At 64.0% G+C, this 105866-nt stretch carries 103 protein-coding genes and 2 tRNA genes; 60 read left to right on the top strand and 45 right to left on the bottom strand.

Annotated features, from left to right (window positions below):
• Positions 1-710 precede the first annotated feature (710 nt).
• Positions 711-785 (top strand) — tRNA-Thr (locus ACFSQT_RS28015).
• Positions 786-976: 191 nt separating this feature from the next.
• On the opposite strand, the gene ACFSQT_RS28010 is transcribed toward ACFSQT_RS28015, so the two are convergent.
• Positions 977-1052 (bottom strand) — tRNA-Cys (locus ACFSQT_RS28010).
• 154 nt (positions 1053-1206) lie between these two features.
• Between ACFSQT_RS28010 and ACFSQT_RS28005 the strand changes: the two genes are divergently transcribed.
• The gene (locus tag ACFSQT_RS28005) at positions 1207-1395 is read left to right on the top strand and encodes a YodC family protein (protein WP_379017476.1); all 189 of its coding nucleotides are present in this window, start codon (positions 1207-1209) and stop codon (positions 1393-1395) included.
• Between the two features lie 46 nt (positions 1396-1441).
• Here the strand turns inward: ACFSQT_RS28005 and ACFSQT_RS28000 are convergent, their stop codons facing one another.
• Complete coding sequence (locus ACFSQT_RS28000) at positions 1442-1768, bottom strand: hypothetical protein (protein ID WP_379017475.1); 327 nt, start codon at positions 1766-1768, stop codon at positions 1442-1444.
• Between ACFSQT_RS28000 and ACFSQT_RS27995 the strand changes: the two genes are divergently transcribed.
• The 5 genes from ACFSQT_RS27995 to ACFSQT_RS27975 all read left to right on the top strand — a co-directional run bounded on the left by ACFSQT_RS27995 (position 1767) and on the right by ACFSQT_RS27975 (position 3968).
• On the top strand, positions 1767-2021 hold the full coding sequence (locus ACFSQT_RS27995; protein ID WP_379017473.1) for an EF-hand domain-containing protein: 255 nt from the start codon (positions 1767-1769) through the stop codon (positions 2019-2021). The genes ACFSQT_RS28000 and ACFSQT_RS27995 overlap by 2 nt on opposite strands.
• Positions 2022-2066: 45 nt before the next feature.
• Entirely contained in the window at positions 2067-2609 is a 543-nt protein-coding gene (locus ACFSQT_RS27990) for an RNA polymerase sigma factor (protein WP_379017471.1), read from the top strand.
• Between the two features lie 59 nt (positions 2610-2668).
• Positions 2669-3121 carry a hypothetical protein gene (locus tag ACFSQT_RS27985; protein ID WP_379017469.1) on the top strand — a complete coding sequence of 151 codons (453 nt, stop codon included), beginning with the start codon at positions 2669-2671 and terminating at the stop codon, positions 3119-3121.
• 2 nt (positions 3122-3123) lie between these two features.
• Complete coding sequence (locus tag ACFSQT_RS27980; RefSeq protein WP_379017468.1) at positions 3124-3570, top strand: periplasmic heavy metal sensor; 447 nt, start codon at positions 3124-3126, stop codon at positions 3568-3570.
• A gap of 110 nt (positions 3571-3680) precedes the next feature.
• Positions 3681-3968, top strand: coding sequence for a GCG_CRPN prefix-to-repeats domain-containing protein (locus ACFSQT_RS27975; protein WP_379017466.1), 288 nt, complete (start codon positions 3681-3683; stop codon positions 3966-3968).
• A 113-nt stretch (positions 3969-4081) separates the two neighbouring features.
• Here ACFSQT_RS27975 and ACFSQT_RS27970 read toward each other — a convergent pair whose 3' ends face one another.
• The 5 genes from ACFSQT_RS27970 to ACFSQT_RS27950 all read right to left on the bottom strand — a co-directional run bounded on the left by ACFSQT_RS27970 (position 4082) and on the right by ACFSQT_RS27950 (position 10854).
• The gene (locus ACFSQT_RS27970) at positions 4082-5662 is read right to left on the bottom strand and encodes an indolepyruvate oxidoreductase subunit beta family protein (protein WP_379024210.1); all 1581 of its coding nucleotides are present in this window, start codon (positions 5660-5662) and stop codon (positions 4082-4084) included.
• Positions 5655-7808 (bottom strand): thiamine pyrophosphate-dependent enzyme, encoded by a 2154-nt coding sequence (locus ACFSQT_RS27965; protein WP_379024208.1) that lies wholly within the window; start codon positions 7806-7808, stop codon positions 5655-5657. The genes ACFSQT_RS27970 and ACFSQT_RS27965 overlap by 8 nt, the downstream gene beginning before the upstream one ends.
• 59 nt (positions 7809-7867) lie before the next feature.
• Positions 7868-8350: a MarR family winged helix-turn-helix transcriptional regulator gene (locus ACFSQT_RS27960; RefSeq protein WP_379024206.1), complete on the bottom strand. Its 483-nt coding sequence runs from the start codon at positions 8348-8350 to the stop codon at positions 7868-7870.
• Positions 8350-9921: a phytoene desaturase family protein gene (locus ACFSQT_RS27955; protein ID WP_379024204.1), complete on the bottom strand. Its 1572-nt coding sequence runs from the start codon at positions 9919-9921 to the stop codon at positions 8350-8352. Before ACFSQT_RS27955 ends, ACFSQT_RS27960 begins: the two co-directional genes overlap by 1 nt.
• Positions 9922-10062: 141 nt before the next feature.
• Positions 10063-10854: a cyclase family protein gene (locus ACFSQT_RS27950; RefSeq protein ID WP_379024202.1), complete on the bottom strand. Its 792-nt coding sequence runs from the start codon at positions 10852-10854 to the stop codon at positions 10063-10065.
• Positions 10855-10972: 118 nt separating this feature from the next.
• Here ACFSQT_RS27950 and ACFSQT_RS27945 point away from each other — a divergent pair, with 118 nt between their 5' ends.
• From ACFSQT_RS27945 to ACFSQT_RS27885, 13 genes are all read left to right on the top strand, one after another.
• A complete protein-coding gene (locus ACFSQT_RS27945; RefSeq protein ID WP_379024200.1) occupies positions 10973-12547 on the top strand; it encodes a phytoene desaturase family protein in 1575 nt (524 codons plus the stop codon).
• Positions 12548-12659: 112 nt separating this feature from the next.
• On the top strand, positions 12660-14189 hold the full coding sequence (locus tag ACFSQT_RS27940; RefSeq protein WP_379024198.1) for an ABC transporter substrate-binding protein: 1530 nt from the start codon (positions 12660-12662) through the stop codon (positions 14187-14189).
• A gap of 142 nt (positions 14190-14331) precedes the next feature.
• Complete coding sequence (locus ACFSQT_RS27935) at positions 14332-15339, top strand: ABC transporter permease (protein ID WP_379024196.1); 1008 nt, start codon at positions 14332-14334, stop codon at positions 15337-15339.
• Entirely contained in the window at positions 15332-16180 is an 849-nt protein-coding gene (locus ACFSQT_RS27930; RefSeq protein ID WP_379024194.1) for an ABC transporter permease, read from the top strand. Before ACFSQT_RS27935 ends, ACFSQT_RS27930 begins: the two co-directional genes overlap by 8 nt.
• A complete protein-coding gene (locus ACFSQT_RS27925; protein ID WP_379024192.1) occupies positions 16177-17055 on the top strand; it encodes an ABC transporter ATP-binding protein in 879 nt (292 codons plus the stop codon). Before ACFSQT_RS27930 ends, ACFSQT_RS27925 begins: the two co-directional genes overlap by 4 nt.
• Positions 17048-17884 (top strand): ATP-binding cassette domain-containing protein, encoded by an 837-nt coding sequence (locus ACFSQT_RS27920; RefSeq protein WP_379024190.1) that lies wholly within the window; start codon positions 17048-17050, stop codon positions 17882-17884. Before ACFSQT_RS27925 ends, ACFSQT_RS27920 begins: the two co-directional genes overlap by 8 nt.
• Before the next feature lie 80 nt (positions 17885-17964).
• A complete protein-coding gene (locus ACFSQT_RS27915) occupies positions 17965-18564 on the top strand; it encodes a VOC family protein (RefSeq protein WP_379024188.1) in 600 nt (199 codons plus the stop codon).
• A gap of 141 nt (positions 18565-18705) precedes the next feature.
• On the top strand, positions 18706-21000 hold the full coding sequence (locus tag ACFSQT_RS27910) for a bifunctional salicylyl-CoA 5-hydroxylase/oxidoreductase (protein WP_379024186.1): 2295 nt from the start codon (positions 18706-18708) through the stop codon (positions 20998-21000).
• Positions 20997-21770 (top strand): SDR family NAD(P)-dependent oxidoreductase, encoded by a 774-nt coding sequence (locus ACFSQT_RS27905; protein ID WP_379024184.1) that lies wholly within the window; start codon positions 20997-20999, stop codon positions 21768-21770. The genes ACFSQT_RS27910 and ACFSQT_RS27905 overlap by 4 nt, the downstream gene beginning before the upstream one ends.
• Positions 21764-22234 carry a MarR family winged helix-turn-helix transcriptional regulator gene (locus ACFSQT_RS27900; RefSeq protein WP_379024182.1) on the top strand — a complete coding sequence of 157 codons (471 nt, stop codon included), beginning with the start codon at positions 21764-21766 and terminating at the stop codon, positions 22232-22234. Before ACFSQT_RS27905 ends, ACFSQT_RS27900 begins: the two co-directional genes overlap by 7 nt.
• Positions 22231-23043, top strand: coding sequence for an enoyl-CoA hydratase family protein (locus ACFSQT_RS27895; RefSeq protein WP_379024180.1), 813 nt, complete (start codon positions 22231-22233; stop codon positions 23041-23043). The genes ACFSQT_RS27900 and ACFSQT_RS27895 overlap by 4 nt, the downstream gene beginning before the upstream one ends.
• Before the next feature lie 72 nt (positions 23044-23115).
• Positions 23116-24264: an acyl-CoA dehydrogenase family protein gene (locus ACFSQT_RS27890; protein WP_379024178.1), complete on the top strand. Its 1149-nt coding sequence runs from the start codon at positions 23116-23118 to the stop codon at positions 24262-24264.
• Positions 24265-24326: 62 nt separating this feature from the next.
• Complete coding sequence (locus ACFSQT_RS27885; RefSeq protein ID WP_379024176.1) at positions 24327-24722, top strand: RidA family protein; 396 nt, start codon at positions 24327-24329, stop codon at positions 24720-24722.
• Positions 24723-25042: 320 nt separating this feature from the next.
• On the opposite strand, the gene ACFSQT_RS27880 is transcribed toward ACFSQT_RS27885, so the two are convergent.
• Positions 25043-26137: an LLM class flavin-dependent oxidoreductase gene (locus tag ACFSQT_RS27880; RefSeq protein ID WP_379024174.1), complete on the bottom strand. Its 1095-nt coding sequence runs from the start codon at positions 26135-26137 to the stop codon at positions 25043-25045.
• 123 nt (positions 26138-26260) lie between these two features.
• On the opposite strand from ACFSQT_RS27880, the gene ACFSQT_RS27875 reads away from it, so the two are divergent.
• From ACFSQT_RS27875 to ACFSQT_RS27855, 5 genes are all read left to right on the top strand, one after another.
• Positions 26261-27037, top strand: coding sequence for an HpcH/HpaI aldolase family protein (locus ACFSQT_RS27875; protein ID WP_379024172.1), 777 nt, complete (start codon positions 26261-26263; stop codon positions 27035-27037).
• 179 nt (positions 27038-27216) lie between these two features.
• Positions 27217-28407: a pyridoxal phosphate-dependent aminotransferase gene (locus ACFSQT_RS27870; protein WP_379024221.1), complete on the top strand. Its 1191-nt coding sequence runs from the start codon at positions 27217-27219 to the stop codon at positions 28405-28407.
• Positions 28408-28480: 73 nt separating this feature from the next.
• Positions 28481-29278 carry an ABC transporter substrate-binding protein gene (locus tag ACFSQT_RS27865; RefSeq protein WP_379024170.1) on the top strand — a complete coding sequence of 266 codons (798 nt, stop codon included), beginning with the start codon at positions 28481-28483 and terminating at the stop codon, positions 29276-29278.
• 161 nt (positions 29279-29439) lie between these two features.
• Positions 29440-30114: an amino acid ABC transporter permease gene (locus ACFSQT_RS27860; protein WP_379024168.1), complete on the top strand. Its 675-nt coding sequence runs from the start codon at positions 29440-29442 to the stop codon at positions 30112-30114.
• A 46-nt stretch (positions 30115-30160) separates the two neighbouring features.
• On the top strand, positions 30161-31435 hold the full coding sequence (locus ACFSQT_RS27855) for a cysteine desulfurase-like protein (RefSeq protein ID WP_379024166.1): 1275 nt from the start codon (positions 30161-30163) through the stop codon (positions 31433-31435).
• Positions 31436-31467: 32 nt separating this feature from the next.
• Here ACFSQT_RS27855 and ACFSQT_RS27850 read toward each other — a convergent pair whose 3' ends face one another.
• The 5 genes from ACFSQT_RS27850 to ACFSQT_RS27830 are packed head-to-tail and all read right to left on the bottom strand — an operon-like array spanning position 31468 to position 36706.
• Positions 31468-32298: a dipeptide ABC transporter ATP-binding protein gene (locus tag ACFSQT_RS27850; protein ID WP_379024164.1), complete on the bottom strand. Its 831-nt coding sequence runs from the start codon at positions 32296-32298 to the stop codon at positions 31468-31470.
• Positions 32295-33146, bottom strand: a complete 852-nt coding sequence (locus ACFSQT_RS27845) for an ABC transporter ATP-binding protein (RefSeq protein ID WP_379024162.1) — start codon at positions 33144-33146, stop codon at positions 32295-32297. The genes ACFSQT_RS27850 and ACFSQT_RS27845 overlap by 4 nt, the downstream gene beginning before the upstream one ends.
• Positions 33146-34030, bottom strand: a complete 885-nt coding sequence (locus ACFSQT_RS27840) for an ABC transporter permease subunit (RefSeq protein ID WP_246462206.1) — start codon at positions 34028-34030, stop codon at positions 33146-33148. The genes ACFSQT_RS27845 and ACFSQT_RS27840 overlap by 1 nt, the downstream gene beginning before the upstream one ends.
• Positions 34031-34056: 26 nt before the next feature.
• Positions 34057-35064, bottom strand: a complete 1008-nt coding sequence (locus ACFSQT_RS27835; RefSeq protein WP_379024160.1) for an ABC transporter permease subunit — start codon at positions 35062-35064, stop codon at positions 34057-34059.
• Positions 35065-35107: 43 nt separating this feature from the next.
• The gene (locus ACFSQT_RS27830; RefSeq protein ID WP_379024158.1) at positions 35108-36706 is read right to left on the bottom strand and encodes an ABC transporter substrate-binding protein; all 1599 of its coding nucleotides are present in this window, start codon (positions 36704-36706) and stop codon (positions 35108-35110) included.
• A 90-nt stretch (positions 36707-36796) separates the two neighbouring features.
• On the opposite strand from ACFSQT_RS27830, the gene ACFSQT_RS27825 reads away from it, so the two are divergent.
• From ACFSQT_RS27825 to ACFSQT_RS27815, 3 genes are all read left to right on the top strand, one after another.
• On the top strand, positions 36797-37006 hold the full coding sequence (locus ACFSQT_RS27825; protein WP_379024156.1) for a hypothetical protein: 210 nt from the start codon (positions 36797-36799) through the stop codon (positions 37004-37006).
• 156 nt (positions 37007-37162) lie between these two features.
• Positions 37163-39118, top strand: coding sequence for a long-chain fatty acid--CoA ligase (locus tag ACFSQT_RS27820; RefSeq protein WP_379024154.1), 1956 nt, complete (start codon positions 37163-37165; stop codon positions 39116-39118).
• Positions 39115-39858 carry a class I SAM-dependent methyltransferase gene (locus ACFSQT_RS27815; protein WP_379024152.1) on the top strand — a complete coding sequence of 248 codons (744 nt, stop codon included), beginning with the start codon at positions 39115-39117 and terminating at the stop codon, positions 39856-39858. Before ACFSQT_RS27820 ends, ACFSQT_RS27815 begins: the two co-directional genes overlap by 4 nt.
• Before the next feature lie 59 nt (positions 39859-39917).
• Here ACFSQT_RS27815 and ACFSQT_RS27810 read toward each other — a convergent pair whose 3' ends face one another.
• Both ACFSQT_RS27810 and pgi read right to left on the bottom strand, forming a co-directional pair.
• Entirely contained in the window at positions 39918-40640 is a 723-nt protein-coding gene (locus ACFSQT_RS27810) for an HAD family hydrolase (protein ID WP_379024150.1), read from the bottom strand.
• Positions 40641-40645: 5 nt separating this feature from the next.
• Positions 40646-42289 (bottom strand): glucose-6-phosphate isomerase, encoded by a 1644-nt coding sequence (pgi, locus tag ACFSQT_RS27805; RefSeq protein ID WP_379024148.1) that lies wholly within the window; start codon positions 42287-42289, stop codon positions 40646-40648.
• 374 nt (positions 42290-42663) lie between these two features.
• Between pgi and pdxR the strand changes: the two genes are divergently transcribed.
• Both pdxR and ACFSQT_RS27795 read left to right on the top strand, forming a co-directional pair.
• The gene (gene pdxR, locus ACFSQT_RS27800; protein ID WP_379024146.1) at positions 42664-44157 is read left to right on the top strand and encodes a MocR-like pyridoxine biosynthesis transcription factor PdxR; all 1494 of its coding nucleotides are present in this window, start codon (positions 42664-42666) and stop codon (positions 44155-44157) included.
• 189 nt (positions 44158-44346) lie between these two features.
• A complete protein-coding gene (locus ACFSQT_RS27795; RefSeq protein WP_379024144.1) occupies positions 44347-45933 on the top strand; it encodes a trimethylamine methyltransferase family protein in 1587 nt (528 codons plus the stop codon).
• A 15-nt stretch (positions 45934-45948) separates the two neighbouring features.
• Here the strand turns inward: ACFSQT_RS27795 and ACFSQT_RS27790 are convergent, their stop codons facing one another.
• From ACFSQT_RS27790 to ACFSQT_RS27775, 4 genes are all read right to left on the bottom strand, one after another.
• On the bottom strand, positions 45949-46347 hold the full coding sequence (locus tag ACFSQT_RS27790; RefSeq protein ID WP_379024142.1) for a hypothetical protein: 399 nt from the start codon (positions 46345-46347) through the stop codon (positions 45949-45951).
• 165 nt (positions 46348-46512) lie between these two features.
• Positions 46513-47904 (bottom strand): chromate efflux transporter, encoded by a 1392-nt coding sequence (gene chrA, locus ACFSQT_RS27785; RefSeq protein WP_379024140.1) that lies wholly within the window; start codon positions 47902-47904, stop codon positions 46513-46515.
• Positions 47901-48725, bottom strand: a complete 825-nt coding sequence (locus tag ACFSQT_RS27780) for a chromate resistance protein ChrB domain-containing protein (protein WP_379024138.1) — start codon at positions 48723-48725, stop codon at positions 47901-47903. The genes chrA and ACFSQT_RS27780 overlap by 4 nt, the downstream gene beginning before the upstream one ends.
• A 185-nt stretch (positions 48726-48910) precedes the next feature.
• Complete coding sequence (locus ACFSQT_RS27775) at positions 48911-50716, bottom strand: IlvD/Edd family dehydratase (protein WP_379024136.1); 1806 nt, start codon at positions 50714-50716, stop codon at positions 48911-48913.
• A 146-nt stretch (positions 50717-50862) separates the two neighbouring features.
• On the opposite strand from ACFSQT_RS27775, the gene ACFSQT_RS27770 reads away from it, so the two are divergent.
• A complete protein-coding gene (locus tag ACFSQT_RS27770) occupies positions 50863-51315 on the top strand; it encodes an SRPBCC family protein (protein WP_379024134.1) in 453 nt (150 codons plus the stop codon).
• 100 nt (positions 51316-51415) lie between these two features.
• On the opposite strand, the gene ACFSQT_RS27765 is transcribed toward ACFSQT_RS27770, so the two are convergent.
• Positions 51416-52594: an Mrp/NBP35 family ATP-binding protein gene (locus tag ACFSQT_RS27765; protein ID WP_379024218.1), complete on the bottom strand. Its 1179-nt coding sequence runs from the start codon at positions 52592-52594 to the stop codon at positions 51416-51418.
• Between the two features lie 200 nt (positions 52595-52794).
• On the opposite strand from ACFSQT_RS27765, the gene ACFSQT_RS27760 reads away from it, so the two are divergent.
• Positions 52795-53172: a VOC family protein gene (locus tag ACFSQT_RS27760; RefSeq protein ID WP_379024132.1), complete on the top strand. Its 378-nt coding sequence runs from the start codon at positions 52795-52797 to the stop codon at positions 53170-53172.
• A 45-nt stretch (positions 53173-53217) separates the two neighbouring features.
• Here ACFSQT_RS27760 and ACFSQT_RS27755 read toward each other — a convergent pair whose 3' ends face one another.
• Both ACFSQT_RS27755 and ACFSQT_RS27750 read right to left on the bottom strand, forming a co-directional pair.
• Positions 53218-54222, bottom strand: a complete 1005-nt coding sequence (locus tag ACFSQT_RS27755; protein ID WP_379024130.1) for an inorganic phosphate transporter — start codon at positions 54220-54222, stop codon at positions 53218-53220.
• Positions 54223-54225: 3 nt separating this feature from the next.
• The gene (locus ACFSQT_RS27750; RefSeq protein WP_379024128.1) at positions 54226-54867 is read right to left on the bottom strand and encodes a DUF47 domain-containing protein; all 642 of its coding nucleotides are present in this window, start codon (positions 54865-54867) and stop codon (positions 54226-54228) included.
• A gap of 150 nt (positions 54868-55017) precedes the next feature.
• Here ACFSQT_RS27750 and ACFSQT_RS27745 point away from each other — a divergent pair, with 150 nt between their 5' ends.
• The 10 genes from ACFSQT_RS27745 to ACFSQT_RS27700 all read left to right on the top strand — a co-directional run bounded on the left by ACFSQT_RS27745 (position 55018) and on the right by ACFSQT_RS27700 (position 65213).
• Complete coding sequence (locus tag ACFSQT_RS27745; protein ID WP_379024216.1) at positions 55018-55917, top strand: LysR family transcriptional regulator; 900 nt, start codon at positions 55018-55020, stop codon at positions 55915-55917.
• A 133-nt stretch (positions 55918-56050) separates the two neighbouring features.
• Positions 56051-56530 (top strand): formate dehydrogenase subunit gamma, encoded by a 480-nt coding sequence (locus ACFSQT_RS27740; RefSeq protein WP_379024126.1) that lies wholly within the window; start codon positions 56051-56053, stop codon positions 56528-56530.
• Positions 56527-58083, top strand: coding sequence for a formate dehydrogenase beta subunit (locus tag ACFSQT_RS27735; protein ID WP_379024124.1), 1557 nt, complete (start codon positions 56527-56529; stop codon positions 58081-58083). The genes ACFSQT_RS27740 and ACFSQT_RS27735 overlap by 4 nt, the downstream gene beginning before the upstream one ends.
• 10 nt (positions 58084-58093) lie before the next feature.
• Positions 58094-61006: a formate dehydrogenase subunit alpha gene (gene fdhF / locus ACFSQT_RS27730; RefSeq protein ID WP_379024122.1), complete on the top strand. Its 2913-nt coding sequence runs from the start codon at positions 58094-58096 to the stop codon at positions 61004-61006.
• A 2-nt stretch (positions 61007-61008) separates the two neighbouring features.
• Positions 61009-61839, top strand: coding sequence for a formate dehydrogenase accessory sulfurtransferase FdhD (gene fdhD / locus ACFSQT_RS27725; protein WP_379024120.1), 831 nt, complete (start codon positions 61009-61011; stop codon positions 61837-61839).
• Positions 61829-62140 (top strand): formate dehydrogenase subunit delta, encoded by a 312-nt coding sequence (locus ACFSQT_RS27720; protein ID WP_379024118.1) that lies wholly within the window; start codon positions 61829-61831, stop codon positions 62138-62140. Before fdhD ends, ACFSQT_RS27720 begins: the two co-directional genes overlap by 11 nt.
• Before the next feature lie 111 nt (positions 62141-62251).
• Entirely contained in the window at positions 62252-63805 is a 1554-nt protein-coding gene (locus tag ACFSQT_RS27715) for an alpha/beta fold hydrolase (protein WP_379024116.1), read from the top strand.
• Positions 63806-63879: 74 nt separating this feature from the next.
• A complete protein-coding gene (locus ACFSQT_RS27710; protein ID WP_379024214.1) occupies positions 63880-64395 on the top strand; it encodes a carboxymuconolactone decarboxylase family protein in 516 nt (171 codons plus the stop codon).
• 85 nt (positions 64396-64480) lie between these two features.
• Positions 64481-64843 (top strand): nuclear transport factor 2 family protein, encoded by a 363-nt coding sequence (locus ACFSQT_RS27705; RefSeq protein ID WP_109666739.1) that lies wholly within the window; start codon positions 64481-64483, stop codon positions 64841-64843.
• 55 nt (positions 64844-64898) lie between these two features.
• On the top strand, positions 64899-65213 hold the full coding sequence (locus tag ACFSQT_RS27700) for a hypothetical protein (protein WP_379024114.1): 315 nt from the start codon (positions 64899-64901) through the stop codon (positions 65211-65213).
• Between the two features lie 52 nt (positions 65214-65265).
• Here ACFSQT_RS27700 and ACFSQT_RS27695 read toward each other — a convergent pair whose 3' ends face one another.
• The 7 genes from ACFSQT_RS27695 to ACFSQT_RS27665 all read right to left on the bottom strand — a co-directional run bounded on the left by ACFSQT_RS27695 (position 65266) and on the right by ACFSQT_RS27665 (position 72478).
• The gene (locus tag ACFSQT_RS27695; protein WP_379024112.1) at positions 65266-65751 is read right to left on the bottom strand and encodes an ester cyclase; all 486 of its coding nucleotides are present in this window, start codon (positions 65749-65751) and stop codon (positions 65266-65268) included.
• A gap of 145 nt (positions 65752-65896) precedes the next feature.
• Positions 65897-67324, bottom strand: a complete 1428-nt coding sequence (locus ACFSQT_RS27690) for a gamma-aminobutyraldehyde dehydrogenase (protein WP_379024110.1) — start codon at positions 67322-67324, stop codon at positions 65897-65899.
• A 29-nt stretch (positions 67325-67353) separates the two neighbouring features.
• Positions 67354-68169, bottom strand: coding sequence for an ABC transporter permease (locus ACFSQT_RS27685; protein WP_379024108.1), 816 nt, complete (start codon positions 68167-68169; stop codon positions 67354-67356).
• Complete coding sequence (locus ACFSQT_RS27680) at positions 68159-69127, bottom strand: ABC transporter permease (RefSeq protein ID WP_379024106.1); 969 nt, start codon at positions 69125-69127, stop codon at positions 68159-68161. The genes ACFSQT_RS27685 and ACFSQT_RS27680 overlap by 11 nt, the downstream gene beginning before the upstream one ends.
• Entirely contained in the window at positions 69124-70122 is a 999-nt protein-coding gene (locus tag ACFSQT_RS27675; protein ID WP_379024103.1) for an ABC transporter ATP-binding protein, read from the bottom strand. The genes ACFSQT_RS27680 and ACFSQT_RS27675 overlap by 4 nt, the downstream gene beginning before the upstream one ends.
• Positions 70123-70335: 213 nt before the next feature.
• Entirely contained in the window at positions 70336-71490 is a 1155-nt protein-coding gene (locus ACFSQT_RS27670) for an ABC transporter substrate-binding protein (RefSeq protein ID WP_379024101.1), read from the bottom strand.
• A 217-nt stretch (positions 71491-71707) separates the two neighbouring features.
• The gene (locus ACFSQT_RS27665) at positions 71708-72478 is read right to left on the bottom strand and encodes a class I SAM-dependent methyltransferase (protein WP_379024099.1); all 771 of its coding nucleotides are present in this window, start codon (positions 72476-72478) and stop codon (positions 71708-71710) included.
• A 151-nt stretch (positions 72479-72629) separates the two neighbouring features.
• On the opposite strand from ACFSQT_RS27665, the gene ACFSQT_RS27660 reads away from it, so the two are divergent.
• Positions 72630-73112, top strand: a complete 483-nt coding sequence (locus tag ACFSQT_RS27660) for a helix-turn-helix domain-containing protein (protein WP_379024097.1) — start codon at positions 72630-72632, stop codon at positions 73110-73112.
• A gap of 6 nt (positions 73113-73118) precedes the next feature.
• Here ACFSQT_RS27660 and ACFSQT_RS27655 read toward each other — a convergent pair whose 3' ends face one another.
• From ACFSQT_RS27655 to ACFSQT_RS27645, 3 genes are all read right to left on the bottom strand, one after another.
• Positions 73119-74024, bottom strand: coding sequence for a LysR family transcriptional regulator (locus ACFSQT_RS27655; protein ID WP_379024095.1), 906 nt, complete (start codon positions 74022-74024; stop codon positions 73119-73121).
• A gap of 81 nt (positions 74025-74105) precedes the next feature.
• The gene (locus ACFSQT_RS27650; RefSeq protein ID WP_379024093.1) at positions 74106-74723 is read right to left on the bottom strand and encodes a DedA family protein; all 618 of its coding nucleotides are present in this window, start codon (positions 74721-74723) and stop codon (positions 74106-74108) included.
• Positions 74720-75319 (bottom strand): class I SAM-dependent methyltransferase, encoded by a 600-nt coding sequence (locus tag ACFSQT_RS27645; protein WP_379024091.1) that lies wholly within the window; start codon positions 75317-75319, stop codon positions 74720-74722. The genes ACFSQT_RS27650 and ACFSQT_RS27645 overlap by 4 nt, the downstream gene beginning before the upstream one ends.
• 294 nt (positions 75320-75613) lie before the next feature.
• Here ACFSQT_RS27645 and ACFSQT_RS27640 point away from each other — a divergent pair, with 294 nt between their 5' ends.
• Entirely contained in the window at positions 75614-76288 is a 675-nt protein-coding gene (locus ACFSQT_RS27640) for a response regulator transcription factor (RefSeq protein ID WP_379024089.1), read from the top strand.
• Positions 76289-76298: 10 nt separating this feature from the next.
• Entirely contained in the window at positions 76299-77660 is a 1362-nt protein-coding gene (locus ACFSQT_RS27635; RefSeq protein WP_379024087.1) for a sensor histidine kinase, read from the top strand.
• Positions 77661-77680: 20 nt separating this feature from the next.
• On the opposite strand, the gene ACFSQT_RS27630 is transcribed toward ACFSQT_RS27635, so the two are convergent.
• A complete protein-coding gene (locus tag ACFSQT_RS27630) occupies positions 77681-78457 on the bottom strand; it encodes a DeoR/GlpR family DNA-binding transcription regulator (RefSeq protein ID WP_379024085.1) in 777 nt (258 codons plus the stop codon).
• Positions 78458-78866: 409 nt separating this feature from the next.
• Here ACFSQT_RS27630 and ACFSQT_RS27625 point away from each other — a divergent pair, with 409 nt between their 5' ends.
• Positions 78867-79754 (top strand): phosphotransferase, encoded by an 888-nt coding sequence (locus ACFSQT_RS27625; protein ID WP_379024083.1) that lies wholly within the window; start codon positions 78867-78869, stop codon positions 79752-79754.
• Positions 79751-82192, top strand: coding sequence for a GcvT family protein (locus ACFSQT_RS27620; RefSeq protein ID WP_379024081.1), 2442 nt, complete (start codon positions 79751-79753; stop codon positions 82190-82192). The genes ACFSQT_RS27625 and ACFSQT_RS27620 overlap by 4 nt, the downstream gene beginning before the upstream one ends.
• A 19-nt stretch (positions 82193-82211) precedes the next feature.
• Here the strand turns inward: ACFSQT_RS27620 and ACFSQT_RS27615 are convergent, their stop codons facing one another.
• Entirely contained in the window at positions 82212-82844 is a 633-nt protein-coding gene (locus ACFSQT_RS27615) for a class I SAM-dependent DNA methyltransferase (RefSeq protein WP_379024079.1), read from the bottom strand.
• Between the two features lie 102 nt (positions 82845-82946).
• Between ACFSQT_RS27615 and ACFSQT_RS27610 the strand changes: the two genes are divergently transcribed.
• Complete coding sequence (locus ACFSQT_RS27610) at positions 82947-83849, top strand: phosphotransferase (protein WP_379024077.1); 903 nt, start codon at positions 82947-82949, stop codon at positions 83847-83849.
• A gap of 15 nt (positions 83850-83864) precedes the next feature.
• Here the strand turns inward: ACFSQT_RS27610 and ACFSQT_RS27605 are convergent, their stop codons facing one another.
• The 3 genes from ACFSQT_RS27605 to ilvD form a co-directional block, all read right to left on the bottom strand.
• Positions 83865-84788: a DMT family transporter gene (locus ACFSQT_RS27605; protein ID WP_379024075.1), complete on the bottom strand. Its 924-nt coding sequence runs from the start codon at positions 84786-84788 to the stop codon at positions 83865-83867.
• Positions 84789-85007: 219 nt separating this feature from the next.
• Positions 85008-86300: an amidohydrolase family protein gene (locus ACFSQT_RS27600; protein ID WP_379024073.1), complete on the bottom strand. Its 1293-nt coding sequence runs from the start codon at positions 86298-86300 to the stop codon at positions 85008-85010.
• Positions 86301-86560: 260 nt separating this feature from the next.
• The gene (gene ilvD, locus ACFSQT_RS27595; protein ID WP_379024071.1) at positions 86561-88405 is read right to left on the bottom strand and encodes a dihydroxy-acid dehydratase; all 1845 of its coding nucleotides are present in this window, start codon (positions 88403-88405) and stop codon (positions 86561-86563) included.
• A gap of 197 nt (positions 88406-88602) precedes the next feature.
• On the opposite strand from ilvD, the gene ACFSQT_RS27590 reads away from it, so the two are divergent.
• The 3 genes from ACFSQT_RS27590 (at position 88603) to ACFSQT_RS27580 (ending at position 90059) form a co-directional block, all read left to right on the top strand.
• Entirely contained in the window at positions 88603-88947 is a 345-nt protein-coding gene (locus tag ACFSQT_RS27590) for an ArsR/SmtB family transcription factor (RefSeq protein ID WP_379024069.1), read from the top strand.
• A 73-nt stretch (positions 88948-89020) separates the two neighbouring features.
• Positions 89021-89548 (top strand): SRPBCC family protein, encoded by a 528-nt coding sequence (locus ACFSQT_RS27585; protein ID WP_379024067.1) that lies wholly within the window; start codon positions 89021-89023, stop codon positions 89546-89548.
• Between the two features lie 40 nt (positions 89549-89588).
• A complete protein-coding gene (locus ACFSQT_RS27580; RefSeq protein ID WP_379024065.1) occupies positions 89589-90059 on the top strand; it encodes a VOC family protein in 471 nt (156 codons plus the stop codon).
• 183 nt (positions 90060-90242) lie between these two features.
• Here ACFSQT_RS27580 and ACFSQT_RS27575 read toward each other — a convergent pair whose 3' ends face one another.
• From ACFSQT_RS27575 to ACFSQT_RS27565, 3 genes are all read right to left on the bottom strand, one after another.
• A complete protein-coding gene (locus ACFSQT_RS27575; protein WP_379024063.1) occupies positions 90243-91835 on the bottom strand; it encodes a peptide chain release factor 3 in 1593 nt (530 codons plus the stop codon).
• A gap of 99 nt (positions 91836-91934) precedes the next feature.
• A complete protein-coding gene (locus tag ACFSQT_RS27570; protein WP_379024061.1) occupies positions 91935-92864 on the bottom strand; it encodes a haloalkane dehalogenase in 930 nt (309 codons plus the stop codon).
• Complete coding sequence (locus ACFSQT_RS27565) at positions 92861-93457, bottom strand: TetR/AcrR family transcriptional regulator (protein WP_379024059.1); 597 nt, start codon at positions 93455-93457, stop codon at positions 92861-92863. The genes ACFSQT_RS27570 and ACFSQT_RS27565 overlap by 4 nt, the downstream gene beginning before the upstream one ends.
• Positions 93458-93582: 125 nt before the next feature.
• On the opposite strand from ACFSQT_RS27565, the gene ACFSQT_RS27560 reads away from it, so the two are divergent.
• Positions 93583-94656 (top strand): NAD(P)/FAD-dependent oxidoreductase, encoded by a 1074-nt coding sequence (locus ACFSQT_RS27560; RefSeq protein ID WP_379024057.1) that lies wholly within the window; start codon positions 93583-93585, stop codon positions 94654-94656.
• On the opposite strand, the gene ACFSQT_RS27555 is transcribed toward ACFSQT_RS27560, so the two are convergent.
• The 3 genes from ACFSQT_RS27555 to ACFSQT_RS27545 all read right to left on the bottom strand — a co-directional run bounded on the left by ACFSQT_RS27555 (position 94650) and on the right by ACFSQT_RS27545 (position 97258).
• On the bottom strand, positions 94650-96023 hold the full coding sequence (locus ACFSQT_RS27555) for an amidase (protein WP_379024055.1): 1374 nt from the start codon (positions 96021-96023) through the stop codon (positions 94650-94652). The two genes, ACFSQT_RS27560 and ACFSQT_RS27555, sit on opposite strands and share 7 nt — an antisense overlap.
• A 167-nt stretch (positions 96024-96190) precedes the next feature.
• Positions 96191-96988 (bottom strand): class II glutamine amidotransferase, encoded by a 798-nt coding sequence (locus tag ACFSQT_RS27550; protein WP_379024053.1) that lies wholly within the window; start codon positions 96986-96988, stop codon positions 96191-96193.
• A gap of 15 nt (positions 96989-97003) precedes the next feature.
• The gene (locus ACFSQT_RS27545; RefSeq protein WP_379024212.1) at positions 97004-97258 is read right to left on the bottom strand and encodes a DUF6356 family protein; all 255 of its coding nucleotides are present in this window, start codon (positions 97256-97258) and stop codon (positions 97004-97006) included.
• Positions 97259-97372: 114 nt separating this feature from the next.
• On the opposite strand from ACFSQT_RS27545, the gene ACFSQT_RS27540 reads away from it, so the two are divergent.
• The 6 genes from ACFSQT_RS27540 to ACFSQT_RS27515 all read left to right on the top strand — a co-directional run bounded on the left by ACFSQT_RS27540 (position 97373) and on the right by ACFSQT_RS27515 (position 101918).
• On the top strand, positions 97373-97843 hold the full coding sequence (locus tag ACFSQT_RS27540; protein WP_379024051.1) for an Lrp/AsnC family transcriptional regulator: 471 nt from the start codon (positions 97373-97375) through the stop codon (positions 97841-97843).
• 90 nt (positions 97844-97933) lie between these two features.
• Positions 97934-98419 carry a dUTP diphosphatase gene (gene dut / locus ACFSQT_RS27535; protein WP_379024049.1) on the top strand — a complete coding sequence of 162 codons (486 nt, stop codon included), beginning with the start codon at positions 97934-97936 and terminating at the stop codon, positions 98417-98419.
• On the top strand, positions 98419-99084 hold the full coding sequence (locus ACFSQT_RS27530) for an HAD family hydrolase (protein WP_379024047.1): 666 nt from the start codon (positions 98419-98421) through the stop codon (positions 99082-99084). Before dut ends, ACFSQT_RS27530 begins: the two co-directional genes overlap by 1 nt.
• A gap of 84 nt (positions 99085-99168) precedes the next feature.
• A complete protein-coding gene (locus ACFSQT_RS27525; protein ID WP_379024045.1) occupies positions 99169-100023 on the top strand; it encodes a hypothetical protein in 855 nt (284 codons plus the stop codon).
• Between the two features lie 79 nt (positions 100024-100102).
• On the top strand, positions 100103-100906 hold the full coding sequence (locus tag ACFSQT_RS27520) for an isocitrate lyase/PEP mutase family protein (protein ID WP_379024043.1): 804 nt from the start codon (positions 100103-100105) through the stop codon (positions 100904-100906).
• Between the two features lie 13 nt (positions 100907-100919).
• Positions 100920-101918, top strand: a complete 999-nt coding sequence (locus ACFSQT_RS27515; RefSeq protein ID WP_379024041.1) for a proline racemase family protein — start codon at positions 100920-100922, stop codon at positions 101916-101918.
• Between the two features lie 7 nt (positions 101919-101925).
• Here ACFSQT_RS27515 and ACFSQT_RS27510 read toward each other — a convergent pair whose 3' ends face one another.
• Together ACFSQT_RS27510 and ACFSQT_RS27505 are read right to left on the bottom strand one after the other, a co-directional pair.
• Positions 101926-102636, bottom strand: a complete 711-nt coding sequence (locus ACFSQT_RS27510; RefSeq protein ID WP_379024039.1) for a sulfate transporter family protein — start codon at positions 102634-102636, stop codon at positions 101926-101928.
• A 109-nt stretch (positions 102637-102745) separates the two neighbouring features.
• A complete protein-coding gene (locus tag ACFSQT_RS27505; protein ID WP_379023177.1) occupies positions 102746-103657 on the bottom strand; it encodes a DMT family transporter in 912 nt (303 codons plus the stop codon).
• Positions 103658-103933: 276 nt separating this feature from the next.
• Here ACFSQT_RS27505 and ACFSQT_RS27500 point away from each other — a divergent pair, with 276 nt between their 5' ends.
• Entirely contained in the window at positions 103934-104926 is a 993-nt protein-coding gene (locus ACFSQT_RS27500; RefSeq protein WP_379023175.1) for an adenosine kinase, read from the top strand.
• A gap of 411 nt (positions 104927-105337) precedes the next feature.
• Positions 105338-105866 (top strand): antitoxin Xre/MbcA/ParS-like domain-containing protein (locus ACFSQT_RS27495; RefSeq protein ID WP_379024037.1); only part of this gene is annotated, 529 nt, incomplete at its 3' end.

The following is a 105866-nucleotide window of genomic DNA, read 5'->3' as shown; positions in this document are numbered from 1 at the left end:
GGGCGCCACTTCCGTCGCGGCGCCGGCCAAGCAGGAGCCGACATGTCGATGGCCGGCGCGTCGGGAAGGCCGGCGTCCGGCATGATGTCGGGAACAACCGGCAGCACGCAGCGAGCGCGGCGCATCGGAGGCGGATGGCACCGGCGCGTCGACGGCGGGTGATGACGCCGATGAGCCAGTCTCGACCGCGGGAGGTGAGCCGGCTTCGACCGCGGGAGCGGAGCCCGCGCCAAGCTCGACCACCGGTGCATCGCCTTGCGGGCCGACATCCGCCACCGCCGGCAGGTACTCGGATTCGATTTCGGTGATTTTCGCCTGGATCGACTTGCGGCGCTTGGATGGCGGTTTCCACGGTCACGTCCGGATGGCCTTCAGCGCGCGCGTCGAGCGCGGCAAAAGCCTGTCGATAGACCCTTTCGCGGAAACGCGCGGTCCTCGGCGTTGCTTTCTCGAAGGCGTTCCGGATCGCTTTTGTCGATCGCGTCCAAGCGGGTCCCTCTGCACGTTTGCCCAACCTGCCATGATCGTAGCCGCAGGCGACCAATCAATCAACGGGCGAGCCGGCGCATTCTGCCTTGTCGGGGTTCAGTGCAAAGTCCATTCCGGCACTGTCAACGCGGCATGACATCCGCAGGAATTGCCAAGTCGCACTTGAATTCGCGGCCGGTTGAGTCTATCACCCAGCCATCTTGGAGGTCTTGGCCTCCCGGGCCGCTTTAGCTCAGTGGTAGAGCACATCATTCGTAATGATGGGGTCAGGTGTTCGAGTCACCTAAGCGGCACCATATTTTCCAGTAAAATTAAGCAAGTTCAAATGGATGCCTGAAGATCATTCGGCCATCCTCTAACGTACCACCCATCAAGAAGTTCTGAAGCCCGCCACAGGTGAAGCAACGGACTTCGTCCTCTCGCAACCCTTCGGCACCAACCGGCTGGCGTCCGGAGAAATTGGAGGGATGATTCCATGTTCGCAGGTTGGAGGCCTCGCCTCGGGATCGAACCGAGGCTTCAGAGATTTGCCGTCTCCAGCGTAGCCGCTCCGCCACGAGGCCATCGCCGTTCAAGTAGCGGCCAATATTTACGGAAGGGTTAAGGCCGGGGAGATCGATTCGGCGCGCCACGGGCCGCCGTCCGGCGAAGCATATCGGCCATTGTCGGGACCCTGGTTTGGTGTGAAACTTGGAGCCTCAGCATGGGAGGTCGAAAATGCCCAACAGTTTCAAGACCGGAGACGTCGTCAGGCTGAAGTCCGGGGGCCCGAAGATGACCATAAGCGACGGCGCGGCCTCAGGCATATTTATGTGCCATTGGTTCAACCGCGAGGGTGACGTGTGGACCCCGCAACATGCCGGCTTCAAACCTGACCAGTTGGTCGCCGCTGACCAATCAGACTAGAGACGGATGATTTCAGGTCGAATCGACCTGAAATCTGAATCCACCTCTAACTTTCGGCATCATGCTCCGGCGGCTCGTCCAGCCGCGCGAATGGATCGACATTGGCGACCGACGGATTTCGTTCGTCGCGGCGTTTAACGGTTGAAGCGTGATGGCGGCAAGGCCGCCGGCAACGCGCCAACCCGGAGACGCCAAGCATGATCAGCCGTTCGACAATCGTCGTTGCCTTGGGTTTGCAGACCGCTGCGGCCCTCGCCCAGACAACGACACCGCCCCCAGCCCCGACACCGCCGACCGTCGCACCGACTGCCCCGGCGGCAAAATCCGACATCACGCTGGCCAAGTTCCAGAAGCGGCGGGAAAAGGCGATCATGGCGGCCGACACCGACGGCGACGGCAAGATCAGCCTGCTGGAATGGGAAGCTTTTCAGGCCAAACGCAACGTCAAGGGCGACCCCAGCAAATCCTTTGCACGTCTCGATTCCAACCATGACGGCTTCATCGACCGCGCCGAACTCGATGCGTTCTTCGCCAAGCGCTTTGCCAGGCTGGACAAGAATGCCGACGGCGTGCTCACGGGCGACGAACTGCCGGGCCTTAAAACCGCTCCCAAGCCGGAGCAATGACCAAGAGGCAATGACGCGCGATGAACATCGGGAGTGCGCCGGCTGATGAGCGCCGATCCGGACGAGGAGCTGGTTCGCCGTGTCGGCGCCGGCGATCCGGCAGCCGTGCAAACGCTCGTCGCGCGCAAGCTGCCGCGCATCCTGGCGCTTGCCGTGCGCATGCTCGGCGATGCGGCGGAGGCCGAGGATGTCGCGCAGGAAACCTTTGTGCGGATCTGGCGCCATGCCTCGAGCTGGCGGCGCGGCAATGCACGCTTCGACAGCTGGATCCACCGGGTGACGTTGAACTTGTGCTACGACCGGCTGCGCCGCAGGCGCGAATGGGTGACCGACGACGTGCCGGATGTGGTCGATCCCGCGGCGCTTCCCGATGCCCATCGCCAAGAGGACGCGCAACGGGTCGAACAGGCATTGCAAGGCATTGCGCCGCGCCAGCGCGAAGCGATCATTCTGGTCTACTACCAGGACATGTCCAACCTCGAGGCGGCAACGACCTTGGCGATCAGCGTCGATGCCCTGGAGAGCCTGCTTTCGCGCGGCCGGCGGTCGCTGCAGACGATCCTGGCCAGGGATGGCGCCAATGAGTGAGAACCGGGCAAGCCTGACCGCGCAACGGCCATCGCGCCTTGCACCGATGGGGGAGACACATGGCTGAAGGGTCCAGGAACGAACCGGCTATGGATGCCAAGCGCTTTGCGGCCTTGGCGGCGGCTTATGGCGGTGACTTGCGACGATGGCCGGCGGCCGAACGGATGGCAGGCACGATCTTTGCTCAACGCGAGGCAGGCCTGGCCATCCTGCGGCATGCCGGGACCCTTGACAGGCTGCTCGACAGCTATGGCGTCGAGACCCCCGGCAAAGCGCTGCATGGCGCCATCCTGCAGGCCGCCGGCCGGCACCTCGTCCAACGCCGGCGTCGCCGGTTCTGGTGGCTGGGACTGGGACTTGCCGGCATTGGTCTGGCCGGCGCTGTCGCTGGACTGGCCCTGGTGAGCATCGTCACGCCCGAGGTCCAGCCGGACCACTATGTGCTGGATGCCGATGCGACGGCGTTCGGCAATGCCAGCCCCGACCGCGACACGATCGAGGAAGACCTATGAACATGAGCCGCAACCTTGTCACCCTGTCGGTGGTGCTCAACGTCTTCCTCGCCGGAGCGCTTGCCGGCGGGGCCATCTGGATAAGAAGCGGAAAAGGCCAACCCTACTCGCTGGAGGCGGCCGGTGGCCGGCTTCCCGAGCAGGATCGCACGATGTTCCGCAAGGCGTTGCGCGACGTTCGCCGTGAATCCCAACAGGGCATTCTCGACGGCCAGCAGGCCAGGCGTGAAGCCGCAGACCTGCTGCAACAGCCGGTTCTGGACACGACGGCCCTGTCGGCGGCGCTGGAGCGAGCCCGCAATGCCGACGTCGCAGTCCGCACGCGGCTGGAGCAGCGCATCGTCGAGTTCGCGGCGGCGAGTTCTGCCGAGGGTCGCAGCGTGCTGGCGGAAGGGCTGACAAAACGCGCCGGGCCGCGGCTGTTTGCGGTGCCAAAAAAATCGCCGTGACGACCGACGGAAAGCGTCGACGCCGTCGTTTAACAGGAGAAGGGCAGGACCTGCCGGACCCGTGTGGTGCGAACAGGTCTTTCTTCATTGGAAACTTTTGGAGCATGGTCATGAATCATCTGACAAAATACGCGCTCACCGCCGTTCTTGCCGTGACAGGAACGGTTGCGGCGGCCGCGGCATCCTCGGCGATGCCAATGGCGCCGCTCGATCGAACAGCCGCGCCGGCGCTGGTCGAGCATGTCGCCTGGGGCTGTGGACCGGGCTGGCATCCCAATCCCTGGGGACGCTGCGTTCCGAACCGTGTGGTGGTCTACCCTCGTTACCACCATTGGCATGGCCCGGCCTTCTACGCCTGGCATCGGCACCATGTCTGGCATCGCCGGCATCACTGGTAGAATGCGCGGGGCCGGCGCCTCGGTGCCGGCCTCCAACCCAAGGTGTTGCAGACAACGGAATCGAGCACACCTTTCGCTCCGGGGCATAGGATGCACCCGCATGGAAGGTCTCGTTACAGACGCTCGTCCCCCAACGTCGCCACGGTCTTCAGCGCGCCGTCGAGCATATCGCCCTTCTCGTCCTTCAGCGCCGCCTCGCGCAGGCGGCGGATCCAGTCGGCGGCATCCGCGCGGCCCTTGACCAGATGGAGCGCCGACAGCACGCGGTCGAATTTCGACTGCGCCCGGACGTGGGTGTCGCTGTAGCCCTTGATCAGCCGGCGGCAATTGAGAATTTCGACGGCGAGCGCATAGTCCTCGGGCGCATGGGCGAGCGCCAGCGCGTACCAGCGATCGAGATGCGCGGTCTCGACCTTGTGGCGCAGCAGGCCGCGGCGCCAGCGGCGCAGGCCGCCGATGAACCAGAGTGCCGCGAAGCCGGCAAAGCTGTCCGTGCGGATGCGGCGGCCATGGTTGATGCGACGGTCGAGGAAAGCGGCAAGCTTCGGCCGGCTCTCGATATAGCTGCCCAGCCCCGCCGGCATCGTGCCGCAGAACTCCTCGATGCGCGGATGAAAATATTCGGTGACCTGCAGGATCGAGCCGTCCTTGACGCCGACTTCCTTGCGCACGCGCCTGTCGCGCGTCGCGCGTGTTTTCAGGTCGGCGACGCGGATCATGTCGTCATAGCACAGCGCGTTGGCGAGATGCTTGGCGGCGGCGATGGACAGCGCATAAGCATGGTCGGCGCTGTCCAGCGCGACGGCCAGGTCGAGCCGGTCAAGATAGTCGCCGCCATAGGCGATGTCCTGATAGTCGACGACCTTTCGCAAGCCGCGAAGCGCCATGTCGCGCACAGGTCCAGGCAAAGCGCCGACACGGGCCGACAGTTGCTGCCAGCCCTTCATCAAGCTTTCCGGACCGCTGACGGTCCCGGCCGCATCGAGGACAGGCGTAGCGGCTTTAAGCTCTGCCGGCTTCGGCGCCGTCGCGGCCGTGCCGCGCGCGCGGTCATAGGCGGCGCCAAAGGCGGCAAGGCTGGCCTTGACGCCGCGGCCGCCGGCACCGATCGCCTGCTCATAGCTTTCGCGCGTGAACGGCAGCGCGTCGGATCCGGCCAGCGCGCCAAGCAGGCTGGCCGAGATCATCGAACCATTGTCGGCGGCGATCTTTTCCATGTCGAAGGCGATGAAGCGCTTGGACGCGGCTTCCGCCGTCGCGTGCACCTTGGAAGATGAGGCCCGGCCGTCGCCCGGCTCGATCTTTTCCGACACGGCGGCAATGCGGTGCGAAGAAGCGATCAGCGTGGTGCGTTCGGGCGTGACGAAACCGCGGATGATGGCGCGGCCGGCTTCCATCAGTTCCGCCGCGATCAGGATGTCGACATCGCCTTGCGAGGGCGACAGCGCGAAGACCGGCAGCCGGCCGGTGTCGCGCGCCATCTCGACATAGTAGATTGTGGCGCCGGTGCGCTGGGCGACGCCGGCGACCGAGGTCGATTGCGCGACATAACCATTGCGCTCGGCGACGTCGGTGATCCAGTCGGCCAGCACGCCGCCGCCCTGGCCGCCGACCGCCAGCACGGCGAGCTTGATGACGCGCTCGTCGTCTTCGGCGCCGGCCCGGGGGCGAAATGGAGGGACAGCGTCAAGCATCGGCGAAGGTCAGGCGCCGGCTTTCGCGGCGGCGCTGCAACAGGCCGATGGTGGCGCGGCGGCCGGCTTCGAGGAAGCGGTCCCAACGGCTCGGATTGTGCACGACATCGGCGCGGTAGAAGGATGGGCAGAGCACCGCCGCATCGGCGACCTCGCCGCAATTGCCGCAGCCGACGCAGCTCTGGTCGATATGCGCCACCGGGTCGTCGCGCAGCGGATCGTCGAGCGACTTGACCGACAGCGACGGACAGCCCGACAACCGCATGCAGGCGTGATCGCCTGTGCAGATATCCTCGTCGACACCGAATTTCGGTTTGACGACACGCTCGCCACCGTTGATCGCCTTGTCGACCAGCGGCTTTTCGCGGCGCTGGCGGTTGAGCATGCATTCGGACGACGCGACGATGACCTTCGGCCCCTTCTCGTCGGTGGTCAGCGCCTCGCGCAGCGTGTCCTGCATCTTGCCGACATCGTAGGTGCGGTCGATGTGGCGCAGCCATTTGACGCCCATGCCTTTCACCGCTTCGGTGATCGGATGCTTCGTCGACTTGGTCTTGTTGCCGGCGCGGGACGACAGAATGTCCTGCCCGCCGGTGGCGGCCGAATAGAAATTGTCGACGATGACGATGACACCGTCGTTCTTGTTGAACACCGCATTGCCGACCGAGGAGGTCAGGCCGTTGTGCCAGAAGCCGCCATCGCCGACGAAGGAGATCGAGCGGCGCTTGGCGTCCGGCGAATTGAACGCCGAGGCAGACGCGGGGCCCAGTCCATAGCCCATGGTGGTGGCGCCGAGCTCGAAAGGCGGCATGATCGAGAACAGGTGGCAGCCGATGTCGGAGGCGATGTGGTGCTTGCCGAGTTCCTGCTCGATGAGCTTGGTGGCGGCAAAGATCGGACGCTCCGGGCAGCCGATGCAGAAGCCCGGCGGACGGCCCGGCACGACATTGATCAGGTCGGCGGTGTCGACGCCGTCGCCGATTTTGTTGGGCGCGCGCACCTCGCCCGGCAAAAGATGCGGCGCCTCGGCGCGCAGGAAGGCGCCGATGCCGTCGAGCATGACCTGGCCGGTGTATTCGCCGGCCATCGGCAGATGCTCCTTGCCGACCAGCCTGGTGCCGCGCCCGGCCTTGTGCAGCATCGCCGCAAACGCCTGCTCGATGTAATTGGGCTGGCCTTCCTCGACGACCAGCACGGATTGCTTGCCCTCGCAGAAGGACAGGAACTCATCGTCGATCAAGGGATAGACGGCGTTGAGCACATAGAGCGGCACGTCGGTGTCGCCATAGGTGTCGGCAAGGCCGAGGCGCTGCAAGGCACGAATGACCGAATTGTACATGCCGCCCTGCATGACGATGCCGACCGAGCCGTGGTCCGAGCCGAACATCTCGTTGATCTTGTTCTTGCGGATGAACTCCACGGCCGCCGGCCAGCGCTTCTGCACCTTCTCCTTCTCGTGCAGGAAGGAGGCGGGCGGCAGCACGATGCGGCCGGTGTCGCGGCGCGGTGCGTCGAGCGCATCGGCCACCGTCATCGGCGGCCGTTTGTTATCCTTGGCGATGAAATGACCATGGACGTGGCAGCAGCGGATGCGGACCTGTAGCATGACCGGCGTGTTGGAAATCTCGGAAAGCTCGAAGCCGTCCTCCACCGCCTTGACGATCGACGGCAAATTGGGGCGCGGGTCAAGCAGCCAGACCTGGCTCTTCATGGCGAAGGCATGGCTGCGCTCCTGCATTATCGAGGAGCCTTCACCGTAATCCTCGCCGACGATGATCAGCGCGCCGCCGGTGACACCGCCCGACGCCAGATTGGCGAGCGCGTCGGAGGCGACATTGGTGCCGACCGTCGACTTGAAGGTCGCCGCACCGCGAATGGGGTAATGCACCGAGGCCGCCAGCATGGCGGTGGCCGTCGCTTCCGAGGCGCTGGCTTCGAAATGCACGCCGAGCTCGCCCAGAATATCCTGCGCGTCGGCCAGCACGTCCATCAGATGGCTGATCGGCGCGCCCTGATAGCCGCCTACATAGCCGACGCCGCATTGCAGCAGCGCCTTGGTGATGGCGAGAATGCCTTCGCCGGCAAACTCCTCGCCGGCGCCGAGCCGGAGCTTCTCGACTTCCTTGGCAAAAGACCGTTCGGCCATTTTTTCTCCTTTCCGTTGCCGCCCGGCCCGTTGTCGCCTGGCATTGGCGGCGCGTAGGTCTAGATGTCGTGCTTGCGAATGTTCTTGAGCATCTTCAAAAGCGTGGCGATCAGTGCGGCGTATTCGGCATCGTCGACATCGTCGAACATCGCCTCGAAGGCGTCATGCATCGCCGGCCAGGCGCGTGCGAACTCGGCGCGGCCATCATCGGTCAGGAACACATGGCGGATGCGACTGTCGGTGACCCCCTGCTCGCGCCGGACAAACCCTTGTCCCTCCAGCGTGTCGAGTGTCCGGCTCAAGGTCGACTGCTCGATCACCGTATAGACCGAGAGATCGTTGACGGTGACGCCGTCGGTGACCGACAGCACGGCCAGCGTGCGGACCTGCGGAATGGTCAGGCCCTGCTTGCGGAAATCGTCGCGCAAGGTGGCGTTGTAGCGGCCCATGATGCGGTTCATCAGATAGGGCGCGAACTGCTGCAGGCCGATCTGCCCCAAGGTCGAAATGCGCTGACGCTTTTCCGCAACCTTCTGTTCCATCACAGCCTCCCCGCCAGGAGAAAGCCGGAGCCACCGCCGAGGCCGGCGCCCGGATGGGTCGAGGCGCCGATATGGTAGAGGTTTTTGATACCGGTCTGGTGGTTGCGGCTGGTCTTGAACGGGCGCCACAGGAACGACTGATCGATGGTCGAGGAGCCGCCATAAGGGTCGCCGCCAACCAGATTGACGTTCATCGCCTCGAGATCAGCCGGCGAATAGGCGCGGCGCGCGATGACGCTGTCCTTGAAGCCGTCGATATGGCTGGCGAGAATGGCTTCGGCTCGATCGGCATAGGCCTCGCGCAGCGCGTCGGTCCATTGCCCGTCAGCCGGTGTCTGCAGCGTGCCCGCCGCATCGCCCTTGATGTGCCGTGGCGCCTCGGGCAGTTGCAGCCACAGGATGGCCTTGCCCTGAGGGCAGCGCGAGGGATCGAGCGCATGCGGCTGGCCGACGCAGATGGTCGGCACCTCGGGCAGCATGCCGCGCGCTGCCTCGTTGCAGGCTTTCGACACGCCATCCAGTCCTGGCGTCAGGTGCAGCAGCGCCACCTTGTCCAGGCCTTCGCCACGCCACGCCGGCGGCCTGTCCAAGGCGTAGTGGATCTGGAAGTTGCCTTTACCGTAGCGATATTTCCGCATCGCCTCGACATCGGCCTTGGGAGCCTCGCTGCCGAGCAGCCGGCCATAAAGCTGCGTCGGCGTCACCGAGCAGATGACGCTCTTCTTCGCATGGACCGTTTCGCCCGAGGCCAGCCGCACGCCGCTGGCGCGGCCCCCGGCCAGGATGATGGAGGCAACGTCCGCTTCGGTGGAGATGACACCGCCGCGCTCGGTGATGAGCGCCTCGAAGGCTGACAGCAGGTTCTTCGCGCCGCCCTTGACGATCGGCGCACCCGCCGCCTCCAGAGCGAAAGCGATGACCCTGGCGATCTGGCCGGAGAACGCATCCTCGGGTCCAAGCCCGGCATGGAGCACCCAGGGCGCCCACAACGCGCGGACGGTTTCGGACTGGTAGGTGCTTTCCAGCCAATTGCGCGCCGGCACCAGCGCCTCGCCGAGGACGGCGGCTAGGCCGCGCGGGCCGCGCCGCCAGGCGTCACCGGTCAGCAGTTTCGCCGTCGGATAGGACCACAGGCTGCCGCCGAGCAGGCCGAACAGCAGGCCGGCATTGCGCTCGATGTTGCCGACATCATCCGCATGCCGGTCGCCGTCGCCTGCCGCGATCGCGTTGAGCGCCGCGATGTTGGCGGCGCGGTCGGTGCTGAGCACGGCATGGCTGCCGCCCGGCCGCAGCACGCCGGTCGGCGTGCCGGTATGGCAGAACTCCAGCCCGTGCCGGGCGAGGTCGGCGCCAAGTGCGGCAAAGGCCGGCGAGGTGATGAACAGCACGAAGGTCGTCGCCATCACATCATGGATGAAGCCGGGCGCCGTGATCTCCTCGGTGCGCATGCAGCCGCCGATGCGGTCGTTGCGCTCGAGCACGAGCACATCAGCGCCCTTGCCGCCGAGCATCGCCGCGCAGACCAGCGCGTTGATGCCGCTGCCGACGATGATGTGATCCGGCGCTTTCATCGACACTTGCTCTCCGCCGGCAGAAGGTGAGATTCAATCGCGCGGAATTGCGTTCCTTCGCGCTCACCCCTGCACGGTCGCCGTACCATCACTCCAGTTTCGCCTGCGCGCATGATCTTCTCCCGAAGACCCCACTTCGCCCTATTGCTTCGACACAAGCGCCAGGGCACGGATCGGGCTGCCGGTGCCATGCTCGATCTTGAGCGGCGCCGCGATCAGGATGGCGCCCTTCGGCGGCAGCTGGTCGAGGTTGCAGAGGCTGGCCAGCCCGTAGCGGTTGGCCTTGTGCATCAGCGTGTGCGCCGGGAATGGCGGCTCCATCCCGCCTGCTTTGCCAGCATCGGTGCCGATCGTCTCGCTGCCCCAGCCCTTGATGTCCTTGCTGATCAGAAACTGAATGGCTTCCGCCGTTGGGCCGGGCGTATGCGGGCCGGTCTCGTTGGCGTTGAGGAACTCGGCTTCGGAGCCATTGCGCTTGTACCAGTCGGTGCGCATCACCACCCACTCGCCGGCATTGATGGCGCCATGCTTGGCTTCCCATGCCTTGATGTGGTCGACGGTGAGCAGGAAATCGTGGTCGGCGGCTGCTTCCTTCGAGCAGTCGATGACATTGACCGGGCCGACGAAGTTCTGCGCCGGAATGGTGTCGGTGGCGCCGTCCGGATAATCCTTGCCGGTGATCCAGTGCTGCGGCGCGTCGAAATGCGTGCCCGAATGCTCGCCGAGCTTCAGCCAGTTCCACGCCCACCAAGGGCCGTTCTTGTCATAGCGGGAGATCGCGTGGATTTCGACCTTCGGCGTGTCGACGGCGAGTTCCGGCGGCAGCTTGATCAGCGGCGTATCAGGCCCAAGCGGTGCCGACAGGTCGACCACCTTGATGGCGCCTGAAAGAAGCTGGCCGGCGACTTCGCCGAGGAGTTTTTGCGTGTCCATGGTCTCTGTTCCCTCTTCGTGATGGTGATGAAGGCTCGTCTCGGCCCTTAATATCCTACTAGACGAAAACATATGCATCTGCAATTATCTTTAAGCATAAAGGAAATGGGACCGGGGTGTGAGCGAGTTCGACGCCATCTTTGTCGGGGCGGGCCACAACAGTCTGGCATGCGCCGCGCATCTGGCGCTCAAAGGCTGGAAAACCGGGGTTTTTGAACGCAGTGCAACAATCGGCGGCGCGGTCCAGACCCGCGAATTCACCCTTCCCGGTTTCCGTCACGATTTCGGCGCGATGAATCTGAGCTTGTTTGCCGGCTCGGCCTTTCACCGGAAATATGCAAATGAATTGAACCGCCAAGGACTGGAGTTCGCGCCGGTCGCCAACTGTTTCGCCAGCGCCTTCCCGGACGGACGCTGGTTCGGCGTCAGCAACGACCTGGAAAAGACCGCGTCGCGCATGGCCGCCTTCTCCGCCGCCGATGCCGCGACGTGGCGCAGGCTGGTTGCCGCTTTCCCGGTGGAAGCCGAGCATCTGTTCCGCTTGCTGGGATCGCCGATGACCGCCCGCGCGCTTGCCGGCACGGCCTGGAACCTGTGGCGCAAGAAGGGCATCGTCGGCGCGCTCGATACCGGACGGCTGCTGCTGTCATCGCCCCGCGCCTGGCTGGAGGAGAATTTCGAGTCGCCTCATGTGCGGGCAACACTCGCCACCTGGGGCATGCATCTCGACTTCGCCCCCGACATCGCCGGCGGGGCGGTGTTCCCCTATCTGGAATCGATGGCCAACCAGAGTTTCGGCATGGTGCTGGGCAAGGGCGGCGCCGACACCATGATCCGCGCGCTATCGGGCATGGTAACGTCAGCCGGTGGCAAGATCGTCACCGGGGCCGACGTGGCCGAAATCATGGTTTCCGCCGGCAAGGCGACCGGCGTGCGGCTCGCTTCCGGCGAAATCCACACCGCGACCAAGGCGGTCATTGCCGGCGTTGCGCCGAAAGCGCTGACCGGCAAGTTGCTACCCAATGGTTCGGGCGACGCCGGCTTCGACGCGGCGATGAAAAAGTTCCGCCACGCGCCGGGAACGATGATGATCCATCTAGCGCTGGACGATCTGCCGGACTGGCACGCCAGCCCCGAGCTTCGGCAGTTTGCCTATGTGCATCTGTCGCCGTCGCTCTATGCCATGTCGCGCACCTACCAGCAGGCGATGGCGGGCATGCTGCCGGACGAGCCAGTGCTGGTCGTCGGCCAGCCGACAGCGATCGATCCGTCGCGCGCGCCTGAGGGCAAGCATGTGCTCTGGGTGCAGGTGCGCATGCTGCCCGTCGAAATCCATGGCGATGCGGCCGGCAAGATCGCGCCAGCGCACTGGGACATTGTCAAGGAGGTCTACGCCGACCGTGTCCTCGACATCATCGAGAGCTACGCGCCCGGCCTGCGCAGCAAGATCCTCGGCCGCGCCGTCTTCTCGCCCATCGACCTCGAGAGCGAGAACCCGAACCTCGTCGGCGGCGACCAGGTCTGCGGCAGCCACCATCTGGCGCAGAATTTCCTGTTCCGCCCAGTGCGCGGTTTCGCCGGCTGGAACACGCCGGTCGGCAATCTGCATCTCACGGGCGCCGCGACATGGCCGGGAGCCGGCACCGGTGCCGCCTCGGGCTACATGCTCGCGCAACAGCTTGGCGGGAGGTAGGAGCCCTGGATTTTTCTCGGTGAAGGAGGGGCAAGGCGCTGCTGCCCAAGGAACCTGGACCAATGAACTGAGATTGCCGCGCAAAGACAATAAACCAACAAGGGGAACGACCATGACAATCAACAGACGCGAATTGCTCGGATACAGTGCGGCGACACTTGGAGCCGCCGCTGTCGGCCTGCCGCGGCTCGCCAAGGCGGCTGCCGGCGAACTGACCATCGCCTACAACGTCAACCTGCCGTCCTGGGACCCGACCACCGGACCTTCGGCCGTCAACCCGACGATCCAGGGGCTCTACCAGTCGGTGTTCGACCAGTTCATCCCGCAGAAGCCGGACCTGTCCTTCGCGCCCGGCCTGCTCACCGAATGGGGCTGGAACGACGACCGCACCAAGATCATGATGACGGTGCGCGAAGGCGTGACCTGGCATGACGGCTCGCCATTCACGGCCGAGGATGTGGTCTGGTCGCTGCAGCGGGCGGGCGACGAAAAGACCGGCAACCCGATCCAGTTCGTCTGGAAGAACGTCAACAACTTCAAGATCGACGGCAACAAGATCACGGGCGATGTCGTGCAGTTCGACCCGGTGTATTTCAAATGGATGTCGTTCCTGACCGGCTACATCATGCCGAAGGCCTATTACGAGAAGGTCGGCGCCGAGGGTTTCGAGAGGGCGCCGATCGGCACCGGCCCCTATATGGTCGAGAAATTCGAGCGCAACGCCTTCCTGCGGCTGAAAGCCAACCCGAACTACTGGGGCGGCAAGCCGGCCTTCGAGAACGTGACGATCAAGTTCGTCGCCGATGCGGCGAGCCGGGTCGCCGAGATCGAATCCGGCTCCTCGCAGGTGACGCTCGAAATCCCCTATGAGGAGTATGACCGGCTGATCGCCAAGGACGGGCTTGCCGGCTCGTGCAAGAACGTCTCCGACATCGGCATGATCTTCTTCAACGACATCGAGGCGATGCTGGACAAGAATGTCCGACAGGCAGCCGTCATGTCGATCGACAAGAAGCTCTTGGTCGACCGCCTGCTGCGCGGCTATGGCCAGCCGATCGACACGCTGGAGACGCCGGAATACACGGCCTACGATGCGTCGATCAAGGTCGAGCACAATCCGGAGAAGGCCAAGGAACTGTTGGCCGCTTCCGGCTATTCGCCGGAAAAGCCGGTCAAGTTCACCATCCAGACGACCAAGGGCTTCAAGCCCAAGGACTACGAGATGATCCAGGCGATCGTCGGCATGTGGCGCAAGGTCGGCATCGAGGCGACAATCGAGGTCTACGAGATCGCCAAGCATTATGAGTTGCGCGCCGCCGACAAGCTGGCGCCAGCCGCCTTCTACAATTGGGGCAACGCCATCGGCGATCCGACGACCTCGACCGGCTTTGCCATGTATGGCCCGAGCCCGCATTCGGTGTGGGACAGCCAGGACCTGATCGACATGATCAACCCGCTGTGGGGCGAGAAGGACGAAGCCAAGCGCATCGCCGGCTGGAAAGCGGTCGACAAATACATCGCCGAGCAGGCCTATGTACTGCCGCTGATCCAGTATGCGCAGCCGATCGTGCATGCCAAGGGCGTCAATGTCGTCCAGCATGTGTCCGGCGCGCTGCTGCCGGCCTTGATGACCCCGGCCTGAAACGAGGAGGCACGCCGTCGAGAGACGGTGTGTCTTGTCCAGCTACGCGGGCCCCCTCATCCGGCCTTCGGGCCGCGAAACGGCCGGATGAGGGGGGCTGTCCGTTCCATCAGTCCCAGAAACGCATTGGGCTTGCGCCAGAATGCTCCTGCAAAGATTCCTGATCCGTCTTCTGACCATGCTGGTGACGCTGTTCGGCGTGGCCGTCGTCGTCTTTGTGGTGATCCGCGTTGCGCCGGGCGATCCGATCGCGATGATGCTGCCGCCCGGCGCGACGGATGCCGACAGCGCCCGGCTGCGAGCACTCTATGGTCTCGACAAGACCATCGTGCAGCAGTTCTTCATCTGGCTGTCCGGCGTGGTCCGAGGCGATTTCGGCACTTCGATCTCGCTGCGACAGGATGTGCTGGGCCTGGTCTTCAACCGGCTGCCGGCGACGCTGGAGCTTGCCATCGTTGCTCTTGTGATGGCGGTGACCATCGGCGGCACGACGGCGATCCTCGGTGCCCGCGAACGTGGCACGGCGGTCGAGGCCGGCATCGACATCGCCAGCGGTGCCGCCCTTTCCATTCCCGATTTCCTGTGGGGCCTGGTGCTGATCCTTTTGTTTGGCGTGCTGGTGCCGATCTTCGACATTTCCGGCCGGGTGTCACCGCAACTCGACCTGCCTTTCGTCACCCAGTTCTATCTGTTCGAGAGCTTGCTTCGACTGCGCTTCGACCTGACCTGGGATCTCTTGAAGCACATGCTGATGCCGGCCGTTGCGCTGGCGCTGCCGCTGGCGGCGATAATATCGCAGCTATTGAAACAGTCGCTGAAGGAAGTGCTCGACCTCGACTATGTCGTGCTGGCGCGCGTGAAGGGTTTTTCGGAAACGCAGGTCATCCTGCGCGAGGCACTGAAGAATGCTGCCCTGCCGACGCTGACCCTTGTCGGTGTGCAGTTCACCTTCCTGATCGGCGGCACGGTCATCGTCGAGCGGCTGTTTTCCTTTGAGGGCCTCGGCAACATGGCGATCGATGCCGTCATCAACCGCGACCTGCCGCTGATCCAGGGCATCGTGCTGGTGTTCGCGCTGCTGTTCGTATTGATCAACCTCACTGTCGACATGATGTACGCATTGCTCAACCCGAGGCTGCGCCATGGATGAGGGCCGCACCCCGAGGCGTGGCGTATCCCCCCGCTTGTGGCTGGCCGGCGGCTGGCTGCTGCTGGCGCTGCTGGCCGCGATCTTCGCACCGCTGGTCGCGCCGCAGGATCCGCTGGCGCAGGATTTGATGCTGGAGCGGCTGCCGCCGTTCTGGCTTGATGGAGCCGAGCCCGGCTATTGGCTGGGCACTGACAGCCTCGGCCGCGATCTCTTGTCCCGGCTGATCTTCGGCGGCCGTATCGCCTTTGTCGTCGCCTTTGCCGCCGCCATCGCCACATGCCTGGTCGGCTCGACACTCGGTCTGATATCTGGCTATTTCGGCGGCTGGACCGACCGCATCATCTCGCGCATCGTCGATGTCTGGATGGCGTTTCCGCCGGTGCTGTTCGCCATCCTTTTGGTCGCCGTGCTCGGCACTGGGCTCAGTTCCGTCATCATCGCCATCGCCGTCATCGACTGGACGCGCTTCTGCCGCGTGATCCGTGCCGAGACGATGGGCCAGTCGCGCATGGACTATGTCGAGAATGCCCGCATCGCCGGCTATGGCCGCATCGGCATCATGCTGCGCGAAGTGCTGCCCAATGTGGTGCCGTCGATCGTGGCATTGCTGTCCTTGGAAATGGGCATCGCTGTCATCGTCGAGGCGATCCTGTCCTTCGTCAATTTGTCGATCTCGACCGACGACCCGACCTGGGGCGGCATCATCGCCGAGGGCCGGCTGTCGATCCATCAGGCCTGGTGGGTGCTGGTGTTCCCGCTGATCACCCTAATCCTGACCGTGCTGTCGTTCAGCCAGTTCGGCGAAGCGCTGAAAACGCGCTTCGATCCGGTGCTGCGATGAGCGCCTGTCTCGACATCAGGGATTTAAGTGCCGTGCTGCCGAGCGGCCAGCGCGTGCTGCGCTCGGTGTCGCTTGCCGTTCAACCGGGCGAGGTGCGCGCGCTGGTCGGCGAGAGCGGGGCAGGCAAGACGATGATCGGCAAGGCGGTGCTCGGTGTCCTGCCGTCGAGCGTGCGCATTGTCGAAGGCGATATTCTGCTTGAAGGCGAAGACCTCAGCAGACTGCAGCCGAAGGCACGCCGCACGCTGATCGGCGCACGCACGGCGCTGATCCCGCAGGACCCGCTGACCGCGCTCAACCCGTCACGCCGCATCGGCTCGCAGATGACCGACCGGCTGGTGCGCATCCTGGGCTGGAGTGGCGAGAGGGCCGATACCCGCATTCGCCAGTTGTTGGACGAGGTGCAGATCCGCGACCCCGACCGCGTTCTGAAGAGCTATCCGCACGAGCTTTCCGGTGGCATGCGGCAGCGCGTGCTGATCGCCGCCGCCTTTGCCGCGGAGCCACGGCTGATCGTCGCCGACGAGCCGACGACCGCACTCGACGTCACCGTGCAGAAGCAGATCCTGCGGCTGATCGCGCAACTGCAGCGCGACCACGGCACGGCGATCCTGTTCGTCACCCACGATCTCGGCGTCGTCGCCAAGATCAGCCAGAAGGTCTCGGTGCTCTATGCCGGCAAGGTGGTGGAAGAGGCCGAAACGGCCGCGCTGTTCGCCGCGCCGCAACACCCCTATACGCGGGCACTGATGGCCGCCACGCCGCGCTACACCGATCCCTTCGCCTCGCTGAAGCCTGTGGACGAGGCGGTGCTGGCCAGGCTTGCCGCCGAGATTGCCGCCACCGACCGGGCCTGGAGGCGACCGCATGGCTGAGCCGCTGTTTTCCGTGCGCGGGCTGAAGGTCGCCCTGCCCGACATGACGCGCAAGCCGCTGATCGGCCGCGCGCCGCTGGCTGAGATTTTGAAGGGCCTGGACTTCGATCTGCCCAAGGGCTCGGTGACCGGCATCGTCGGCGAATCCGGATCGGGAAAATCGACGCTCGGCCGTGCATTGGTGCGGCTCTTGGAACCCAGCGCCGGCAGCATCAGTTTCGACGGCCGCGACATCACCCATTTGCCGGAGGCGGAACTGCGGCCGCTGCGCCGCAACCTGCAGATGATCTTCCAGGACCCGATGTCGTCGCTCAATCCGCGCCGCACCATCGCCAGCATCATCGCCGCGCCACTCAAGCAGAATGGCCTTGGCGACAATCTGAAGGCCCGCGTCGCCGAAGCCTTGCTGCGCGTCGGCCTGCCGCAAAGCTTCGCCAGCCGCTATCGCCACGAGCTGTCGGGCGGCCAGCGCCAGCGCGTCGGCATTGCGCGCGCGCTGGCGCTGTCGCCGAAATTCGTGCTGGCCGACGAGATCGTCTCCGGCCTCGACGTATCGACACAGGCGCAGATCCTCACCCTTCTGGAGAAGCTTGCTGCCGAGATGGGCCTGACCGTCGCCTTCATTAGCCACGATTTGTCGGTCATTCGGCGGCTGTGCCGGCAAGTGATCGTCATGCGCGAAGGCGTGATCGTCGAAGCGAGCGCCACCGATACGCTGTTCGACAATCCACGGCAGGCCTACACGCGCGACCTGATCTCAGCCATTCCGCTGCCCGAAATCGATGCGGGCTGGCTGGACATCCCTTCCGCCGCCAAGGCGCCGACATGAATGCATACGCACGCCGAAAAGCGGGCCTCGGAGATGCGACAGGCGAAATGACCAGGCCCCGCCAATGGAGGAGGACTGACATGAAGACGATACTTCGAAACGCAACGCTCGCCGCCGCTCTCCTTGGCAGCGCCGGAATGGCCGCCGCCAGCTCGATCCCCGGGATGCGCGGCCACGATCACACTGGCATCACGGTCCCCGACATGAAGCAGGCGGTCGACTTCTTCACCGAAGTCGTCGGCTGCAAGAAAGCGATGGCCTTCGGCCCGTTCGCCGACGACAAGGGCACATTCATGCAGGATCTGCTCGGCGTCGATCCGAAGGCGGTCATCGAAGAGATCACCATGGTCCGCTGCGGCTATGGTTCGAACATTGAGCTGTTCAAATACACCGCACCCGACCAGAAGGACCTGACACCAAAGAACAGCGACATCGGCGGCTTCCACATCGCCTTCTATGTCGATGACGTCGCCGCCGCCAAAGCCTATCTCGATGCCAAGGGCGTGAAGACCCGATTGGGGCCGCTGCCGGTCAAGGAGGGGCCGGCCGCCGGCCAGACCATTCTCTACTTCCAGGCGCCTTGGGGGCTGCAACTGGAAGCGATCAGCTACCCCTCGGGAATGGCTTACGAGAAAGGTGCCGAGACCGTGCTGTGGAGCCCGAAGAACCCGGAAAAATGATTTGAGGGCGCGCTTGGGTGTCGTCACGCAAGCGCGCCCTTCGCGATATCCGGATAATCATTTCGATATGAAACTTTAAGCTTGAAATAATTTATCTCCGGCGCGATACTGATACCAGCAAGCGAAGAGGAGATCGCACAAATGAAGGTTGCGGTTCTCGGCGGCGGACCAGCCGGCCTCTACTTTGCCATCTCGATGAAGCTCAGGGAGGCCGCGCACGAGGTGACGGTGTTCGAGCGCAACCGTCCCGACGACACGTTCGGCTGGGGCGTCGTGCTGTCGGCCGAGACGCTCGACAATTTGTCGAAGAACGATCCGGTCAGCGCCGTCTGGATCAAGAAGCATTTTGCTTACTGGGACGATATCGCCGTCATCCATGACGGCGTGCGCACGGTTTCGACCGGCCACGGCTTCTGCGGCATTGGCCGCAAGCGGCTGCTGGTCCTGCTGCAGCGGCGCGCGCGCGAACTCGGCGTCAAGTTGGTGTTCGAGACCGACATCGCCGACCCGAAACCCTATATGGAGACGCATGATCTGGTCGTCGCCGCCGATGGGTTGAATTCCAAAGCGCGCAACACCTTCGTCGACATCTTCAAGCCCGACATCGACACCCGCAAATGCAAGTTCGTCTGGCTCGGCACCAACCAGAAATTCGACGACGCTTTCACCTTCATCTTCGAAAAGACCGAGCATGGCTGGGTGTGGGCGCACGCCTACCAGTTCGACAGCGACACCGCGACCTTCATCGTCGAGTGCAGCGAACAGACTTGGGCTGCTTTCGGCTTCGGTGCGATGTCGCAGCAGGAATCGATCGCCGGCTGCGAGCGCATCTTCGCCAGGCATCTTGGCGGCCATGCGCTGATGACCAATGCCAACCACATCCGTGGTTCGGCCTGGATCAATTTTCCGCGCGTGCTGTGCGAGCGCTGGTCCTACAAGAATCTCGCACTGATGGGCGACGCGGCCGCATCGGCGCATTTCTCAATCGGCTCCGGCACCAAGCTGGCGCTGGAAAGCGCTGTGGCGCTGGCCGAGTATGTCGAGTCCGAGCCGGACCTCGACGCCGCGTTCCGCAAATATGAGGATGCCCGCCGCACCGAGGTGCTGAAGCTGCAGTCGGCGGCGCGCAATTCGCTCGAATGGTTCGAGGAGGTCGAGCGCTATCTCGGCCTCGATCCGGTGCAGTTCAACTATTCGCTTTTGACCCGCTCGCAACGCATCAGCCACGAGAATTTGCGGCTGCGCGATGCCGAGTGGCTGGGCGGCGCGGAGGAGTGGTTCCAGCGCCAGGCAGGCGCCGGTGGCAACAACCTGCGCCGCGCACCGATGTTTGCGCCGTTCAAGCTGCGCGACATGGCGCTGCAGAACCGCATCGTCGTCTCGCCAATGGCGCAGTACAAAGCCGTCGACGGCTGCCCGACCGACTGGCATTTCACCCACTACGCCGAGCGCGCCAAGGGCGGTGCTGGCCTCGTCTATATCGAGATGACCTGCGTCAGTCCGCAAGGCCGCATCACCCCAGGTTGCCCCGGATTCTATGCGCCCGAACATGAGGTGGCGTGGAAGCGGCTGGTCGATTTCGTCCATACCGAGACCGAGGCAAAAATCTGCGCCCAGATCGGTCATTCGGGCGCCAAGGGCTCGACCCGGCTTGGCTGGGAAGGCACCGATGTACCGCTGACCTCTGGCAACTGGCCGGTCATGGCGGCATCGACCGTTGCGTGGTCGCCGCAGAGCCAGATGCCGAAGGCGATGGACCGCGCCGACATGGACAAAGTGCGCGACGAGTTCGTGGCCTCGGCCGAAATGGCTGATCGGTGCGGCTTCGACATGCTCGAGATCCATGCCGCGCACGGCTATCTCCTGTCGTCCTTCATCACGCCGGTCACCAACCGCCGCACGGACGCCTATGGCGGTTCGCTCGAAAACCGCATGCGCTATCCGCTGGAGATCTTCCGCGCGGTGCGCGCCGCCTGGCCGGCACAGAAGCCGATTTCGATGCGCATTTCGGCCAATGACTGGGTCGGCATCGAGGGCGTCACGCCGGCCGATGCGGTCGAGATCGCGCGGCTTCTGCATGAGGCCGGCGTCGACATCTGCGACGTCTCGGCTGGCCAGACCTCGGCATTGGCAAAGCCTGTCTATGGCCGCATGTTCCAGACGCCGTTTTCCGACCGAATCCGCAACGAGGTCGGCATGGCGACGATGGCGGTCGGCAACATCTACGAGCCGGACCATGTCAATTCGATCCTGATGGCCGGCCGCGCCGACCTGGTGGCGCTGGCACGGCCGCATCTCGCCGATCCCTACTGGACGCTGCACGCGGCGGTGACGCTCGGCGACCGCGGCGTCAAATGGCCGGACCCCTATCTGCCCGGGCGCGACCAGCTCTACCGGCTGGCCGAACGTGATGCGGCCGCGGGGCTGAAAGTATGACGGCCGCTGCAACGATCGCCGGCAAGCATGCGCTGGTCACCGGCGGCGGCTCCGGCGTCGGCCGGGCCATCGCGCTGGCACTGGCGGATGCCGGCATCGACGTCACCATCTGCGGCCGCCGCGAAGTGGAGCTCGCCAAGGTAGCAGCGAAAAACGACCGTATCTTCGGCATCGCAGCCGACGTCACCAATGAGACGGCAATAGCGTCGCTTTACGAGACGGCGGAAGCCGCGCGCGGCCCCTTCGACATCGTCGTCGCCAATGCCGGCATGGCCGGCAGCACACCGGCGCACAAGACCACGCTTGCCGACTGGCAGCGGACGCTCGACGTCAATTTGACCGGAGCCTTCCTGACGGTGAAGCCGGCGCTGTCCGGCATGGCCGCGCGGAAGACAGGCCGAATCGTGTTCGTTGCTTCGACCGCTGGCCTCAAGGGTTACGCCTACGTCGCGCCCTATGTCGCCGCCAAGCATGGCGTCGTCGGCCTGATGCGGGCGCTGGCGGCCGAGACCGCCAAATCCGGCGTCACCGTCAATGCGGTGTGCCCGGGTTTCGTCGAGACCGAGATGCTGGAGATGTCCATTCAACGCATCATCGAAAAGACCGGCCGCTCGGCCGAGCAGGCGCGGTCGAGCCTTGCCTCGACCAATCCGCAAGGCCGCTTCATCCAGCCGCAAGAAATCGCCGCCGCCGTGCTGTGGCTGTGCGGCGATGCCGCCCAGTCGATCACCGGACAGACGATTTCCATCTCAGGAGGCGAAACATGGTAGCCGGCCCCCTGCCCGCGCCGACCGGACCCGGCAAGGACCGCTTGCGCCTCTGGATAAGGCTGCTGCGCGCCTCGCGCACGATCGAAGCCGAACTGCGCGAGCGCCTGAAGAAGGAGTTCAATACGACGCTGCCGCGCTTCGACGTGATGGCGGCGCTCTATCGCGCGCCGGAAGGCATGCTGATGAGCGACCTGTCGCGCTTCCTGCTGGTGTCCAACGGCAATGTGACCGGCATTGTCGACCGGCTGGTTTCGGAAGGCCTGGTCGCCCGTGCCCGCCGCAATGGCGATCGCCGCACCTCGATGGTGCGGCTGACCGAGGAAGGGGTGACGTCCTTCGGCATCATCGCCGCGGCGCATGAAGGCTGGATCGGCGAACTGCTGGGCAAGGTCAGCGAGGACGACGCGCGCCGGCTGACCGGCATGCTGACCTCGTTCCGCAGCAACTGGGAGGGACGCGAATGACCGGGATGGCAGGCCTCAAGCCGAAGTATTTCCTCTGGCAGGTCGAAGGCAGGATCGCGAAAGTCCGGCTCGACCGGCCCGAGCGCAAGAACCCGCTGACCTTCGACAGCTATGCCGAGTTGCGCGACACGTTCCGCGACCTCGTCTATGCCGACGACGTCGATGCCGTTGTGTTCCTCTCCAATGGCGGCAATTTCTGCTCCGGCGGCGATGTCCACGATATCATCGGGCCGCTGGTCAAGATGGACATGAAGGAGCTTCTCGCCTTCACCCGCATGACCGGCGATTTCGTCAAGGCGATGCTGAATTGCGGCAAGCCGATCATTGCGGCGGTCGACGGCGTTGCCGTCGGCGCCGGCGCCATCATTGCGATGAGCTCCGATATCCGCATCGCCACGCCGGAGGCCAAGACGGCATTCCTGTTCACCCGCGTTGGCCTTGCCGGCTGCGACATGGGCGCCTGCGCGATCCTGCCGCGCATCATCGGCCAGGGCCGCGCCGCCGAGCTGCTCTATACCGGCCGCACGATGACGGCGGCGGAAGGCGAGCGCTGGGGTTTCTACAACCGGCTGGTCGACGCCGCGTCGCTGGAGGCCGACGCGCTCGACATGGCGGCGCGCATCGTCTCCGGCCCGACCTTCGCCCACGGCATCACCAAGACGCAGCTCAACCAGGAATGGTCGATGGGTCTCGACCAGGCGATCGAGGCCGAAGCGCAGGCGCAAGCGATCTGCATGCAGACGCGCGATTTCGAGCGCGCGTATCACGCCTTCGTCGACAAGCAGAAGCCCGTGTTCGAGGGCAATTGAGGATGAGCGCTTCAACAGAGATGTTGGCGGGGCTCCGTAGAACGCAAGGCCTGAAGCACTGCGGAGGCACCAATGCCTGATCGTTCCTTCCTCAATTGGCCGTTCTTCGACGACCGCCATCGCGAGCTGGCCGAACGGCTGGAGGCATGGTGCGCGAAGAACCTGCCGGTCGATCACCATGACGTCGATGCCGCCTGCCGCGAGCTGGTGGGCAAGCTCGGCAGGGACGGCTGGCTGAAGCCGACAGCACTCGACACCGAGAATCCAGGCCCCCTCGACGTGCGCACTTTGTGCATCACGCGCGAGACGCTCGCCCGCCATGACGGGCTGGCGGATTTCGCCTTTGCCATGCAAGGATTGGGCACCGGGGCACTCAGCCTGTTCGGCACGCCCGAGCAACAGCAATGGCTGGCAAAGACACGTGCCGGCAAGGCGATTTCGGCCTTCGCCCTGTCGGAACCGCGCTCGGGATCGGATGTCGCCAACACCGAAATGACAGCGACCCGCGAAGGCGACAGCTACATTTTGACCGGCGAGAAGACCTGGATCTCCAATGGCGGCATCGCCGATCTCTATGTCGTCTTTGCCCGCACCGGCGAGGCGCCGGGCGCCAAGGGGCTTTCCGCCTTTCTCGTGCCGGGCGGCGCTAAGGGCCTCGGCATTGCTGAACGCCTCGACGTGATCGCGCCGCACCCGCTGGCGCGCCTGTCGTTCGAGAAAGTCCGCCTGCCCGCCTCGGCGCTGATCGGCAGGCCCGGCGACGGCTTCCGTATCGCCATGTCGGTGCTCGACGTGTTCCGCTCGACGGTGGGTGCGGCAGCGCTCGGCTTTGCCCGCCGCGCGCTGGATGAAAGCATCAAGCGGGTGGCCGAGCGCAAACTGTTCGGCGCGCCGATGGCCGAACTGCAGATGGTGCAGGGCCATATCGCCGACATGGCGCTCGACGTCGACGCGGCGGCGCTGCTGGTCTACCGGGCCGCCTGGACCAAGGATATGGGGGCCGCGCGGGTCACCCGGGAGGCGGCGATGGCCAAGCTGTTCGCCACCGACAAGGCGCAAGAGGTGATCGACAAGGCGGTGCAGCTGCATGGCGGCGACGGCGTTCGCAAAGGCCATATCGTCGAAAGCCTCTATCGCGAGATCCGCGCGCTGCGCATCTACGAGGGTGCCTCGGACGTGCAAAAAGTGGTGATCGCGCGACAGGTGATGGGCGCGGCCTGACGGCAAGAATTGACGGGCATTCGATTTTGAGACTTGGTTTTTGGACTACCGGGAGGTTTTGAATGCACGAGATCCTGCAGCCTGAAGGCTGGGCAAAACCTGTCGGCTACGCCAATGGTGTCGCGGCGCGCGGCAAGCTCGTCTTCGTCGGCGGACAGGTCGGCTGGAACGGGCAGTGCCAGTTCGAAACCGACGATTTTGTCGGCCAGGTGCGGCAGACGCTTGAGAACATCGTGGCGGTGCTGGCCGAAGCCGGTGCGGAGCCGCGGCACATCACCTCGATGACCTGGTACTTTACCGACAAGGCTGAATACCTCGCCAACCTCAGGGGTATCGGCGAAGCCTATCGCGAGGTGATCGGCCGGCATTTTCCGGCGATGGCCGCCATGCAGGTGATGGCGCTGGTCGAGGACCGCGCCAAGGTCGAGATCCAGGCGACCGCCGTTATCCCGGAGTAAACTGCGATTATTCCGAAGTGAGCCGCATGCTTTTGGCGATTGGCGGAAACGCCAATCGCTTCGTCATTCTAGGGCGAAGCATGGAGCGAAGCGACGCGGCGCAGACCCTAGAATCCATGCCGCGACTTAAGAGCGACACAGCGGCACAGAATTCTGCTTCGCTGCATTCCTCGGCCAAGGTCGCGGCATGGATCCTCGGGTCTGCGCGTCCGCTTCGCTCCCGCTCCGCCCGTGGATGACGAAGTTGCGGAGCTTCTGCCAATCTCGAACGATGAGATCCTGGCTGCTAACAGGTCAACCGATCAAACCTGCACACGACTCTACCAGAGCCGAAGACCCGCCTTCTTCAGGATGGGCAGCACGTGGTCGCAGAAATAGGGCAGCTCCTGCGTGTAGTTGACGAAGGACAGCGCGATGCCCTGATAGCCGTGCCCGGCAATGGCGGCCATGTCGGCGGCGATCGTTTCGGGCGTGCCAATCAGCGGATAGGAGCCGGCGCCGCCGGCGAAACGCTGCCGGTAGCGGTCATAGGCATGCGGGTCGTGCGATTGCGAGAATTCCTTCTTGCCGACCATGTGGGCATCGACCGCGTCGTGGTCGGCCATATCAACGGCATAGCGCGCGTAATAGGCCTGCGCCTCTTCCATCGTCGGGCGGCAGACGACATGCGCCACCGTGTAGACGCCGACATCGCGGCCCACCTTGTCGGCGCGTTCGCGAATGTCGGCGACATGCTTGCCGGCATCGCTCATCTCGGAAAAGGTCGTGAACAGATAGTCGCATCTGGCGGCGGCGAAATCGCGGCCCGGCCCGCCGAAAGCGGCGTTCATCGTCACCGGTCGCGGAACTTGCAGGCTGGCCGGCCGGCTCACCGCTTCCTTGAGGCGATAGTAGGTGCCTTCATAGTCGAGCGGCTCGCCCGACGCATAAAGCCGTTCCAGGATTTCGATCCATTCGGCCGCCTGGTCGTAGCCCTTCTCGACCAGCGGCGTGCCGAACATGCCGAATTCCTTCGGGTTCCAGCCGCAGACGATGTTGAGGCCGGCGCGGCCCTGGCTGATGTGGTCGACCGTTGCCAGTGCCTTGGCGGCATAGAGCGGATGCACGAGCGGCACATGCACGGTCATGAACAGGCCGATCTGTTCGGTGGCCATGCTGAGGGCCGCCGCCCAGGTGAAGGTCTCGAACGACCACTCGCGCACTTTGTTGCGGCCGCCGAAACCGCGCCAGCGGGCGATCGGCAGCATGAACTCCAGGCCGGCACGGTCGGCGATCTGCGCCGCCGTCAGATTGTCCTGCCAGTTCGCCGTCCAGCGTTCCGGAACATCGGTGATGGCAAGGCCGCCATCGGCATTGGTCGAAAAGACACCAAGCTTCAGTTTGTTCGGGCCGTGCAACGGATGCGTTTTCATCATGTCTCGAACTCGCGGCGGGAGATCACACGCTACGGTGGCGGCAAAATATTTCAAGCCTGAAATAGCTTCGCCTGACCGTCGTTTGCGGATATGGATTCTGGCAGAACCAGCAAGGGGATGGGCATGAGCGAGTTCCGCCAGAAATGCATCGGCAAGACGAACCTCGTCGGTTCCTTTGCGGCCATTCCCCATCCCGTCGCGGTCGAAGTGATGGCGCAGTCCGGCCTCGATTTCCTGTGCATCGACTGGGAGCATGCGCAGATTTCGCGCGATAGGATCGAGACCATGGTGCGTGCGGCCGACGTCCATCGCGTGCCGGCGATGGTGCGCGTTCCCGGCCATGCGCCGGAAGCCATCCAGGCGGCGCTGGACAGCGGCGCGCAAGGCGTGCTGATCCCACGCGTCTCGACCGCCGCCCAGGCGCAGGCGGCGGTGAAGGCATCTCGCTATCCGCCGCAAGGCGAGCGCGGCGTCGGACCCGGCCGGGCCGCGGGCTATGGCTATCGCATTCCCGAATACCTTGCCGGCGCCAATGACCGGATCGTCGTCGCGGTCCAGGTCGAGACATCGGAAGCACTGGCCAACATCGAGGCGATCGCGGCCGTCGACGGCGTCGACGTGATCTTCGTCGGCCCCGGCGATCTTTCGGTGTCGATCGATGCGATCGGACCGAAGGCCGCCGACAAGCTCGCCGAGGCGATCCGCAGGATCATTGGCGTCACGGTTGCCCACGGCAAGACGTCAGGCATCTTCTGCGCAAAGCCGCAGGACGCGGCTCAGTGGGCAGCCATCGGCGCCAGCTTCTTCGTGCTGGCCAGCGACACGATGTTTCTCGGCGCAGGCGCTGCGGCCAGTTGCTCCGCGGCCCGGGCCGAACTGGCGCGAGACGGCCGCGGCTGAGCAAACAGGCGTATCGGCCGGGCAACAGGCCGGCCAAACTTTTTAAGCTTAAAACTTTCGCCTTGAAAAGCGCCGCGCTTTGGATAAGCATTCCAAAATCGATGGCGACTGCCTGCCGGATGGGCTTGCCGGCCAGTTCATCGTGGTGCCGGGTGGGAGGGGTTTCAGTCTTGTCGTTCATGCTGCCCCAGTCATCGTCCGGCGCGCGCTATGCTTTCGATGGCATACGTGCCCAAATCCGTGATCTGCACACCGAAAACATCGCCAACCTTGCCGTGCGGGCGCGCGAACTGGGTGACGTCATCGCGCTCTGGTACGGCGAAGGCGATATGGTGACGCCAGCCTTCATCCGCGACGCGGCCAAGGCGGCCTTCGATGAAGGCCTGACTTTCTATGTTCCCAACATGCGCGGCCATGGCCCCCTGAATGAGGCGTTGTCGGAGTACCAGACGCGCCTGCACGGCCGGCCGATCCCGATCGCGCGCACCACCGTCACGCCGGGTGGCATGCAGGCGCTGTATCTGGCGCTGGAACTGCTGGTCGATACCGGCACCAATGTCGTCTATGTCGCGCCGCAATGGCCCAACATCCACAACGCCATCCATCTGATCGGCGGCGAGCCACGGCCGTTTTCGCTCGACTTCAAGGGCGACTGGCATCTCGACCTCGACCGGCTGTTCGCCACCTGCGACGCACGCACGCGGGCGATCTTCCTGTCGACGCCGTCCAACCCGACCGGCTGGACCGCGTCGCGCGAGGAGATGCAGGCGCTACTCGACTTCAGCCGGCGCACCGGCATCTGGATCATCTCCGACGAGGTCTACGGCCGGCTCTATTTCGACGGCGACGTTGCTCCCTCGATCCTGCAGATCGCCGAGGATGGCGACCGTGTGCTGTCGGTCAACAGTTTTTCGAAGGCCTGGGCGATGACCGGCTGGCGCATCGGCTGGCTCACACATCCATCGGGGGTGGCCGACCAGCTCGGCGCCATGACGCAATACGTCAACAGCGGCACCGCAGCCCCGATCCAGGCCGGTGCGGTTGCGGCGATCCGCCAGGGCGAGCCGCTGGTCGAGGAGATCAGGCAACGGATCGGAACCGGCCTCGACCTCGCCTACGACAGGCTGGCGCAGATTCCGGGCGTCATCCTGCCTGCGAAACCGCGCGGCGGCATGTATGCCTTCTTTGCCATGGAAGGCGAGAGCGACGCACGTCGCGCCTGCGCCAGGATTCTCGAGACGGCGCGCGTCGGGCTGGCGCCCGGCCATCTATTCGGAAGTTCGGCAACGGCCTTCCTGCGGATGTGCGTGTGCCGTGAGCCCAAAGAGATAGCGACCGCGCTGGACCGCATGGTCGCGGCCATGAATTGACGCCCTGCCGGAGGCGGGGCGGCAAAAAACCGTGCGGGACCAACCCGCCCGATCAACAACAGAGGGAACACAAATGAGCTTCACTCGTCGCAACCTGCTTCTTCTCGCTGCCGCAATCGGCATCGCCGCCGGCCCCGCCACCGCCTATGCCGCCGATGTGCTGAATGTCGGCGCCTACCCGACCAATCCGCCCTTCGAATACAAGAACGAGAGCGGCACCTTCGAAGGTTTTGAAGTCGACATCGTCAACGAAGCGGCCAAGCGCATCGGCATGACCACCGATATCGCCGACCTCGGCTTCCAGGCGCTGTTCGCCGCCACCACGTCGAAGCGCATCGACGTCGCCATCTCGTCGATCACCATCACCGCCGAGCGGCTGAAGTCGCAATCGTTCACGCAGCCCTATTATGATTCCGACATGGGCATCGCCACCAAGACCGACAGCCCGATCAAGGCCGAGGCCGACCTCAAGGGCAAGATCGTCGGCGTGCTGTCCGGCTCAACCGGCGAAAGCTGGGTCAAGGCGCATCAGGAAGCCGACGGGTTCAGCGACGTGAAGGGCTATGACACGCAGCAGAACCTGCTGCTCGACCTCAGCGCCGGACGCGTCGATGCGGCGGTCAGCGACATTCCGGGCATGCAGTATTCCTTCACCAAGATGAAGGACCTGACGGTCAAGGAGCGCATCAAGACCGGCGAACAGTACGGCCTGATGATGACCAAGGACCACCCGCTGCTCGGCAAGCTGAACGACACACTGACGGCGATGAAGAAGGACGGCACGCTGGCCGCGATCCACAAGAAGTGGTTCGGCAGCGACGCGCCCGCCGATTCTTCGACCGTCAAGGAAATGCCGCTGCCGAAGGCCTGAGCGGCGACTGACAGACCACAGGCGTGCCGGCTCGAAAGGCCGGCACGCATCGTTTTCACCCATGATCCCTCCCGGGACCGCAGCCGATGCGGCAAAACCGATTTCGGTGTTCGGGTCTTGCCCTGGCGTCACGGGACGCAAAACGGTTCGGGAACGCTCCCATGTCGCTAATCGACACCTTCTTCAACCCCGATGTCATTGCGTCCAGCCTGCCGGCGCTGCTGCGCGGCTTCCTGAACACGCTGCTGCTCGGCATTTTGAGCATCGGCATCGGCATCCCCATCGGCCTGACGATCAGCCTGGCACGGCTCTATGCGCCGAAGCCGCTGCGCTGGCTCGCGGTCGGCTACACCGATGTCTTCCGTGCGCTGCCGGTGCTGGTCGTGCTGATCCTGATCTACTACGCGCTGCCGTTCCTCGGCATCCGCCTGTCGTCCTGGGCGTCGGCGGTGACGGCGTTCGCCATCATCATGTCGGCCTATTCGGCCGAAGTGTTCCGCTCCGGCATCGAAAGCATTCCGCGCGGCCAGTTCGAGGCGTCGCAGGCGCTTGGCCTGCCGTTCCTCTTGACCTTGCGCAAGGTGGTGCTGCCACAGGCGGTCCGCGTGGTCATCCCGCCGATGACCAGCAACTGCGTCTCGATGTTCAAGGACACCTCGCTCGCCTCCACCGTGGCGCTGCCGGAACTGTTGAAGGAAGCGACCAACGCGCAGTCGCTCTATGCCAACCCCTCGCCGCTGATCGGCGCCGCCCTTGTCTACCTGATCTTCCTCTGGCCGATGGTCCGCCTCGTCAGCCTGCTTGAAGCCCGCTTCAAGACCGAGAAGACACGCTGACCTTGCCAACCGATCCCACCCGCCAAGCCCTTCGCAGGAGCCGACCTTGAACAAGCATCAAACCGACAATGCGAACGCCACCGCGTTCCCCGTCGACACCATTCGCGCCATGTTTCCCGCCTTGCAGCGGGCCGGCGATTTCATCTTCATGGACAACGCCGCCGGTGCCCAGATCCCGCAGAGCGTGCTCGACGCGGTGACCAACCATCTGGTCGCACACAATGTGCAGCGCGGTGGCCGCTATGGCCGCAGCGTCACCGTCGACCAGTCGGTCGCCGATGCGCGGACAAGCGTGGCGCTGCTCATCAACGCCTATAGCCCGGCCGAGATCTGCTTCGGCATGAACGCCACCTCATTCATCCGCCTGGTCAGCCTCGGCATCAGCCAGATGCTTCAGGAGCGCGATGAGATCGTCGTCACCGACATGGACCACGACGCCAACATCGCTACCTGGCTGGCGCTGGAGTCCGCCGGTGCCAAGTTCAAATGGTGGCGCATGCGCGAGGACGGCAATCTGCATGTCGACGATTTGCGCCCGCTTGTCTCGGAGCGCACCCGTCTCGTCGCCTGCACGGTCACCGCGCACTCGATCGGCTCGATCGTCGACGTCGCCTCGGTCGCCAGGATCGCGCATGCGGCCGGCGCCGAAGTGTTCCTCGACTGCGTGCATTACGGACCGCATGGGCTGATCGACGTGCAGGCCTGGGATTGCGACTATCTGGTCTGCTCCGGCTACAAGAACTTCTCGCCGCATATGGGCTTCCTGTGGGGCCGGTTCGAAACGCTGAAGCGGCTGCCGACCTTCCGCGAGGATTTCATCCCCGACGAGCCACCCTACAAGGTCGAGGCCGGCACCTTCATCTACGAGAACGTCTCGGGCATGGATGCGGCCGTGCACTATCTCGAGCTGATCGGCCGCAACCTTGCGCCATCCAACAACCGCTCGCGGCGCGACAACATCGTCGCCGGCATGGGCGCCATCCGCGACTACGAGCTGGTGCTGGCGCGCGAGATGCTCGCCGTGCTCAAGGATTGCGGCGCGACCATCTACGGCGTTGCCGACGAAGCTCGCATCACGGAACGCGTGCCGACCTTCTGCTTCAACATCGGCAGACTGTCGCCGCAGCGGATCGTCGAGGACATGGCCGACATGCAGATCGGCATCCGCGACGGCCACATGTACGCACCGCGGCTGATGAAGCGGCTCAACCTGTCGATGGACAGCGGCGCGATCCGCGCCTCGCTGGTCCACTACAACACGGTTGAGGAGATCCACCGTTTCGGCGAGGCGCTGCGCGCCATCATCGCCAAGCTGTCCTGAGTGGGCTGATGGCTCTGGCCTGACGCCCGGCGTCAGGCCGCCTTCTTCTTCGCCAGTCTCGCCTTGATCGAGGCGACGTCGGCGCGCGGCGTCGCTGCGAACAGCGTCCTGGTGTAGCTGTGCTTGGGGTCGGCGAAGACCTCTTCGCGTGCGCCGTATTCGACCGCTTCGCCGAAATACATCACCATCACGTCGTCGGCGATGTAGCGCACCACCGACAGGTCGTGGCTGATGAAGACGTAGGTCAGCTGGAACTCGTCCTGCAGGTCGGCGAGCAGATTGAGCACCTGCGCCTGCACAGACAGATCAAGCGCGGAGACCGGCTCGTCCAGCACCAGCAGGCTGGGGTTGAGCATCAGCGCACGGGCGATGGCGATACGCTGGCGCTGGCCGCCGGAAAACATATGCGGATAGCGATTGTAGTGCTCGGGCCCGAGACCGACCTTCTTCAGCATCTTCATGGCGAGGTCGCGCCGTTCCTCGGCCGGCTTGTCGGTGTTGATCAGCAGCGGTTCGCCCAACACGTCGCCGATCTTCTGGCGCGGGTTGAGCGACCCGTAAGGGTTCTGGAAAACGATCTGCACCTTGCGGCGCATCTCCTTGCTCAGCCCGTCCCTGGCGATGTCGACCTTGTTGCCGTCGATGAACAGCTCGCCCGAAGTCGCAGGATCGATCAGCGTGATGATGCGGGCAAGCGTCGACTTGCCGCAGCCGCTTTCACCGACGATGGCCAGCGTCTTGCCCTTGTCGACGCTGAACGAGACGCCCTTGACCGCATGCACCGTACGCTGTGCGCGAAACAGCCCGCCCCCGACATGATAGTCGCGGACGATATTCTTGCCTTCGACGACCTTGATGCTCATGCGGCGGCTCCCGAGGGCGCCGGCTCGAACAGCATGTCGGACACGGTCGGCAGCCGGTCGCCGACGGCATTCTCCGGCAGCGCCGACAAAAGCGCGCGCGTGTAATTGCTCTTCGGCGATTCGAACAGCGACAGCACGTCGGCCTCTTCCATCTTGCGGCCCTTGTACTGGACGATGACGCGGTCGGCGGTCTCGGCCACGACGCCCATATTGTGGGTGATCATGATCAGGCCCATGCCGTATTTGGCCTGCAGCGAAACCAGGAGATCGAGGATCTGCTTCTGGATGGTGACGTCGAGCGCGGTGGTCGGCTCGTCGGCGATCAGCAGCTTCGGATTGCAGGCGATGGCGATGGCGATCATGACGCGCTGGCACTGGCCGCCCGACATCTGGTGCGGGAACGAGTTCAGCCGTTCCGCCGGCTCGGCAATACCGACCTGCGTCAGGAGTTCGATGGCGCGCTCCCGACGCGGGGCTCGGTCCATGCCCATATGGAAGCGCAGCACTTCTTCGATCTGGAAGCCAACGGTGAAGCAGGGATTGAGGCTGGCCATCGGTTCCTGGAAGATCATCGACATGTCCTTGCCGACGATCTTGCGCCGCTCGGCAGGGCTTAACTTCAGAAGATCGCGGCCATTGAAGCTCATGCGGTCGGCGGTGACCGTGGCCGTCCATGGCAAAAGGCCCATGACCGCCAGCATCGACACCGATTTGCCGGAACCGGATTCGCCGACGATCGCCAGCACTTCGCGCTCGTCGACATGGAGCGACACGCCGTCAACGGCGCGGAAAGAACCGGAAGCGGTCTGGAATTCGACGACGAGGTTCTGGATATCGAGCAGCGCCATCACGACCTCCTCAGTTTCGGATCGAGCGCGTCGCGCAGACCATCGCCGATCAGATTGATGGCAAGCACGGTGATGAGGATGGCAAGACCGGGGAAGGTCACCACCCACCAGGCGCGCAGGATGAATTCGCGCGCCGAAGCGAGCATCGTTCCCCATTCGGGCGTCGGCGGCTGGGCGCCAAGACCGAGGAAGCCGAGCGCGGCCGCCTCGAGGATGGCGTTGGAGAACGACAGCGTGCCCTGGACGATCAACGGTCCCAGGCAATTCGGCAGGATGGTGCGAAGCATCAGCCTGATGTGGCCGGCGCCGGCGACCTTCGCCGCCACGACATATTCGCGGCTCTTCTCCGCCATCACGGCAGCGCGCACCAGCCGCGCGAAATGCGGCTGCAGGACAAGCGCGATGGCCAGCATCGCATTGAACAGGCCAGGGCCAAGGATGGTGACCAGAACGAGCGCCAGGAGCAGCGACGGGAATGCCAGGATAAGGTCCATCACGCGCATGATCGCCACGTCGACCCAGCCGCGGAAATAGCCGGCCAACAAGCCGAGCGTAATGCCGCCGGTGAGAGCCAGCGTGACCACGACCGCGCCGATGAGCAGCGAAAAGCGCGCGCCATAGAGCAGGCGCGAAAGGATGTCGCGGCCGACTGGATCGGTGCCGAGCAGGTATTGGGCGCTGCCGCCGGCCTGCCAAGCCGGCGGCCTCAGGAACGCGGTCTTGTCCTGAATGTCGGGCGCATAGGGCGCGAGCAGCGGCGCAAACAGCGCCGCCAGCACCAGCAGGATGAAGACGAACAGGCCAATCACGGCGCCACGATTGACCGAGAAATAGTGCCAGAAGGTCCTGAAGCCGGTCAGGCGGTCAGGGTTGCCGGCGGCCATCGGGGCGATTTCGGTCGACTGGCTCATCACGACGCCCGTATGCGCGGGTTGATGACGGCGTAAAGCACGTCGACGATGAGGTTCACGGCCATGACGATGAGGGCGATCAAAAGCAGACCTGACTGCACGACGACATAGTCGCGCTTGAAGATGGAATCTACCATCCACTTGCCGATGCCCGGCCAGGCGAAGATGGTTTCGGTGAGGATGGCGCCGGCAAGCAGCGTGCCGACCTGCAGGCCGATGGTGGTGACCACGGGGATCAGGGCGTTGCGAAGCGCGTGCAGGCCGATCACCCGCGACGGCGACAGGCCCTTGGCGCGCGCCGTGCGGACATAGTCCTCACCCAGCACCTCCAGCATGGCCGAACGCGTCTGGCGGGCGATCACCGCCAGCGGGATGGTGCCGAGCACGATCGCCGGCAGGACCAGGTGGCTGAGCGCCGAGCGGAAGGCATCCCATTTGCCATAGAGCAAGGTGTCGATGGTCATGAAGCCGGTGATCGGCTTGAAGAAGAACTGCAAGCCGATGCGGCCCGAAACCGGCGTCCAGCCGAGGTAACCGGAGAAGAAGATGATCAGCAGCAGGCCCCACCAGAAGATCGGCATGGAATAGCCGACGAGCGCCGTGCCCATCAGCGACTGATCGAACCAGGAGCCGCGCTTGACGGCCGCGAAGATGCCTGCCGGAACGCCGAGCACCATGGCGAAAATCATGGCGAAGAACGACAGTTCCATCGTTGCCGGAAAGAGGATCTTGAACTCTTCCATCACCGGGCGCTTGGACGAAATCGAGACCCCGAAATCGCCGGTCACGACCTCGCCGACATAGCGAGCGTATTGCTGCCAGATCGGCAGATTATAGCCGAACTGTTCCTTGAGCTCCTCGTAACGCGCCGGCGCCACGCCGTGTTCGCCGGCCATGGCAAGGATGGGATCCCCAGGCAGCAGCCTGACGAAGGCGAAGGCACAGATAGTGATGCCGACAAGCGTCGGGATCAAAAGTGCAATTCTGTGAAGTATATATTTGAGCATGGCGAAGGGGGCGGCGCTCTACAACGCCGCCCCACTCAATGTCTTATTCGGCTTTGTCGACGCCGTCGAAGCGATGAATGCCGAGCGGGTCCATCATGAAACCGCTGACATTCTTGCGCACGACCGCGTAGACTTGGCTATGCGCCAGCAGGAAGGCCGGAGCCTGCTTCTGGAAGACAACCTGCGCCTGCTCATAGAGCTTGGTGCGCTCGGCCTGGTCGCTGGTCTTCTTGGCCTTCTGGATCAGGTCCTCGAAGTCCTTGTCGCACCAGCTCGAGTAGTTCGAGACGCCGATGGCGGAGCAGGCGAACAGGGTGGCGAAGAAGTTGTCCGGATCGCCATTGTCCCCGGTCCAGCCAATCTGGAAGGCGCCGGGACGGTCCTTCTTCTTGCCCTCAGAGCGATACTTGGTCCACTCGTAGTTGACGATCTCCGCCTTGACGCCGACCTTGGCCCAGTCGGCCTGGATCAGTTCGGCGGCGCGCTGGAAGTTCGGGTTGTAAGGACGAACGCGATCGGAAGCCCAGAGTTGGATTTCCGTGAGCCCCGCAGCGGACAGAACCTTCTTGGCCGCATCCGGATCATAGGCGTCGGCCTTCACATCCTTGTTCCACGACCACATGGTCGGCGGGATCAGGTTTTCGGCCGGCGTGGCGCCGGCGTCCTGGAACAGCGACTTGATCAGCGCTTCCCGGTCGATCGCCTGGTTGAGCGCATGGCGAACCTCCGGCTTGTCGAGCGGCGGGATGGTGGTGTTGTAGCTCATGTAGCCGATGTTCAGGCCGGCCTGATCCATCAGGGTCACGTCCTGGTTGGCCTTGATCGTGCCGATGTCGGCCGGATTCGGATAGGGCGCGATGTCGCATTCTCCGGCGAGCACCTTCTGGATGCGGGCGGTGGCGTCAGGCGTGATGGCGAAGACGAGATCGTCGATCTTCTCCTTGCCCTTGAAATAATCCGGATGGGCCGCGTAGCGGATGACCGAATCCAGCTGATAGTCGACGAACTGGAACGGGCCGGTGCCGATCGGCTTGGTCGAGAAATCGGCCATCTTGCCGGACTTCTCCAGCTGCTCGGCATATTCCTTCGACACGATCGAGGCGAAGTCCATGCCGAGGTTGGCAAGCATGGGCGCGTTCGGCTCGGTCAGGGTCAGCTTGACGGTCAGGTCGTCAACCTTTTCCCACTTGGCGACATATTTCGGCATGTCCATGCCGGTGTAGTAGTCCCAGGTCAGGTTCGGCAGGTACTTGTCGCCGTTCCAGGGATTCGCCTTGTTGAACTGACGGTCGAAGGAGAAGACGACGTCGTCGGCGTTGAGGTCACGGGTCGGCTTGAAATAGTCGGTGGTCTGGAACTTCACGCCCGGATGCAGATGGAAAGTATAGACCAGGCCATCGTCCGAGATTTCCCACTTGTCGGCGAGGCCGGGCTCGACCTCGGTGCCGCCATGCTTGAATTCAACCAGGCGCGAATACACGGTGCGCGACGAGGCATCGAAGTCGTTGCCGCCAGTCGTCGTACCGGGATCGAAGTTGGCCGGCGACGCTTCCGAGCAATAAACGAGCGTCTTCGCATTGGCCACGCCGCCCAGGACGCTTGCAGCCAGCAACGCGGCTGCAAAAGTCAATTTCTTTTTCATTGAGCACTCCCTGATGTTCTTCCAAGCCCCTCTGTCAGGCTCGCGAAGCCCGCATATAAGCACCGTTTTTCCGGCTTTGGAACACCCAGTTTGCCTACCCCATGGGAAGCAGGAAAAAAATCCGCATTTTTGCTAAATTGCAGAAAAAGTGAGCAGTTTTTTTTCGTTCACGGGATTGTTAACGACCGCATTTTTTTATTGATCGCCGATCTGGCGATTACGGTGATGCGACAGCCTTCGCCCGGACGGGGATGCGGCAGGATGGCGGTGCGCCGTGGCGGCGGCAGGAAAGATTTTTAACGGCAAATCTTTCGCCGCCTTGCCGCAGGGGCAAGACTTGCACCGCCGCCGATAGAGGCAATACATAGTTGATCTCCAGGCAGCAGCGGAGGACGTTTCTGTCAAATCGGGGGCGGGCGCGGCGTGGACGAACAAGAATTGTCGAGGGAGGAACGGGTGGCAAAAGCATCAAAGACGACGGCGCCGGTGAACGCGGGAGCCAAGGCGGCTCCCAAAGCAGCCGCTGGCGCGGCCAAGCCGAAGGCGGCAACGGCACCCGTCAAAGCAAGCACAAAGCCACAGGCCAAAACCCCGGCCAAGCCTGCTGCCGGAAAGACGACGTCCACAGCAAAGCCCGCCGCTGCCAAGCCGGTGGCGAAGGCTGCGGCGGCGAAGGCCCCGCCGGCAGCGCGGCCGGCCCCGGCCAAGCGATTGCCGAAAGCGCTGACGGCGCTGGCCGCCGGGCTGCCGGAAAAGCCTTGGCTCAAGAGCTATCCGAAAAACGTACCAGCCGAAATCGGTGTCTTGCCCTACAGCTCGATCGGCGATTTCCTGATCGCCGCCTGCAAGCAATTTTCCGCCCAGCCCGCCTTCACCTGCATGGACAAGTCCATCAGCTACGCCGACGTCGAGCGGCTGTCGGCGGCCTTCGGTGCTTATCTGCAATCGAAGGGACTGCAAAAGGGCGCTCGCGTTGCGCTGATGATGCCCAACGTGCTGCAGTATCCGGTGGCGATGATGGCCGTGCTTCGTGCCGGCTATGTCGTGGTCAACATCAACCCGCTCTACACGCCGCGCGAACTGGAACACCAGCTCAAGGATTCCGGCGCACAAGCTATTGTCATCCTGGAGAACTTCGCCAACACCTTGCAGGCGGTGATCGCCAGGACCGCGGTCAGGCACGTGGTGGTCGCCGCGATGGGCGACATGCTCGGCGGGCTGAAAGGAACAATCGTCAATTTCGTCGTGCGCCGGGTGAAGAAGATGGTGCCGGCGTGGTCGCTGCCCGGCCATGTCAGATTCAATGCGGCCTTGAAGGCCGGCGGCGGCGCGGGCTTCAAGCCCGCCAAGGTGGCAGCCGACGATGTCGCCTTCCTGCAATATACGGGCGGCACCACGGGCGTCTCGAAGGGTGCAACGCTGCTGCACAGCAATGTGCTGGCCAATGTCGCGCAGAACGCACAGTGGATGGAAGACGCCTATACGATCAAGCCGAAACCGGCGCACCCGAACTTCATCTGCGCGCTGCCGCTCTATCATATCTTCGCGCTGACGGTGAACGCGCTGATGGGCATGCAGCAAGGCGCCCGCAACGTGCTCATTCCCAACCCGCGTGATATTCCCGGCTTCGTCAAGGAACTGCAGAAGTATCCGGTCCACATCTTTCCGGGCCTGAACACGCTGTTCAACGCACTGCTCAACAATGAGGACTTCCGCAAGCTCGACTTCAAGCCGCTGGTGCTGACGCTGGGCGGCGGCATGGCGGTGCAGAAGGGCGTCGCCGAACGCTGGAAAGCGCTGACCGGCTGTCCGGTGACCGAAGGCTACGGGCTCTCGGAAACGTCGCCGGTGGCGACCGCCAACAAGTTCAGCGCCGACTTCACCGGTACGATCGGCCTGCCGCTGCCGTCGACGGAGATCGCCATCCGCGATGACGACGGCAACAATCTGCCGCTCGGCGAGGTCGGCGAAATCTGCATCAGGGGGCCGCAAGTGATGGCGGGTTACTGGAACCGGTCGGAAGAGACCGCCAAGGTGATGACCAAGGACGGCTACTTCAAATCCGGCGACATGGGCTTCATGGACGAGCGCGGCTACACCAAGATCGTCGATCGCAAGAAGGACATGATCCTGGTCTCGGGCTTCAACGTCTATCCTAACGAACTCGAGGAAGTGGTGGCGATGCATCCGGGCGTGCTCGAAGTGGCGGCGATCGGCGTGCCGGACGAGCATTCGGGCGAGGTACCGAAGCTGTTCATCGTCAAGAAGGATCCGGCGCTGACCGCCGAGGCGCTGACCGCTTTTTGCCGCGAGAACCTGACTGGCTACAAGCGGCCCAAATACATCGAATTCAGGACCGAACTGCCGAAGACGCCGGTCGGCAAGATCCTGCGGCGAGCACTGCGCGAATGACGGCAGCCGACGGCGCGGGCGCCGCAGATGCACCTTGCCGTCCCGACCCGGCAGAGTTCATCAGGGCGAACATGCGTATCGTCCCGGTGCCGTCGCTTCCCGAGATCATGCTTTATACACCCCATCCGGCCAGCGGCTTGAGGCGGCTTACCGACCCGCGGCAAAGCGCCGACGCGGATGACGATACGGTCGAGGCGGACGAAGATGAGCCGCAGCCACCCTACTGGGCTTATGCCTGGGCCGGCGGCGCGGTGCTGGCGCGCTACATCCTGGACCATCCGCAAACCGTGGCCGGTCGCCGCGTGCTCGACCTCGGCGCCGGCTCCGGCCTCGTCGGCATTGCCGCGGCCAAGGCCGGGGCGAGCGCGGTGATCGCCGCCGAGATCGACCGCAACGGCGTTGCCGCGCTCGGCCTCAACGCGGCGGCGAACGGCGTGACGATGACAGTGATGGCGCGGGATATTACCGACGGGCCACCGCCTGCGGTCGATGTCGTGACCGTCGGCGATGTCTTTTATGGTCAGGACGTCGCCGACCGCGTGATGCCTTTTCTTGAGCGCTGTCTTGGCACAGGCATAGAGGTGCTGGTCGGGGACCCCGGCCGCGCCTACCTGCCGCGATCGCGGCTGCAGCTGCTGGCCGAATACAAGGTGCCGGATTTTGGCCACGCGAAAGGCAGCCCGCTGAAGCCGAGCGGTGTCTTTCGTTTCGAGGCTGACAGGGCGCCTCTGTTTGTTTGAGCATGATCTTTTCCGAAAACCGGTATCTCTTTTTCGCGATCATACTCAAGCCAGCCAGATCAGATCGTCTCCTTGACCCGCGCTGCAAGGAAGTCCGGCAGATCGGCGACGGAATCGAGGATGACGTCGGCGATCCCGGCCAGCGATTCGCGGGTGCCGGTGCCGGAGAGCACGCCGACCGCCAGCCCGCAGCCGCCGGCCCGCGCCATTTCGAGATCATGGCGGTTGTCGCCGACCATGGCGATCGCCGATGGCGGCAGGCCGGTGAGATCGCTGAAGGCCAGGATGGTGTCGGGCGCCGGCTTCGGATTGGCCACCGCGTCGTAGCCATAGGCCGCGTCGAACAACTGCGCGACGCCGAGCGTCACCAGCGTCTTTTCCGCGCCGCTGGTCGAATCGTTGGTGGCGACGCCAAGGCGATAGGATTTCCTGTGCAGGGCGGTGAGCGTCTCGACGACGCCCGGCAGCGCCACCGCCATCGCCGAGCCTTGCACCGAGGTGATCTCGTTGAAGCGGGCGACGGCAAGCATCTGGTCCTCGTCGGACAGGCGCGGAAACCACAGTTCGACGACATCCATGTTGGTGCCCGAGGCAAAGATCGAATCGGGCTTGAAGCGCCTGTTGGCGAAATCGAAGCCGGCAGCCGCCAGCAGCCTGTCGGCTTTCCAGCGATCGCCGTCGGACGCATCCATGGCCATGAAGTCGGCAACGCCAAGCCAGGTGGCGTTGAAGTCGACAAGCGTCCCGTCCTTGTCGAACAATATTCCCTTGATGTCTGCCAAGCTTTTCACTCCGACCCACGTAAGTGGTGGATGTATCCCACCAGACCAGCGGTCGAGGCATCCCGCTTCGCGGCACTTTCCTTGCCCTCCACGACAGGCAAAAGGCCGGTGGCCAGTTCCTTGCCGAGCTCGACGCCCCACTGATCGAAGGAGTTGATGTTGAACAGCGTTCCCTCGACGAAGACGCGGTGCTCGTAGAGCGCGATCAGCCGGCCGAAGGTGCGCGGGTCGAGCTTGCGGTAGAGGATGGTCATCGAGGGCCGGTTGCCGGAGAAGACCCGGTGCGGGGCGATCTTGTCGACGTCGGCCGGCTTCATGCCCTTGGCCAGCATCTGGGCGCGCGCCTCTTCCAGCGTGCGGCCCTTCATCAACGCTTCCGACTGCGCCAGGCAGTTGGCGAGCAGCAGATCGTGCTGATGCTTGAGCTCCGGCTCGTGGCCGACGGCGGCGGCGAGGAATTCGACCGGGATGAAATCGGTGCCCTGGTGCAGCAGCTGGAAGAAGGCGTGCTGGCCGTTGGTGCCAGGCTCGCCCCATACCAGCGGTCCGGTCGGTGTCGTCACCGCCGTGCCTTCGAGGGTGACGCTCTTGCCGTTCGATTCCATGTCGAGCTGCTGCAGATAGGCCGGCAGCCTGGACAGGCGCTGGTCGTAAGGGATGACGGCGCGCGCCGGATAGCCGCAGATCACGCGATGCCACCAGCCGACCAGCCCCAAAAGGGCCGGCAGGTTCTCCTGCACGGGCGCGGTGCGGAAATGCTCGTCCATCTCGTGCGCACCCTCGAGGAAGGCGCGAAAATTCCGCGGCCCGACCGCGATCATCACCGGCAGACCGATCGCCCCCCAGATCGAATAGCGGCCGCCGACCCAGTCCCAGAAACCGAAAACGCGGTCGGCCGCGATGCCGAACTTCGCCACCAGCTCGAGCGCGGTCGAGACCGCGGCAAAATGCTTGCCCACCGCTTCCTTGCCGAGCGCTTCCTGGACCCATTTGCGCGCCGTCTCGGCGTTGGTCATCGTCTCGACGGTGGTGAAGGTCTTGGAGGCGATGATGAAAAGCGTGGTTTCGGCGGAGAGGCCCTTCAGCGTGTCGTGGATATGGGCGCCGTCGATGTTGGAGACGTAATGCGCGCGCGGCCCGTCATGATAGGGCGCCAGCGCCAGCGTCGCCATGGCCGGGCCGAGATCCGAACCGCCGATGCCGATGTTGACGATGTCGGTGATCTTCTTGCCGGTGGCGCCGGCGGCCTTGCCGGAGCGCACGGCATCAGCAAAGGCGCCCATCGCGTCGAGCACCGCGATAACGTCCGCCTTGACGTCCTGGCCATCGACGGTGATGCCCTTGCCGGTCAGGTTGCGCAGCGCCGTGTGCAGCACGGCACGGTCCTCGGTGAGGTTGATCTTCTTGCCGGCAAACATAGCCGCGCGGCGGCCTTCGAGATCGGCCGCCTTGGCCAGCTTCTCCAGCAAGTCCATGGTGACCCCGTCGACGGCGCATTTCGACCAGTCGAGCAGAAGTTCGCCGTCGGTGGCGGAGAATGTCTTGAACCGCTGCGGATCGGCGGCGAAGGCCTGGCGCATGCTGGCTGGCGCCGCAGCGCGATGATCGCGCAAGGCGGCGAGCTGTTTCCGGAAAGCTGACTGATCCACTGGCGGGGACTCCTGGCGGTTTTCGACGCAGCATATCAGACCGGATGTTTCCGGCGCGTGTCGTCGCGCCAAAACTAGTGAGCCGAATTCCGTCTGGTCAATACGCGGCGATGACGCGAATCGTCACGCGGCGGTGACGCAAACCCGCGCGCGCCCGCGCGCGGCGATGACGCAACCCCGCGCCCGCGCGCGCCCGCGCGCGGCGATGACGCAACCCCGCGCGCGGCGATGACGCAACGCCTGATTTCGGGCCGAAGGATCACTGGCATAAATCCCAAAGATCAGAAAAATTGATTGGCGCAACCCCTTGTGCCACCGTTACATTCGACTGGTCCAGCCAAGCGGAAAAAGCTGGCCATCGAGGAACATCTCCCATGCCACAGCGAAACGACACGGCGATATGGTCCGGCCTGTTCCGGATTTCGGCCGAATCCGGCCAGACCCTGCAGGCACAGATCCGCCAAGCCATCGTGGCCGCCATTCTCGACCGCCAGATTGCCGCTTCGATGCCGCTTCCCTCCTGCCGTATCCTGGCCGAAAAACTCGGCGTGGCGCGCGGAACCGTGGTGCTGGCCTTCCAGCAGCTCGTCGACCAGGGGTTCCTGGTGGCGCGCGAGCGGCGCGGCCATTTCGTCAATCCCGATGTGCTGGCGACACCGGCCAAGCCACACCAGAAGGCGCCCGACCAGGCCAACGAGATCGACTGGAAGGCACGTCGCAAGATCGCCGCCAGCGACATGCCGCCGCCGGCCAAGCACGAGAACTGGATCAAGTCGTCCTACCCCTTCGTCTACGGCCAGTTCGACCCGGCGCTGTTCCCGACCGCCGAGTGGCGCGAGTGCAACCGCATGGCGCTTGCCGTGCTCGAAATCCGCAACTGGGCGTCCGACATGGTCGACCGCGACGATCCGCTGCTGATCGAGCAGATCCAGGCGCGGCTGTTGCCGCGACGCGGCATCTTCGCCAATCCCGACGAGATCATCGTCACGCTGGGCGCCCAGAACGCGCTCTACATGCTGGCCTCGCTGCTGATGAGCAAGGGCTCGAAAGTGGCGATGGAGGATCCCGGCTACCCCGACGCACGCTCGATCTTCCGCCTTGCGGGCGCCGACATACAGCCGGTGCCGGTCGACCAGTCCGGCATCGTAACCGCTTCTATTCCCAATGATTCCGGTTTCGTCTTCGTCACGCCCAGCCATCATTGCCCGACCATGGTGCCGTTGTCGGCGGAACGGCGGCAGGATCTCCTGGCGCGGGCCAACCGCTACAACCAGATCATCATCGAGGACGGCTATGACAGCCAGCTTCTCGACGAGGCGCCGCAGCAGGCGCTGAAGAGCCTCGACCGCTCCGGCCGCGTCGTCTATGTCGGCTCGATGTCGAAGACGCTGGCTCCGGGCCTGCGGCTCGGCTACATCGTCGCTTCGGCTGGACTGATCTCCGAACTCAGGGCGCTGCGCCGCTTCATGCTGCGCCATCCGCCGGCCAACAATCAGCGCGCCGTCGCGCTGTTCCTGTCGCTGGGCCATCACGAGGCGCTGGTGCGGCGGCTGTCGAGCGCCTTCGACGAGCGGCGCAAGCGGCTGGTCCATGCGATTTCCGCTTTCCTGCCGGAATGGCGTTCGACCGATTCGGCCGGCGGCACATCGCTGTGGCTCGAAGGGCCGCGCGGCACCGACGCGCGCGGACTTGCCGAGGCCGCAGCCTCGCGCAGCGTCATCATCGAGCCCGGCGACCGTTTCTTCGATCGCACCGAAAAACCTTCGCGTTTCATGCGGCTGGGCATTTCCTCGATCGCGCTGCAGCACATCGAGCCAGGCATCCGCGAACTGGCCACCGCGGCCGGACGCAGGCCGGCCGCCGCCTGATCCATCGCCCCCCTTGGCCGGAGCCGCGCACAGCGTGGCTCCGTCTCATTAGCTCTGGCATATGCAACCGGACCGCCTGGCTCATAGGCTGGGCCAATGCCGGCGGCATAGTCGAGGCACAAAGGGGAAGAAGCAGCCGATGGTGGACCAACCGCCGCGCCTTGCTTCTCGGAAAGGTGGAGCGTCTCCATGTCAGTTCTTGAAAAGCAGGAAGCGGCGGCGGATCAGCGTTCGCGCCGCTCCGGCGGGCGCGAAGCGCGCCGCGCCATGCGGGCAGCACCTTTGGCCGACGACATCAAGCCGGTGCGCGCCGGTCTCGAAGGCGGCAGCTATGGACCGCTGACCTTGAACGACCAGGAACGCATCCACGAAGCGGTGCTGACGCTCCTGGAAACGGTTGGCTTCGCCAATGCCATTCCCTCCTGCATCGAAGCGCTGACCAAGGCCGGCGCCAGCTATGGCGACGACGGCCGCATCCGCTTCCCCCGCGCGCTCGTGCTCGACACGATCAGACGAGCGGCACGGCATTTCACGCTGCACGGCCAGGACCCCAGGCACGACATGCTGATCAAGGGCAAGCGCGTGCATTACGGCACGGCGGGCGCCGCCGTGCATCTGGTCGATGTCGAAAGGCGCGAATACCGCGAGTCGCTGCTGCAGGACATCTATGACGCCGCCCGCCTCGTCGAGGGGCTCGACAACATCCATTTCTTCCAGCGGCCGATGGTGCCGCGCGACATTCCCGATCCGCTCGATATGGATTTCAACACGCTCTATGCCTGCGTGATGGGCACGTCGAAGCATGTCGGCACCTCGTTCACGGTGCGCGAGAACGTGCAGCCGGCGCTCGAAATGCTCTATGCCATTGCCGGCGGCGAGGAGAAATTCCGCGCCAGGCCGTTCGTCTCGAACTCCAACTGTTTCGTCGTGCCACCGATGAAGTTCGCCGAGGACGCTTGCGGCGTGCTCGAAGCCTGTGTCGAAGGCGGCATCCCGATCCTCTTGCTGTCGGCCGGCCAGGCGGGTGCCACCGCCCCGGCGGCGATTGCCGGTGCAGTGGTGCAGGCGGTGGCCGAGGTGCTGGTCGGTCTCATCTATGTCAACGCCATCAAGCCGGGCCATCCGGCGATCTTCGGCACCTGGCCGTTCGTGTCGGATCTCAGGACCGGCGCCATGTCGGGCGGTTCGGCCGAGCAGGCGGTGCTGACCGCGGCCTGTGCGCAGATGGCGCAATTCTACGACCTGCCGGGCGGCTCGGCCGCGGGCATGACGGATTCGAAACTGCCCGACATCCAGTCCGGCTACGAAAAAGGCATCACCGATGTGATGGCCGGGCTCGCCGGGCTCAACCTGGTCTACGAATCGGCCGGCATGCACGCCTCGCTGCTTGGCTTTTGCCTGGAAAGCCTGATCATCGACAATGACATGCTCGGCCACTGCCTGCGCTGCGTGCGCGGCATCGAGGTGACCGACGAGGCGTTGTCGATCGACACTATCGCCGATGTCTGCCTAAAGGGTCCGGGCCACTATCTCGGCAACGAGCAGACGCTGCGGCTGATGCAGACCGAGTATTTCTATCCGGCCGTCGGCGACCGCTTTTCGCCCAAGGAATGGAACGAGAAGGGCCGGCCCGACATCCTGCAGCGGGCGATCATCGAGAAGAAACGCGTGCTTGCCGAGCGCTTTCCGCGCCATGTGCCGAAACTGATCGACGACAGGCTGCGCGCCCGCTTTGGCGAGATGATCAAGCTGCCGCGCGGCAGCATGGGCGGGTAGGCCTTCGCAAAACAATCAGTCCGCGCTGAGGCCATAGCGCTCGACGACCTCGGCACTGATCAGCTTGGCGTGCAGCGTCATCAGCACGATTTGCGCATCGAAGCTGTCGCCGGTTTCAAGGGCGGCCTCGATCCGGCGCTCCGCATCCAGCCTGTTCTGAAGACCATTGGATCGCTCGAAGGCTTCCGGTCCTGCGATGCAATAGCTGAACAGCCGCGCCACTCCTGTATAGGCTTGGGTGGGCGGCTCGTCGGGCCAGCGATCCTTCATCAGATTGACGATGGTGAGTTTCACCCCCTCCGGCACGAGGGCGGGATGAAGGTCGGCGCCACGCAATGCCGCATCGAGCTGTCTCAAGTCGCCCGAGCGGCCGAACATTCCGAGGAAGCCAAGGGAAGAGCGTCGTGGCGCCATGATGTCCCAATCCGTTTCCAACCACTTAGGGCGGTTCACCGTTTCACAGAAACGGCGAACGCTCTATCTCATTGTTTTGGCGCAATTCCGGACGGAAAACCGCTTCACACTTTTCCTGGAATTGCTCCAGTTGGTTCGCAAGCGGAATACAAAGGAGGCGGGCATCTAGCCACTTGCCGCCAACAACAAGACACCAGCCAAAGCCGATCCGGCAAGCGTCGGCAGCATGCCGATTTTCAGCTTCAGGACGGCGATCATGGCGGCACAGGAAAGCAGCGCCGCGCGCCAGTCGATCGACGAAACCACCGGCACATTCATGCCGAGGCCCATCGCGTGCACCTCACGGAAGATGACATGCAGGGCAAACCAGAGAGCGAGATTCATGATCACCCCAACAACAGCGGCGGTGATCGCGCCAAGTGCTGCCGACAAGGCCTTGTTGCCGCGCAGGGCCTCGATATAGGGGCCGCCGAGGAATATCCAGAAGAAGCAGGGCGTGAACGTGACCCACAAGGTCAGCAACGCCCCCAGCGATCCGGCGAGCAACGGATCCAGCGACCCCGAGTGGCGGAACGCTGCGATGAAGCCAACGAACTGCAACACCAGAATGAGCGGACCCGGTGTCGTTTCGGCAAGCCCAAGACCGTCGACCATTTCGCCGGGGGCGAGCCAGCCAAAGGACTGGACGGCTGCCTGGGCGACATAGGCAAGCACCGCGTAGGCACCGCCGAAGGTGACGACCGCCATGAGACTGAAGAACCGGCCTATCTCGGTCCAGACGCTTGCCGAGCCGGTAAGCCACCAGATCAGCAGAACAGGCCCCAACCAGATCGGCAGCCAGATCGCGACAATGCGCGGGGCATGCCATTTCGTCGGCCTGAGATGGGCCAACTCGCCGCGCTCGAACATCAGGTCGACCGCGCCCTTGATATCGGCAATATCGCCCTTGCCATGTGCCGAGCCGGAAAACAGCGCCGGAGCAACGCGGTCTCCCAGCCATCCTGTCAGGCCCGCGAGCAGGATGATGAGCGGGAACGGCACATTCAACGCATAGATGGCGATGAACGCTAAGGCGGCGATCGACACCATGACCCGGTTCTTCAGGGCACGCCGTCCGATCCGGACCAACGCCTCGATGACAATGGCAAGAACCGCCGCCTTCACTCCGAAAAACAGCGCCTCGACGAGCGGCATGTCGCCATAGAGCACGTAGAGGCTGCTCAAGACCAGCATGACGAGCGCGCCCGGCAGGACGAACAGGATGCCGGCGACAAGGCCACCGATCGTCCTGTGCAGCAGCCAGCCGATATAGATGGCGAGTTGCTGGGCTTCCGGGCCGGGCAGCAGCATGCAGTAGTTCAGCGCATGCAGGAAACGCTGCTCACCGATCCAGCGCCGTTCCTCGACCAGTTCCTTGTGCATCAATGGGATCTGCCCGGCCGGCCCGCCGAAGCTGAGCAGCCCGATCTTTGCCCAGACCTTCATGGCTTCGGTGAGGGCTGGCGCAGCCGGCGCCTGGACGTCCGCCGCCTTATCTTGCGACACAAATGCGCTCATGACGGTTTATTCGTGCCTGCACTGGGCCAGTTGTGCGTTTCTTCAGTGGCGTCGCGACACCAACGGAAGAAAGCATCGTAGAGGAGCATGCCTGCTTCCAGCTGTTCCAGATCGTCGCGAAACATACGCGACAGGCCAAGCGAGGCCGCCAGAAAGCCGGCAGCCTGGGGAACAAGGTCGAGGCTTGCGGTGTCGGCCGCGCGCACGATCAGGGCAAGGCGATCGAGCGCCTCGGATTCCAGCCCGAACTCTTCGATCATCGTGTCGAAGGTGCAGCGTTCACCGCGATGGCTCCAGAACACATTGTCGATGTCGAAAGGCACCGCCTGAAAGCGATCGGCAACGGCAAGCACTTCGGCCGGCTCGACAAACAGAAAGATCGCGTGAGGATCGACGAAACGCCGGATCAGCCAGGGACAAGCGATACGATCCACCTTTGGGCGGGCTCGTGTCACCCACACCGTGCGGCCCTTTTCGTCGCGCGAAGGCAAGGTGTCGGTGCGGACCAGAAGTCCCTTTGCATCGCGCCAGGCTTCGAACCCGCCATCGAGGCTTTCGGCGAAAATGCCCTCATGACGCAGCCATGCGGCAACGCCTTGCGAGAGTTTTTGCCCTTTCTGGCACACGACCGCCACCTGCTTGCCGGCGAACTCGGCGGCCCAGGTCGAAACGGTTTTGAAATCGCGCCGGCTCGAGGCCGGCAGCACACGCGGATCGGCGTCGAAGTCATCATCGATACGGACATCGACGATGACAGGCGCGCCCGGCAGACCGATCAGGCGGGATAGTTGCGATACGGTGATAGCGGTTGTTGACGGCATGGCGTCCACCTCCTTGAAGAGAAGCTTGGACGCGAACGTTGGGCTGACGCCTCACGGGGTCGTCGCGATGCACCCCTTGTCATGATGGTGGATTTGTTGGGCGCGCTTGTCAAGGATGATGAACGGCGGCTTGATCCGGATCAGGCCGCCGTTTGTCGTTTATGCAGGCATCCGCGAACAGACGCTCAGTGATTGTCCCTTGGGACACCGCTGGTGTGCGCGACATCCTGGTATTTCACCGCCGGCTTCAGCACCATTCCCTCTGAGAACTGCCCGACCATGCCGCGCTGGATTTCCTGCCAGGGCGTCTGGTGCTTGGGATAGTGGTAGCCGCCATTGTTCTGCAGTTCGGCGCGCCGCCGGGTGATCTCGTCGTCGGTGACGAGGATGTCGGCCGTGCCCTTGCGCAGGTCGATGCGGACACGGTCGCCCGTCTTGAGCAGCGCCAGCCCGCCGCCGATGGCGGCTTCCGGCGAGGCGTTGAGGATCGACGGCGAACCCGACGTGCCGGACTGGCGGCCGTCGCCGATGCAGGCGAGCGCATGGATGCCTTTCTTGATCAGATAGGCCGGCGGCTGCATGTTGACGACCTCGGCGCCGCCGGGATAGCCGACCGGGCCGGCGCCGCGCATGAACAGGATGGTGTGTTCGTCGATGCCTTGCGCCGGATCGTCGATGCGGGCGTGATAGTCTTCCGGTCCGTCGAAGACCATCGCGTTGCCTTCGAAAGCCTCGGGATCCTTCGGATTGGACAGATAGCGCTCGCGGAATTCCGGCGAGATGCCGCTGGTCTTCATGATCGCCGAATCGAACAGATTGCCCCTGAGGTTGATGAAGCCGGCATTGGCCTTCAGCGGTTCGGCGACGGTGCGGATGACGTCTGTGTTCTCGTTGGCGACACCCTCGCTATTCTCACCGATCGACTTGCCGTTGACCGTGCGCGCGCCGGGATGCGGCAACAGCCCGCCCTTCATCAGTTCGGCGATGACCGCCGGCACGCCGCCGGCATGATGGTAGTCCTCGCCCAGATATTCGCCCGTCGGCTGCAAATTGACCAGCAGCGGCACATTGAGGCCGACCGTCTGCCAGTCGTCATTGTCGAGCTTGACGCCGAGGTGGCGGGCGATGGCGTTGAGATGGATAGGCGCGTTGGTCGAGCCGCCAATGGCCGAATTGACGACAATGGCGTTCTCGAACGCCTCTCTCGTCATGATGTCGGACGGCTTCAAATCCTCATGCACCATCTCGACAATGCGTTTTCCCGTCTCATAGGAAATCTGGCCGCGCTCGCGATAGGGGGCGGGAATGGCGGCTGAACCCGGCAATTGCATGCCAAGCGCCTCGGCCAGCGAATTCATCGTGGTGGCGGTGCCCATGGTGTTGCAATAGCCTGTGGACGGCGCCGAGGACGCGACGATGTCCATGAACTCGTCATAGTCGATCTCGCCTGCCGACAGGCGCTGGCGCGATTCCCAGACGATGGTGCCGGAGCCGGTGCGCTTGCCCTTGTGCCAGCCGTTGAGCATCGGGCCGACCGACAGCGCGATGGCCGGGATGTTGACGGTGGCTGCCGCCATCAGCAGGGCCGGCGTGGTCTTGTCGCAGCCGATGGTCAGCACCACACCGTCGAGCGGATAGCCGTAGAGCACTTCGACCAGGCTGAGATAGGCAAGGTTGCGGTCAAGCGCCGCGGTCGGGCGCTTGCCGGTCTCCTGGATCGGATGGCACGGGAATTCGAACGGAATGCCGCCCATCGAGACAATGCCTTCGCGCACGCGCTTGGCCAGTTCGATGTGATGCCGGTTGCAGGGCGACAGGTCCGAGCCGGTCTGGGCGATGCCGATCAGCGGCTTGCCGGACATCAATTCGGCCCGCGTCAGGCCGAAATTCAGGTAGCGCTCAAGATAAAGCGCCGTCATGCCCGGATTGTCCGGATTGTCGAACCACTCCTGCGAGCGAAACTTTTTCTTGTCCGTGGGGGCGCCTGCCATCGTGGTCTCCGTATTTGTAAGACAAATCGATATGGCAACGCGCGGGAGCAGGCAAGAGGGCGCACGGTCGCAACCGGACTTTGGTGCGATAGACATGTGCCCGGCCGTGCGTTACGGCTTCGGTCAATCTTGTCAGGGAGGTTTTCATGGCTTTGGTGATCGAAGGCGAGGAGCGCATTGCCGCACCCTTGCAAAAAGTGTGGGAAGCACTGAACGATCCCGAGGTCTTGAGAGCGACCATTCCCGGCTGCAAGAGCCTTGAGATGAAGTCGCCGACCGAAATGGCGGCGACCGTGGTGGTGAAGATCGGGCCGATCAAGGCGACGTTCAACGGCGAAGTGACGCTGAAGAATCTCAAGCCGCCGCATTCCTACACCATCCAGGGCGAAGGCAAGGGCGGCATCGCCGGCTTCGCCAAGGGCGGTGCCGATGTGACGCTGACCGAAGATGGGTCGGATACCACGGTGCTGAAATACGCGGCCAAGGCCGATGTAGGCGGCAAGATCGCCCAGCTCGGCAGCCGGCTGATCGAATCGACCTCGAAGAAACTGGCCGGGCAGTTTTTTTCTTCGTTCGGCGAGAAGGTCGGCGCGGCTTAAGTTGCGCTTCGCTTGAACGGCCCTGTTTGTTCGAGGTCAGCGCTGCCCCTCATCCGCCTGCCGGCAGGACAATGAGGGGCGGCGCCTGCCGAACGAAAAACTACTCAAACACGATGCTCGGCACGGTGTCAGCGGCCGCGCCACGCTCTTCATTGATCCGGTCCCAGACTTTTCCGGCAATATCCCTGTAGATCTTTGCCTCCGGGCCGTCGGGCTTCGAGACAACCACCGGCGTGCCGGCATCCGAGCTCTCGCGAATGCCCATCTCGAGCGGCACTTCGCCAAGGAAGGTGACGCCGAGACGCTCGGCCTCGCGGCGGGCGCCGCCATGGCCGAAGATGTCGTAGCGCTTTCCCGTATCCGGAGCGATGAAATAGCTCATGTTCTCGACGATGCCGAGCAGCGGCACGTCGACCTTCTTGAACATGTTGAGGCCCTTGCGGGCGTCGATCAGGGCCAGATCCTGCGGCGTCGAGACGATGACGGCGCCAGCCAACGGCACCTGCTGGGCCATGGTCAGCTGCGCGTCGCCGGTGCCGGGCGGCATATCGACGACGAGCACGTCGAGCCGGCCCCATTCGACCTCGCGCAGCATCTGCGTCAGTGCCGACATCACCATCGGCCCGCGCCAGATCATCGGCGTCTCCTCATCGACGAGGAAGCCCATGGACATCACTTTAAGCCCATAATTTTCCATCGGCTTCAGGATCTTGCCGTCGACGGTCTGCGGCCGGCCGTGGATGTTGAGCAGCCGCGGCATGGAGGGACCGTAGATGTCGGCGTCGAGCACGCCGACGCGCAAACCATTGGCGGCAAGGCCGAGCGCGATGTTGACGGCGGTTGTCGACTTGCCGACACCGCCCTTGCCGGAAGCGACGGCGATGATCGCTTCGATGCCGGGCACGCCACGCCTGCCCTGGCTGTGCGAAGCGGGAGCGTGCGGAGCGGCACGCGGCGCGGCGGGCGGAGCCGGCGGCGCTGGCCTGGGTGCGGGGCGCGATGGAACCGGCGCTTCCATGCCGCCGCCTTTCCTTTCCGCCGTCAGCGCAACGACGGCGCCGGCGACACCGGGGATAGCCTTGACGACGCGTTCGGCGGCGGCGCGCAGCGGTTCCATCTCCTGGGCGCGGGCGGCGGGAACGGTAATCGAGAAGAAGACCTTGGAATCGGCGATGAAAATCTCGGAAACCATTCCAAGGTCGACGATGTTGCCGGTGAAATCCGGGCCATTGATCGTCTTCAGGCGCTCGGTGACGATTTCCTTGGTAACAGACATCAGGTCTTCCTTATGCAAGCTGCCGCCTGAGATAGTGCAGTTTCCGGACAGAACCAAGCCGTGGAGCAAAAGCTGCCTTGGTGTGCCCGCAAAAACGACGGGCAGGTGTCGGAACAGTCGGCATTTCGTGAACTGGCGGTCGCCAAACAGCCCACCTGATCTATTTCAAGGATCGACATGAGCAATCAGGGAAGGAGACGACCATGCTCGCAAACAGCAATGCAACGGCCAATGTCGCAGTGAAGGACCTGGCAAGGGCAAAGGCCTTCTATGAAGGGACGCTAGGCCTCAAGCAGGTGGACGATATGGGTGGCGAACTGATCGTCTACGAAAGCGGCGACACGTTGATCAATGTCTATCATTCGCAATTCGCGGGCACCAACAAGGCGACTGCGGTCACCTGGACGGTCGGCGACGAGATCGAGGCTGTCGTCAAATCGTTGAAATCGAAAGGCGTTGCGTTCGAGCACTACGAAATGCCCGGCCTGACGATCGAGGGCGACGTCCATGTCGGCCAAGGCATGAAGGTCGCATGGTTCAAGGACCCGGACGGCAACATTCTCAATCTCGTGAGCCGGTAGACTGTTACCACGATTGCCGGCGCCCAACGCGCCGCGAGGTTCACCTCACCCCGCCAGGCCAACCGCGAGGTAGGTGAGCGCCGAAATGGCAGCGGTCGCCGGCAAGGTGACAATCCAGGCAATGACGATGTTGCCGGCAAGGCCCCAGCGCACGGCCGAGACGCGGCGGGCGGCGCCGACGCCGATGATGGCGCCGGTGATGGTGTGGGTGGTCGACACGGGAACGCCGAGCCATGTGGCGGCGAACAGCGTGATGGCGCCACCGGTTTCGGCACAGAAGCCCTGCATCGGGTTCAGCCGGGTGATCTTCGAGCCCATTGTGTGAACGATGCGCCAGCCGCCGAACAGGGTGCCGAGCGCCAGCGCCGATTGGCAGGTGAGGACGACCCACAGCGGCACGTAGAATTTCTCGCCGAGCATGCCTTGCGAATAGAGCAGCACGGCGATGATGCCCATTGTCTTCTGGGCGTCGTTGCCGCCGTGCCCGAGAGAATAGAGCGAGGCGGAAAAGAATTGCATGACGCGGAAAGTGCTGTCGACCGCGAACGGTGTCTGGCGCACGAACAGCCAGGAAACGGCAAGGATCAGGACGAGCGCCAAAACAAACCCGGTCGCAGGCGACACAACGATTGCCGCGACCGTCTTGCCAAGACCACTCCAGACGATGGCGCCCACGCCTGCCTTTGCGACGCCAGCGCCGACCAGTCCTCCGATCAAGGCATGCGAGCTGCTCGAAGGGATGCCGACGATCCAGGTGACGATGTTCCAGACAATGGCGCCGACAAGGGCGGCGAAGATCACCGCCGGCGTGACAATAGCGACGTCGACGATACCCTTGCCCACTGTCTCAGCGACATGGAGACCGAAGAACATGAAGGCGATGAAATTGAAGAAGGCTGCCCACAGCACCGCGTATTGCGGCCTGAGCACGCGCGTGGAGACGATGGTGGCAATGGAATTTGCGGCATCGTGCAGGCCGTTGAGAAAATCGAAGAACAGCGCTACGGCGACAAGGCCGATCAGCATGGGAAAGGCGATGGTTGCTTCCATCGCCTATACATTCTCGATAACGATGCCGCTGATCTCGTTGGCGACGTCCTCGAAGCGGTCGACCACCTTTTCCAGCTCGCCATAGATCTCGCTGCCGATCAGGTAGGCCATCGGGTCGTCGCGGCCATGCTTTTTGAAGAGATCCTTGAGCCCTTGCTCGTGCAGATCGTCGGCCCGGCCTTCGGCGCGCATGACCTCTTCGGCGATGGCGTTGAGGCGCACCGTGTGCGCGCCGACCTTGCCGAGCAGCGGGATCGCCTCGGCGACAAGCTTGGCGGCGGCGACGATGACGCCGCCCATTTCCTGCATTAGCGGGTCGAATTCCTTCTTTTCGAACAGCTTCACCGTCTTGACGGTCTTGTGCATCATGTCGATGGCGTCATCCATCGACTGGATCAGGTCCTTGATGTCACCGCGATCGAAAGGCGTGATGAAGGAGCGTCGCACCGCCAGGAGGACTTCCGCGGTGATATGGTCCGCCTCGTCTTCAAGATCGATGATTTTCTGACTCCAGTGATCGATGTCCTTGCCCTGGAGAAGCTGCTCCAGCGCCTCGGCGCCGCCGACGACGGTACGGGAGTGGCGCTCGAACAGATCGAAGAAGCGATCTTCGCGCGGCAAAAGCTTGCGGAACCAGCCCAGCATGGTCGACCTCCCGTTTCATCCACATAACGCCGCATTGCCTCGCAGGGAACAGTAAGCCGGCTGAAAGATGTGGATGCGGTTCGATTGCGCTTACCGCTTGCAGCGAAAGGCGATTTCCTCGACCTTGCGCGGAACGAGCGGGAAGACGGCATGATCGACAAGCTGGAATTCTTCATCGCGCTGGCCAAGGAAGAGCATTTCGGCCGGGCAGCGGAGGCCTGTGGCGTCACCCAACCGACGTTGTCGGCCGGGATCAAGCAGTTGGAGGGCCAGCTCGGTGTGATGCTGGTAAATCGCGGGTCGCGCTTCCAGGGACTGACGCCAGAAGGCAAGCAAGTATTGGTCTGGGCGCGCCGCATCGTCGGTGACACCCGCACCATGAGAGAAGAGATGCGGGCGGCGCGCCACGGCCTGTCTGGTCGCATCCGCATTGCCGCCATTCCGACGGCGCTGGCCATGGTGGCGCGGCTGACGACCCCCTTTCGGGCAAAACATCCCGGCGTCACCTTTTCAGTGCTGTCGCGAACCTCGATCGAAGTGCTGTCCCTGCTCGGCAATTTCGACATCGATGCCGGCATCACCTATCTCGACAACGAGCCGCTGGGGCGCGTCACCAGCGTGCCGCTCTATGACGAGCGCTATCAACTGATCACCGCGATGGGAAATCCCTATTCCGACCGCGACAAAGTGACATGGGCAGAGCTCAGCAGTCTGCCGCTCTGCCTGCTGACGCCGGACATGCAGAACCGCCGCATCATCGACCAGCATCTGGCCGAGGCCGGCGTGCAGGTGCGGCCGACGCTCGAATCCAATTCGATGATCGTACTGTTTTCCCATATCCGCACCGGCAAATGGTCATCGATCATGCCGCTCAACCTTGCGGAAACATTCGGCTTTTCCGAACCGATCCGGGCCATTCCGATCGTCGAGCCGGACGCCAGCCACACGGTCGGCCTGGTGGCGACACCGCGCGAGCCGCACACGCCGCTGGTCTCGGCGCTGCTGGACGAGGCAATGGCGCTGGCGGACGATTTCCACGCCCACCGCTAGGCTAGAAGTGGCGGTTGACCAAGCTCGATAGAAAATTTCTATCAAGCAACGAAACAGCTTTATTGATTCAGGGAGTTTCCTCTGATTTTGTAAAGACTTAGCGATAAAAGCCATCGACCAGGGAGGGTGCTGCGTGACGATGCAGCCTGCAAGTACCGAGATCGCATCGCGCACGGCCGCGATCATCCAGGAGCTGAAAGGCCTCGAAGGCCCGCTGCTGCCGATCCTCCACGGCATTCAGGAAGAGTTCGGCCACGTACCGAAGGATGCGCTGCCGGTCATTGCCGAGGCGCTGAACATCTCCAGGGCCGAGGTGCACGGCGTCGTCAGCTTCTATCACGATTACCGCAGTCATCCTGCGGGCCGGCATGTGCTGAAGGTCTGCCAGGCGGAATCCTGCCAGTCCATGGGTTCGGACGCCGTCACCGCCAAACTCAAGCAGTTGCTGGGCATCGGCTTCCATGAGACGACCCGCGACGGTTCGGTCACGCTGGAGCCGGTCTATTGTCTCGGCCTGTGCGCCTGTTCGCCCGCCGCCATGCTCGATGGCGAGGTGATCGGGCGGCTCGATGACGAAAAGCTCGACGAGATCGTTGCCGAGGTGCGCTCATGATCCCGCGTATCTATATTCCCGCCGATTCCGGCGCACTGGCGCTTGGCGCCGAAAAGGTCGCCAAGGCGATCGCCGGTGAACTGGCGGAGCGCGGCATCGAGGCCAAGATCGTGCGCAACGGTTCGCGCGGCGCTTATTTCCTCGAACCCATGGTCGAAGTTGCCACAGCCAACGGCCGCGTTGCCTATGGCCCGGTCAAGCCATCCGACGTCAAAAGCCTGTTCGACAGCGGCTTCCTCACCGGCGGCCCTCACAAGCGCTGGCTGGGCGCGCCGGACAAGATCCCCTTCCTGGCCAAGCAGACGCGGCTGACCTTCGCGCGTTGCGGCGTCATCGATCCGCTGTCGCTCGAATCCTACAAGAAGCATGGCGGATTGAATGGGCTGAAGAACGCGTTGGAATTGACGCCCGCCGCCATTGTCACCCAGGTGACCGAATCCGGACTGCGCGGGCGCGGTGGCGCGGGCTTCCCGACCGGCATCAAGTGGAAGACGGTGCTCGATACCGCTGGTGACCGCAAATACATCGTCTGCAACGCCGACGAGGGCGACTCTGGCACCTTCGCCGACCGCATGATCATGGAGGGTGACCCCTTCGTGCTGATCGAAGGCATGACGATCGCCGGAATCGCCACGGGTGCGACCAAGGGCTTTGTCTATGTCCGCTCGGAATATCCGCATGCGGTGGCGGTGATGAACAAAGCCGTCGAGGTCGCCCGCAAGGCCGGCGTGCTTGGCGCCAGCGTGCTGGGTTCATCCCACGCTTTCGACATGGAAATCCGTGTCGGCGCAGGCGCCTATGTCTGCGGCGAGGAGACGGCTCTGCTTGACTCGCTCGAAGGCAAGCGCGGCATGGTCCGGGCAAAGCCGCCGCTGCCGGCTCACAAGGGGCTGTTCGGCAAGCCGACGGTGATCAACAACGTCATCTCGCTGGCCTCCGTGCCCGTCATCATGGACAAGGGTGCGGCCTTCTACAAGGATTTCGGCATGGGCCGCTCGCGCGGCACGATCCCGATCCAGATCGCCGGCAACGTCAGATATGGCGGCCTGTTCGAAGCGGCCTTCGGCATGACGCTGGGCGAGATCGTCGACGAGATCGGCGGTGGCACGGCGACCGGACGTCCGGTGAAGGCGGTGCAGGTCGGCGGACCGCTCGGTGCTTATTTCCCGCGCTCGCTGTTCGACACGCCATTCGACTATGAAGCCTTCGCGGCCAAGGACGGGCTGATCGGCCATGCCGGCATCGTGGTGTTCGACGACACCGCCGATATGCTGAAACAGGCCCGCTTCGCCATGGAGTTCTGCGCCATCGAAAGTTGCGGCAAGTGCACGCCCTGCCGCATCGGCTCGACGCGCGGTGTCGAGACCATCGACAAGCTCGCCGCGGGCATCGAGCCGGAGAAGAACCTCGCGCTGGTCACCGACCTCTGCAACACGATGAAATTCGGCTCGCTCTGTGCGCTGGGCGGCTTCACGCCTTACCCTGTTATGAGCTCGATCACCCATTTCCCCGACGACTTCAAGCCTGCGCCCGTGCGCGTGGCTGCCGAATAGGAGCTGGCAGATGAACATCAAGGCCGACTTCCCGTCACTCGTCGAAGAGATCGACTACGGAACCCCGCCATCGAAGGCGCACAAGCAGGTCACGCTGAGCGTCGACGGCCGCAGCATCACCGTACCGGAAGGCACGTCGATCATGCGTGCCGCAATGGAAGGCGGGGTCGAGATCCCGAAGCTCTGCGCCACCGACATGCTGGACTCTTTCGGTTCCTGTCGTGTCTGCCTGGTCGAGATCGACGGGCGCGGCGGCACGCCGGCGTCCTGTACGACACCTGTCGGCGAGGGCATGGTGGTGCGTACGCAGTCCGAGCGGCTCGACGCCATTCGCCGCGGCGTCATGGAACTTTACGTCTCCGATCATCCGACCGGCTGGAATGAGACGGCCGGAACCGGCGCCAGCGAGTTCGACGCGGTGGCGAAGTCGATCGGCTTGACCGAGAACCGCTACGGCATCGAGGGCCGCAACCACGTCAAGCCGGAAAACGGCGTAGCGCCCGGCCATGGCTCGCTGACGGTCGACTACATCGCACGCGACGAATCCAATCCCTATTTCACCTATGATCCCACGCAGTGCATCGTCTGCTCGCGCTGCGTGAGGGCCTGCGAAGAGGTGCAGGGCACCTTCGCGCTGACGATCGAAGGACGTGGTTTCGAATCCAGGGTTTCGGCGGGAATGCACGAGGCGTTCATCGATTCGGAATGCGTGTCCTGCGGTGCCTGCGTGCAGGCCTGCCCGACCGATGCGCTGCGCGAAAAAACAGTCCTTGCAAAAGGCCTGCCGGAGCGCTCGGTCGTCACCACCTGCGCCTATTGCGGCGTTGGCTGCTCGTTCAAGGCCGAAGCGAAGGATGACGAGGTCATTCGCATGATGCCCTACAAGGAGGGCAAGGCGAACCACGGCCATTCCTGCGTGAAGGGCCGTTTCGCTTATGGCTACGCCACCCACAAGGACCGCATCTTGTCGCCGATGATCCGGGAAAAGATCACCGATCCATGGCGCGAGGTGAGCTGGGAAGAGGCTATTTCCCACACGGCCCAGGAATTCCGCCGTATCCAGTATCAGTACGGCCGCACCGCGATCGGCGGCATTACCTCGTCGCGCTGCACCAACGAGGAAACCTACCTCGTCCAGAAGATGGTTCGGCAGGGCTTCCGCAACAACAATGTCGACACCTGCGCGCGCGTCTGCCACTCGCCGACGGGCTACGGGCTCGGCCAGACCTATGGCACCTCGGCCGGCACGCAGGATTTCGACTCCGTCGACTACACCGACGTTGCCGTCATTATCGGTGCCAATCCCGTTTCAGCCCATCCGGTGTTCGCCTCGCGGCTGAAGAAGCGGCTGCGTCAGGGCGCCAAGCTGATCGTGCTCGATCCACGTCGCACCGAGATGGTCAAGTCGGCCCATATCGAAGCGGATTATCACCTGCCGCTGAAGCCCGGCACCAATGTGGCCGTGCTGACGGCGCTGGCGCATGTGATCGTCACAGAAGGTCTTTTCAACGAAGCCTTCATCCGCGAACGCTGCGACTGGGCGGAGTTCCAGGATTGGGCATCGTTCGTCGCCTTGCCGGAAAACAGCCCCGAAACCGTCGGCAAGTTGTCTGGCGTCGATCCCGAGCTGATCCGCGGCGCCGCGCGTGTCTACGCCACCGGGGGCAACGGCGCGATCTATTACGGCCTCGGGGTGACGGAACACAGCCAGGGTTCAACCACGGTGATGGCGATCGCCAATCTGGCCATGGCCACCGGCAATATCGGCCGGCCAGGCGTCGGCGTGAACCCGCTGCGCGGCCAGAACAACGTGCAAGGGTCGTGCGACATGGGCTCCTTCCCGCACGAACTGCCCGGCTACCGCCATATCTCCGGCGAAGCCGTGCGCGACATCTACGAGAGCCTGTGGGGCGTGAAGCTGGACGACGAACCCGGCCTGCGCATTCCCAACATGCTGGATGCCGCGGTCGACGGCAGCTTCAAGGGCATCTACATCCAGGGCGAGGACATTCTGCAGTCCGATCCCGACACCAAGCATGTCGCAGCCGGCCTGGCCGCAATGGAATGCGTCGTCGTGCACGACCTCTTCCTCAACGAGACGGCAAACTACGCGCATGTCTTCCTGCCGGGCTCGACCTTCCTGGAAAAAGACGGCACCTTCACCAACGCAGAGCGCCGCATCAACATGGTGCGCAAGGTTCTGGAGCCGAAGGCGCGCTACGCCGATTGGGAGGCGACGCAGGAGCTAGCCCGCGCGATCGGGCTGGATTGGAACTATCAGCATCCCTCCGAGATCATGGACGAGATCGCCAAGACAACGCCGAGCTTCGCCGGCGTTTCCTTCGAATTGCTCGACCGTGTCGGATCCGTGCAATGGCCCTGCAACGAGAAGGCGCCGCTCGGCACCCCGATCATGCATGTCGAGGGTTTCGTGCGCGGCAAGGGCAAGTTCATCCGCACCGAGTATGTGGCGACGGACGAAAGGACCGGGCCGCGCTTCCCGCTGCTGCTCACCACCGGCCGCATCCTGTCGCAGTACAATGTCGGCGCGCAGACCAGGCGCACCGACAACGTCATGTGGCACAGCGAGGACCGGCTGGAGATCCACCCGCACGATGCGGAGAATCGCGGATTGCGCGACGGCGACTGGGTTCGCCTGACCAGCCGCTCGGGCGAGACGACGCTGCGCGCGCTGATCACGGACCGGGTGTCGCCCGGCGTGGTCTACACGACGTTCCATCATCCGGACACGCAGGCCAACGTGATCACGACCGACTTCTCCGACTGGGCGACCAACTGTCCGGAATACAAGGTGACGGCGGTGCAGGTCGGCGCCTCCAACGGCCCGTCGGAATGGCAGCGCGACTATGACGAGCAGGCCAGGCAGAGCCGACGCATCGCGAAATTGGAAGCGGCGGAGTAGTCTTGAGCGAGCGCCGCAAAGCCACGACGCAGGTATCGCGGCTGGCGCGCCGCGCCAGCGGCACGGCTGCTGCCGATCGGATGGTGCCGGAAGAGACGCCGGTGGCGTTCTCCTTCGCCGGCACCACGCATGCGGTGATGATGGCGAGCCCGGCCGATTTCGAGGATTTCGCGCTCGGCTTCTCGCTGACCGAGGGCATCATCGCCAGGCCCGACGAGATCGAAGCCATTGAGGTCGAGGACCATGGCGCCGGCATCGATATCCAGATCCGGCTGAAGGACAGCGCCAATACGCGTTTCGAAGCGCGACGCAGACGGCTGGCCGGACCGGTCGGTTGCGGATTGTGCGGCATCGAATCGATCGAGGAAGCGATGCGTTCGGTCGACACTGTCGGTGCGTCAAGACTTACGCTTGATGCCGACGACATCGTCCGCTCGGTCAAGCTTTTGTCGAAAGTTCAGCCGCTTCACACCGAGACCGGAGCCGTGCACGCCGCCGGCTTCTATATGCCGGGCAAGGGCATCGTCATGGCGCGCGAGGATGTCGGCCGCCACAATGCGCTGGACAAGCTCGCCGGTGCGTTGGCGAAAGCCGGCATTGATGGCTCAATGGGTGCTGTCGTGGTGACATCGCGCGTTTCGGTCGAGATGGTGCAGAAGACGGCTGCCATCGGGGCCGCCATCATCATCGCCGTTTCGGCGCCGACCGCGCTCGCCATCCGCACCGCGGAGGCCGCCGGGATGACGTTGGTTGCGCTGGTTCGCGGCGATGATTTCGATATTTTCACCCACCCCGACCGGGTGGTTTGCGGAGTTGCCGAGCATGTCGCATGACGAAGAACACATCATGAGCACCCGCGAGAAGCTGGTGCGCATGGCAAACCAGATCGCCGATTTTTTCCATTCCAAGCCGCGCGAGGAAGGCATTGCCGGCGTCGCCGAGCATATCAACAAGTTCTGGGAGCCGAGGATGCGGCGGCAGCTGTTCGAGATGCTGGACGGCGGCACCGAGAACTTCAACGAGTTGGTGGTGGCCGCTTCCGCCAGGATCAGGCGACCGATCACGCCGGCTGAGGCAGACCTCAGACTCGGACTCGAGGCCTCCCCGGCCGACGTCGCCGCCTCGCAAAAATAGCCGCGGAGCCACGCCAGCTCATATTTCCCATCACTAAAGTTTAAACTGCCGCAATCGGCGCTGTTCTGCTATCGTTGGCGATCAGAAATCGTCAGGCCGGGGCGGAACCTCGTGAGGCCTATCGAGACCCGATATGCCCATAGCGGCGATGTGCGGATCGCCTATCAGGTGGTCGGGCAAGGATCGCTCGATCTCGTCTTCGTGCCGGGCTTCATTTCCAATCTCGACCTGCACTGGGAAGACGAAGGCTACAGCAGGCTGCTGAAGCGGCTTTCGGCGTTCTCGCGGCTGATCCTGTTCGACAAGCGCGGCACGGGTCTGTCCGACCGTGTCGACGCACACCACCTGCCCAGCCTAGAAACGCGCATGGACGATGTCCGCGCGGTGATGGACGCAACCGGCAGCGGCCGCGCGGCGCTGCTTGGCGCCTCGGAAGGCGCGCCAATGGCGATGCTGTTCGCCGCCACCTATCCGGAACGGACGCGGGCGCTGGCGCTCTATGGCGGCTATGCGCATTTCCACAAATGGGTGATGTCGCCCGAACGCCTCGGCGCCTTCATCGAGACGACGGAAACGTCATGGGGCACGGGTTCCACCTTGCCCAGCTTCGCGCCAGGTCGGGTCGACGACCCGCATTTCACCCGGTGGTGGGCGCGCTTCGAGCGCTTGTCGGCAAGCCCGACCGCAGCGGCGGCACTGGCGCGCATGAACGCCGGGATCGACGTGCGCGGCGTGCTGGCGGCAATCAGCGCGCCAACGCTGCTGATCCATCGCCGCAACGATGTGAGGGTCGATCCCGACGCCAGCCGTTTCCTGGCCAAGACTATCCCGAATGCGCGGCTGGCGGAAATCCCCGGGCGCGACCATCCGATCTGGACCGGCGATGTCGATCGGGTGGCTGACCTGATCGAGGAATTCCTGACCGGCGCGCGCGCCGTGGCGGAAGCGGAGCGCGTGCTGGCGGCGCTTTTGGTGACACGGATCTATGACACGGCGCGGCTTGGCGATCGCATGTGGAGCGAACGCAGCCAGCGCTTCCAGGAAACATGGCGAACCCTTGTCGGACGCCATGGCGGGCGCTGTGTGGATACGCATGGCGAAGTGATGATTTCACGTTTCGACGGACCCGGGCGGGCCTTGCGGTGCGCGGCGGCGTTGCGCGAAGCAGCGCAGGAAATCGGCATAGCGAGCGCGCAGGGCGCGCATGTCGGCGAGATCGAGCTGCGCGGATCGCCGGAAGGGCTGACAGGTCGCGTGACGATGCAACTCGCTGCTCATGCCGGGCGCGGCGACATCCTGGCATCGCGGCTGGTCGCGGAGTTGGCGGCCGGCTCAGGGCTCCATTTCGCCGATGCCGGCCGCATCAGCATCGACGAACTGGACGAGCCACTGGCGCTCGTTTTGGCGATGTCCGAACAGCATCTGGAACCTGCCTGCCGTCCCAAGGCCAGGGCGATGGAGCCGGCTTCGCTGACGGCACGCGAAAGCGAAGTGGTGAGCCTGATTGCCGACGGCAAGAGCAATGCCGCGATTGCCGCCGAACTCAGGCTGAGCGAACACACGGTCAAGCGTCACGTCGCCAACATACTGCTCAAGCTGGACCTGCCGTCACGAGCGGCGGCGGCGGCATTTTCCGCCAGGCACACTGGCCCGGACGGGCCATAGGAGCCATGGCGCTTTCGGGCGAAGCGGCGCGGGACATGCAAGCGCTATCTATTCTCTCCATGCAGGCCAGGCAGATGTCGCCGGAAAAGGCGCTGCGAAGGGAGGATGAAGTGCTGAAGTCAAACCGGACACTCAAATCGCTGGTGATGGCGGCAGGTGTTGGAGCGTTGTTCGCTGTCGCTCCGGCAAAGGCCGAGGACGCGTCCGCGTCGGCTGCCTACAAGGACATCCAGGCGACGCTCGGCTCCGTACCGGACATGTTCAAGACGCTGCCGGATGTGGCCGTTGCCGGCGCCTGGGCCGAGATCAAGGGCGTGCAGCTCAACCCAAAGACCGCGCTCGACGGCAAGACCAAGGAATTGTTGGGGCTCGCCGTCGCGGCGCAGATCCCATGCCAATACTGCATCTATTTCCATACCGAGGCGGCCAAGCTCAACGGCGCCAGCGACGAGGAGATCAAGGAGGCAGTGGCGATGGCCGCGATCGTGCGCCACTGGTCGACGATGCTCAACGGCAGCCAGGTCGACCTCGCGACCTTCAAGAAGCAGACCGACGACGTGTTCGCGGCCGTCAAGGCGAAGTCGCAGTGAAGAAATCCCTGCCCGGCGATGACCGCCGGACAGCATCTGTGATCATCAATCGCCCGATCGCGAAGACGGGCACATGGAGGATAAAATGCTGACCAAGACACAGACCGTGGACGGCGCGGCGATCAAGAAGGCGATCGAAGGCCGTGATGGAAAGATGCTCTCGAGCTTCTATGCCGACGACGCGCTGGTGCGGGTGATCGACCGCAACAACCCACCGAGCAAGCCGCGCGAAATCCGCGGGCGCGCGGCGATCAGCACGTTCTGGGACGACATCTGCAGCCGGGCGATGACCCACAAGGTCGATACCACGATCGCCGACGGCGACAGCCTCGCCTTCACCCAGGCCTGCGCCTATCCGGACGGCACGAAAGTGTTCGCCGCGGCGATGCTGGAGCTGAAGAACGGGCGGATCGCACGGCAGACCGTCGTGCAGGCCTGGGACGAATAGGCCAACCGCGACTAAATCAACCGCGGCTTGGGCCGCAAACCCGGAGGAGAAGAAGATGTTCAGCGCCAGATGGCAGATCGACGCCAAGTTCGGGCACAAGCAGACCGTGCTTGAGCTGTTGAAGAAATGGGAGCGAGAGATCGGCTCGCAGGTCGGCATCGCCGACCTGAAGTTCCAGATCATGACCGGATCGATCGGCGCGCGCGAAGCGACGGTCGAGTCGCATCACCAGGTCGAAAGCCTGGCCCAGTTGGAGACGTTCTTTGCCAAGATCAGCAAGATCGACGCCCACGCCAAATGGGGCAAGGAAATGGAGCCCTATGTCGTATCGGGCACCAGCCTGTGGAACATCTATCGCATCGTGGAATAGTGGCCGACGCCCTTCTCCCCGGCAACGGGGAGAAGGCAAGCAGACGGCGCGACTACATCAGGCCAAGCTGCTTGTAGAAGCCGAGCGCATCGTAATAGTCGCTCTGGGTGGCGATCTTGCCGTCCTTGATCGAGAACATCGAGGCGCCGGTGAAGGAGAACTTCTTGCCGGTGGCGGCGGTGCCGTCGGCCCATGGGCCGGTATTGGTGCCGGAAAATTCCCATTCGAATGAGACACGGTCGCCCTCTACGACGGGCGCTCCCTTCATCGTCCACACCGCGTCGGGGACTGCTTTCAGGAAATTGTCGATGACGCCGGTCTTGGCGGCCTCCCGACCCGTGACAGGTTTGCCGACAGAAGCGTCGTAGTAGGTGACGTCATCGGCGAAGTAGCCGGCCGCCTTGGCCGAGTCATGGGCGTTCCAGGCGGCGACATAGGCTTCGACCACCGATTGCGCGGTATCGGCGGCAAAGGACGGCGCCGCGACGAAGAGCGCGGCGGCGACAGCTGCGGATGTCAGAAATTGGCGACGATGCATGGTTCTTTCCTCCCTTGTTGAATGCTTGCCTTCCTTCCGCGCGCTAGAGCAGCTCACCCGTTCACGGAACCGGCAACCTGCTCTAACTCATTGTTTTGACACAATTCCGGACGGAAAACCGTTTCACACTTTTCCTGGAATTGCTCTAGCCGTGAGCGACCATCACATGGCGCACGGCGGTGTAGTCTTCCAGCGCATAGAGCGACATGTCCTTGCCGTAGCCGGACTGCTTCAACCCGCCATGCGGCATCTCGTTGGTCAGCATGAAATGGGTGTTGATCCAGGTGCAGCCATATTGCAGGCGGGCGGCCGTCGCCATGGCGCGGGAGACATCCTTGGTCCACACGGATGACGCCAGGCCATAGTCGCTGTCGTTGGCCCAGTTCACCGCCTCGTCGACCTCCGAGAAGCGGGTGACCGAAACGACCGGGCCAAACACTTCGCGGCGCACGATCTCGTCTTCCTGCAGCGCGCCGGCAACGACGGTCGGCTGATAGTAGAAGCCCGAGCCCTCGCCCGGCTTGCCGCCAGTGGTGATCTCGATGTGCTTCAATTCCGAGGCGCGCTCGACGAAGCTCGAGACACGGTCGCGCTGGCGGCGTGAGATCAGCGGCCCGATCTCGTTTTCGGTATCATCCGGACGATTGTACCTGATGGTCGAGACGGCTGAGGAGAGATCGGCGACGAGCTTGTCGTAGATCTTCTTGCCGGCATAGATGCGGCAGGCGGCAGTGCAATCCTGGCCGGCATTGTAGTAGCCGAAGGCGCGCAGGCCGTTGACCACCGCGCCGAGGTCGGCGTCGTCGAAAACGATGACCGGCGCCTTGCCGCCGAGTTCGAGATGCGTGCGCTTGACAGACTTGGCGGCAGCCTGCAGCACCTTCTTGCCGGTGGCGACATCGCCGGTGATCGAGATCATGTTGACCTTGGGATGGTTGATCAGCGCGTTGCCGACGCTGTCGCCGCGGCCGAGCACGACGTTGACAACGCCCTCGGGCAGGATTTCGGCGAGGATTTTCGCCAGCTTGAGCGTCGTCAGCGGCGTCTGCTCCGACGGCTTGAAGACGACGGTGTTGCCGCCGGCGATCGCCGGCGCCAGCTTCCAGGCCATCATCATCAAAGGATAATTCCAGGGCGCGATCGAGGCGACGATACCTATGGCGTCGCGGCGCACCATCGACGTGTGGCCGGGGATGTATTCGCCCGCGACGACGCCCGGCATGGAGCGGACCGCGCCGGCGAAGAAGCGGTAGCAATCGACGATCGCGGGGATCTCGTCATTGAGCACGGCGTTGATCGGCTTGCCGCAGTTGAGTGCCTCGAGCGTGGCGAACTCTTGCGCCGCTGCCTCGATGCGGTCGGCGATCTTCAGGAGGTAGCCGGCGCGCTGCGCCGGCGTGGTGCGCGACCACAAGACGAACGCTTGTTCGGCGGCCGTGACTGCCGCCTCGATCTGCGCCTGGCTGGCTTCGGGCAGGTTGAGGATGGTCGCCCCGGTCTTTGGATTGAGGATCGGCTCCTCGGTTTCGTTGCCTTTCTCGAATTTCGAGCCGATCAGCATCTGGGTGTCCATGGAAGTCTCTCCCTTATGAACTTTTGAAATTATTTGCCTGAACCGGCGATCTGATCGCCGTCGCGGGTCAGGTAGTAGGCGGCGAGGATCGGCAGCAGCGTCACCAGCACCACTACCATCGCCACGACATTGGTGACCGGGCGCTGGCGCGGACGGATCAGCTCTTCCAGCATCCAGATCGGCAGCGTCTGCTGCTGGCCGGCGGTGAAGGTGGTGACGATGACCTCGTCGAAGGACAGCGCGAAGGCGAGCATGCCGCCGGCGAGCAGCGCGGTGGCGATGTTGGGCAGCACCACATGGCGGAAGGTCTGGAAGCCGTCGGCGCCGAGATCCATCGACGCCTCGATCATCGAACCGGAGGTGCGACGGAAACGGGCGACGGCGTTGTTGTAGACGACAACGACGCAGAAGGTGGCGTGGCCGAGCACGATCGTCCAGAACGAGAACGGAATGTCTGCCAGCGAAAAGGCCGAGCGCAAGGCGATGCCGGTGATGATCCCGGGCAGCGCGATCGGCAGGATGACAAGCAGCGAGATGGTTTCGCGACCGAAGAATCTGGTCCGCGACACCGCCGCCGAGCAGAGCGTGCCGAGGATGAGCGCGATCGCGGTCGAGATCGCTGCAACCCTCACCGACAGCGACAGCGCCTGCCAGACGTCCGGCCGGTTCCAGGTGACGGCGAACCATTGCGTGGTCAAGCCCGGCGGCGGCCAGACGAAGCTCTTCTCCTCCGTCGTGAAGGCGTAGACGAAGATCAGCAGGATCGGCAGATGCAGGAACAGCAGCCCGCAAGCGGCGGCGGCCTTAAGGCCGAGTGGAGCGGATTGGCCACGATCAGAGCGCATCGAAGGCCCCCATGCGCTTGGCGCCCCAGAGATAGAAGCCCATGATGACGATCGGCACGACGGTGAAGGCGGCTGCAAGCGGGATGTTGCCGGCGGTGCCTTGCTGCGAATAGACCGCCTGACCGATGAACAGCCGCGAGGTGCCAATGATCTGCGGGATGATGTAGTCGCCGAGCGTCAGCGAGAAGGTGAAGATCGAACCGGCGACGATGCCCGGCAACGCCAGCGGGAACAGCACGTTGCGGAAGGTCTGTCCTGGCGAAGCTCCCAGATCGGACGAGGCCTCGACCAGATTGCCCGGCACGCGCTCGAGCGCCGCCTGCACGGGCAGGATCATGAACGGCAGCCAGACATAGACGAAGACGATGAAGGTGCCGGTGAACGACACCGACAGCGAGTTGCCGCCGACGACCGGCAGCGACAGCCAGGCGTCGAGCAGCCATTGCAGATGCAGCTTGCCGAACAGCCAGGTGAGGATGCCTTCCTTGGCCAGGATCAGCTTCCAGGCGTAGATCTTGACCAGGTAGCTCGACCACAGCGGCAGCATGATGCCGAGATAGAACAGCGCCTTCCAGCGGCCGCGCGCATAGCGCGCCGCGTAGTAGGCGATCGGGAAGGCGACGACGACCGAGGCCAGCGTGACCAGAGCCGCCATCGTCACCGTGCGCAGGATGATGTCGAGATTGGCGGCCTGGAACAGGTCGCCATAGGTCTTCAACGTGAACTCGCGGTTGATCAGGCCGGAGAACTCGTCGATGGAGAAAAAGCTCTGCGCCAGCAGGGCGAACAGCGAGCCGATATAGACGATGCCAAGCCAAAGCACCGGCGGCAGCAGCATGAGCAACAGCAGGACCTTGGGTCTGCGCCAAAAAAGATCCGACAGCGCACCGCGCAAGCCGCCGCTGCCCGGCAGGATGGCGGGGGCCGTGGCACGCGGCATGGCGGCGTCGAGGCTCATACCGGTTCGTCCATCAGATGCAGGTTCTCGCGGTTGAAGGTGAGCACGACCGACTCGCCTTCCCCGGGCAAGACCGTGCCGGCCGGCACAATGGCGTGCAGCTTCAATCCGTCAGCGTCGAGCGCCAGCTTCGTCGTGGCGCCGAGATAGTTGGTCGAGACGAGGCGGGCGGAAACGCCTTCGCCGCTCGCCGCGCGGCCGACGCGAATGGATTCGGGGCGCAGACTGCCCCAGCGATGCTGGCCGGAATAGCGCTGGACGAAGTCCGGCGGCAATACGTTGGAAGAGCCGACGAAATCGGCGACGAAGCGCGTACGGGGCCGCTGGTAGATATCCTCCGGCGTGCCGAGTTGCATGATCTTGCCGTCGTTGAAGACGGCGACGCGGTCGGCCATCGACAGCGCCTCGCCCTGGTCGTGGGTGACGAAGACGAAGGTGATGCCGAGCGCCTTCTGCAGTGACTTCAGTTCTTCCTGCATGTTCTCGCGCAGCTTCAGATCGAGGGCGCCGAGCGGTTCGTCGAGCAGCAGCACCTTAGGCTGGTTGACCAGCGCGCGGGCGAGCGCGACGCGCTGGCGCTGGCCGCCGGAAAGCTGGCCGGGGCGGCGGGCGCCATAGCCGGGCAGCCGCACCAGCGACAGCGCCTCTTCCGCCGCCTTGTGCCGTTCAGCCTTGCCGACGCCCTTGACCATCAGCCCGTAGGCGACGTTGTCGAGCACGTTGAGGTGCGGGAACAGCGCATAATCCTGGAACACGGTGTTGACGTTGCGGCGATAGGGCGGCACGCCCTCGGCGCGTTCGCCGAAAATCGAGATCGAGCCCGCGGTCGGCTGCTCGAAACCGGCGATGAGGCGCAGGCAGGTGGTCTTGCCGGAACCGGACGGCCCGAGCATGGCGAAGAACTCGCCCGGGGCGATGTCGAGATCGACCGCGTCGACAGCACGAACGCTGCCGAAATGGCGCGAAACTTGTCGGAAGGAGACGGCGGAGGTCATGGGCTGTCAGCCTGTTGCCGGTTTAGTTTTGTCATCCTCACCTGCAGAACCTTGGCTAGGATGGCGAATTCGCGCGCCGCTTCACCCCCCTCGATGGGGGGGGTCGCGGCGAAGCCGCGGGTGGGGGTGATTTCACAAGCAAACCGTGTCAGGGCAGACCCCCACCCCGACGCTGCGCGTCGACCCTCCCCAAAAGGGGGAGGGTAAGGGCACTCACCGCCCGCCGATGACGCCGATATAGTCCGACACCCAGCGGTAGTAGGGCACGCACTGGTCGCTCTGGCTGGCGCATTTCGACACCGGCGTCTTCCAGAACTTGATCTTTTTGAAATTGTCGTAGCCGTTGGTCTTGCAGCCTTCGTCGGTCAACAGCTCGTTGCCCTTGCAGGCGGCGGGCACGACCGGCAGCGAACCGAACCAGGCCGAGACGTCGCCCTGCACCTTCGGCGACAGCGAATGCTCGAGCCACATGTAGGCGCAGTTGGGGTTGGCCGAATCGGCTTCCATCATGGTGGTGTCGGCCCAGCCGGTGACGCCTTCTTCAGGCACGGTCGAGGCGACCGGCTTCTTGGCGGCGACCAGCGCATTGACCTGATACGGCCACGAGCCGGAAGCGACGACGCCCTCGTTCTGGAAATCGTCGACCTGGATGGCGGCGTCGTGCCAGTAGCGGCCGACCAGGGTGCGCTGGACGCGCAGCAGGTCGAGCGCTGCCTTGTACTGGTCCTCGGTCAATTCATAGGGGTCCTTGATGCCGAGTTCCGGCTTGTGGAACATCAGATAGTTGGCGGCATCGGCGATGTGGATCGGCCCGTCATAGGCCTGGACGCGGCCCTTGTTGGACTTGCCGTCCGGCAGCTTCATTTCCTCGAAGACGACGTTCCAGCTCTTCGGCGCTTCCTTGAACACCTCGGTGTTGTACATCAGGATGTTCGGGCCCCACTGATAGGGAACGCCGTAGTGGACGCCGCCGACGGTGAACCACGGGGCATCCTTGAGACGGTCGTCGACCGTCTTCCAGCTCGGGATGAGATCGGTGTTGATCGGCTGCACGCGCTTGCCGGCAACGAGGCGCAGCGATGCATCGCCTGAAGCGGTGACGAGGTCGAAGCCGCCCTCGTTCATCAGCGAGACCATCTCGTCGGAGGTGTTGGCGGTCTTGACGTTGACCTTGCAGCCGGTCTCCTTCTCGAACGAAGTCACCCAGTCATAGCCCTTGTCGGTTTCGCCGCGTTCGATGTAGCCCGGCCAGGCAACGATGTTGACCTGGCCTTCGCCCTTGCCAAGCTCCTTGACCTGGGCGACGGCCTGGCCGGAGAAGGTCAGCGCGACCGTCAAAGCAGTGCATGACTTCAGGAATGAATTCATCGTCGATCTCCCATTTTGGCGCCTGACCGCGAAGCCGGTTTCGGTCTTCGCTAGCGGTCACGCGCGGACTGAAAAACTGTCAGTTCGTCCGTTGGACTCGATGTCGCTCTGGTGGCGGCTTTGGTCCCTGAAAACGAAAGGTGCTTTGAAAAAACCGGTTTCGCAAATTCATTTATCAGAAAGGCGATATCGGTTTTTCCGATAGCCGAGCGCGCCTTCAAGCCAGCGCCGTCACCAGCCAGCAGGCGGCATTGAAGCGAGCCTCACCGTCCTCCACGAAAGGCGCGAACGCAGCAGGCAACACGGTGGTGATTTTTTCGGCCGTTGCCCGGTCAACCTCGCGCAGCGCGGCGCCGACCGGCCCTAGCCGGGTGACATATGTCATCAGATCACCTTCGGCGATCCGACACTGGACATCCACCTTTTCGACTTCGATTGACGACCAGCCGCTCGCTTCAAGGATCCGCTTCACCCTGGCGCCGTTGGCAAAGGCAAACTGCCCCGGCGCATCGGGGTCTGGCGCGGGTGCGGGCGGCAGGAAAGGCGCAGCCGCTCGCGCGGCGGTCGTCATGAAATCATTCTCGACCGGACTGCGCCATGCAACAAAGGCGAGTTTGCCACCGCGCCTTGCGGCCTGTCTTATGTTGGCGAACGCGGCCACGGGATCATCGAAGAACATGACGCCAAAGCGCGAGACAACAGCGTCGAAGTGTGCGAATTCGAACGCATACGCCTGGGCATCGCCCACTTCAAAACTTGCGTTTGCTACCTCTTCCACCGCCGCGCGCTCCGTCGCCAGGGCGACAAGCGGCTGAGAGATGTCGAGCCCAACACAACGTCCATCGTTGCCCACGCGACACGCCATCGCCAGAGTTGTGGCGCCGGCGCCGCAGCCGATGTCCAGGACATTGCCCCCTTCCCCGGGATAGCCGGCATCGACGACCAGCCGCTCGAACGGCGCCAGTATCGGGTCGAGGATCGGCTGCATCGCGACCCAGGCCTTTCCGCTGGTGTCGTTCCAGAGCGCGGATTGCCTTGTGTTTGGCTGCGCGGATTGCGGCATAACGGACCTCGCTTTTCTGTTGCTCTAACCGATCGTCGCGAGCACTTTACGAGTTCAAGCCGACTTGAGGTCAAGCATGAAAGATATGGACATTGCCGAAGTGTCGCGCCGCACCGGCGTGCCCGCCTCGACACTTCGCTACTACGAGGAAAAGGGCCTCATCACCTCGATCGGCCGTCGCGGCCTGCGCCGCTTGTTCGACCCGGCCGTCCTGGAACGGCTCGCCTTGATCATGCTTGGACGCGCCGGTGGATTCGCACTGGACGAGATTTCCGCGATGCTGAGGCCCGACGGCCTGCCGAAAATGGATCGAGGGCGCCTGGATGCCAAGGCGGACGAATTGGACCACACCATCCAGCGCCTGACCGCGATCCGAGAGGCTTTGCGTCACGCCGCCAGATGTCCGGCCGCCCGGCCGATGGAGTGCCCGACGTTCCGCCGCGCCGTCAGGCTTGCGGGCGCCGGCCGCTTCGAGGTTGCTCCGGTCGGGCCGTTCAAGGCGGAGGCGGTTTCCATCACAAGGCGCAAGCGCGAGACTGGCGACGTTCACTTGGAATAGGCCACATTAGCGGCGGACCGTGCGCTGCGACTGGGCAAGGCCGATGAAATCGCGCGCGGCCTGCGGCAGGCTGGAACCGCGCCGCCAGACCATGCCGACCTGGACCACCGGCAAGGAGCCGGAAATATCGCGCGATTCGATGCGGTCGCCTTCCAGCGACCAGGGCCGGTAGACGAGATCGGGCAGCAATGCCACGCCGGCGCCGGTGGCGACCAGACTGCGCACGGCCTCCACCGAACGGGTACGAAAGGCGACATGCGGCTTGGCTCCGATCGCCGTCAGCAGCTTACCGGTGTTCTCCTCGATCTCGTCGACGGTCAGCATAATCAGCGTCTCGCCGGCGATGTCGCCAATGCCGATGATGTCGGCGCCGGCGAGCGGGTGGCCGAGCGGCAGCCAGAGGCGATAGGCCGAGACCTCGAGGATTTCCGACTGCAGCGCCGTGCGGTCGCGCAGGTTGGACGTCACCATCACGGCGATGTCGAGCTTGCCGCCGATCAAGAGATGTTCGAGATAGTCGCCATTGTCCTCGATGGCCGAGACCTCGACGCCCGGATAGGCGCGGCGGTAGCGGGCAAGCAGATCCGACAGCACATAGCCGGCGACCAGCGAGGTGACGCCAAGCTGCAGCCGGCCACCCACTGCTGCCTGCTCGCCGGAGAAAGAGCGGCGTGCGTCGGAAACGTCGGCAAGGATTTTTGTCGCGTGGCGCAGGAACTGGTGGCCTTTGTGGGTGATGTTCAGGCCGCGCGGATGGCGTTCGAACAGTTCGACGCCGAGATCGCTTTCGAGTTCCTTGATCGCTTCGGTGACCGACGATTGCGAGATCGAAAGGTTCTGCGCGGCGCCCGACACCGTGCCTTGCTCGGCAACGGCGATGAAGAACTGCAACTGGCGGATGGTGAAGGCCATGGCCGGACTAAACACCGGCGCAGTCGCGAAGGAAAGCCGATGGCAGAGCTTATCCCATGACTGGAGACTGGTGCTGTAGGCTCAGCCGAGCACCAGCCTGATGCGCCGCCGGCAGGCGGGGCCATAGCGCAGCGCAAGCATGAATGCCGTCTCCAGCGCGACGACGATGACAATGATGCGGAAGCCGAGCTTGAAGGAGTCCTGGCCACTGCCATGCAGCAGATAACCGGTGACGAGAAAGCCCGCATTCCAGAGCATGGCGCCGAGCAGCGTCGCGGCCGCGAAGGGCAAAGCAGGCAGACAAAGCGCGCCGGCCGCGATCGGGAGATAGTTGCGCACAGTCGGGATGAACTGCGCCAACAGCGAGATCCCGAGATGATTGCGGCGGTAGGTCTGACCAAGCTTGTGGTAGGTTGCGGGGCGCAGGAAGACATATCGGCCGAAGCGTTCGACCAGCCTGCCAGCACGGTCAAATCCGATCCGGCGACCGACCGCATACCAGACAAGGCAACCGCTGGTGGAGGCAAGCGTCGTCACCGTCAGCAGGATCAGCAGTGTCACGCCATCCGGGGCCGCCGTCATGCCAAGGAACAGCAGCAGCACGTGCGAGGGCGGGATCGGCAGTATCTTTTCGGTGAAGGCCACGCAGAAGACGCCGAACAAGCCGAAGCCGAGAATGGCCGATAGCGGCCCGGTCATGCGAAGCGCCAGTCATAGGTGCTGAGCGTCTTGATCCTGGCGACGCGATAGACCGTTGCCGGCGGGAAATTGCGGAAGGTGTGGCCGACCCGCGTGACCTCGAGGTCGAGCCGATCGAGCAGCGACTGGTCGAACGGGCAGCGCCGGCCGAGCGTGAACTGATAGAGGGCACCGCCCGGGCGGAGATTTGCGAAAACGCCATCGAGAATGGCGTGCGTCTTGCGCGGCGAAATCAGGCGGAAAGGCAGCCCGCTGACCGCGGCGCCGAACACCGGCCGCTGGAACAGCGACAGCTGGCACAGACCGACGGCATCCATTTCGAACAGCCGGGCCGCTGGGAAGCGCCGCCTGAGCAGCGCGGCGAAATCCGGATCGGACTCGATTAGCGTCAGATCCTCTTCATTGACGCCACGCGCCAGCATCGCCCTGGTGAACGGGCCGGTTCCGGGACCAAGTTCCAGCACCGGGCCGGTGCCGAGACCGATGTCGCGCGTCATCAGCGCCGCCAGGCTGGAACTGGACGGCGTGACGGAGCCGACCCTGAACGGCGCCACGGTCCACGCGGCGAGAAAAGACAAGGCATCACTTGCAGGCATGGCCAACCTCAATCCTGGGCCACAGCGCTCCAACCGGATTGCGGCCACTTGCAGCTTTTGTTTCGGCGTCGGACCCGAAATCAGTTCCATTTTCGGCCCGACGCCTTGGTGTCGGTCGCGGGCGAATCGCCGACACTCGACCCGCACTGTTTGCCGCGACTGGATTGCATAGACATTGCGCAAGGTGGCAGATGCGAAGAAAGGCGCGCCGACGCCCGACGCCAGGCTTTGCCATGCTTGCGCAATGTTGGCGTTGTAGCGCCCGCAGCCCTGGCCTTCGTGAGGGGATGATGGATGCGTATCTTGCTGGTCGAAGACGAACCTGAAATGGTTTCCGCCTTGCGTGCCGCCCTTAAGCGCCACGACATGGTCGTCGATCACGCCGGCTCGCTGTTCGAGGCGGAGGGGTTCGTTGCCGCCGACAGCTACGACGCCATCCTGCTCGACCGGCAGTTGCCGGATGGCGACGGGCTGGCGCTGGTGCCGAGACTGCGTTCGGCGAAGAACAACACGCCGGTGCTGATGCTGACGGCCAAGGGCGATACGTCGGACAAGGTCGATGGGCTGGACATGGGAGCGGACGACTATCTGGCGAAGCCGTTCGCCTTCGAGGAATTGCTGGCCCGGTTGCGTGCGCTGCTCAGGCGCCCGGTGCCGATGCAGTCGCAGTTCATCCGCGCCGGCCATCTGGTGCTCGATGTCGGGTATCGCGAGGCGTCGATCCGCGGCGAGCCGCTCAGCCTGCCGCGCCGCGAGCTTCTGGTGCTGGAGGCGCTGATGCGACGCACCGGCCGCATGGTGCAGCGCGAGGCGCTGATGGAAGCAGTGTTCGGCCTCGACGACGAAATCCAGTCCAACGCGCTCGACACCCACGTCTCGCGCCTGCGCCGAAAGCTTGCCGACGCAAACAGTGGCGTGACGATCAACGGCATCCGCGGCGTCGGCTATCTCTTGCGCGAAACGACATGAGCGCCACGCGATGAGCATCAGACGCCCGCGCTCGCTCAAATGGAGCCTGGTGCTGCGCATCGCGTTGCTGCAATGCGCGATGCTGACGCTGATCATCGTCGGCATTCTCGGCACCATGCTGGCCACCGGGCTCATTCCGCATGATTACGAGGACGGCACAATGGACGTGCTGGCGGATGCGCTGGCGCGCGATGCGAGCGGCAGGCTTGTCCTCAACGAGACGCCGGATATGACGACGCTGCGATCGAACGTTGCGGACCTCTGGTTCATCATCCGCGACAAGCAGGGGCAGCGGCTGCAGGAGGGAAGGGTGCCTGCCAGCTTCCAGCCCTTTGTCGGGCTGCTGGACAACATCAGCGACGCCCGTTTCGACCATGCCCTCGGGCAAGCCGCGCCGCCGGCGGGAAAGATACGCTGGACCGATACGGCGGCCGGCAACGTCCAGATCATGACCGGCACCAAGGGCGGACTTTCGCTGCTGCGCCTGCTCGGGCAGGCGCCACAATTCTTCCTGCAGGGGATATTGCCACTTGCCGGGCTGATGGCGCTGGCCACGCTGTTCGCGACGCCCTGGGTGGTGCGCGGCGCGCTTTCGGGCCTTGGCCTTGCGGCCGCCGAGGCCGAGCGCATCGACATCGACCAGCGCGGCGTACAGCTGCCGCTGAAGGACGTGCCGATGGAAGTGACGCCGCTGGTGAAGGCGGTGAATGCCGCGCTCGCGCGCCTCGACAAGGGCTATGAGCGACACAAGCGTTTCCTGACCGACGCGGCACATGAGCTCCGGACGCCGGTCGCCATCCTCAACACGCGCCTTGCCTCATTACCGGCGACACCGGAACGGGCGCGGCTGCTGCAGGACGCGGCCAGGCTTTCGACGCTGACCGACCAGTTGCTCGACCTGCAGCGCCTCGACCGGCAGGCGGCGGCTTTCGAGACGGTCGACCTTGTGGCGATCGCCCGCGGCGTCATTGTCGACCTCGCGCCGATGGCGTTTTCGGCCGGATACGAGATGTCGTTCGAACCGGCGAGAGAGACGGTTTTCGCCACCGGCGACCGCACCGCGATCGAACGCGCCGTCACCAATCTCGTCCAGAACGCCATCGAGCATGGCGGCCGTGCCGGCAAGATCACCGTCGTCGTCACCGCCCCTGCCATCATCGAGGTGCGGGACGAGGGCGGCGGTGTGCCACTGGGCGAGCGGGAGCGCATCTTCGAGCCCTTCTACCGGCTGCGGCCGCGGGATCACGGTGCCGGGCTCGGCCTCAACCTGGTGCAGGAAATCATGCACCTGCATGGCGGACGCATCGAGATCCTCGACGGCAAGCCGAGCGGCGCCTGCTTCAGGATGACTTTTCGCGCTTTGCCCGCATAGGCCTCTTTCAGGTTCCGGATTTAGAACCCGGCTGTGCCGCCGGCAATGCTGAGCCGCGCGCCGGCTTGCGAGAGGGCCGCGGCAATGTCGCGTGGTGGCGACCGATCGGTGGCGAGTTCGGAAAAGCCGTCGAGGCCGCAGACCTGGACCAGGCCCAGGCGGCCGAACTTGCTGTGATCGGTGATGACGAGCGAACGCTGGCCGCGCGACAGCACCATGCGGGCGAACTCGGCCTCTTCCAGATCATAGTCCATGACGCCCATCACAGCATCGACGGCGCCGGTGGAGATAATGGCGTGGCTGACCGAGAAACGGCTGACGAAGTCGATGGCCGAGGCCCCGAAGGCGGCGCCCGAATCGCTGCGCAATTCGCCGCCCGTCATGTAGACCTTGTTGCCGTTGACGGTGGCCAGCGTGCGGGCGATGTCCGACGAGTTGGTGACGACCGTCAGGCGCCGGTGGCCGAGCAGTTCACGGGCCAGGAACGAGGTCGTCGTGCCGGTGTCGAGCATGATCGATTCACCGTCGCGGATGGTGGCGGCAACCATGCGGGCGATGACGCGCTTGGCGTCGGCATTCTCGCGCATGCGCCGTTCGAATGGCGCTTCGCCGATCATCGACGGCAGGCTGATGGCGCCATGCATCTTGAGGACGGAGCCGTCGCCGGTGAGTGGCTTGACGTCCCGGCGCACGGTCTCGAGTGAGACGCCCAGCCGGTCGGCCAGGCTGGCAATGGTGACGGTCCCCTCTTCCTGCAGCAGCCGCAGGATCTCGCCGTGTCGTTTTGAATGGACCATTTGGGTTTCCCGACTTAGCCCTTTGCCCGATTCTAAGCTAATTCGAGTGGTTTTAAAGGAATTGCCCGATGATTTCGGGCAAAATACCCAAAAAAAGTCACAGCTTTTTGTTGACAGGCAGGCAACCTTGGCGTGAAATCGAGACATTACACGGGTTCGGAGCTGCAACAGGAGGGTGATGGCAGAGCCGCAACTCACTGGCTAGGCCGTCTTGAACGTGTCTGGCGCAAGGAATTTTCAGATCCGCGGGGGCGGATGCCGGGGTCAAAAACCTGGCCGTGGGGCTCGTCGGTGCGGTGCGGGATACCGATCCTGGCGTCTCGCACCGACGAGATTTTTTCGTTGCTCCCTGTTGTTGTTGCGCCGTCCATGGCCCCTTGTCGAAGCCTAGCAAACCCGGGATGATTCCATGACCGCCGAGGATCGCATCCGCGCCTTGCCCTGCTGGACCGGCGGCATCGAGATTGCGCCGCTGCCCGGCGGCTTGAGCAATGCCAATTACGTGGTCAAGGATGCGGCCGGAAAGCATGTCGTGCGCTTCGGCCAGGACTATCCGTTCCATCACGTCTTTCGCGAGCGCGAGGTGATGACCGCGCGGGCGGCACACGCCGCCGGTTTCGCGCCAGCCGTCCTCCATGCCGAACCGGGCATCCTGGTGACGGAGTTCCTTGGTGCGAAAACCTATCTTGCCGAGGACGTGCGCGCCAATCTTGGCCGTGTCGCGGCGCTGATGCGCGGCTTCCACCGGGAGATGCCCAATCACGTCTCCGGCGCCGGCTTCATGTTCTGGGTGTTCCACGTCATTCGCGATTATGCGCGCACGCTTGAAGAGGGCGGCAGCCGCAAGCGCAGCGAATTGCCGCGCCTGCTGACGCTGGCCGACGAACTGGAGCGTGCGCAGAAATTGCTGCCGATCGTCTTCGGCCACAATGATCTTTTGCCGGCCAATATTCTCGACGACGGCAACAGACTGTGGCTGATCGACTTCGAGTATGCCGGCTTCAACACGGCGATGTTCGACCTCGCCGGCGTCGCCTCGAATGCCGGCATGAGCGACGAGGAATCCTTCGCCTTCCTGACCGCCTATTTCATGAAGGAACCGGACGAGGCGATCCGCCGTTCGCACGCGGCCATGCAATGCGCCTCGCTGCTGCGCGAGGCGATGTGGAGCATGGTGTCGGAACTCTACCTCGACGCGCCCGGCATCGACTACGTCGCCTACACCGAGGAAAACCTGACGCGGCTCGATGCGGCGCTGGAAAACTACAGAACGAAGTACGGGATACAGAAATCATGACATTGCCCAGCCAGGCCGCGGTCGTCGTCATCGGCGGCGGCATCATCGGCTGTTCGACGGCCTATCATCTGGCGCGCGACCACAAGGCCGACGTGCTGCTGCTCGAACAGGGCAAGTTGACCTCGGGCTCGACCTGGCACGCCGCCGGCCTTGTCGGGCAGTTGCGTTCGTCGGCCTCGATCACCCGCGTGCTGAAGTACTCCGTCGACCTCTACAAGGGGCTGGAAGCCGAAACCGGCCTTGCCACCGGCTGGAAGATGACCGGCTGCCTGCGGCTCGCCGCCAACGCCGACCGCTGGACCGAGTACAAAAGGCTGGCGACGACGGCGAAGAGCTTCGGCATGGACATGCAGTTGCTGTCGCCGGCCGAGGTCAAATCCATGTGGCCGCTCCTCGAAACCGGCGATCTTGTCGGCGCCTCCTGGCTGCCGACCGACGGGCAAGCGAGCCCCTCCGACATCACCCAGTCGCTGGCGAAAGGCGCGCGCATGCATGGCGCGAGACTGTTCGAGGATGTGCGCGTCACCGGCTTCGAGATGAAGGACGGCCGCATCACGCTGGTGAAGACCAGCAAGGGCGACATCGCCTGCGACAAGGTGGTGAACTGCGCCGGGCAATGGGCGCGGCAGGTGGGTGCGATGGCCGGCATCAACGTGCCGCTGCAGCCGGTGAAGCATCAGTACATCATCACCGAGAAGATCGACGGACTGGCGACCGACGCGCCGACCATCCGCGACCCCGACCGGCGTACCTATTTCAAGGAGGAGGTCGGCGGGCTGGTGATGGGCGGCTACGAGCCGAACCCGCTAGCCTGGATGACCGGTGATGTGCCTGACGATTGGGAATTCCGGCTGTTCGACGACGATTACGACCATTTCGAGCAGCATATGACGCAGGCTATCGCGCGTGTGCCGGCGCTGGAGACTGTCGGCGTCAAGCAGATGATCAACGGACCGGAGAGCTTTACGCCGGACGGCAATTTCATTCTCGGCGCGGCACCCGAATGCGCCAACATGTTCGTCGGCGCCGGCTTCAACGCCTTCGGCATCGCCTCGGGTGGCGGCGCCGGATGGGTGCTGGCGCAATGGGTGGTCGACGGCGAAGCGCCGCTCGACCTGTGGGTGGTCGACATCAGGCGCTTTTCCAACCTGCACCGCGACCGGCAATGGGTCTGCGACCGTACGCTCGAAGCCTATGGCAAGCACTATACGATCGGCTTCCCACATGAGGAGTACGCCAGCGGGCGGCCACGCATCGTCTCGCCGCTTTACAACAGGCTGCAACAGCAGCGCGCCGTGTTCGGCTCGAAGCTCGGCTGGGAACGGCCGAACTGGTTCGCGCCAGAAGGTATCGAGCCGCGGGACGTTTATTCGATGGGCCGGCAGAACTGGTTCGCGGCCGTCGGCGACGAGCACCGGCATGTGCGTGAGAAGGTCGGCATCTTCGATCAGTCGTCCTTCGCCAAATACGAACTGAGCGGACCCGACGCGCTGAAGGCGCTGGACTGGATCTGCGCCAACGACGTCAGCAAGCCGGTCGGGCGGCTGACCTACACCCAGCTTCTCAACACGCGCGGCGGCATCGAGGCTGATCTCACGGTGGCGCGGCTGGGCGAGGAGAAGTTCTACATCGTCACCGGCACCGGGTTCCGCACGCATGATCTGTCATGGATCGGCGACCATATCGGCGACGGGCTCAATGCCGAGATTGTCGATGTCACCGAGGATTTCGGCACGCTGTCGCTGATGGGTCCTCGGGCGCGTGACGTGCTTTCGGCCGTGACCGAAGCCGACGTGTCGAACGCCAGCTTCCCGTTCGGCCATGTGCGCGAGATTGCCATCGCCGGCCATACAGTGCGGGCGCTGCGCGTCACCTATGTCGGCGAGCTCGGCTGGGAACTGCATGTGCCGATCGCGGCGACCGGCGAGGTCTTCGACGCGCTGATGACGGCCGGCGCGAAGCACGGCATCCGCCCGGTCGGCTATCGCGCCTTGGAATCGCTGCGGCTGGAAAAGGGCTATCGCGCCTGGGGCTCCGACATCACCCCCAACGACACACCGCAGGAAGCCGGGCTCGGCTGGGCGGTCAAGCTGCGCAAGAACACCGATTTCGTCGGACGGCGGGCGCTTGAGATAGCCATCGGCGCGGCATTGAAGAAACGCTTTGCCGGCTTCACGGTCGATGATCCGGAGATCGTGCTGCTCGGCCGCGAGACCATCCTGCGCAATGGCGAGCCGGTCGGTTATCTCACCAGCGGCGGTTATGGCTACACGGTCGGCAGGAACATCGGCTACGGCTACGTGCGCAACGCCGACGGGGTGAGCGACGATTTTCTCGCCTCGGGCGACTACGAACTGGTTGTGGCGATGGAGCGGACACCGGCCAAAATCCATCTCGGGCCGATGTACGACCCGGCAGCTGCCAAGGTCAAAGCGTAGATCGGCGTTAAAGCGTAGATCAGGCGACGCGGAGGGCGAGACCGCGGCTTGGCACGGTGTCGGCCTCGCCCGGCATGGAGACGTAAGGACGCGTTTCCTCGACGCGGGTGACGACGCCTTGCGCCTCGAGTTCGGCGATGCGCGCGCCAAAGCCGGCTTCCCACAGCGTGTTCTTGACTGTCAGCACGATGATGCCGCCCGGCCGGCAGATGCGGATCAGCTCGTCCAGCCCCTCGGCACCGACATGGCCGGAGGTGAAGACGCCGGCCGAAATAATGCCGGCATAGGCGTCGTCGGCAAAGGGCAGCTTGCCGCCGAGCGCCAGGCAATGCAGCGCCGAGTAGACCCCCTTGCGGGCCGCCTGATCCAGCATGCCTTGTGAAATGTCGAGTGCCTCGACCTGGGGATAGCCTGTTATATCAAGCCATTCGCCGATGAGCCCGGTGCCGGCCCCGGCGTCGAGCAGTGGTGCGGCACCGCGCGGCAGATGGCGCGTCAGCAGCGCAAGGCAGATCGTCGGATGGCGGTAACCGGCGGCCGACATGTCGGCGTCATAGGTTTGCGACCAACGGTCATAAAGCGCGGCAACGTCCTCTGGCCGCTTCGCCGCGTAGGCCTCGGCAAGCGGGCCCTGATGTTTGTTGTCCGCCACTTTTGTCCTGTCCACCAATCCTCGGTCTCGCATCGCATGATAGCCAAAGCACGAAAATTGTGGAACCGTCGCCAAGACAAATAACAGCGTGGGGGCGCAGGCATGGTGACAGACGAGGCGCGTGCGGCACTTGCCGCCATTCCCATCCTGGCCGGCTACACCGGACCGCTCGAACGGCTTGGTGGCCTCACCAACCTGGTCTTCAAAGCTGGCGAGTTCTGCCTGCGCATTCCCGGCAAGGGCACCGAGGAATACATCAACCGCGCCAACGAGGCGGTGGCCGCGCGCGAAGCGGCAAGGGCCGGGGTCAGTCCCGAGGTGCTGCATGTCGATTCCGCCACCGGGGTCATGGTGACGCGCTTCATCGCCGGCGCCGAGACGATGTCGCCGGAAAAATTCAAGACACGACCGGGCTGCCCGACCCGCGCCGGCGAAGCCTTCCGCAAGCTGCACAATTCCGGCGCGGTGTTTCCCTTCCGCTTCGAACTGTTTGCGATGATCGACGACTATCTCAAGGTGCTGTCGACCAGGGATGTCGCCCTGCCCGCCGGCTATCACGACGTGGTGCGCGAGGCCGGGAGCGTTCGGTCGGCACTCGCCGCCCATCCGCTCCCGCTCGTCGCCTGCCACTGCGATCCGCTGTGCGAGAACTTTCTCGATGCGGGCGACAGGATGTGGATCGTCGACTGGGAATATTCGGGGATGAACGATCCGCTCTGGGACCTCGGCGACCTCAGTGTCGAAGGCAAGTTCGATACGGCGCAGGACGAAGAGATGATGCGCGCCTATTTCGGCGGCGAGGCCAAACCGGCCGAGCGCGGCCGCATCGTCATCTACAAGGCGATGTGCGACCTGCTTTGGACGCTGTGGGGCCTGATCCAGCTCGCCAACAACAATCCGGTCGACGATTTCCGCGCCTATGCCGATGGCCGGTTTGCGCGCTGCAAGGCGCTGATGGAAACGCCGGAGTTTTCACGGCACCTGGCGGCGATACGCCAAGGCTAGTCACGCACCGGAAACCTAATTGACACCCTTCGGCACGTTTTCGGGCGGCACCGTGGTATCGACCACTTTCTGGCGGTGGAAGATGAACAGGCCGGCGAGGACGACGATGCCCGAACCGATCAGGATGCGCGGGCCTGGAACGTCACCGAAGAACACCAGCCCAAACACCACCGCCCACAAGAGCAGCGTGTAGTGCAGTGGCGCCAGCGTCGAGGCCGGCGCCAGCTTGAGCGCCCTGGTGATCATCAGATGCGCGCCGCATGAGACGATGCCGAGCAGCAGCATGGCGCCGAAATCGAGCGCCGACGGCGTCTGCCAGGCGCCGATGGTCAGCACGCCGCCGACCACCATCGTGCCGATGGTCTGCCATGTCACCAGATTGGTGTCGCTGGTGCCGCGCAGCCGCCGGTTGAGGATAATGGCGAAGGCGAAGGCAATGCTGCCGGCGAGCGCGAAGCCCGATGACAGCGAGAACGCCGCCGAGGAGGGTTTCAGCATGATCAGCACGCCGCAGAAGCCGAGCAGGATCGCCATCCAGCGGCGCCAGCCGACCTTTTCGCCAAGCAACAAATGCGAGAGCGCCGCGACATAGATCGGCCCGGCCATATAGAAGCTCATGACGTCCGCAAGCGGCAGGTAGACGACGGCGGCGTAGAACAGTGCCGTGTCGAGCGTGGTCATCACCACGCGCAGCAACTGCAGCTCGAGCCGCTCCATGTGAAACAGCTTGGCCGTGCCCTGATGGGCGATCATCGGACCAAGTACGAAGAAGGCGCCGACGGAACGGATCAGCACCACCTGACCGACGGAGAAGCTGGCGACCAGCCACTTGCCCATCGCGTCGTTCAGCGCAAACAGGAAGTCGCCGGCCAGCATCAGCAGGATGCCGGCCAGAAGCACGTTCCTGATGGTCGAATTCTGCGCCACGGGCTGCGTCATGCCGATCCCGATTCCTCCCCTGCGTAGCCGCGTCGTAGACGCAAGCGGCTGCTTTGACGAGGAGAAATCCGGCAATCGGCAAGGCCAGAACCGGGAATCGGCTGGGTCTGGCCTGTTCTAGAGCAATTCCAGGAAAAGTGTGAAACGGTTTTCCGTCCGGAATTGCGTCAAAACAAACAGATAGAGCAGTTCGGCGTTTCCGTGAAACGGTGAACCGCTCTATCGGGCCTGATGCGGCGTCCGGTGCCTGCGGTTCACTTGGCCGGGCCGGCCCGGGATGGACAGCCTGGTATCCTGCTTCGTCCGCTCCGCCACCACCTTGCCCCTGGCGATGACGCACAGGCGCTCGGCGCGCAGGCGCAGGGCCTCGATCGGATTGCCGGCATCGAGGATGACCAGGCTGGCGCGCTTGCCAACCGCCAGGCCGAAATGATCGAGCCCCATGATCGACGCGTTGACATTGGTGACCATATCGAAGCAGCGCGCCATGTCGGCCGGGCTCGACATCTGGGCAACGTGCAGGCCCATGAAGGCGACATCGAGCATGTCGGCGGTGCCGAGCGAATACCAGGGGTCGAGCACACAATCCTGGCCCCAGCCGACCCGGATGCCGAGCGCCTGCATCTCCTTGACCCGGGTCAGGCCACGGCGCTTGGGGAAGGTGTCATGGCGGCCCTGCAGCATGATGTTGATCAGCGGATTGGGGATCGCCGAAACGCCCGCCTCGGCGATCAGCGGCAGAAGCTTCGAGACGTAGTAGTTGTCCATCGAATGCATCGAGGTGAGATGCGAGCCGGCGACCTTGCCCTGCAGGCCGAGGCGTAGCGTCTCACAGGCCAGCTGCTCGATATGGCGCGACAGCGGGTCATCGGTCTCGTCGCAATGCAGGTCGACCATTAGACCGCGCCCGGCCGCGATCTCGCACAGCTCCGTCACCGAGCGCGTGCCGTCGGCCATGGTGCGCTCGAAATGCGGAATGCCGCCGACGATGTCGACGCCCATGTCGAGCGCGCGGATGGTGTTTTCACGCGCCGTCGGCGAGCGGTAAAACCCGTCCTGCGGAAAGGCGACCAATTGCAGGTCGATATACGGGGCGATCGTCTTCTTGACGTCGAGCAGGGCCTCCACCGCCAGCAGCCTGTCATCGCAGACATCGACATGGGTGCGGATGGCGAGCAGGCCCATCGACACCGCCCAGTCGCAATAGGCAAGGGCGCGGTCGCGCACGGCCTCATGCGTCAACAACGGCTTCAACTCGCCCCACAGCGAGATGCCTTCGAGCAGCGTGCCCGACGCGTTGATGCGCGGGATGCCATAGGAGAGCGTTGCATCCATGTGGAAATGCGGGTCGACGAAGGGCGGCGAGACCAGATTGCCACTGGCATCGATCGCGGTGCCGGCAGTGACATCGAGCTTCGGCTCGATCGCCGCGATCGTCTCGCCAACGATGCCGATGTCGGCGACCCTGCCATCAGGCAGCGTGCCGCCGCGAACGATAAGGTCGAAATCCATCTGTCGTCGTCCTGTTGAAGAATCAGCATCCTATCGTGGCGGCAAAAATATCTGCAGCGCTTGTGCTGCCCCTCATCCGCCTGCCGGCACCTTCTCCCCATAGTGACGGGGAGAAGGGAGATGCAGCGACATCGCCGCTCTTTGTCAACGCCTGCAATTTGCGAAATCGTTGGTGACGGCCCTTTTCTCCCCGTCACTACACGGGGAGAAATGTCCGGCAGGACAATGAGGGGCAGCACCACGCTGATGGAAATTCAGCCCTACTCCGGCACGTGCCTGACAGCACCCTTGGCCGCGCTGGTTGCCATCGCGGCGTAGGCGCGCAGGGCAGTCGTCACCTTGCGCTTGCGCTTCTCCTCGGGCTTCCAGGCAGCCGCTCCCTTGGCCTCCATCGCCGCCCGGCGGCTGGCAAGTTCGGCATCGCTGACGGCGAGGCGGATGCTCCGGTTCGGGATGTCGATCTCGACCGTATCGCCCTCCTGCACCAGGCCGATCAAACCGCCCTCGGCGGCTTCCGGCGAGACGTGGCCGATCGACAGGCCGGAGGTGCCGCCGGAGAAGCGGCCGTCGGTGACCAGAGCGCAGGCCTTGCCGAGGCCCTTCGACTTCAGATAGCTGGTCGGATAGAGCATTTCCTGCATGCCGGGGCCGCCGCGCGGTCCCTCATAGCGGATGACAACGACATCGCCGGCCTTGATCTCGTTGGACAGGATCGCCTTGACGCTGGCGTCCTGGCTTTCGAACACGCGCGCCGGGCCGGTGAACTTCAGGATCGATTCGTCGACGCCGGCGGTCTTCACGATGCAGCCATCCATCGCCAGATTGCCTTTCAGCACGGCAAGGCCGCCGTCCTTGGAGAAGGGGTGCCGGGCTGAACGGATGACACCCTTTTCGCGATCGAGATCGAGCTCGTCCCAGCGGCGATCCTGGCTGAAGGCGACCTGCGTCGGCACGCCGCCAGGTGCGGCGAGGAAGAAATCGCGCACGCTGTTGCTGGTCGAGCGCGAAATATCCCAATGGTCGAGCGCCTCGCCCAGCGTTCGCGTGTGCACGGTCGGCAAATCGCGGTTGATCAGGCCGGCATCGTCGAGCTGGCCGAGGATCGCCATGATGCCGCCGGCGCGATGGACGTCTTCCATGTGCACATCCGCCTTGGCGGGAGCCACCTTGCACAGCACCGGCACCTTGCGTGACAGCGCGTCGATGTCATCCTGATCGAAGTTGATTTCGCCCTCATGCGCGGCGGCCAGGATGTGCAGCACGGTGTTGGTCGAGCCGCCCATGGCGATGTCGAGCGTCATGGCGTTTTCGAAGGCGCCCTTCGAGGCGATGTTGCGCGGCAGTGCGGTCTCGTCATCCTGCTCGTAGTAACGCTGGGCGAGATCGACGATCAGGTGGCCGGCTTCGACGAACAGCCGCTTGCGGTCGGCATGCGTGGCCAACGTCGAGCCGTTGCCGGGCAGCGAAAGCCCCAGCGCCTCGGTCAGGCAATTCATCGAATTGGCGGTGAACATGCCCGAGCAGGAACCGCAGGTCGGGCAGGCCGAGCGTTCGATGACCTTGACGTCCTCGTCGGAGATCTTGTCGTCGGCCGCCGCAACCATGGCGTCGACCAGGTCGAGCGCCTGCGTCTTGCCGGCGAGCACCACCTTGCCGGCTTCCATCGGTCCACCGGACACGAAGACGGTCGGGATGTTGAGGCGCAGCGACGCCATCAGCATGCCGGGCGTGATCTTGTCGCAATTCGAGATGCAGACCATGGCGTCGGCGCAGTGGGCGTTGACCATGTATTCGACGGAGTCGGCGATCAGCTCGCGCGACGGCAGCGAATAGAGCATGCCGTCATGGCCCATGGCGATGCCGTCATCGACGGCGATGGTGTTGAACTCCTTGGCGACGCCGCCGGCCTTCTCGATCTCTCGCGCGACCAACTGGCCAAGGTCCTTCAGGTGGACATGGCCCGGCACGAACTGGGTGAAGGAATTGACCACCGCGATGATCGGCTTGCCGAAATCACTGTCCTTCATGCCGGTGGCGCGCCAGAGGCCGCGGGCGCCGGCCATGTTGCGGCCATGGGTGGTGGTGCGGGAGCGATAGGCGGGCATACCATTTTCCTTAGCTGGCTGGCTGCGCTCGACGCGGAGCGTGGCGGCGCTGAATTCGGATCGCAGGCGTTATAGACGCGCAAGCTCGGTCTTGCCACAATTTTGCAATGCGCCACGAAATCCGGATGCCAGTTGACGAGCGGAGCCCGCTTGTATATAGCCAATAGGGTATATACTCAATTGGCTATGGATATTCGATGAACCAGCTGGACGCCACTTTTGCCGCACTCGCCGATCCGACGCGCCGCGCCATTCTTGCCCGGCTCATCCAGGGCGAAGCATCCGTGATGGAACTCGCCGAGCCCTTCGCGATGAGCCAGCCCTCGATTTCCAAGCACCTCAAGGTGCTGGAAAACGCCGGACTGATTTCACGCGGCCGCGACGCACAGCGCCGGCCGTGCCGGCTCGAAGCAAAACCGCTGGCAGAGGCCAATGACTGGCTCGAGCGTTATCGAAAGATCTGGGAAGGCAACTTCCAGCGCCTCGATGCGTTGCTCGGCGCGATGAAGGCCGAGAAAGCCCCCCACAGTACCGACCAATAGCCAAAAAAGCCGCTGCCTGTGTCGGGATCACCGCCTGTCGCACGTCCTTTGGCAAACATGAGGAGGAACCATCATGAGCACCACAACTTTGCCCGGTTCGACCGTCGCCACGCTGACGGTGACCACGCCCAGCGACCGCGAGGTCCAGATCACCCGCATCTTCGATGCGTCGCGGCCGATGGTCTTCGACTGCTGGACGATACCCGAGTTGCTGAAGGGCTGGCTGCACGGCCCTGATGGCTGGCGGCTGGCGGTCTGCGAAATCGACCTCAGGGTTGGCGGCGCCACGCGCTACGTCTGGCAGCACCGCGATGGCCGCAGCATGGGCATGAGCGGCGCCTATCGCGAAATCGTGCGTCCAGCCAGGATCGTTGCCACCGAATTGTTCGACGAGGACTGGACCGGTGGCGAAACCGTCGGGACCGTAGTCTTCACCGAGCAGGCCGGGAAAACGCTGCTGACGCAGACCGTGCTCTACGCCTCGCAGGCGGCCCGCGACGGCGCGCTCGGCACCGGCATGACCCGCGGCATGGCCGAGAGCTATGCCCAGCTCGACGCTTATCTCGCTTCACTTCAGGACGCTGCCAAGGGCGCCGCCTGACGCTTCCTTCATCCCCCAAGAGAAAACGAGGAGAAAGACCATGCAAAAGATCACCACCTTCCTGTGGTTCGACGGACAGGCCGAGGAGGCCATGAACCACTACATGTCCATCTTCAAGAATTCGAAGGAGCTGAGCGTGACGCGTTGGCCCAAGGGCCACGCTGATGAGGGCAAGGTGCTGGTGGCCTCGTTCGAACTCGACGGCGTCCCGTTCCTGGCGCTCAACGGCGGACCACAATACAAGTTTACCGAGGCGATCTCCCTGTCGATCGACTGCAAGACGCAGGAAGAAGTCGATCATTTCTGGACCAGGCTCACAGAGGGTGGCGGCGAACCAGGACCCTGTGGCTGGCTGAAGGACAAATTCGGCGTTTCCTGGCAGGTCGTGCCGGAACAGCTGCCGCGCCTGCTGCAGGATCAGGACCGGGCCAAGGCCGGCCGGGCGATGAATGCGATGATGCAAATGGGCAAGATCGACATCGCCAAGATCGAAGCCGCGGCGAAAGTGTGAGTAAGACGCGCTCTTGCCTTGTGGGAGCGAAGCTCGGTCGGATGAGGGGTGCTGGACCGAACACTGCATGGAAGATGTAAGCGCCTAAAATTATTGAATTTTTGACGTCGAGTTTCTTCCAACACCCTCATCCGTCTCGGCGCTACACGCCGATCCACCTTCCCCCAAGGGGGAAGGGAAGAATTATGCCGCCTTGTCGCGGACCTGATAATCCTTGATCGTGGCGAAGCGGATCGCCTTCCAGCGTTCGGCTTCGTAGTTCAGCGAGAAGGCGTGCTGGGCGAGGAACACCGGATCGTTGTCGAGGTCGCGGGCGATGTCGCCGCGATGCGCCTCGATGAAACGGTGAACCTCGGCCTTATCCTCGGCCGAGATCCACCGGCAGACGGAAAAACGCGACATCTCGAATTCGACCGGCAGCGTGTATTCGAAGTTCAGCCGCTCCTTCAGCACGTCGAGCTGCAACGCGCCGACGACGCCGACGATCGCCGGTGAGCCGTCCTCGGGCGAAAACAGCTGCACGACGCCCTCCTCGGCCATCTGGTGCAGCGCTTCCTTGAGCTTCTTGGCCTTCATCGCGTCGCCGAGACGGACACGGCGCAGGATCTCCGGCGCGAAATTCGGCACGCCGCGGAACAGGATCTCCTCGCCCTCGGTCAGCGTGTCGCCGATGCGCAGCGTGCCGTGGTTGGGGATGCCGACGACGTCGCCGGCAAACGCCTCGTCGGCGGTGACGCGGGTGCGGGCAAAGAAGAACTGCGGCGCCGACAGGCTCATCGGCTTGCCGGTGCGCACCAGCTTGGCCTTCATGCCGCGCTCGAGCTTGCCCGAGCAGACGCGGACGAAGGCGATGCGGTCGCGGTGATTGGGATCCATGTTGGCCTGGATCTTGAAGACGAAGGATGTCATCTTGTCCTCGGTCGCCTCGACCTTGCGGGCATCGGCCTCCTGCGCGCGCGGCGGCGGCCCAAAGGCACCAAGCGCCTCGATCAGGTCGCGCACGCCATAATTGCGCAGCGCCGAGCCGAAATAGACCGGCGTCAGATGGCCTTCGCGAAAGGCGTCAATATCAAGAGGTCGGCAAGCCTCCCGCGCGAGTTCCAGTTCCTCGATGAAGGCCTCGCGTTCGTTCTCCGGCAGCAGGCCGGCGACACGGTTGGAATCAGGACCGTTGACCGGCGTGCGTTCTTTCTCGTCGTCGCCCTTGCGCACCGCGTTCAGCGCCAGATGGTAGGTGCCGGAGAACGTCTTGCCGCGACCGATCGGCCAGGTGATCGGCGCGGTGTCGAGCGCCAGCTTCTGTTCGATCTCGTCCAAGATCTCGAACGGATCGCGGCTTTCGCGGTCCATCTTGTTGACGAAGGTGATGATCGGGATATCGCGCAGCCGGCAGACCTCGAACAGTTTCAGCGTGCGCGGCTCGATGCCCTTGGCAGCATCGATGACCATGACGGCGCTGTCGACCGCCGACAGCGTGCGGTAGGTGTCGTCGGCGAAATCCTCGTGGCCGGGCGTGTCGAGCAGGTTGAAGACATTGTCCTCATACTCGAAGGTCATCACCGAGGTGACCACCGAAATGCCGCGCTCACGCTCGATCTTCATCCAGTCGGACCGGGTCTGGATCCTGTCCTTCTTGGCCTTGACCTCGCCGGCAAGCTGGATGGCGCCACCGAACAGCAACAGCTTTTCGGTCAGCGTCGTTTTGCCGGCGTCGGGGTGCGCGATGATCGCGAAGGTGCGGCGGCGCGCCACTTCTTCTTCTATTGCTTCGGGCATTCTTCAGGATTTCCGTGTGACAGGCCGGGCTTCTAGCAGCGCAGTGCCGGGCTGTCGACCGGTCCGGCGGCGCTGACGCCGCCGATGGCCGTGGCCCGCTCAGGCCAACTCGCTCACGTGGCCCGCCGGGACGATCTCCGGAAGCCAGCCGGCGATGGCCTCGCCTATCGCGTCGGCATGATCCTCCTGCAGATAGTGCGCGCCGGGCCCGAGATTGATGAACCGGCAGTTCTTCAATCCAGCGGCGAATTCGCGTGCGGCCTGCGGCGCGATCAGTGCGCCGGGATCGCCCGCGAACAGCAGTTTCGGATAGGTGGAAAGCCGCAGCGCCCGATGGTCGTGTTCGCTGATGGCGGCGACGTCGGCAGGCTGGCCCTCGATCGGCAATTCCCGCGGCAGGCGCAGCACCGGCTTGCGCGATCGCGGTGTCGGGAACGGCGCCCGGTAAGCCGTCATCTCCTCGTCGCTCATTGTGCGCAACACCGAGGCCGGCAGCACTTTTTCGACGAAGACATTGTCTTCCAGAACCAGCTTTTCGCCGATGCCAGGCGTGCGCAGCGCCTTGAACAGCTCGCGGGCCTGCGGGCGCTGGTGAAAATCCTCCCAACGCTCGAAGGGCCGGATGAATTCCATGAAGGCGAGGCCGAGAATGTTGCGCGGCCGCCGCGCCGCAAGATGGAAGGCCAGTGCCGTGCCCCAGTCCTGCGCCACCACCGCCAGATTCCTGATGTCGAGCGCATCGAGGAAGGCGTCGAGGTAGCGGACATGATCGAAGAAGCGATAATCGATATCGGGCTTGCCGGACAGGCCGTAACCGATCAGGTCCGGTGCGATGCAGCGACCGAGCGGCGCAACATGCGGGATGATGTTGCGCCAGATGTGGGATGAGGTCGGATTGCCATGCAGGAACAGCACGGTCGGACCGGCCGTGCCGGCCTCGACATAGGACATGGTCGAATCGAGCACGGCGATTTCCTCTCGCCGCAATGCGGTGGAGCCGGGTTTCGGCTTGTCGGCGTTCAAACTCATTGGGTTGGCTCCTTTGCAAAGACTGTGCTGAAGATGATTTTTTTGAAGCGCTCGAGCGGCGCCGGGCTGCGTTCGACCTTCATGCGCAGCATGGCGCCTTGCCAGGACGACAGCAGGAAGTCGGCGAGGTCGTCGGCATTGAAAGCCCGGGTGATGTCACCGGCCGCCTGGCCCTCGGCGATGCAGGCCGCGAATGGCTGGCGCCAACGCTCGAAGATGGCGACGAGTTGCAGGCGCAGTGGCTCGCTGTGCACCGCTGTCTCGAGGCTGAGATTGCCGATCATGCAGCCGCGCGCCCAGTCATGCGCCTCAAGCTTCGAGGTGATGACATCGAGGTAGCGGCGCAGCCTGCCGATGGGCGGCGTGCCATCCTGCGCGAGGGCAGCTTCGACCAGGCCACTGACATAGGCGAAATAGCGGTCGAGCACCTCGCCGGCGAATTCCTCCTTGGAGGCGAAATGGTTGGTGAACGAGCCCGGCCGGGCGTCGGCCGCGGCAACGATGTCGCGCACGCCGGCGGCGGCATAGCCTGAATTCCAGATGGTCCGGAAACCGGCGTCGAGGAGTTTTTCGCGGAGTGATTGTCTCGCCATGGTGAGATAATACGTACGTACGTATTTATGTCAAGCGGCATATTTCGCGCCGCTTGATGTTGGCAAGCGGCCACCGGGATGGCACTTGGATGACGTCCGTCGGGATCACCAATAGAGGAGCGAGCATGACTGCGGCGAAACAAGTGATCGTCATCGGCGCCGGCATTATCGGCGCCTCCATCGCCTGGCATCTGGCCAAGGCGGGGGCGCGGGTGACGGTCATCGCCGACAGCGCCGCAGGCGGGGTTGCGACGCCGAACTCCTTTGCCTGGATCAACGCCAGCTGGGGCAATCCGGAGCCGTATTTCCGGTTGCGGACGCGCGCGATGGCGCAATGGTCGCGGCTGGCGCGGGACCTGCCCGAAATTCCGCTGAGCTGGTGCGGCGGCCTGTGCTGGGATTTGTCAGCGGCCGCAATGGAAACCTACACCGCCGAGCATTCCGCCTGGGGTTACGGCATCGAGCGTGTCGACCGCGCTGGCGTCGCGCGCATCGAGCCCAATCTCGCCGAGCTTCCCGATGTCGCCTTGCATGTCGCCGAAGAGGGTGTCGCCGAGCCGGCGGCCGCCACCAGGGCGCTGCTGGCGGACGCCGAACGGCGCGGAGCGCGGATCATCTCTAGCACGGTGACGGCGCTGGTCCAGACCGGTGCCAAGATCACCGGCGTGGACACATCGCATGGCCTGATAGCCACCGACGAGGTGGTGATCGCGGCCGGCGTCGGCTCACCGGAGATTGCCGCGACGGCCGGAATCAACCTGCCGATCGAGACGCCGCTAGGGCTGATCGTCCATTCGCGGCCTTCCAGAAAACTGCTCAATGGCCTGGTGCTGGCCGAGCGGCTGCACATGCGCCAGACGGCGGAGGGCCGCATCATCGCCGGCTCGGATTTCGGCGGCGCCGACCCGGGCATGGACGCCGAAGCCACCGCCCGCGAGCTGTTTGTAGCCCTGAAAGCCAGTCTGCACGGCGGCGACGAACTGGAGCTGGATTTCCACACGGTCGGCTACCGGCCAACGCCGATCGATGGCTTTCCGATCATCGGCCGCGCCGAGGGCACGGACGGCCTTTACGTCGCGGTCATGCATTCGGGCATCACGCTGGCACCGGCCGTTGGCCTGTTCGCCGCCAAGGAAATCCTGGAAGCCAAACGCGACCCGTTGCTGGCGCCGTATGGATTGTCGCGCTTCGCTCAATAGCCGGGCGGATGGCGAAAGCCGCCGGAGAACGGTTCGATTGCCTTGGCAATGCCGAGCAGCCGTGATTCCGACCAGCGTTTGCCGACCAGTTGCAGGCCGATCGGCAAGCCGTCGCCGTCCTGTCCACACGGCAGTGAAAGCGCCGGATGGCCGCTGTAGTTGAACACCGCGCCATAGGCCGGCATCATCCAGTAGCTCTGTTCCTTGCCGTCGACCTGGATCGGCGTGCCCGGCTCGCAATGCGGGAAGGCCGTGGTCATGGCGACCGGGCAAAGCAGCGCATCCCAGTTTTCGAAAAACTGGTCCCAGGCGAGAATGGATCTGTCGCGGCGGGCGAGCGCCTCGAACCAGCGCGATACCGGTGTCGGCTCCTCCGGCGGCTCGGGCTGCGCGGCCTCCATCATCATGCCGATCAAGGCGCCGCCCTGCGCAAGATCGTCGTGCAGATCGAGCTTGGGCAGCTTCGCTTCCTCGACGGTCGCCCCTGCCGACTGCAGCTGCGTTGCCAGACTTTCGACCGCGGCGCCGATCTCGCCGGCCACCGGAAACCCCGGAAAGGTCGGCGCGAAGGCGATGCGCAATGTCTTGAGGTCGAGCTTCGGCATGCCCTCGACCGGCACCGGCGCAAGATCGGTGTCGGTTGCGTCCGGCCCGGCGATGATTCGATAGATCAAGGCCAGATCTTCCGCATTGCGCGCCAGCGGGCCGAGACAGGACATCAGCCGCACGCTGCGCGCGGCACCGCCCGGATCGGGGAAGGCGCCGGCCAGCGAGACGCGATGCTCAGTCGGCTTGAGGCCATAAACACCGCAGAAGGCAGCCGGCAGCCGGATCGAATCCTGCATGTCGGTGCCGACGTCGAACGGCGTCATCCCTGAACAAAGCGCCGCCGCCGCACCGCCACTGGATCCGCCGGCAGTGCGCTGGAGGTTCCACGGATTGCCGGTGCGGCCGAACAGTGGATTGTTCGACTGCCAGTCCGACAGCATGGTCGCGACATTGGTCTTGGCCATCAGCACGCCGCCGGCTGCCTTCAGCCTGACAACGACCGGGCTGTCCCGTTTGGCGACATAATCGGCAAAGGGTGGGAAGCCGACCGTGGTCTTCATGCCAGATGTCTCGTGCATGTCCTTCAGCGTGAACGACACGCCATGCAGCGGTCCATGAGCTTCGCCGCGCGCGAGTGCTGCGTCGGCCTTTTCAGCGCGCTCGCGGGCGCCCTCCCGATCGAGCGAGATGACGGCGTTGACCGCCCCATTGTGGCTGTCGATCTGCGCCAGATGGGCGTCGAGCGCCTCCACGGCGGAGATTTTCCGCGAGGCGATCGCGGCGGCGAGCTCGACGGTTGAGGAAAAGACGAGATCCATGACCCATGCTCCGGCTTGACCGCTCTCGTCCAGTCAAGATGGCGGACAGCGGCGCGACTTCAAGCGGAGTTGAGCATTTGAAACTCGCTAGTACTTGATCGAAATTGCGCCGCGGCCGATTGAGGTCGGTGCTTTACGGCGCCCCCTCCGTCCCGCGACGTTTACAACTACACGACCAGTGCCAGCTTCGCGGCGGCCGCAAAGGGACGGATGGTGATGCCATCCCTGGTCATGGTGACGAAGCTCGATGGCGGGATCGCCTGCCAGTCGCCGCCCTCGCGGTCGAAGGGTTCGGACACGACGCAGCGGCCGCCGCCCTTGCGCAAGACGGAGGTGTAGAGCGTCGGGGCGTGGGCATCGGTGGCATAGCGCACCGCATGCAGCGCCTGCCCGTCCGAGAAGGCGGCGGTGAGTTTCAGCGCCGGCTCCAGGCCAGCGCGGCGCGAGGCGTCGAGCACGCGGCTGGTGGCGCGCGAGACGGCGCCTTGCGGATCGGCGGCCAATCCTTCGTCAATCATCAGGAGGAAAAACAATTCGGAATCGGTGGTGCCTTCGCGCTGATCGAAGACGGCGTCGGACAGCGAATTCTCCAGCGCGCGGCGGATCTTTTCAAAGCCGCCGATCTGGCCGTTGTGCATGAACGACCAGGGACCCGAGATGAACGGATGGCAGTTCATGCGGCTGGTGGCGCCGCCGGTCGAGGCCCGCACATGCGCCAGGAACAGGCCGGATTTGATCTGCTGGCACAGGCTCTTCAGATTGGGATCCGACCAAGCCGGCAGGATGTCGCGGTAGAGGCCGGGCTCCGGACGGTCGCCATACCAGGCAAGGCCGAAACCGTCGCCATTGGTCGGCGACTTCGCTTCCTGGGCGCAATGGCTTTGGGCAATCAGCGAGTGACAGGGCGCCGTGAGGATGTCTTCGAGAAAAACCGCTTCACCGAGATAGGCCGCCCACCGGCACATCGCTTCAATCGTCCTCTAGGCACGATCCATGAGAGCCGCTGGCTCCTTGGTCCCGTGCGAGCCTCTGTTGTGCGTCCGCTCGTAAAGCTCGCGAACGATACGACTGGCGGTAGTCTCAAACAGAAATGGCAAGAAAGCGTGAACGAGCGCCGCAGCCGCTGCCATCAGCAACCGCGACGAGAACCAGGCGGCAAAAGCCATATGGCCGAAATAGGTTTCGCCGACCTTGGCCGGATGAGAGGTGAAGATCTTTGCGAGCCGTGCCGACATGCTGTTCCCCTTCAGCGCTCGATGTTCCTGATATGAGTATCCTGACACGCTTCGCCGGTTCATTGGTCTCAAAATGTCCTTGTATTTGCTCACTTCATGGGACAAAGATCCCACATGGCGCTGGAAATCGACGAAATTGACCGAAAATTGCTCAGCGAATTGCAACGCGACGGCACGCTGTCGGTCGACCAGCTGTCGGAACGGGTGGCCTTGTCGCGCAATGCCTGCTGGCGCCGGGTGAAGCGGCTCGAGGAGGATGGCGTCATCACCGGCCGGGTGGCGCTGGTCGATGCGGACAAGCTCGGGCTTGGCCTCTCGGTGTTCATCCTGATCCGCACGTCCAACCACGACCCGGACTGGCTGCAGAAATTCCGGGCGGCGGTGACCGGCTTTCCCGAGATCACCGGCGTCTACCGCATGTCCGGCGACCTCGATTATGTCCTGCGCGCCCGCGTCGCCGACGTGAAGGCCTATGACCGGCTCTACCAGCGGCTTATCGCCAAAGTGGCGTTGTCGGACGTTTCCGCCTCCTTCGTGATGGAGGAGATCAAGGAGACCACCGTCGTTCCGATGGAACTGCGGTAGGTCTTGTCATAGTGATGCCCGAAAGAAAGCCGTTGATAGCGCTAGACCCGAGTTGACCGAATCGCCGTTCGCGCCGATAGGATCGATTTTATGCGCGCAGCCCTTCAAACTCCCTCCGTCATCGGTCCGACCGTCGGCTTCGTCAGGTTGCCGCATGGTGAAGGACTTCCCCTCCCCGCCTATGAAAGCCCCGGTGCGGCCGGCATGGATCTGCGCGCCGCGGTGCCGGACGACCGACCGCTGCTGATCCTGCCTGGAAAACGCGCGCTGGTGCCGACCGGGCTGATCCTGGAAATTCCGGAAGGCATGGAAGGTCAGGTCCGGCCCCGCTCCGGTCTCGCCTTCAAGCACGGGCTGACCTGCCTCAACACGCCCGGCACCATCGACAGCGACTATCGCGGCGAAGTGAAGGTGCTGCTGATCAATCTCGGCGACGAGGATTTCGCGGTGACGCGCGGCATGCGCATCGCCCAGATCGTTTTCGCAGCGGTGACGCAGGCTGCGGTGGAAGAGCGCAGCCTTGCCGGCGGCACGGCGCGCGGCTCGGGCGGGTTCGGATCGACCGGCACCGCCTGATGCGTGGGGTTCTGCCTAGACTCGTTATCTTCGACTGCGACGGGATCCTGGTCGACACGGAGAATCTGGCCAATCGACGCCTCGCAGAATGGCTGAGCGCTGCCGGCTACCCGACAAGCTTCGAATATTGCCGCAAGAATTTCTCCGGCCGCAGCATGGCGTCGGTGCAGAAGCAGATCGAAGAAGAGACGAGCGTGCGCCTCGGCGCCGATTTCGTCGAGCGTTGGAACGCCGGCCTGCCGGACCTGTTCGCCCACGGGGTCGAGGCGATCCCTTACGTTCGCGATTTTGTCGAAGCCGTGCGTTCAGTCGGCATCGCCTATTGCGTCGCCACCTCGGCCCGGGTGTCGAAGATGCACATCACGCTTGGCCAGACCGGGCTCTTGCCGCTGTTCGAACACGCGATGTTCAGCTCGACGATGGTCGGTCGCGGCAAGCCGTTCCCAGACCTGTTCCTGCATGCGGCCAAGACGATGGGCTTCGCGCCCACCGATTGCATCGTCATCGAGGACAGCGTCGCCGGCACGCAAGCCGGCATTGCCGCCGGCATGCGGGTGTTTTCCTATCATGGCGATCCCTATTCCGACCGCGAGGGCCTGATCCAGGCCGGGGGCATTCTGTTCGACGACATGCGCGAATTGGCCGGGCTGGTGCCTATCCACTGATCTGCCTGCCTCTGATCCGCCCGATGGACTGGACGCCCCCGACCGCTATGCTACGTTCCGCGCGCCCGACAGCCCGAGGCGCTCATGTCAACGAACCTGCTTCGCTTCATCCTCGCCTTGACGCTACTGCCGTTTTTGTGGACCGCGGCCGGCGCGCAAGCCGTCAGCTTCCCGGACCTCGGCAGCGCTTTGCCAGGCCATACGGACGTTACCTATCTCGACCTGGCCAGGATGGTCATTCCCGATCTGACGGCGGACAAGGACGGTTTCTACAAGGGTGGGTTGCCGATCGACATGCGCCACATCGAGGGACCGGACAGCGGCGGTTCGCCGCCCCAAACCTCGAGCCTCCCCAATGCCGCGGTGCTCGGCATCAGGGCTGGCGGCAAGGACCGGCTGGCGATGCTGTTCGACCTCGGCGATTCCCCCGACAGCGCCGAGGGCTATGCGGTGCTGGCGCTCTACGATATCGCGGCCAAGCCAAAGCTACTCGACGCGGTCAATGTCGCGGTCGATCGCAGCACCTATTTTCGCGAACCGGGCAAGCTTTCCGTCAGTGCCAACGATGACGCCCTCATCACCATGAGCGCGCATTTCAACTCGAACCAGAACTATGTCATCACGCCGCTGATCATGGTCGGCGGCGACAAGTTCGAACTGATCGATATGATCTACACGTTCGATGAAAACCTGTGCGCCTACAGCCGCAAGCAGGACGTGGCCTTCCAGGCCATCGCCGACGGCCAGCCTTATGCCGCCATCAAGGTGACGGTGACCGACGCCACGGCGCCGAGCGGCGAAAGCTGCGATGACGCGCCGTCCGCGGCTGCATCGCAGGACATTTCCGTCACCTATCACTGGGACAAGAAGGCCTCGCACTACGCCAAGGATTCCGACGCGCTGGACAAATTGGCAGGAGAGAACGCCAAACGCTTCTGAACCAATGGCATTCGTTTGCCCGGCCAGGGAGGGCAGGATAAAATCCTCTCAGCCACGCCACACAGATGGGGGAACTACCATGGATAAGGGCAAGATCTTTCGTGACCTGCATGCCTCGACCTTCGTCATGCCCAATCCCTGGGATGTCGGCACGACGAAGCTGCTGGATTCTTTCGGCTTCAAGGCGCTGGCGACGACCAGCGCCGGCTTTGCCTTTTCGCGCGGGCTGCCGGATGGCTCGGTGACCTTCGAGGCGATGATCCACCATTGCCGCGAGGTGACGGCGGCGACCAGCCTGCCGGTCTCGGCAGATCTGGAGAAAGGCAAGGGCGATAGCGCCGAGCGTGCCGCCGAAACCATCTTCGCGGCGGAAGCGGCCGGCCTTGCCGGCTGCTCGATCGAGGACCACACCGGCGATCCGGACAAGCCGATCTATGATTTCTCGCACGCCGTCGAGCGCGTCGCGGCGGCCGTGGAGGCGGCGCGCGCTTTGAAGCGCGACTTCGTCTTCACGGCGCGCGCCGAGAATTTCCTGTGGGGCAAGTCCGATCTCGACGACACCATCAAGCGACTGCAGGCCTTCGAGAAGGCCGGCGCCGACGTGCTCTATGCACCGGGCATCGGCGATGTCGAAATGGTGCGCACGATCTGCTCGGCGGTCAGCAAGCCGGTCAACGTCATGGCGAGGCCGGACTTCACCATCGCAGATCTCAGCATGGCCGGCGTCAAGCGCATCTCGCTCGGGCCATGGCTGACCAATTTCGCCTACGGCATGCTGGAAACGGCGGCGCGCGAGATCCAGCAGGACGGCACCTTCGGCTTCACCCGCGCCGCCATGCCGTTCGGCAAACTGCAGGCGCTGTTTGGCAAATCCTCAGGTTAAAAGGGCCCGTCGCATGACGCTAACCGTCGTCGACATGCATACCGGCGGCGAGCCGCTGAGGATTGTCACCGGCGGCTATCCGGATATCCCGAAGGGCACCATCCTCGAAAAGCGCGCCTATGTGCGCGACCATCTCGATCATCTCAGGCAGATCCTGATGTTCGAGCCGCGCGGCCATTACGACATGTACGGCGCCCTGCTGGTCGAACCGGACCTGCCCGGCGCCGATCTCGCGGTGCTGTTCATGCACAATGAGGGCTATTCGACCATGTGCGGCCATGCCATCGTCGCGCTCGGCCGCTATGCCGTCGATGAAGGGCTGGTGACGAAACGTGAGCCGGTGACGACGGTCAACATCGAGGCGCCGTGTGGATTGGTCGTCGCTTCGGTGGAGGTCAGGGATGGCAAGGCCGGCGCTGTGTCGTTCGAAAGCGTGCCGGCGTTCCTGTTCGCAGGCGGCCGGAAGATCGAACTGCCGGGCTATGGCATGATCGGCTTCGACATCGCCTATGGCGGCGCCTTCTACGCGCTCGCCGATTGCCACCAGTTCGGGCTTGAGTTCGGCCGCGACCGGGTGCGCGATTTCGTCGATGCGGCGACGGCGCTGACGGAGAAGCTGAAGAAGGAGTTGCCGCTGTCGCATCCCGACCATGCCGACCTTGCCTTCCTGTATGGCACCATCCTGACCGACGGCCGCGACGTGTTTTCCGGCGAGGTGACGAAGAACATCTGTGTCTTCGCCGAAGCCGAGGTCGACCGCTCGCCGACCGGCTCCGGCGTCACCGCACGGCTGGCGGCCATGCATGCCAAAGGCGAGATCGCCATCGGGCAGACGCGCCTGTTCGAGAGCATCGCCGGCTCGCGCTTTTCCGGCGCCGTGGTGCGGACGGCGAAGGCTGGCCCGCATGAGGCGATCATCGCCCGCGTCGGCGGCCGCGCCTACTATTCCGGTCGGGCTGAATTCATCGTCGAGGCTGATGATGAATTGGGGCGTGGCTTCCTGTTGCGCTGAACAGAACTCAGCCCCGCGAGACGCGAGACGCTTCCCGCGCACCAATCGCCTTGTGCAAATGCACCATCATGGCGGCGGCGAACAGCGGCGTCACCAGATTGAGCAACGGTACGGCGAGGAAGGCTGCGATGACCAGCCCGCCGAGAAACACCGTACCGGCATAGTGCCTGCGCAAGGCCCTGGCTTCGTCCTCCGGGCGAAAGCGCATGGCGGCGAATTCGAAGAACTCGCGGCCGAGCAGATAGCCATTGACGATGAAGAAGGCGGCGATGTTGACGCCTGGCACCAAGAGAAGCAGCAGGGCGACGATGTTGCCGAGGACGACGACGCCCAAGAACCTGGCTGACAGCACCAGCGACCGCAGCGCTGGCATGGCGCGTCCGGTTGGATCGCCGGGATAGTCGGTGCGTTCGACCACTTCGGCGATGTCGTCGAGAAACAGGCCGGCGACGATCGCCGTCACCGGTGCGATGAGCAACGCCAAGCCGAAGGCAAGAGCCATGGCGGCAATGATGCCGCCCAGCCAGCCGGCCCAGGACGGCATGCCGGGCAACAGCGCCTGGAGCCACGGCAGGGCCAGCCACTCGACAAGGCTGGTGAGGCCGAACCACAAGGCCACCAGGGCCAGCAAGGTCAAGCCCAGCGTCTTCAGGAAGACCACGCGGAACTCCGGCGAGAACAACTGGCCGGCGGCGGCGCGGGCGGCGTCAGAGATCACGGTGCTTCCAACCTCAGGTCGAACGGGTCGTCCCGGAGATAGGCGAAGCTATCGCCGGTCACAAGCGCCGATAGTTTCTGGAATTGCTCTATCGAGCGAGCGCCGGCCTTCACACCGGAATGGTCATGGCCGCCACCCCGGCAACGACAAAGGCCATTCCCAGCCACGCCGTCGAACCAAGGCTTTCGCCGAGGAAAACGGCGCCGATGCCGACACCGATCGGCACGCGCAGATAGGCTTGCGAGGTGGTGCCGACCGAGCCAAGTGTGTGGATGAGGCGGAAATAGATGACGAAGGCCAGCGCGGTCGAAAACACCGACAGGCCGAGCAGAGCCAGGATCGACGCCGTCGACGGCGCCAGCTGCCATGGCCGGTCGAACACAAGACTGAGCGGCACGAGGATGACGGCGCCGCACAGCATCGAACCGGCGGCCGGCAGCATCGGGTCGAGGCCCTTGAAGCCACGGCCGAAGATCGCCGCACCGGCATAGCAGATCGTCGCCGCGACGATGGCGAGCTGCGCCCAGAGTTGGTGACCGAGACCACCCAGCGCCTCGGTGCCGACGATGAGGCAGATGCCGGCAATGCCGGCGCCGACGCCAATCAGCTTGCGCAACGTGACCGGCTCGTGGCGGGTGATGAGCGCGGTCAGCAGGAAGGTGAAGATCGGCGAGGTCGCGTTCAGGATGGTGGCGAGGCCGGCATCGACCGAGCGTTCGGCCGCGGCGATCAGCGTGAACGGCACGACGCTGTTGAGGCACGCCTGGAAAGCGAAGCGGCGCCAGCTTGCCGCATCGCCCGACATGGCAAGCCCGCGCCAGCGGATGATGGCGAACAGGATGCCACCGGCGATCAGCGTGCGGGCGGCAATGAAGGTGACCGGCGGGATCGTCTCGACGCCGATGTTGATGAATGTGTAGGAGGCGCCCCAGAGCACCGCCAGCACGGCGAGCAGCGCCAAGTCGGTGGTCATATCGTTCTTTGTCGGCTTGTTCTTTGTCGGCATTTTCTCTGTGGGCATGGGGGCTGGCTCGCCTTCGAAAAATGATCGGCTGAGCCAGGCTTGTAAGCAGCATCGCGATGAAATGCTTCGGCCACGGTCGAATTGTCATAGCACCTCGTCGCAAAGGCGCACCCTGATTTGCAAGAACTGCGGCTCCGCGCCTTCCTCGACAAGGGAATGGTCATCGCCGCCACGCCGGCAACGACAGAAAATCGGTTGCCAATTTTCAGGGTCTTGCTGTAGACCCGCCCGGGCATGGCGAGAAGCCGGCTCGGGTTTTTGGCGGAGACATTGATGCCGGATTTTGACGTGCTTTGCATCGGCAATGCTATTGTCGACATCATCGCCCAGTGCGACGAGGACTTCCTCGAGACCAACGGCATCATCAAGGGCGCGATGAACCTCATCGACACCCAGCGCGCCGAACTGCTCTACAGCCGCATGGGCCCGGCGATCGAGGCGTCCGGCGGCAGCGCCGGCAACACGGCGGCCGGCGTCGCCAGCTTCGGCGGCCGCGCTGCTTTCTTCGGCAAGGTCTCGAACGATGCGCTGGGCCAAATCTACGCCCACGACATCCATGCGCAGGGCGTCGCCTTCGACACCAAGCCGCTCAAGGGCGAGCCGCCGACGGCGCGCTCGATGATCTTCGTCACCCCCGACGGCGAGCGTTCGATGAACACCTATCTCGGCGCCTGCGTCGAGCTCGGGCCGGAGGATGTCGAGGCCGACAAGGCTTCTGGCGCCAAGGTCACCTATTTCGAGGGCTATCTGTGGGACCCGCCGCGCGCCAAGGAAGCGATCCGGCAGACGGCGAAGCTGGCGCACGCCGCGGGCCGCGAAGTGTCGATGACGCTCTCGGATTCGTTCTGCGTCGACCGTTACCGAGACGAGTTCCTCGACCTGATGCGCTCGGGCACCGTCGACATCGTCTTTGCCAACAGCCACGAGATCAAGTCACTCTACCAGACATCGTCGTTCGACGAGGCGCTGGCGCAGATTCGCAAGGATTGCCGGATCGCCGCCGTGACCCGCTCGGAAAAAGGCTCGGTCATCGTGCGCGGCGACGAGACCGTGGTCATCCAGGCGACCGCGATCAAGGAACTGGTCGACACGACAGGCGCCGGCGACCTCTACGCCGCCGGTTTCCTGCATGGCTACACGCAAGGCCGCGACCTCGAGACCTGCGGCGACCTTGGCTCACTGGCGGCCGGATTGGTGATCCAGCAGATCGGGCCAAGGCCACGGCAGAATTTGCGCCGCGAGGCGGAACAGGCGGGATTGCTGTAGGGTCGAGGGTCCGCCTACCGTCAAGGTAGCCGGGTCGCGCTCCAGCCCTTCGCAGGCTCCCAGCCCTTCGGGCGTTCAGCCCCTTCGAAAGGTCCACTGGACCTTTTGATCCGCCCGAAGGCGGACCGGGCCTTCACCGTTCGAAGCTCGAAAAGCCAAGCAATTGGCTTTTCGTCCGCTACGCGGACCGCTTCTCACCGTCGCGCAGCTGTCATACATCGCACCTACACGCAATCCAGGGGTCCCGTGACTGACATTTCGGGCGCCCGCAGCCAGTTGGGGTGTCAAAATGCAAGACAGCATGCTGTCGGGCCATTGCATCTGTTGCCGCCGCGATTTCCGCTTTCCGCTCTAGCCGTTCAACAACCGGCCGCAGCTGTGGGAGGAGCGCCCGGCCCAAGAGACAGATGCATGAACAGATTTCAAATCCAGACAACCGGCATCAAGCAGGACGACTTCGCGGATATGGTCGCGGAGGAGGTCGAACGCGCGCTTGCCCACTATGACGAGGCCATCAACAGACCCACCATGGTCTCGGTCGGCAAGATCGCCGGCAGCATAGCGTCCGCCGTCACCTTGCTGTCGCCGAAGCATCAGCGCGCCATTGACGCCATCCATGCCGACCTTCCCGGCCTGGCATCGAAATTCGTGCGCGCGCTGGCGGCGGAAGCCGCGCGCCGCAGCGAGGCGGGCACAGGCGGCGCAACAGGGCTGCCGGCGGCATCCCTGGCCGACATCGAGGGACCTAGTTCCTCGCCGCCGCGTGCCGACGACCTCGAATCGATGCTGATCGAGGACTGGGCGGGCCGCGTTGCCGGATCGACCTATCTGGAAGAGAATTTGCGCATCGCCCGCTCGACCCTGCATCGCTGGCAAAGGCGGGGTGAAGTCATTGCCCTGCGCAAGGGCGGCCGCAAACACGTCTTCCCGCTGGCGCGTG

Origin of the sequence: Mesorhizobium calcicola, from assembly GCF_042682105.1 — a bacterium.
GTDB classification, from domain to species: domain Bacteria; phylum Pseudomonadota; class Alphaproteobacteria; order Rhizobiales; family Rhizobiaceae; genus Mesorhizobium; species Mesorhizobium calcicola.
The sequence above is the reverse complement of the archived record's forward strand: the minus strand, read 5'-3'. Positions and strand labels throughout refer to the sequence as shown.

Coding starts and splice junctions, on each gene's coding strand:
- ACFSQT_RS27925 (WP_379024192.1), top strand. CDS start 16,177: ATGAGCGCCTGTCTCGACATCAGGGATTTAAGTGCCGTGCTGCCGAGC.
- ACFSQT_RS27625 (WP_379024083.1), top strand. CDS start 78,867: ATGACCGCCGAGGATCGCATCCGCGCCTTGCCCTGCTGGACCGGCGGC.
- ACFSQT_RS27670 (WP_379024101.1), bottom strand. CDS start 71,490: ATGAATTCATTCCTGAAGTCATGCACTGCTTTGACGGTCGCGCTGACC.
- ACFSQT_RS27525 (WP_379024045.1), top strand. CDS start 99,169: ATGTCAACGAACCTGCTTCGCTTCATCCTCGCCTTGACGCTACTGCCG.
- ACFSQT_RS27555 (WP_379024055.1), bottom strand. CDS start 96,023: ATGGATCTCGTCTTTTCCTCAACCGTCGAGCTCGCCGCCGCGATCGCC.
- ACFSQT_RS27605 (WP_379024075.1), bottom strand. CDS start 84,788: ATGACGCAGCCCGTGGCGCAGAATTCGACCATCAGGAACGTGCTTCTG.
- ACFSQT_RS27900 (WP_379024182.1), top strand. CDS start 21,764: ATGGTAGCCGGCCCCCTGCCCGCGCCGACCGGACCCGGCAAGGACCGC.
- ACFSQT_RS27710 (WP_379024214.1), top strand. CDS start 63,880: ATGTCGCCGGAAAAGGCGCTGCGAAGGGAGGATGAAGTGCTGAAGTCA.
- ACFSQT_RS27770 (WP_379024134.1), top strand. CDS start 50,863: ATGGCTTTGGTGATCGAAGGCGAGGAGCGCATTGCCGCACCCTTGCAA.
- ACFSQT_RS27685 (WP_379024108.1), bottom strand. CDS start 68,169: ATGCGCTCTGATCGTGGCCAATCCGCTCCACTCGGCCTTAAGGCCGCC.
- ACFSQT_RS27705 (WP_109666739.1), top strand. CDS start 64,481: ATGCTGACCAAGACACAGACCGTGGACGGCGCGGCGATCAAGAAGGCG.
- ACFSQT_RS27675 (WP_379024103.1), bottom strand. CDS start 70,122: ATGACCTCCGCCGTCTCCTTCCGACAAGTTTCGCGCCATTTCGGCAGC.
- ACFSQT_RS27885 (WP_379024176.1), top strand. CDS start 24,327: ATGCACGAGATCCTGCAGCCTGAAGGCTGGGCAAAACCTGTCGGCTAC.
- ACFSQT_RS27570 (WP_379024061.1), bottom strand. CDS start 92,864: ATGAGTTTGAACGCCGACAAGCCGAAACCCGGCTCCACCGCATTGCGG.
- chrA (WP_379024140.1), bottom strand. CDS start 47,904: ATGAGCGCATTTGTGTCGCAAGATAAGGCGGCGGACGTCCAGGCGCCG.
- ACFSQT_RS27680 (WP_379024106.1), bottom strand. CDS start 69,127: ATGAGCCTCGACGCCGCCATGCCGCGTGCCACGGCCCCCGCCATCCTG.
- dut (WP_379024049.1), top strand. CDS start 97,934: ATGCGCGCAGCCCTTCAAACTCCCTCCGTCATCGGTCCGACCGTCGGC.
- ACFSQT_RS27635 (WP_379024087.1), top strand. CDS start 76,299: ATGAGCATCAGACGCCCGCGCTCGCTCAAATGGAGCCTGGTGCTGCGC.
- ACFSQT_RS27870 (WP_379024221.1), top strand. CDS start 27,217: ATGCTGCCCCAGTCATCGTCCGGCGCGCGCTATGCTTTCGATGGCATA.
- ACFSQT_RS27620 (WP_379024081.1), top strand. CDS start 79,751: ATGACATTGCCCAGCCAGGCCGCGGTCGTCGTCATCGGCGGCGGCATC.
- ACFSQT_RS27860 (WP_379024168.1), top strand. CDS start 29,440: ATGTCGCTAATCGACACCTTCTTCAACCCCGATGTCATTGCGTCCAGC.
- ACFSQT_RS27845 (WP_379024162.1), bottom strand. CDS start 33,146: ATGGCGCTGCTCGATATCCAGAACCTCGTCGTCGAATTCCAGACCGCT.
- ACFSQT_RS27905 (WP_379024184.1), top strand. CDS start 20,997: ATGACGGCCGCTGCAACGATCGCCGGCAAGCATGCGCTGGTCACCGGC.
- ACFSQT_RS27780 (WP_379024138.1), bottom strand. CDS start 48,725: ATGCCGTCAACAACCGCTATCACCGTATCGCAACTATCCCGCCTGATC.
- ACFSQT_RS27505 (WP_379023177.1), bottom strand. CDS start 103,657: ATGCCCACAGAGAAAATGCCGACAAAGAACAAGCCGACAAAGAACGAT.
- ACFSQT_RS27840 (WP_246462206.1), bottom strand. CDS start 34,030: ATGGCCGCCGGCAACCCTGACCGCCTGACCGGCTTCAGGACCTTCTGG.
- ACFSQT_RS27865 (WP_379024170.1), top strand. CDS start 28,481: ATGAGCTTCACTCGTCGCAACCTGCTTCTTCTCGCTGCCGCAATCGGC.
- ACFSQT_RS27875 (WP_379024172.1), top strand. CDS start 26,261: ATGAGCGAGTTCCGCCAGAAATGCATCGGCAAGACGAACCTCGTCGGT.
- ACFSQT_RS27975 (WP_379017466.1), top strand. CDS start 3,681: ATGAATCATCTGACAAAATACGCGCTCACCGCCGTTCTTGCCGTGACA.
- ACFSQT_RS27915 (WP_379024188.1), top strand. CDS start 17,965: ATGAAGACGATACTTCGAAACGCAACGCTCGCCGCCGCTCTCCTTGGC.
- ACFSQT_RS27955 (WP_379024204.1), bottom strand. CDS start 9,921: ATGAAAGCGCCGGATCACATCATCGTCGGCAGCGGCATCAACGCGCTG.
- ACFSQT_RS27660 (WP_379024097.1), top strand. CDS start 72,630: ATGAAAGATATGGACATTGCCGAAGTGTCGCGCCGCACCGGCGTGCCC.
- ACFSQT_RS27815 (WP_379024152.1), top strand. CDS start 39,115: ATGACGGCAGCCGACGGCGCGGGCGCCGCAGATGCACCTTGCCGTCCC.
- ACFSQT_RS27750 (WP_379024128.1), bottom strand. CDS start 54,867: ATGCTGGGCTGGTTCCGCAAGCTTTTGCCGCGCGAAGATCGCTTCTTC.
- ACFSQT_RS27500 (WP_379023175.1), top strand. CDS start 103,934: ATGCCGGATTTTGACGTGCTTTGCATCGGCAATGCTATTGTCGACATC.
- ACFSQT_RS27600 (WP_379024073.1), bottom strand. CDS start 86,300: ATGGATTTCGACCTTATCGTTCGCGGCGGCACGCTGCCTGATGGCAGG.
- ACFSQT_RS27835 (WP_379024160.1), bottom strand. CDS start 35,064: ATGCTCAAATATATACTTCACAGAATTGCACTTTTGATCCCGACGCTT.
- ACFSQT_RS27920 (WP_379024190.1), top strand. CDS start 17,048: ATGGCTGAGCCGCTGTTTTCCGTGCGCGGGCTGAAGGTCGCCCTGCCC.
- ACFSQT_RS27935 (WP_379024196.1), top strand. CDS start 14,332: ATGCTCCTGCAAAGATTCCTGATCCGTCTTCTGACCATGCTGGTGACG.
- ACFSQT_RS27650 (WP_379024093.1), bottom strand. CDS start 74,723: ATGACCGGGCCGCTATCGGCCATTCTCGGCTTCGGCTTGTTCGGCGTC.
- pdxR (WP_379024146.1), top strand. CDS start 42,664: ATGCCACAGCGAAACGACACGGCGATATGGTCCGGCCTGTTCCGGATT.
- ACFSQT_RS27590 (WP_379024069.1), top strand. CDS start 88,603: ATGAACCAGCTGGACGCCACTTTTGCCGCACTCGCCGATCCGACGCGC.
- ACFSQT_RS27645 (WP_379024091.1), bottom strand. CDS start 75,319: ATGCCTGCAAGTGATGCCTTGTCTTTTCTCGCCGCGTGGACCGTGGCG.
- ACFSQT_RS27970 (WP_379024210.1), bottom strand. CDS start 5,662: ATGCTTGACGCTGTCCCTCCATTTCGCCCCCGGGCCGGCGCCGAAGAC.
- ACFSQT_RS27610 (WP_379024077.1), top strand. CDS start 82,947: ATGGTGACAGACGAGGCGCGTGCGGCACTTGCCGCCATTCCCATCCTG.
- ilvD (WP_379024071.1), bottom strand. CDS start 88,405: ATGCCCGCCTATCGCTCCCGCACCACCACCCATGGCCGCAACATGGCC.
- ACFSQT_RS27760 (WP_379024132.1), top strand. CDS start 52,795: ATGCTCGCAAACAGCAATGCAACGGCCAATGTCGCAGTGAAGGACCTG.
- ACFSQT_RS27950 (WP_379024202.1), bottom strand. CDS start 10,854: ATGGACACGCAAAAACTCCTCGGCGAAGTCGCCGGCCAGCTTCTTTCA.
- ACFSQT_RS27960 (WP_379024206.1), bottom strand. CDS start 8,350: ATGGAACAGAAGGTTGCGGAAAAGCGTCAGCGCATTTCGACCTTGGGG.
- ACFSQT_RS27790 (WP_379024142.1), bottom strand. CDS start 46,347: ATGGCGCCACGACGCTCTTCCCTTGGCTTCCTCGGAATGTTCGGCCGC.
- ACFSQT_RS27755 (WP_379024130.1), bottom strand. CDS start 54,222: ATGGAAGCAACCATCGCCTTTCCCATGCTGATCGGCCTTGTCGCCGTA.
- ACFSQT_RS27720 (WP_379024118.1), top strand. CDS start 61,829: ATGTCGCATGACGAAGAACACATCATGAGCACCCGCGAGAAGCTGGTG.
- ACFSQT_RS27830 (WP_379024158.1), bottom strand. CDS start 36,706: ATGAAAAAGAAATTGACTTTTGCAGCCGCGTTGCTGGCTGCAAGCGTC.
- ACFSQT_RS27560 (WP_379024057.1), top strand. CDS start 93,583: ATGACTGCGGCGAAACAAGTGATCGTCATCGGCGCCGGCATTATCGGC.
- ACFSQT_RS27775 (WP_379024136.1), bottom strand. CDS start 50,716: ATGGCAGGCGCCCCCACGGACAAGAAAAAGTTTCGCTCGCAGGAGTGG.
- ACFSQT_RS27965 (WP_379024208.1), bottom strand. CDS start 7,808: ATGGCCGAACGGTCTTTTGCCAAGGAAGTCGAGAAGCTCCGGCTCGGC.
- ACFSQT_RS27640 (WP_379024089.1), top strand. CDS start 75,614: ATGCGTATCTTGCTGGTCGAAGACGAACCTGAAATGGTTTCCGCCTTG.
- ACFSQT_RS27545 (WP_379024212.1), bottom strand. CDS start 97,258: ATGTCGGCACGGCTCGCAAAGATCTTCACCTCTCATCCGGCCAAGGTC.
- ACFSQT_RS27575 (WP_379024063.1), bottom strand. CDS start 91,835: ATGCCCGAAGCAATAGAAGAAGAAGTGGCGCGCCGCCGCACCTTCGCG.
- ACFSQT_RS27585 (WP_379024067.1), top strand. CDS start 89,021: ATGAGCACCACAACTTTGCCCGGTTCGACCGTCGCCACGCTGACGGTG.
- ACFSQT_RS27850 (WP_379024164.1), bottom strand. CDS start 32,298: ATGAGCATCAAGGTCGTCGAAGGCAAGAATATCGTCCGCGACTATCAT.
- ACFSQT_RS27655 (WP_379024095.1), bottom strand. CDS start 74,024: ATGGCCTTCACCATCCGCCAGTTGCAGTTCTTCATCGCCGTTGCCGAG.
- ACFSQT_RS28000 (WP_379017475.1), bottom strand. CDS start 1,768: ATGATCGCCTTTTCCCGCCGCTTCTGGAACTTGGCCAGCGTGATGTCG.
- ACFSQT_RS27880 (WP_379024174.1), bottom strand. CDS start 26,137: ATGATGAAAACGCATCCGTTGCACGGCCCGAACAAACTGAAGCTTGGT.
- ACFSQT_RS27940 (WP_379024198.1), top strand. CDS start 12,660: ATGACAATCAACAGACGCGAATTGCTCGGATACAGTGCGGCGACACTT.
- ACFSQT_RS27580 (WP_379024065.1), top strand. CDS start 89,589: ATGCAAAAGATCACCACCTTCCTGTGGTTCGACGGACAGGCCGAGGAG.
- ACFSQT_RS27665 (WP_379024099.1), bottom strand. CDS start 72,478: ATGCAGCCGATCCTCGACCCGATACTGGCGCCGTTCGAGCGGCTGGTC.
- ACFSQT_RS27910 (WP_379024186.1), top strand. CDS start 18,706: ATGAAGGTTGCGGTTCTCGGCGGCGGACCAGCCGGCCTCTACTTTGCC.
- ACFSQT_RS27630 (WP_379024085.1), bottom strand. CDS start 78,457: ATGGTCCATTCAAAACGACACGGCGAGATCCTGCGGCTGCTGCAGGAA.
- ACFSQT_RS27550 (WP_379024053.1), bottom strand. CDS start 96,988: ATGTGCCGGTGGGCGGCCTATCTCGGTGAAGCGGTTTTTCTCGAAGAC.
- ACFSQT_RS27990 (WP_379017471.1), top strand. CDS start 2,067: ATGAGCGCCGATCCGGACGAGGAGCTGGTTCGCCGTGTCGGCGCCGGC.
- ACFSQT_RS27980 (WP_379017468.1), top strand. CDS start 3,124: ATGAGCCGCAACCTTGTCACCCTGTCGGTGGTGCTCAACGTCTTCCTC.
- ACFSQT_RS27520 (WP_379024043.1), top strand. CDS start 100,103: ATGGATAAGGGCAAGATCTTTCGTGACCTGCATGCCTCGACCTTCGTC.
- ACFSQT_RS27690 (WP_379024110.1), bottom strand. CDS start 67,324: ATGGACACCCAGATGCTGATCGGCTCGAAATTCGAGAAAGGCAACGAA.
- ACFSQT_RS27700 (WP_379024114.1), top strand. CDS start 64,899: ATGTTCAGCGCCAGATGGCAGATCGACGCCAAGTTCGGGCACAAGCAG.
- ACFSQT_RS27895 (WP_379024180.1), top strand. CDS start 22,231: ATGACCGGGATGGCAGGCCTCAAGCCGAAGTATTTCCTCTGGCAGGTC.
- ACFSQT_RS28005 (WP_379017476.1), top strand. CDS start 1,207: ATGCCCAACAGTTTCAAGACCGGAGACGTCGTCAGGCTGAAGTCCGGG.
- ACFSQT_RS27540 (WP_379024051.1), top strand. CDS start 97,373: ATGGCGCTGGAAATCGACGAAATTGACCGAAAATTGCTCAGCGAATTG.
- ACFSQT_RS27890 (WP_379024178.1), top strand. CDS start 23,116: ATGCCTGATCGTTCCTTCCTCAATTGGCCGTTCTTCGACGACCGCCAT.
- ACFSQT_RS27565 (WP_379024059.1), bottom strand. CDS start 93,457: ATGGCGAGACAATCACTCCGCGAAAAACTCCTCGACGCCGGTTTCCGG.
- ACFSQT_RS27530 (WP_379024047.1), top strand. CDS start 98,419: ATGCGTGGGGTTCTGCCTAGACTCGTTATCTTCGACTGCGACGGGATC.
- ACFSQT_RS27515 (WP_379024041.1), top strand. CDS start 100,920: ATGACGCTAACCGTCGTCGACATGCATACCGGCGGCGAGCCGCTGAGG.
- ACFSQT_RS27745 (WP_379024216.1), top strand. CDS start 55,018: ATGATCGACAAGCTGGAATTCTTCATCGCGCTGGCCAAGGAAGAGCAT.
- fdhF (WP_379024122.1), top strand. CDS start 58,094: ATGAACATCAAGGCCGACTTCCCGTCACTCGTCGAAGAGATCGACTAC.
- ACFSQT_RS27995 (WP_379017473.1), top strand. CDS start 1,767: ATGGCGGCCGACACCGACGGCGACGGCAAGATCAGCCTGCTGGAATGG.
- ACFSQT_RS27930 (WP_379024194.1), top strand. CDS start 15,332: ATGGATGAGGGCCGCACCCCGAGGCGTGGCGTATCCCCCCGCTTGTGG.
- ACFSQT_RS27985 (WP_379017469.1), top strand. CDS start 2,669: ATGGCTGAAGGGTCCAGGAACGAACCGGCTATGGATGCCAAGCGCTTT.
- ACFSQT_RS27735 (WP_379024124.1), top strand. CDS start 56,527: ATGATCCCGCGTATCTATATTCCCGCCGATTCCGGCGCACTGGCGCTT.
- ACFSQT_RS27795 (WP_379024144.1), top strand. CDS start 44,347: ATGTCAGTTCTTGAAAAGCAGGAAGCGGCGGCGGATCAGCGTTCGCGC.
- ACFSQT_RS27695 (WP_379024112.1), bottom strand. CDS start 65,751: ATGCATCGTCGCCAATTTCTGACATCCGCAGCTGTCGCCGCCGCGCTC.